This window comes from Gluconobacter sp. OJA (assembly GCF_039638325.1).
GTDB lineage: Bacteria > Pseudomonadota > Alphaproteobacteria > Acetobacterales > Acetobacteraceae > Gluconobacter > Gluconobacter cerinus.
In genome coordinates, this window is sequence record NZ_JBDIWI010000001.1 from 830611 (window position 1) to 945418 (window position 114808).

Genomic DNA, 114808 nt, shown 5'->3' on the forward strand with positions numbered 1-114808 from the left:
CTCTCTGGGACTGAAGTGTTCGGTCTTTAGTGTCCGTATTCAAAAAGAGGCGGCCTGCAGAATATGCAGGCCGCCTTTTTTTTTGTTTCTGGTTTCGCGCGTTAGGTGGGCGCGGGAGCTTACTTCTTGGTCGGATTTGCTGGGGCCAGTGTCGTAACGAAGGCTTCGGACACGAACACAATGGAATCCAGAGCTTCATCCAGAGCCTCTACAGCCTGTTGCGGATGGCGACCTTCTGTGAAGACGGTTGCCCGATTGATTGCACCTTGGAATGGGGCAATCGGGGCTAGGGCGAGAATGAAGTCCGCATTCTGGCCCACGACCTTCATTGTCTGGGCAGCTGAGTCCGTATCGCCGTTCTTCAGCTGAGCATTTGCAGATGCGACGGCTGCTTTCTGCTCCGGGGCAAGGGTCTCGCTGGCAATGAACTCACCACCCACGGGTAGCCAGTCAACCTGGCCAGAGACCGCATGATGCGTTGAGGGAAGTGGGTGCTGTGGGGCTGCGTGCAGATCGTTCTCTGCGGCCTGGAACTTCTGACTGGCCGTTGTTGCGGCTGTCAGTCGCTTCTGGGCGTCGTAAAGAGCTGGAATGGCCGCATCGGTATGTCCGGCACTCAGGATCTGACGTGCCTTGAGAATGTCCGTAACGGCGCGTTGCCCGTCAGCAGACAGGTGATGAAATGCCCGATGGGCTTTGAAAGATTCCCAGTCCTTATGAAGAGATCCAGCATGCGCTGGCATGGCGGAGAGTGTCAAAGCTGCGGATGCAAGGATGGGAAGTAGAATTCGCATGATGAGATCCTAATGAATATAAAATCAATATCGAGAAATATAAAAACATAATTCAGAATCTATCAAATGAAAGTTGATTTATATTTCATCATTAATCCGGATCAATTTCGTTCTGATTTCCCGTGGCGGGAATTCATTTTGATTATTTGCTCATCATCGCATCTGCGTATATGAAAATACATAATATTGAAAATACCGGGTAAATCTGAGTTTGTACTTTATTTTCATTTTTTCGAAAAAAAACGGTTTAAATGAAAAGATAAAAAGCCATTCTGAGAAATAAAAATAATAAATTTTCTCGGAAAGGCATTGTGAGGTGTTGCTGTTCCAGGTTCGGTTCCGTATGAAAGTAGCCCCTTCACGAGGCTGTGTCTTTCAGCGGAAAGAGCGTTTTTTCCGTCTGGCAGCGCGTGTGTCAGTCGAGCAGCGAGTGTTCCAATGTCTTTGAATTCCGTCGTCGAGAGCGTGACCGCCCGGATCATCGAGCGTTCGAAAGTCTCCCGTCGCCGTTATCTTGCTCTGATGGAGCGAAACCGGGCCAAAGGCGTCTCCCGCCCACGCCTGGCCTGCGGAAACCTCGCTCACGCCATTGCAGCGGCTGCGTCTGACAAGCCGGAGCTCATGCGTCCGGCCAGCACGAACCTCGGGATTGTGACGACTTACAACGACATGCTGTCGGCGCATCAACCGTATGGACGTTACCCGGACCAGATGAAGCTGTTCGCCCGCGAAGTTGGTGCAACTGCTCAGATCGCCGGTGGTGCGCCAGCAATGTGTGATGGCGTGACGCAGGGACAGGAGGGAATGGAGCTTTCCCTGTTCTCCCGTGACGTTATTGCCATGTCCACGGCTGTGGGCCTGAGCCACGGCATGTTCGAAGGTGTCGCGCTTCTGGGGATCTGTGACAAGATTGTCCCGGGCCTGCTGATGGGCGCGCTGCGCTTCGGGCATCTGCCGACAATGCTGATCCCGGCCGGCCCTATGCCGTCGGGCCTTCCTAACAAGGAAAAGCAGCGGATCCGTCAGCTCTATGTGCAGGGCAAGGTCGGGCAGGATCGTTTGATGGAAGCGGAAAACGCCTCCTACCATAGCGCCGGCACATGCACCTTCTACGGCACGGCCAATACGAACCAGATGATGGTTGAGATCATGGGTCTCATGATGCCGGATTCTGCCTTCATCAATCCGAACACGCCGCTTCGGCAGGCCATGACGCGCGCAAGTGTGCATCGTCTGGCGGAAATCAGCCTGAATGGCGAAGATGTCCGCCCACTGGCACAGTGTGTTGATGAAAAGGCCATTGTGAATGCGGCAGTCGGCTTGCTGGCAACCGGCGGTTCGACCAATCACACCATCCACCTGCCTGCCATTGCACGAGCTGCTGGTATCATCATTGACTGGGAAGATCTGAGCCGCCTCTCAGCCGCAGTTCCGCTGATGACGCGCGTTTACCCCAGTGGCTCTGAGGACGTGAACGCTTTCAATCATGTGGGTGGTATGCCGACACTGATTGCTGAGCTTTCCCGTGCCGGCCTTCTGCACACGGACATCATGACGGTCTCGCGCGGCGGATTTGCCGATTATGCCTGCCGTGCCAGCCTGCAGGATGACGAAGTCGTTTACACGCATGCCAAGCCATCGCTGGACCGTGACATTCTCCGGGACGTCAAAGAGCCATTCAAGGCTGATGGTGGTATCAAGCTCATGCAGGGCAATGTCGGTCGTGGCATCTATAAAAGCAGTGCCATTGCTGAAGAATTCCTGACTATTGAAGCCCCGGCGCGCGTTTTCCATGACCAGCATGATGTCGCCACGGCGTTTCAGAATGGTGAGCTTGAGCGGGATGTTGTTGTTGTTGTGCGGTTCCAGGGGCCGGAAGCCAACGGTATGCCGGAACTGCACAAACTGACGCCAACGCTCGGTGTGTTGCAGGATCGGGGCTACAAGGTGGCTCTCCTGACAGACGGACGGATGTCAGGTGCGAGTGGTAAGGTGCCTGCTGCCATTCACGTCGGCCCGGAAGCTCAGGTCGGGGGCCCGATTGCCCGCGTTCGGGATGGTGACATGATCCGGGTTTGTGCCGTAACGGGGCAGATTGAGGTTCTCGTCGATCCGGCAGAATGGGAGGCACGCGAACCTGTTGCGCCGCCGCCGCCCGCTCTCGGAACTGGGCGTGAGTTGTTTGCCCTCATGCGTTCGGTGCATGATCCGGCCGAAACCGGCGCATCCGCCATGCTGGCCCAAATGGATCAGGTAATCGAAGCCGTTGGCGACGCCATTCACTAAGGACCAAATTTCATGACTGATACTGCCAAACTTGATGCTGTCATGACCCGCTGCCCGGTTATTCCGGTGCTGGTGGTCAATGATGTTGCACAGGCTCGTCCCTTGGCTGAAGCGCTGGTCGCTGGTGGCCTGACCACTCTGGAAGTGACGCTGAGGACGCCTTGTGCGCTCGAAGTGATCGAGGAAATGTCCAAGGTTGAGGGCGCTTTTGTCGGGGCAGGCACTGTGTTGAACCCGACGGATCTGGAGCGTGCAGTGAAGGCTGGCTCCCGCTTTATCGTGAGCCCTGGCTTAACCGCACCGCTGGCTGACGCTGCCCGCGACCATGACATGCCTTTCCTTCCGGGCGTCGCGAATGCTGGTGACATCATGCGCGGTCTGGATCTGGGGCTGACACGCTTCAAGTTCTTCCCGGCTGTGACCAATGGTGGCATTCCGGCGCTGAAGAGCTTGGCCAGTGTATTCGGTAATGTCCGCTTCTGCCCGACAGGCGGCATCACTGAAGGGAGCGCTCCGGACTGGCTGGCACTTCCTTCCGTATCCTGTGTCGGCGGATCGTGGATTACGGCAGGTGAGTTCGACGCAAAGACGGTGACGCAGCGCGCAACGGCTGCTGCTCTTTTGCGCCAGAGCTAAGATCCCTTGTAAATTTTTCGCTCCATTGAAAACAGGAAGGCGGTCTGGAAGTGATCCGGATCGCCTTTCTTTTTTTTCATTGAGGGCCTGTTTCTCTGCTTGAGAACGGATAAAGAACATTCCCAGACGAAGAGGGGATGGAATTTATGAATATCTTTGCAGGAAAAGGGGTTACGGCCCTTTCCGCCAACGTCCGAATCGGATCATAAGAGCCCGTGACTGGACGTTCTCATCTCCTGATTGGCGGATTTGCTGTTTTGTGTGCGATGCGCTGGCATGTCCTGTCACCTGAGCCTTTTTCGGTCTGCACAGGGTTGCTGGGTAGCCTGCTTCCGGACATTGATACGGAGCGCTCCATGCTTGGGGCCCGGGTCAAATTTCTGTCCCGTTTTCTGGCGCGGACGTTTGGTCATCGTGGGATGACGCATTCCGGCGTTGTGCTGCTTTTGATCGCCGCTCTGGTTGGGGCTTTTATGGGGGAAGGTGCGCTGCGAGGCCCGATTGGCGCCCTTCTACTGGGCGTTGCCACCCACATCGCGGCTGATCTGCCAACCGGTGGCTGCCAGCTTCTGGCGCCCCTTAGCAGGTCCAGACTGTCTTTCTGGCCCTATGTCCGCACAGGCGGTCTGGGCGAGATCATGCTTCTTCTGCCTACCCTCTTTCTATTAGGGTGGGCAGGGTTCGCGGGACGTGATCCATTTGGTGGTCACGCTCCTTACGTCGTGCATCACCAGCGGTTGCACGGACATGTTTTGAAGGATATTGCATTTCCATCATGACTGAGACCCGACTCCCCGTCCGTCGCGCCCTTCTCTCCGTTTCTGACAAGACGGGACTGATTGAACTGGGGCGCGCGCTTGCCGCCCACGGTGCAGAACTGCTTTCGACGGGGGGCTCGGCAAGGGCGCTGCGTGAGGCGGGTCTGACTGTCAAAGATGTTTCAGAACATACGGGCTTCCCCGAAATTCTTGACGGTCGTGTCAAGACGCTGGTTCCGCAGGTTCATGGCGGCATTCTTGCACGTCGTGACCTTCCGGCTCATCTGAGCCAGATGGAAGAGCACGGCATCGTGCCAATCGATCTGGTCTGCGTTAACCTGTATCCTTTCGCAGCTACGGTTGCATCCGGCGCGGGCGATGAAGACTGTATCGAGAATATCGATATTGGCGGCCCGGCCATGATCCGTGCTGCGGCCAAGAATTTCGATCACGTCACGATCCTGACGTCTCCTCAGCAATACGGTGATTTCGTTCAGTCTCTGGACGCGGGTGGAACGTATTTGAGTGAGCGTCGTGATTATGCCGGTGCTGCGTACGCCCATACGGCATCTTATGACGGTATGATCTCCCGTTGGTTCGCGGAACGTGCTGGCGAATTGTTGCCTCCTGTTCTGACGCTCAGTGGCTCCCGCGACGAGCTTCTGCGTTATGGTGAAAATCCGCATCAGAAAGCTGCTTTCTATCGGGATGGCAGCACACGGGCAGGTATTGCGACGGCTCGCCAGGTGCAGGGCAAGGCGCTGAGCTACAACAATCTGAATGACACAGATGCAGCGTTCGAGGCCGTTGCTGAGTTTGATGCGCCGACTGTTGTGATCGTCAAGCACGCTAATCCATGCGGTGTGGCATCTGCTGAAACGCTGGAACAGGCATGGATCGCGGCGCTGCGTTGTGATCCAGTTTCGGCATTTGGTGGCATCGTGGCTGTGAACAGAACGCTGGATGCAGAAACGGCTCAACGCATCAGTGCGATTTTTACGGAAGTGATTGTTGCCCCAGATGCGGATGCGCAGGCTATTGAAATTCTTTCTCGCAAGAAGAACCTGCGTCTGTTGCTCACTGGCGGAATGCCTGATCCGGAAGCTGAAGGGCTGGCTTTTCGCTCTGTCGCCGGTGGTTTTCTGGCGCAAAGCCGAGATGCAGGCCGCGTCCTTGAGAGTGATCTAAAGGTCGTCACCAAACGCGCGCCCACGGAAAAAGAGATGAAAGATCTCCTGTTCGCGTTCCGAGTGGCCAAGCACGTGAAATCCAACGCGGTCATTTATGTTCGCAACAATGCGACTGTCGGGATCGGGGCGGGGCAGATGTCCCGTGTGGATAGTGCGCGCATTGCTGCTCGCAAAAGCGAAGATGCTGCAACTGTTGCGGGTGAGACTGCCCCGTTGACCAAGGGATCTGTGGCGGCATCGGATGCGTTTTTCCCGTTCGCAGATGGTCTTGAGAGTGTTGTTGCTGCTGGTGCTGTGGCTGTGATTCAGCCCGGTGGCTCAATTCGCGATCAGGAGGTGATCGACGCTGCCGATGCAGCTGGAATCGCCATGGTCTTCACTGGCATGAGGCATTTCCGGCATTGAAACCTTTCGCTCTCGCAAGCCTGCTTCTGGCTTTCTCCGCCCCGATGGTCGCCGAGGCCGCGCCATGTCTGTATGACATGTCACCGCTGCCCGTCACGAAAGGGATTGTTTCCCGTATTACGCCTACAGGTGTGATGCTGCGTGATGGTACGACTGTCATTCTTCCAGAGGAGCTTCTGGCAGGTGTACGTCTGGCACAGCCTCTTGCAGTGAGAGGGCTCGTTGCAGCGTCGACCCACACAGTGCAGGCTTTTGCACTTGATGGCGTTCCGCCAGTTTGCCCGGCGCCAGCCGCAGTTACGCGAGGGCCATTTCCGGGTTCTCCTGGATACGATCACATACAGAACTGAGTTTTGCGCGCGGCCTCTTTGAAAGGGCCGCGTATAAACCTTTTATTTACGTCTGCCGTGCCACTCTCCTTACCGGTTGTTTCCCCGGGAACTGGAGGGCTTGTCATTGTCGCAGATTCTGCCCGCAGCAAAGCCGGGAATGACGACTGGTGGCGGCACGTTTCCTGTTGGTACGCCACTTGCTTCAAAAGAACGGTTTCAGGATTTTCTGAAAAGCTACGTTCATGAGAAGTCTCCGTCCTCTGACTGTGCCGCTCTCTCTCGTAAAAATACGCCGCGGGTGCAGAGTGAAAAGAACGTTCAGACAAACAGAGGGTCTGAGGGCGCCAAGGATCAGCCTGTTTCAACAGAGAACCGCGAGGTCTCTCGAAGTTTAAAACCTTTGAGCTCAGCGACGAAGGTCTCTGCACAGCCTGTCCGTTCGAATTCATTTCCAGAAAAATCTTCGAAAATACCGAACCCGGTTAACATTGCTCGATGCGGATCAGAGTTATCCGCTCGTAAAGTTTCGACGGATGCATCCTTCATGGAAGCTCCCGAAGTGTCTTTATCGGTGCTGCAAAACGACGTCGTAGACGAGCATGTGACGACAGAAGAACCTGATCTGGGCCAACACGCAGAACAATTCGCACAATGCGCGTCGGATCTAGAGGACGACAACGGCCAGAGTTTGATGTCTGACTTGTCTCTTGGTGTTGCCTCTTTTGATGGCGCTTTGAAATCCACGATAGACCCACTTGAGGTCAAGGAAGACAGGACAGTCTCTGAAACAGAGAGTGTGAATGTGGCGTCTCCCACGTCGGCAGAAAATATTCACGTCTTGCAGGGGGCGAATGCTGAGGCCTCGGGGTCACGCCTGGAGCTTCCGTTCTCGGAATTACAGAATTCCGGTTCCGAACATACGAGCGTTTCAAGCCCCACGCGGGACGAAGCCGGCCCGTCATCCCTGAATGGCCCTGTCATTACTCATCAGGCAACGGATCAGCGTCTCAATACCCAGATCGACATTTTCTTGGAACATGACGGCAAGATCCGGATGTCCGTTGCTGAGGACAAAGGGGGCGAACGCCACATCCATATTCTGGCTGAAAATTCGGAGGCGCTGCGTAGTCTTTCTACAAATAAAGAAAGCTTATTGTCGTCGCTGAACCAGAACCTCGTGTCGCTCTCCGCAGATCAGCCTGTGATATCCACAGAGGTCAGTTTTGGTTTGCTGGGATCTTTCTCGCAAGACTATCCGACAAATTCTGGCCGGGAAGAAAGTCAGCAACGGCCCTTCACGGCTTGTGGTTCCTCTGAGACTTCGTCTGAAGATCTCAGTGAGAACGCCTCTGTGTCTCCTCGAAAATTTTTGCGCGGTGTTGTTGATCTGACCGCTTAAAGGACGTTTTTTAATGGTCTCTTCTGTCACGTCATCATCGCTTCTGAACCAGGCTGTCTCGGCGGCCAAGTCGAGTGCGTCAACTCAGACATCGAGTGCATCAACATCCACAGCAAGTAGTGTGGGCAGCGCTGCACTGTCTTCCATGGCAGGAAATTTCAATCAGTTTTTAACACTTCTGACCACTCAGCTTCAGCATCAAGACCCCAGTAATCCAACCAGTACGGACAGCTTCACTAGTGAGTTGGCGCAGTTTGCGGGTGTGCAGCAACAGGTTGAGACCAATACTAATCTTACCAGCCTGATTTCTGCCACGCAGGACACTCAGATCACGTCTGGTATTGCGCTAGTCGGTAAAACAACGACAGCCACGACGGCTTCGCTGCCCTTACAAAGCGGTAAGGCCAGCATGACATTTACAGCGGAGCAGGCTGGGCCTGTAGCCATTGCCGTGACCGATGCAAGCGGTCAGGTTGTCAAAACCGACACGATGACGGCCACTGCGGGGACAAATTCCTGGTCTTGGGACGGCAATGATAACAGCGGACAACAAATGTCTGATGGTCAGTATTTCGTAGCTGTTGAAGGGACCGGGACGAGTGGAGAAACGGCATCCTTCCCGACAACAGTTTCCGGTACCGTTACAGGTCTGACACGGACATCGAGCGGCGTTAACGTGCAGATGGGAAGTGCGACTGTTCCGCTGAGTGATCTGGACGGATTTTTAGGAACCTGAACAGTCAGGGGGGAAAATTCTATCGTTTTAAGCGCCCGTTAACCTTTTCTGTCCACAATGTCTGTCAGTGATTGCAGCAGGACAGGGTGAACGCGCATGTGGGCAGGGCTTGAGGCATCTCCTGAAAAAGCTTGTACGCAGATGACCGTATGGTGGGCGATTAAGTGAAGGCTCTTCTCGCAAATCTGAAGCAGCTCGGCCTCCCACGGCTGGCTGCTCTGGGGGGAGTGGGGGCGGCGCTGCTTGTGCTGCTCGGAGTTCTGGTTATGCACGGAGCAAATTCCACTACCGGACTGCTCTATCGAGATCTGGATCCCAGAGAAGCCGGTGAAATCGTAGATCAGCTTGCTAAGGCCCATATTGCGTATCGCCTGCAGGATCAGGGGGCGACGATCATGGTTCCTGATGACGAGGTGGCAAAAGCACGCCTTCTTCTTGCGAAAAGTGGCCTGCCGTCCGGCGGTTCGGTCGGATATGAGATTTTCGATAAGGGAAACAGTTTTACAGCCACGCAGTTTGAGCAAACGATCAACGAGACGCGTGCGCTGGAAGGTGAATTGGAGCGATCAATCCGCTTGATCCACGGTGTTCGCAATGCTCGTGTTCATCTTGTTCTGCGGCACAGAGAGCTTTTCTCTACGAATGAGCAGGGCGCCCAGGCAAGTGTGCTTCTTTCGATGGAAGGCGCACGCCGTTTGGATGAGGAAAGTATTGCGGCGGTCGTTAATCTGGTTTCTGCGGCGGTACCGGGGTTGGAGGCGCAGAATATCTCACTCGTAGACAATCGCGGGCATGTCCTGCTGCGCCAGGGCGCGGGAAGCGTCGATGGTAATCAAACGGCAGAAATGCAACGGCAGGCGTTGGAACAACGCATTTCCCGTGAAGTTGAGGACATGTTGGGAGCTTCTATCGGCATAGGGCGTGTGCGGGTGGAAGCGACCGTGGCGATGAATAATGATCATGTGCGGGAAACTCAGGAAAGTTACGACCCTGACCAGCAGGTTCTTCGTTCTCAGCAAACCAAAAATGACAAAAGTATAAACACACAGGGAACAGCTAATACGACGGTCGGAAACAATCTGCCGAATGCTAATGCTGGTCAGCCGCAGAACGGAAGTCAAAGCAGCAGGCAGGAGCAAACGGATAATTACGAGATTGGTAAAAAGGTTCGAACCTTGGTGCAGGATCAGCCACGCATTTCTCGTATCAGTGTTGCTGTCATGGTTGATGGAGCCGTGCAGACGGACGTGAAAGGTCAACATGTCTGGCAGCCACGAAATACTCAGGAGCTGGAAAGGCTAACGGCTCTGACCAAGACTGCCATTGGGTTCGATCAGGCTCGTGGCGATGTTGTTACCGTAATGTCTATGCAGTTTTCGGATATCGAAGCGACAATGCCCGCGCCCCAACAGACGTTTCTGAAGGGAATTTTGAGCCGCTCAAATGAAATGGAAGCTGCGCGTTTCGGTATTTTTGCTCTGTGCCTGTTGATGGTGCTTTTCTTTGTCGTGCGCCCCTTGTTGCGTCCCCCTGGTGGCGGGCTTCCGGCCGGGCAGCTTCTTTCTGAAGCAAGAAGTGGCGGAACTCCCCTGCCTGAGTTGGGGGGCACACTGGCGACTGATGCGGGGAACCCGACCGCTCTTTTGGCTGCTCCATATGATGCCACAGTGCCTCTAACAGAGAGTGACGAAGAGACAGTGGCCGTGAGTGGCGTTTCCGGCCGTATTCGAGCGTCCTCTGTTCAGCGGGTGGTAGACCTCGTGGAAACGCATCCTGCGGAAAGTATTGCACTGATGCGCAGTTGGCTGATGCCGAGACAGGAGGGGCACTAAAAATGATTGGACTGGAAAAATCTGTCACGGGTGCGCAGAAGTCCGCCATTCTGATGATGGCATTAGGAGAAGAAAACTGCGCGCGCCTCTTTGAGCAGATGCATGAAGAAGAAATTCGAGAAATTTCTGCCGCCATGTCTCAGCTTGGGATGGTCTCTGCAGAAACTGTCGAAAGCGTCTGTCACGAATTCAGCCGGAGCCTCGGGTCTTCGGAGGTTTTGATTGGCGATATCGAAACAACAGAACGATTGCTCAAAAATACGCTTCCCGCTGGGCGAGCCGCAGCCATCATGGAAGAAATTCGTGGTCCTGCCGGGCGAACTATGTGGGACAAACTTGGAAATGTCTCAGAGGCAGTGCTCGCTAACTATTTGAAAAATGAATATCCGCAAACGGTCGCAGTTATTCTTAGCAGGATCAAGGCAGCGCATTCGGCGAAAGTTCTCGCTCTGCTTCCTGAAGAATTTTCGCTCGATGTTATGACGCGGATGCTGAAAATGGAAAATGTGCAGAAGGGTGTTTTGCACAGTGTGGAGCAGACATTAAGATCCGAGTTTGTCTCTAACCTTCCTCGTGGTTCGCATAGAGACAGCCACGAAGTTCTTGCAGACATCTTTAATAATTTCGATCGAAGACTTGAAGCACGCTTTATGACCGCCCTGGATGAGCGCAGTCATGATGATGCGGAGCGAATTAAAAGCCTTATGTTTACTTTCGAGGAATTGGCTCAGGTTCCTGTAGAGGGCCTTATGGTGTTGCTTAATCAGATTGCACGCGAAAGCTTGCCGATTGCTCTTAAGGGTGCAAGCGAGAAACTGCGAAGTGCATTTCTTGCGGCAATGTCTGAGCGTGCAGGGCGTATTCTTATAGATGAAGTTGAAGCATTAGGCCCTGTGCGCGTTAAGGACGTCGATGCGGCACAGAGTGATATTCTGCTTGTCGCCAAAGTTCTCCTTGATCGTGGGGAAATTGAACTTCTGGATCAAGAACAGGCCGCGAATGAGATGCTCGTATGAGTATTCCTGATTTCGATCGCCGCGATCAGGTGTCCAAAGTTCTTTACGCTGAAGATTTTGACATCCCGGTTTTGTCTCCAGCCGAACCGGAACCTGTCTCAGATCTGTCTTCTTCGGAAATAACCACACCTGAACTCTATACTGCCAAAGATTTAGATTTTGCGTGTAGGCAGGAAAAAGAACGAGTGTCTGCACTCGAACGAAATTTTTATGAAAAAGAAAAATCTGAATGGAAGAACTGTATTGAGAATAATTCTTTAAATTTTATAAAAAAAATTTCTGATCAGATAAATCAATGTGCACAGCAAGCCGCTGAAGATTCTTCAATCGCCATTTTTTCTCATCTAGCAAAAATTTTTCCATCCCTTTTGGAAAATTATGGCCCCAGAGAACGGGATGTATTGATTGATAAAATCATGCCAACCCTCAGAGAGGCTGCGCGCATCAGAATAGAAGCTAAATCTCAGGAAATTCAGCATTTATTAACGTTGTGTGAGCGAGAAGGAGTGGAAGTGATTGATTGTCGTGCAGATGACACTTTGGCTTCGGGAGATTTTCGAATTTTTTGGGCGACGGGAAGGGCTTGCCGAGAGGCAGGAACCTTGGTGCAGGAAATTTTGAAAATATTTTCTCTGGATAAAGTTTTACCTGCAGTGAGCGCGGAATAATTGAAATGGCTGATACACAGAATAATTTCGATCTTGATGACGTCGAAGCAGTATCGGCGCAGTCTGTAGAGCCACCTCGCTTCGCTCATGATCTCGAAGCGATCTACGATATTCCTGTAACGGTCAGTGCCGTTCTGGGACGTGCAAATATGCAGGTGAGCCAGCTATTACGCTTGGGGCGTGGGGCTGTTGTGGAGCTTGATCGAAAAGTCGGTGATTCGATCGATATTCTCGTAAATAATCGTCTGATAGCTCGTGGTGAAGTCGTGATGGTTGATGAGAATAGACTTGGTGTAACCATGACGGAAATTATTAAATCTGGAAAAGTTAAAAACTGAAAAATTTCCTAATATTTAACCTTGTGGTTATATTTTCTCTCAAGATAAAAATTTAATCAGGTAAGAATATTATTATGAACACATCAGAAGGGGTTCTTTCTTCCTTCGTGAAAAAGACCTCTCTCTCTGGTTATTTTCAGAAAATGCCCTTGCCTGCTTGGTTGCAAGGAGGGCAGCGCTGGCTGCCGGGAACGGATGTTGGATTGGCACTGGCTGTTGCCGGATTGCTTTCAGTTCTCGTTTTGCCGCTACCGACATTCATTCTGGATGTCGGGCTGGCCCTCTCAGTCACGGCGTCCGTACTTGTCCTGATGGTCGCTTTGTTTTTAACGCGACCACTCGATTTCACCTCTTTCCCGACATTGCTGCTTCTCACAACATTGCTCCGTCTGTCGCTGGAGGTTGCGACAACCAGACTTATTCTTAGTCACGGTTATGAGGGGATGTATGCAGCTGGCCATGTCGTAGCTGCTTTCGGAGGTTTTCTGATGGGAGGTGACGTCGTAATCGGCGCGATCCTGTTTGCAATCCTTCTGGTTGTGAATTTCATGGTGATCACAAAGGGGTCAGGGCGTATTGCCGAAGTTGCAGCACGCTTTTCGCTGGATGCCATGCCTGGAAAGCAGATGGCGATTGATGCTGAACTGTCTTCTGGCGCCATCAGTGACAAAATTGCGCGGCAGCGCCGTAAAGAACTCCAGGAAGAAAGTGGGTTCTATGGAGCGATGGATGGTGCGGCCAAGTTCGTCCGTGGAGATGCAATCGCGAGTTTGATCATTACGGCCATCAATATCGTCGGAGGGTTAGCCATCGGCATTGGGCGTCATGGGATGTCTGTGGCGGATGCCGCATCGGCTTTCACGACTTTAACGATCGGCGATGGCCTGGTTTCGCAAATTCCTGCTCTGCTTGTCTCTACGGCCTCGGGTATTGTGGTGACCAAGGGAGGTACTGAAGGTGCGGCGGACGTAGCTTTGGTGCGGCAACTTGGCGGGAACCCAAAACCGCTTGCTCTGGCAGCGGGCTCAGCGGCTGTCCTGTCATTAATGCCTGGGTTGCCGACGCTTCCCTTTCTTGGTTTGGCAGCTCTTGCAGGAGGAGGAGCATGGTTGCGACATCGCTCACCTGTTAAGGATCAAGATGCTGAAGAGGATGCTGTCAGCCTTCCTGAAAACACGCAGTCTGGTGAGCCCCCCATTACTGAAAGCCTCCGTGTAGATTTGCTACGTTTAGAGTTGGGCTTTAATTTGCTCTCAATTGCTAGCGGTGATGGTGCGCGGTTGACTGAACAAATCAAGGTTCTCAGAAGAACAATTGCTGGAGAAATGGGATTTATTCTCCCTCCCGTCCGTATTCAGGACAATCTTCAGCTTTCATCTGACGCGTATGCTGTAAAAATTAAAGAAATCGAAATTGGACATGGTGAAGTACGGATTAGTCGAATTTTGGCGATGAATCCGAAAGGAGGTTTGCCAGACTTGCAGGGTGAGGAAACGCGAGAGCCGGCATTTAATCTCCCAGCATTGTGGATCGATCAAAGTGAACGAGAGAATGCAATCATCAAGGGATACACAGTCGTTGATCCAGCAAGTGTCATTATTACGCACTTAACGGAGTTGGTTCGGGAAAACATGGCCGACCTCCTGTCTTACTCCGAGACACAGAAACTTCTGGATGACATGCCACGAGATCAGCAGAAACTGATTGTCGATCTTATTCCGTCTCAAGTGTCGGTGAGTGTTGTTCAGAGAGTTCTACAAAGTCTTCTTGCGGAGCAGATTTCAATTCGTGATCTGTCGGGTATTTTAGAGGCGCTTCAGGAAGGCTGTGGGCAAGGTCTCAAATCTGTACTGGCGTTGACCTCACATGTTCGGACCCGTTTGGCGCGTCAGATCAGCTTCGCTGTTACCGGACCAAAGGGCTATATTCCTGTTTTGACACTAAGCCCCGATTGGGAAGTCGTGTTGTCAGAAAACATGATTGGTCCTGCAGATGATCGCCAGTTGGCGCTCCCACCATCTCGCCTGAACGAACTGGTAGGCAAGCTGAGACAGGCTTTGAATGTAGCTTTGGGGCAGGGTGAAAACCCGGTTATTCTTGTCGCCGGGGGGATGCGTCGTCCGATGCGAATGATTGTGGAACGCATTCGCCCAGCGACCATGGTTCTATCGCAAACAGAAATTTCTACTCGCGCAAAGATACGGACCGTTGGGGTCATTCAGTAAGAACCCAAGAATGCATGGCTCTCGTGTGTTGCAAGCTGCCATCTGAGTCTAAGGTGTTCGGGCTTACCTCGGACTTTGTGATCGCTTATGGTCTCTGGTCATTGCTAAAGGGAATGTACCGACCATGCGTGTTGCACTGATCCAGATGGCTCCTTCGGCTGACCGGGATGCAAATATTGCTCAGGCTCAGAAGCTCGTGGCGGATGCAGTAAAAGCCGAAAATCCTGTCTTGGTGGTTTTGCCAGAGGTGTGGAGTTGCCTGGGCGGGACGGCTGAGACCAAGCATGCCAGCGCTGAGCAACTCCCGGCTCCTGGAGAGTCTGGTGGTCCGCTGTATGAGGCTTTGCGCGCAATGGCCAAAGAGCACGGTATTTGGGTTCATGGTGGTTCGATCGGAGAAACCGTCTCGGGTGAGGGGAAAGACAAGTTGGCGAATACATCGCTGATCTTTGACCCTCACGGCAATGAATGCGGACGCTACAGGAAAATTCACCTTTTTGATGTGGTCACGCCGAATGGGGATGGTTATCGGGAGAGTGATAACTATGTGCCAGGCGACAGCGTAGAGGTTGTAGACATTTCAGGCGTCCCGACGGGTCTCGCCATTTGCTACGATTTGCGTTTTGCTGAGCTGTTTCTTGCATTGCGGGCCGCAGATGTGGCGATGATCATCTTGCCTGCTGCGTTTACACAGCAGACAGGGGAAGCTCATTGGGAAATCCTGATCCGGGCACGTGCGATAGAAACGCAGGCGTGGGTCATTGCCTGTGGGACAGCCGGTTGGCATACGGATGCTGCTGGAAAGGAGCGTCAGACATATGGTCACTCCATGATTGTAAATCCATGGGGCGAGGTTGTTCTGAAACTGGGCGGCAAAGCCGCTTGGGGAACTGCCGATCTCGATTTTGATCAGGTGCGTCAGGTGCGTGAACGTATGCCAATTCAGGCAAACAGGCAGCTGATCTGACCGGTATGAAAATTGCCTTTGTAGCGGCGTCGACAGACGCCGCCCAGGATGCACTCGCAGTTCTGGTCGCTCGCTATGGGAACGTTCCGATCGAACGCGCTGATGTGGCTGTCAGTCTGGGGGGCGATGGCTTCATGCTCGAAACGCTTCATCGTGTTCTTGGGCTTGAGTTGGCCGTGTACGGTATGAATTACGGAACCATCGGGTTCCTTATGAATACGCCCAATGAAGATGATCTACCGGAACGCCTGTTAAATGCGCAACCTTCCTTGCTGCATCCGCTGCATATGACGGCGAGGACAGTTAATGGAGAAGTGTCGGAAGCGCGGGCGTTTAATGACGTGTTCCTCTTTCGCCAGACACGCCAGACATCCCGTATTCGTATTGAGGTTGATGGCAGGACAAGGCTGGAAGAGTTGATTTGTGACGGGGTCATTGTTGCGACGCCTGCGGGATCGACGGCGTACAATCTTTCCGCACATGGTCCCATCGTGCCCCTGAGTGCGAACATCTTACCGTTGACGCCAATTTCTGCTTTCCGTCCCAGGCGTTGGCGGGGCGCTCTCCTGCCATCGACGGCCGTGGTCAGACTGACGTTGATGGACACAGACAAGAGACCCACGGCGGCAGTCGCAGATTTCAAGGAAATTCGTGATGTGGCTGAGGTGATTGTCAAAGAGGACCGCAAGCTGCATGCCACGGTCCTCTTCGATCCAGATCACGGGTTGTCCGAGCGTATTATCGCTGAACAGTTTCTGGAGTAGCTGTTTTACAGGATGGGTGTCAGTAACGGCTTACCGTCAAAGTGCGCGATGAGATTGTCGACCATCAGGTTACCCATAACGGTCCGCGTTTCTACGGTTGCCGATGCCTGGTGAGCTTGCAGGACCGTATTATCAAGCTTGAAGAACTCGGGATTGATGTTTGGTTCATTCTGGAACACATCCAGTCCCGCGCCTGCAATCCGCTTTTCTTGCAAAGCTGACAGCAAAGCCGCCTCATCGACAACTGATCCGCGGGCAATGTTGATGAGGACGCCGTCTGGCCCGAGAGCTTCAAGAATTTCCGCATCAACCATATCGGCTGAGCGAGGACCTCCCGAGACTGCCAGAACGAGAATATCGCTCCACTCAGCCAGTTTTTTCAGATCACTTTCGAAGCGTACGGCGCTTTCAGGGCGTGGCTTCGAATTGAAATAGGCCAGTTCCAGGCCGAACGCTGCCGCACGACGGGCAATGGCTTGCCCGATCTGACCAAAACCTGCGATGCCCATCCGCTTTCCGGTCACGCTGCGGGACAGCGGCAGCGAATTTCTGGACCATTCACCGGAACGAACAAGACGGTCATTCAAAACCGTGTCACGCATGACTGATAGCGTCAGGACAATGGCCATGTCTGCGACATCATCGGTGAGGGTGCCGAGCGTTGTTGCAACACCAATTTTGCGGCGGCGTGCCTCGTCAAGGTCGATCTGATCTGTCCCAACGCCGTTGACGGCGATGACTTCTAACGCAGGAAGCGCGTCCATGAGGGGGCGCGGAAGTCCTGAACCGCCGCCAGTGGCCACCCCCCGGACTTTATCTGCGATTGGCTTGAGCTGATCGAGGTCACTGTATGTGTACAGGTTAAAATGCTCTGCAAGTCGCGCTACGATCCCGGCTGGGAAAGGGTCGATCATGAGCAGGTCAGGTTTGGTAGACAAGTCGGTTCTCCTGTTGATCAGTGACGGGAGGGAAGAGTGTCGAGCTCTTTGTCCGCAAGGGCGCGGCAGGCGTGTTCAACGTCGTTCCAAGTGATCGTAAAGCCGCTTTCTGGGCCATAATAAGGATCATCGACGTCTTCACCCTCTCGGCCAGGAATATGGTCGAGCATAAGGGAGAGGCGCGCTCCACTGTCCGAGGGCTGCATATTTTGCAGGTGGGTCAGATGTGAGTGATCGAGCGCAATGATGTGATCAAAGCGGTAAAAATCATCTTCGCAGATGAGGCGTGATCTAAGTGCCGAAGCGTCCAGGCCGTGTTGGCTTGCTACCTTGCAGGCTCTCGGATCTGGTGGATACCCGAGGTGCCAATGTCCAATAGCAGCTGAATCAATATCGAGTTCAAGTTCTCGCTTCTCAGCCTCTCGACGCATGGCAAGTTCAGCGAGTGGAGAGCGGCAGATATTGCCAGTGCAGACAAAGAGGAAGCTATTTAAGCGCCGGTTAGCCATATGAAAAATGCCATTGTTGCAATGGAAGTCAGTGTTCCGAAAAACAGGACGGAAGCGATTTCGCGTTCCAGAACGTGATACCGCATTGCCAGAATAACGTTGATGGAGGCACTTGGGATTGCCATCGTCAACACACTTTCCTGAAGGGCCTGCGGGGGAAGGTGCCACGCTCGAGCCAGAGCATAGATTATTCCCGGAATGACAATGTTGCGGATACCCACAATCGTGCCCACCAGAGGACTAAAACGAACCTGCCGCGTAAAAAGGACGACGCCTGATGCGAACAGAGCTGCTCCTCCCGTCGTATGGCCGAGCAGAAGAAAGGACCCCTTCAGGAATACCGGCAGGAAAGCGCCAGCACTGACCAGCACAAGAGCTAACAGGGGCACCCAGACCACGGGCTCACGGCATGAATGAAGAAGATGCCCTACCAGTTCACGAAGTTCGTTGCGTCTTTCCGTCGTAGTGTCGCGGGCCTGTCGGTTTCCGTGATCGTGCCCCATCAGAATAAGGGTTATGGGCAACTGGATCAGGTTCATCGCTAGGGCGGCGATTGAAATTGGCACACCGCTGGCAGCGCCGAAAATCTGCCCTAAAACTGGGATACCAATAAACGGGACCGAGGGACCGGTGATTGTCATGGCAATGATGGAGGCTTCGCTCAGTCGGCGCTTCAGTGCAAAACGGAATACACTGAAAACGGCAGCATATCCGCCCACCATTGCCAAAAGTATTAGCGCCGCTACCGGACCAGCAGACAGCACCTGAGCTTTGGGCGTGCTCAGAATGGAGACGAAGAGTTCGAGCGGAAGGGCATAGAGCATGACCAGTCGCGTTAGAACGCCTGCCTGCTGGGCATCGAAATCTTTACGGTATGCGGCAAAATAGCCGAAGCCCAGTGTGACCAGAATGGGCAAAATAGCCTGGATGATCGTGAGCAGCAGGTTGGGCGAAGAGGTCATGAGATGCTCATAGAAAGGCAGAAGTTCCAGGTGTCGCTATTCTCTTTCGTAATGACATCGTTATCATCCGTCCATCCCTGCCGCTGGAAGCGATTGACCAAAAAGAGCGGGTGATGTCTTTGTAGAATGCTTTTGCTTCAATTCTTGCTCTGGGCGAACCATGCAATCCATTTTTGACACCTTGCTCAGTTTCATCCTGATGCTGCTGGGCTTTATTGTCGCGGCCGTAGCTTTTGTGGAAGTCGCTGCGCGTGCCGTATTGAGTAGCATTGGGATACATGGACAATTTCAGACGGTTCTTCTTCTTTGTCTGTTATGCGCTCTAATTATTGTGGCATTTCGTATTTTTGGACGCTTACTGGCGGTACTTCTGACCGCTGCTTTTGTTGTTTATTTATTGCACTCTCTACTTGGTATTCCACACAATGTCCCTGTCAGGGGCAGCGCGCAGGAGAAGACAATTACTTTGTGAAGATATGGTGTCCGCGAGAGGATTCGAACCTCCGGCCCCAGGATTCATACCACTTCGACTTTCGCCGCCATGCCCTTGAGCATGTTCGTGGTCTGGACTGTCTCTTCACCACAGCCCCCTAAGCGGCCAAGGTGTCACCCGTACAGTCTCTACACCTTCTTTCCGACTAATGCGGAAAGCTTGGCTCGGGATTGGCACGGCTCAAGTGAACCAGAGCGTTCCCCGAATTTGAGTGAATCCACCATGAAGTTTCCTGTCATGGCGCCCAATTCAGACCTTAGGAATCCTGTGCTCTATCCTGCTGAGCTACGCGGACACACGAGGAGCTAGTTATCCTAAGATGCTTTCACCTGCAAGCAGCGCTCTGGATAGCCTTAATATTGAAAAAAATGTTATTATTTTGCAAACTAAATATGATATCAGTGAAGCGGAAACGTTATTCATTCCGTAATTTAATTATCAAATTAACATAAAAACGTAAATCATATTTCCAATTATCGGGTTTTTGGCGTATTTATATGTCTAAATTTGGAGGCAAAAATGTAAGAACATTCTTGCACTTTCGTGTTGTCTGTGGTTCCAGTCATCCCTGTCTACATAGTTTTTTGATATCAAACTTTCAGAAGTGCCTGTGTCAAAAGCTGTCTCTGATGAAGTGCCATAGTCTTGGCTTATCCGGTGGATAGGTTGAGAAAGCAGTACGTAACTGGGTGGTATATCTTTGCCTCAATGTATGAGTGCGAAGAATTGCTATCCTCGAAATAGACCCCTCCATAAAGATTTCAAGAAATCTTCTGATGGGGTGTGGTTGCTGAACATTATCAGCGCCTGGGTAGGGAGGATGGTAATGCCACAGCCTGTTCCTACAGCGAGCGTTTTGAAACGCCTGTTTCAGGGCTGTTAGGGTTGAGGGTTGCTAGCCATGGTTTCGCATCGAATATCTGATCGAGATAGTCTGCGTCCTTTTCATGCGTTTCGGTCTGACTGCGGGTATTGATGGGTATGACTAAGATGCTTTCAAGTTCAGTGCGCCAGGCCCGCGAAGCAGACCCTACACTTCTCCGTCTCAAGCTTATTGGGCAAATGGAAGCGCGCACCCTGACGGGGGAGAGTGTTCTTCCTGTTGGGGGTAAAACGCGCGCGCTTCTGGCTATTCTGGCTCTGTCTGACAGGAAGCCCGTCCTTCGTTCCCGACTGGCTGAACTGCTATGGAGTCGTCGGCCAGAAGATATGGCGCGCGCTTCATTGCGGCAGGAAATTCACCGTCTTTTGGACGCTCTGAGCCCTTTGGGCGTCGAGATCATAGATGTGCAGCGGCATTCTCTTATGCTGAAGCCTGCTCTGACGTCTGTGGACGCTGAACGTATCCTCACGGCCAGTGTCAGGACCATCGACAGTATCCCTGCGCCAGAGGAAGTGCTGCTTGGGGAGCTTAGCGGAATCGATGTTGCACTGGATGAGTGGCTCAGTCAGCAGCGTGCACGGCTCTCACATCATCTTCTCGGGCTCTACGAAGGCTGTCTGCGCGAGTTGACTGACCCAGAGCAGGTTGATGACGTTACGGATCGTCTTCTCAAGGTTGATGCCCTGAATGAAGCCGCATGGCGTGCCAAGATTCAAAGTGCTTTGCGTCGCGGTGAGCAGGCAAGGGCTGTTCTCCTAGCGGAGCAGGCCGTACGAGCCTTTGGGCAGGAAGAGGGGCATGTGGCAGGCCCTGTTACCCAAGCGTTAATTTCCAGTGTTCTGAAAGCAGCGGGGCTCGAGCCGAGCATTGGGGCCGCAGGTATTGCCGAGCTGGACGGCGCTTCGGTGCTATTTTCAGGCAACGACGATACTCTTGCTGTTCCTACAGGTGCACAGCGTACAGATCCGATGCTGGCATTACCCCTTCATCTTTCGCAGATGGCAACCGGGCAGTCCCGAAAGATCTCCCTGCTTGTATTGTCGCCGTTTACGGCGGACGGTTTGAAAGATGCCGAGCTGAAGTGCGCGACCAGCTTGAGCGATCAGTTTGAACTTCTGTTCGTTCATGTCGACACTTTTGATATTGTGGCAAAGCCTGAAGGTTTCGTTCCAGACCCGGCCAACCCCCTTGCATCGTATCGCGGCCTCGGCGCCGATTATGTGGTGACCGGCGCGGTTCGGGCCGGTGCCTCGGATAATGCTTTCCGGCTTATCCTGAAGGTTCTGGATGTTCGGGCCGGTGGTTTTATCGTCTGGGGCACTTACTACGATCTGCCTGATCTGGACCCGATGTCAGTCAGTAACGGGCTGATGGGGCCTGCAACGGCAATGCAGTGGGGCCTTCTCCTTGCGGAGGCACGCCGTACGGCGAACCGCGCAGACAGTGAACTCTCCGCTCTGGGTAAAGCGACCAGGGTTTTCATGTTGCTGTTGAAGCGGGACAATGCCCTGTTCCCGAGGATTAGTCAGCTTCTTGACGCTGCGGGGATTGAAGATCCGCGGGAAGGTACCGTGGCAGTGATGCAGGTGCTCTACTGCCTGATCCGCTACGAAAATGATTGGAGTGCGGCGGGAACAGCATTGCTCGCGCGTGGTATCGAGTTTGCGCGCCTGTTGGTTAATCTTAAGCCGGATGCGCCTGGGATGGCCATTCTTTTGTCCACTCTGCTGATGCACGATCCGGCATCTGTGCCTCTGGCACGTTCCATTATGCGGATGTGTGAGAAGTCTATGGCTGGGGCTTCAAGCATGCATAACATGCACGATGTGCTGCTATGCCGCGTCCTGTTACATGTTCTGGATGGAAATCTGGCTGAGGCGGCCGCGGTAGCAGGAAAGCTGCGTCACAATCCGTATCATTCTCCACTTTCAACACTGATCAGACCGTTTTTCATGATGGTCATGATGTTGGGCGGAGAACGTCAGGACGTCATTGAAATGGGGCGTCTGATGGCCGGGCTGCACCCCAATTACTCGAGCACGCTGGTCTATTATCTGGCAGCTCTGGTGCTTGAGGGCGAAAGTACTGAGGAAATCCAGCAGGTTCGACAGCATTTGCACCGTCTGGTTCCAGATCTGACAATTGAGAAGATTTTGAGTCGTTTTCCGTATCTGAGTGCGGCCAAAAAGGCGGAGCTGCGGCAGGCTTTCAGCTCAACAGGTCTTTTATAAAGCGCTCATGTGCAGGTAGGGCGCTTGGCCTTACCCGATGAGCGCGATATGAACACGGAATTGATGTTGCCCGGATTCAGGTTTCGCCAGTCTGTCTCCATGCCCGTGACGGCCCTGGCCCGGCCCGCAGGACCACCATGATGTCTCGTATGCAGATGATTGTTTCCAGCTCTTCCCGCCGTTCAGCGCTTCGGACGGCCGTGGGCATTCTTGCTCTCGGTACAGTTGCTGCCTGTGGCGGCGCTCGCGATCCCAGCAGCCTTACTGCGCCCCGCAATCATCTGCTCGGCGTTGATCGCGGGGCAGAAGGTGGCGCTGACCAGCTTAAGGGCGGCGTTAATGCCTATCTGTGGCGTGGCGCGATCGATACGCTTTCGTTTATGCCGCTGGCTTCCGCCGACGCAGTCGGTGGTGTCATTCTGACGGACTGGTATCAGCCGCCGTCCAGCAAGGGGGAGCGCTTCAAGATTGCTGCGTATGTGCTTGACCGCCGTATGCGTTCTGACGCGCTTCGCGTGTCGGTATTCCGGCAGGTGTTTCAGGACGGCGAATGGCAGGATACTCCGGTTTCAGCCACGACCACGTCTGACATTACGACCCGCATCCTGACCCGCGCCCGCCAGTTGCGTGCAGAAAACGGCGAACAGGGTAACTGAGTTAGACATGAGCGACACGACACATACGGCTTTCGATTTTCAGTCCCGGGAGCCGTTCTGGCAGGCAGAGTGGAAACAGCGGAATGTATTTGCTGTTCCAGATGTGCCTCCGGCTGATCGGCCAAAGTATTACGTTCTGGAGATGTTTCCGTACCCCTCCGGCCAGCTGCATGTTGGCCATGTGCGGAATTATACGCTTGGAGACGTCGTAGCGCGTTATAAGCGCGCCCGAGGGTTTTCGGTGCTTCATCCCATGGGATGGGACGCTTTTGGACTGCCCGCTGAGAATGCAGCGCGGGAACGTAATGTGCATCCAGGCAAGTGGACGATGGAAAACATCGCCACAATGCGCGGCACGCTGCAACGTCTTGGCTTTTCCTTGGACTGGGACCGCGAAATCGCGACCTGCCTTCCGGAATATTACGGCAAGCAGCAAAAACTGTTTCTGGACATGCTCGCCGGTGGTCTGGTTGAGCGTCGGGATTCGTCTGTAAATTGGGACCCAGTCGATGAGACGGTTCTGGCCAATGAGCAGGTTGTCGAGGGACGCGGATGGCGGTCCGGAGCGCTGATTGAGAAGAAAGTTCTTTCTCAGTGGTTCCTGAAAATCACTAAATTTGCTCAGCCGCTGCTTGATACGCTGGGGCAGTTGGATCGCTGGCCGGAACGCGTGCGGACGATGCAGGAGCGCTGGATTGGGCGTTCAGAAGGTGCGCGTGTCCGTTTCGCTCTTCATAGCCCGCCGTCGGGCTTCGACATTGATCTGGATGGTATCGAAGTCTTTACGACCCGGCCGGATACGCTATTCGGATTGAGCTTCATTGGTATTGCCGCGGATCATCCGCTGGCAGCCAAGGTCGCGCGGACCAATCCTGCTGCGGCTGAATTTATTGAAGAATGCCGTCGTCTTGGAACATCCGAAGAGGTAATTGAGGCAGCTGAAAAGCGTGGCTTCGATACGGGTCTTCGCGTCAGCAATCCTTTGAATCCAGATCAAACGGCACCTGTCTGGATCGCCAATTTCGTGTTGATGGATTATGGCACGGGGGCAGTGTTTGGATGCCCGTGTGGCGACCAGCGTGATCTTGATTTTGCTCACAAGTATGATCTCGCCGTGCCGCAGGTTCTGCTGCCCGCTGGTGAAGATGCTGAGACATTCCGCGTTGGCCGGAAGGCAGTCTCGGGCGAAGCTACGCTCTACAATTCAGGATTCCTGGATGGTCTGGCTGTTGCAGTCGCCAAAAAGACTGTTATCGAGCGTCTCGAAGGCATGGGCGTTGGGCATGGCGTCGTAAACTGGCGTCTGCGGGACTGGGGAATTTCCCGTCAGCGCTACTGGGGCTGCCCGATCCCCATTATTCACTGTGAGAAGTGCGGTGCAGTTCCGGTTCCGGATGATCAGCTGCCAGTTGTTCTGCCAGAAGATGTGACATTTGATCGGCCGGGCAACCCGCTGGATCATCATCCGACCTGGAAGCATGTTTCCTGCCCAAGCTGCGGGTCTGCCGCCACGCGTGAAACAGACACGTTCGACACGTTTGTGGACAGTTCCTGGTACTTCGCCCGCTTTACCAGCCCGCACGCGCCGACGCCGACCGTACCGGCTGCGGCTGATGGCTGGCTGCCCGTCGATCAGTATATCGGCGGCATTGAACATGCGATCCTCCATCTGCTCTATGCGCGCTTCTTTACCCGCGCCATGCATGAGACGGGTCATCTGGGTCTGGATGAGCCGTTTGACGGCCTCTTCACTCAGGGCATGGTCACGCACGAAAGCTACAAGGACGGGGCAAACTGGCTCTATCCGGAAGAAGTCGAGCGTCGCGGCGATGTGGTTGTCCGACGTGACACGGGAACGCCCATTCAGGTCGGACGCTCTGAAAAGATGTCCAAGTCCAAGCGCAATACGGTCTCTCCGGTAGAGATTATTGAGCGTTTTGGTGCTGATACGGCGCGGTGGTTTGTTCTGTCTGACAGTCCGCCAGAGCGTGACATGGAGTGGACGGCGTCCGGCGTAGCTGCTGCGGCCCGGTTTGGGCAGCGCTTGCACCGTCTGGTTTCCGCTGTGGCTGCGGCTGATCCGATTGACAGTGCGCATGGCTCGGCTGGAGATGATCTGCGCCGTGCTACGCATCGTGCCATTGCCGCCGTCACAGAAGCTTTGGAAGCGTTCACGCCGAACGTGGCAGTGGCTCGACTGCATGAGTTGACCTCCGCTCTGGCAGAGGCGCAGGGCAAGGAGGGGGCTGGTTTCTCTGCTGCACGACGGGAAGCTGCCTCCGCTCTGTGCCTGCTGTCTGCGCCAATGATGCCGCATCTTGCTGAAGACATGATGGCGGTTCTCGAACCTGGTGGTGAACTCGTTGTGGATCGGGCATGGCCCGAGGCGCAGGATGAGTGGCTTGCAGTTCAAAGCGTTACGATTGGTGTGCAGGTGCTTGGAAAGCTGCGTGGAACAATCCAGGTGCCACCAGATGCACCGAAGGATGAGGTTCTCGCTGCGGCAAAGGCTGAGCCTAATGTTGCCCGGGCCCTTGAGGGCAAACGTCTGGTGAAGGAAATCCACGTTCCCAACCGGATCGTCAATTTTGTGGTAGCAGGCTGATCGTGAAACGTCGCAGTTCCCTGACCCTTTCTGCGTTCCTTCTGCTGGGAGGATGTGGTTTCACCCCGCTCTACGGCAAGATGGATACGAAAACCGATATTTCGGCCGAACTCGCACAGGTTTACGTCGCGAATATTCCGGGAAGATATGGTCAGGAACTGCGACTGGCCTTGCAAAAAAATCTTGCAGGTGCCGGTCCTGAAAATCCTCAGCATTATATGCTGCGGGTCAATTCCGGTGCCAACAGTGAAGCCATTGATATTCACCAGGACAATACAGCGGGGCGTATCCGTGTTTCTGGTTCAGCGCACTGGCAGTTGTTTACGGTAGAGCAGTCTCCCCAGTTAATCACGCAGGGAGATGCGACAACGCTTGACGGTTATAGCGGCAGTTTCGAGCAATATTTTGCTCAGACGCTGAATGACGAAACGACCAAGGGACGTGTTGCGGATACTTTGGCTCAAAGTCTCACACAGCAGCTCGCCGTCTGGTTCCGCTCCCATAACATGCCGTCCAATGCGGCCCCTGTTGATATGCCGAGATATATCAACACGGACAGAATGCCGTCCGATAACGGGTCTGCGACGGATCGCGTTGGCGTGGATGGCTTCCCGGCCTCCGCGACGGGACGTCTCTCTCAAGGCACCACAAGCAATTAATGAAAATTGAGGCCCGTAACATTGGCCGTGCCCTGTCCGATGCCGGAACATGGCGCGCCATTCTTCTTCACGGTGAAGACACGGGGCTAATACGGGAAAGAGCGGCTCAGGCCGTTCGGCTCGTTGCAGAGACGCTGGACGATCCATTCCGCGTCTCCCAACTCGATCGCGAGACGCATGATCGTCTTGAGGAAGAGGGGACTGCCCTGTCGTTGATCGGTGGTCGGCGTGTTGTGTGGGTTCGCAGTGGCACAGACGCCCTGACCCCCATGCTGACGCGTGCTCTGGAAGTCTCGACAGACACGTTGATTGTGATTGAGGCACCCGGCCTTACGTCACGATCCACGCTGCGTGCTTTCGCCGAGCGGCACAAGGAAATGGCATCGATTGCCTGTTATCCTGAGGAGGGGCGGGCGTTATCCCAGACGGTGACGGATGCTTTATCCCAGGCCGCAGTTTCCATTGATCGGGATGCTTTGACCTGGCTTATGGGACGGCTGGGGGCAGATCGAAGCGGTGTTCGCGGTGAGATCGAGAAGCTGGTTCTCTATGCAGGGCCAAACGGTCGGCTTGATCTTGATGCTGTTCAGGACTGCGTGGGTGATGCGGGAGGGAGTTCTCTCGAAGATGCGGTCTTCGCTGCATTGTCCGGCCATCGGGCAGAGGCAGATCAGGCTCTGGAGCGCGCTTTGGCCGATGGGGCTAATCCCGTAGCGGTTGCGCGTGCGGTATTAAGCGTGCTGACGCGGCTTCAGAAAGTGGCACTTGCAGTGAAGGCTGGCCAAGGCCGCGCAGAAGCCATGAAAGCGCTCAAGCCGCCAATCTTCTTTAAACGGACTGCTGCATTTAATCAGGCTCTGGACCGTTGGTCTGTTGCGGCACTAAGCCGGGCTGCACGCGAAACGCAGGCTTTTGAACTGGCCTGCAAGCAAAGCGGTGTACCTGATCTGGCACTTTGCAGACGTCATATCTCGGCGCTGTGTGGCATCTGGAAAGTCTGAGTTTCCAGCGTCTGCATCAAGTGGATGGGATATCAGTGTTTTGGTTGTGGAAAACGGCGGAGTTGAACTCCGCCGTTTTGCGTTCTGGCTTAGAAGCGCGCAGACACATCCAGATAATAATATCCGCCAGCAATACCGAGCTGGTTGGTGCTCATGTAGTACTTAGGCGCACCAAGATAGCGGTTTTCCTTTGGCACGACGGAGGGGTAAGCAGCGAAGATGTTGTTGCCGCCAATCGTCGCACTCCAGCGCGTGTTGATGTTGTAGGTCACAGACGCATTGGTGGTCCATTTAGGTGCGTTCTGGAACTCACGATAGTTCGTTGTCGAGAACGCGTTCGGGCCAGTGTAATATGTCAGGTTTGATGTCGTCTGGCCGTAGCGGATTTCGTGAACTGCAACGGCCCACGTGTTGTTGGGCGAGTGCCAGCGACCGCCAAAGATGATCTTGGAGCGCGGGTAGGCTGTCGTCAGATAGGCGAGAGTGGGGATGGTCAGCAGGTTTGCACCGCTGGTGGTCGTACCCTGATGGCGCAGGCGCGTCCGGTTCAGGTTGATGGCAACGTCCCAGTCCACATGACCGAAGCGGCCGAACTCGCTTGGGTAAGTTGCATTGATGTCCAGGCCCTGTGTGCGGGTCGTGGCGACATTCGCGAACCAGTAAGCTGACAACTGGCCAGCACCCCAGTTTTCGGAACCTGACGGCAGGGGGAAGCCGTTTGCGTAGAGGGCCTTATACGCCTGTGAACCGTAGATCGTTCCGCCTGGCTGGATACGATCACGCAGATCAATTTGATAGGCGTCGACCGTGACGTGAAGCTTACGGATCGGCTCAACGATGATGCCGCCTTCGACGCTCGTGGCCTGCTCCGGCTTCATCTGTGAAGCGCCGTTAGCCAATGCACCAGTGGAGTTGGCTGCAATCAGGCCGCGAGCTGCTGTTGGGGAGACGGCAAGCGCGGAGTAATGCTGCTGGGCCAGTGTCGGGGCGTGGAAGCCACTGCTGAATGTTCCGCGAACAGCAAATCGCGGGCTGAAATCGTAGCGTGTGGAGACCTTGCCGGTTTTGGCGTTTCCAACATCTGTATAGTGCTCGACGCGGCCTGCCAGATCGACCTGCCAGTTCTTCATCAAGTGGGTAGAGATATCGACGTATCCAGACGCGACATCACGGGACCAGTTGCCGGCGTTGTAAGTTGTCGTGCCGGGGATGCCGTCAGCGCCTGTACCAGCAATGCTGTCGGCGGAGCCAGTGCCCATGGAATAGGATTCATAGCGATACGCTGCGCCGCCGGCGACGTTGATGCTGTGAGGCCAGAAAGAGAAGTTGAACTTCCGGGACAGATCGAAACTGCTCGTCCACTGGGAGTTGTTATATCCCTGCGCATTGTAAAAGTTTGTGGGCGTCCGTCCGTCGGCTTTGTAAACGGCGCTGTTAATCGTGCTGAGAGCATCAAACCGATCGAAGTCACGGCCATACACTGTGGAAAGATCCCAGTGCCAGCCAGCCAGCATACCCTTAAAACCAGCTGTCAGTTCGTAATCGTTTTCTTCCAGCCCCAGGATTGGCGAATAGCCATAAGGGTATTTTGCGGCGTATCCGGGATAGGCGCTCAGGCTCGAGGGCAGGCGGTAGTTCTGGTAGGATTCCGCATGCCGATGGGCGTAGGTGGCACTGGCATAGGCCTGAACAGTCTCGGTGATGTCGTAACCTGCAGTGATGGCGACGCTCTCACGTGTCTGTTCGGGCTGGCTCAGCACCTGGTTGGTATACTGGTTGGTACGATTGTCTTTACCGGACCGGAACGCGTGGTCCTGATGCACGAAATCGCCACCGATATGCACATAGCCACGGTTATTCAGATTAAACCCGCCATCCAGATATACACCCTGCTGGAAACCATCACCCTCGCTGGTGATGCCGGTGTTAGAGCGCATGCTCAGACCATGGTCCTGCTTTTTGGTGATGATGTTCACCACGCCAGCGATCGCGTCCGAGCCGTACTGGGCTGATGCGCCGTCGCGCAGAACTTCAATGTGATCGATCATCGACATTGGCAGCATGTCGATATCAACCGGGGTTGCGCCCTGAGACGGCCCCGGATCGGCATAAATATTGGCCGTCGTATGACGACGCTTCCCATCCACAAGCACAAGGGTTTCGTTCGGGTTCAGGCCACGCAGGGCGATGGTGTCCGTGAGGGCGCCAGCGTCAAAGCCTGCTGTCGGGACTGTCAGGGACGGCAGCAGGAGGGAGAGCGCATCGCGGAGGGTTGGCTGACCCGTTGACGTGATCTGGCGGCTTGAAACAACATCGATCGGGGAAATTGAATCCCGTGCTTTCTTGCCGAACTCACGCGTTCCCGTGACAATCACCGCCTCAGTGCCGCCGGAGACGTCCTTGGCGTGTGCGGGAGCGGCATTGCGGACTGCCTGGCTCTTGGCTTTTTTGTGATGGGTGTCCGCTGTCGGGACGGCTGCGCATAGTCCTGCAACCGGCATCATGAGGGAGGAGCCAAGAAGTGTGGTACCAAGGAGTCCCAGATGTCGGGAAGAAAAGCGTACAGCCACGATTTAACGATCTCACGAGAGTGTATTGATAATTCGACAATCTGATGTCGTGTATCGTTTTGGTCAACGCAATTTCTTGCAGTTTGATAACATTCCCGAAAATTGTGTACTGGTGTTGCTTCATTCCCTCAGTTGGGGCGTTGCTCTTTGACTGACCACTTGGAGCTTGAACAGTGAAGCGTCGTCATTTTCTGCGCGCAGCATCGGTTGCGCCCGCCTCTCTCGCTGCATCCTCTCTTGTATCCCAAACCGCCTGGGCTGATGGAAATGAAGACCGGGGAACAGGCCCTTCCGGGGTATTCGAAGTGGTGGCCCGGTTTAACGGACCAGGGCCTTCGGGCGTCGTGGTTCTGCCAGATGGTCGCATTTTCGTTGGTTTTCCGCGTCATGCAGTTGACCATAAGGGTGCGACCCTCGGTGAACTCGTGAAGGGAAGGGTGGTTCCTTATCCTTCGGTCGAGGAAAGTATGCCCGGCAGCCGCGCGGCCGCGGATTGCCTCGTATCCATTCATGGCATGACGCTGGACGCAAAAGGCAGGATCTGGGCGATTGATGATGGCAAAAGAGCCGGTCACCCGCTGGCGCCAGGGGCTGCCAAGATCATTTGTGTCGATCCGCAGACCAACACCATTGTTCACAGGATTATCCTGAAAGCGCCGGTGCTTCTGCCGGACAGTCATATGAATGATCTGCGTGTGTCCTTGTCCCATGGAGCGCAAGGCACGGTATTCGTAACGGATTCTTCATTCGGGACGAAGCCGGGACTTGTGGTGGTGGATGTCGCGACGGGGCAGACGCGTCGTGTCCTGACGCAAAGCAAGGCCATTCTGGCGGAACAGGGCTTTCTGGCAATTGTGGAGGGCGAGCCCCGCCGATACATTCCCGGCAAGCCTCAGCTTGTTTCAGGCGGTGTGGATGGTATCGCCATCACAAAGGACGAGCAGCGTCTGTACTTCTCGCCTCTGACAAGTCGCCGTCTTTACAGCCTGCCCGTTGCTCTGCTCGCAGATGTCTCATCGGATGACGCAACGCTTGAGCCCGCGATCAGAGATGAAGGTGAGAAAGGGGTGGCAGATGGCCTCGATTTCGACCGGCATGATCGCCTTTACACAACCAACTACGAACACGACTGTATCTTACGACGTGATCCGGATGGCAGTTTCAAGATGATGCTCAGGGACCCGCGCGCTCTTTCGCCGGATGGCATTTTTGCATCCGACAATTATGTGTACTGCACGTTTGGTCAGTGGAACCGGCTGGCGTCTTTCAATGAAGGCAAAGACCGGCGCGTTCCGCCCTATCTACTGGTCAGGTTCCCGATTGAAGAGCCGGAAGCCTACAATGCCCTACCCGAGGGGGCACCATCCAAAGCCGGGACACCGGGGGATTAAAAACGAAAAAGCCCTCGACCAGAGGACTGGGTCGAGGGCTTTTTCGGGCTTGGAGCCTTCAGGCTGTCTGCTGCGGAGGCAGCTGGTCTTCTGTCGTGTGCTTGTCCACTGCCGCAGGAAGCAGCTGTGCAATAGCCGGAAGAATGGTTGCTGCCGGAAGACCTGTCTTTGCGACAATCATCTGAATCTGCTCGTTCGTCAGTAGGTTGCGGAGTTCATCCGTGGTGATGGGCAGGTTCTCGCCATTGCCAATCCAGGAATGGATCTTTTCATCAAGGCCTGCGCTCTTCGCCTGTGCAATGAGCATGTTCAGGCCTTCGCCTTTGAGCATATCCCCAAAGCTACCGCCCAGCTTGTCGCCGAGTTGGCCGCCGAGGGCGCCCATGGCCTGATTCACGATGTTACCGAAAAAGCCGCTCATGGCGCATGTTCCGTTTTTGATGCGGCCTGAACGCCGCTAGGAGAAAAAAGGCCGACCCAAAATGATCGGCCCGGCTTTAAATCAGGACGCCCGTTTCTTGTTCAGTTCCTGAGGAACTTCGACGTCAATTTCGAGCATTGAACAGCCACTGCCACGGTCGACCTTGATCTTGACCTTGTCCTGATCGACGGCGACGTGGCGTGCGATGACTTCCATGATTTCTTTGTGAAGCTGCTTGATCAGGTCTGACTCACCTTCTTCACCTGCGCCACGTTCGTGAGCGAGAAGAATCTGGAGGCGATCCCGTGCGACAGCGCTACTGGACGTCTGCTGACGTTTTGCGAAAAGGTTTGCGAGGAAGCTCATGCCGCACCCTTCTTGCCAAGGAGCCAGTCAAAGAAGCCACGCTTCTCGACCGGGACTGAAACTTCAATCTTCTCACCAGCCAGACGGCGTGCGGCTTCGAAATAGGCGCGCGCCGGGAGGCTTTCTGGAGAGGACAGGGTGACAGGAGCGCCAACGTTGGACGCCTTCAGAACATCATCACTTTCCGGCACAATACCAACCAGCGGGATGGAAAGGATTTCCAGAACGTCTTCAACGCTCAGCATTTCCTTGCGGGCAGCGCGGATCGGGTCATAGCGCGTGATGAGAAGGTGCTTTTCAATCTTCTCGCCGCGTTCGGCCTTTTCGGTTTTGCTATCCAGCAAGCCGATAATGCGGTCTGAGTCACGTACGGAGCTGACTTCAGGGTTCGTCACGATGACCGCAGCGTCAGCATGGTACATGGCGAGTTGCGCGCCGCGTTCAATGCCGGCCGGGCTGTCACAGATAACCCAGTCAAACTTCTCGCGAAGTTCTTCCATGACGCGGGCTACGCCTTCTGACGTCAGCGCGTCTTTGTCGCGCGTCTGGGATGCCGGAAGAATGGACAGGGTTTCGCAGCGCTTATCGCGGATCAGAGCCTGGGACAGTCTTGCGTCGCCCTGCACCACGTTGATGAGGTCAAACACAACGCGACGTTCTGCACCCATCACCAGATCAAGGTTACGCAGGCCAACGTCAAAATCCACCACAACGACGTTCTGGCCGCTCTGCGCGAGTGCGGCGCCGAGAGCGGCGGTCGATGTCGTCTTGCCGACGCCACCCTTGCCTGAGGTGACAACCAGAACCTTGGCCATGAATACTCCAAAAACTGCTTCTGTGACGTAATGCCGCCCGTTGTGCGGAACCCGCGCCTGATGCCTTATCCTATGGGATAGTAAAGCCTTACGGCAACACGGGAATAAGGGCTGTTTCGTGGCATGAGGTCACTTTCTTGCAGTTCCCGCCTCCGGATCAGCGCGGAAGAGGCAAAACGCGGACCCGATCCTCATCCAGAAGGACCTGTGCGGGCTGGCCGAAAATCGCAGCGTCAATGTCTTCCGTAACGGCGTAAAAGCCATCCAGAGCAAGGAGTTCGGCCTCCATTCTGGAAGCAAAAATCCGCGCTTCAGACTTACCGCCGACACCGGCAATCGCGCGACCACGTAACGAACCGTAAACGTGGATAGAACCTGCCGCGACGATCTCCGCTCCTGATGAAACTGAGCCGATAATGATCACGTCGCCCTGCATGTGCTGGATGCACTGTCCTGAGCGGATGGCGCCGTCGAGGATCAGCGTTTGCCCACTTACTGGCGCCGTGACGGCTGTTGCATCTGCTGCGGCCCCTTGATCGGGAAGCTCCACTTCGCCGGAAGGGCGGCCGCCTTCGAAAGAGGCAGGCCAGTCCCACCCCGCGACAGCCGGCCATGAACGATCACCCCCTTCAATGCTGATGATCCGCACGCCACGACTGCGGATATCTTCCAGGAGGGTTGGCAAGCCCGGTGTTTCTTCCGAGAGAAGTCCGAGGTCGAGAATCACCGGCTTTCCGCTGAAAAGGCCGCCGGAACGGACGACCTGCTGATCCAGGCCAGCCAGCCAGAGGTTCAGGGGAGCCTCCGGTGACAGGACCAGCGCCAGAAAAGAGCGGCCGCGGGCACGGATGCGCATCGGGGAGGAGGCGTGAGAAGCGGATGCGGTGTCTGACATCGGAAAATTCGTTGGCCCTGTATGGAAGCAATGACGGAGGCTCTTGTGAGCGCGGAATGGCTGACTTAGAACATGAAGAATGCGTATCCTGCATCACCTTCCACTCTCCCCGCAATGCCGTCTTGTCCGGCTTGTGCTCGGCGAGAAGAGACTGCCCTGTGAACTCGTGATCGAACGGGTGTGGGAACAGCGCGAGGAATTCCTTGCTCTGAACCCTGCTGGTGAGGTTCCGGTTCTTGTTGAAGAGAACGGGCTTGCCGTACCTGGCGCCCGCGTCATCTGCGAATATCTGGATGAAGCCTATCCGGATACACCCCTGCTTGGCCGTACGCTTGCCGAACGTGTCGAAGTCCGTCGATTGATGGACTGGTTTGAGACCCGTTTCGGGCAGGAAGTGACACGCAACCTGCTGGGCGAAAAAGTTGACAAGCGGTTGTATGGCCGTGGTCACCCAGACGGAAACGTCCTGCGGGCCGGTTACGGCAACATGCGCTTCCATCTGGACTATATCGGCTGGCTGGCAGAAACGCGGTCATGGCTTGCGGGGCCATCTATTTCGATGGCTGACTTCGCTGCTGCTGCGCATCTCTCGGCGCTCGACTTCATTGGGGATGTGAACTGGGCAAAAGCGCCGGCCGCCAAGGACTGGTATGCTCGGGTGAAGTCCCGTCCGTGTTTCCGCGGCCTTCTGACTGACCGGATGAGTGGCATTACGCCGCCCGGTCATTATGCGAATCTGGATTTTTGAGCGGGAGCTGTCCGTGACATTTGATGTGGTGGTCCTTGGGGCTGGTGCGGCTGGCCTCATGGCTGCCGCAACAGCGGGACGTGGTGGCGCGCGCGTACTGGTTCTGGATCATGGGGCCGAACCCGGACGCAAGATCCTGATTTCGGGCGGTGGGCGCTGTAACTTTACGCATCTGGAGACAGGGCCAAACTGTTTCCTGTCCCAGAACAAGCATTTTGCGCGCTCAGCGCTGGCACGTTACACCCCGCGTGATTTCGTGAAGTTGGTGGATCGCTATCAGATTGCCTGGCACGAGAAGGCCAAGGGGCAGTTGTTCTGCGATGGGTCTGCCCGTCAGATCGTGGATATGCTGGTGTCTGAATGTCAGGATGCTGGTTGTGAAGCGCGGATGGAGACCCGGATCACGGATGTCGAGGCCGATGCGGACGGCTTTGTCGTTCGCACAGATGCCGGGGATGTTCGAAGCCGTTCTGTAATTCTGGCAACCGGCGGTCTGTCCATTCCCAAACTGGGCGCTACGGACCTTTCCCTGCGGATCGCACGATCCTTCGGTTTGAAAATTGTCCCGACTGCTCCTGCTTTGGTGCCGTTGGTCCTGGATGATGCGGACCCTTCTCTGGCGGGTGTCTCTCTGGATGTCGTGACAACTTGCGGGAAAAAAGGGCCTCGCTTTGCCGACGGGATGGTTTTTACCCATCGTGGGCTGTCAGGCCCGGCCATCCTCCAGATTTCCTCTTATCTTGAGGCAGGCAGCACGGCTCATATTGACCTGATGCCAGGGCGAAATGCGTTGGAGGTTTTGCTGGCGATCAAGAAGGCACGTCCGCGCGCGCTTCCTCCCAGCCTGCTTGAAGCGCTCCCCGCGCGTCTGGCGAAAGAGCTGGCTGCCGGGCTTGGAGACGTCATGCTGGCCAATCAGCCGGACAAGAATATCAAAGCGCTCGCAGAACGTCTGTCCCGATGGGAAGTCCGTCCTTCTGGAACGGAAGGGTACGCGAAGGCCGAAGTTATGCGCGGAGGGATCAATACGAGCGGTCTCTCCTCCCAGACAATGGAAGTGCGGGACGTCCCGGGACTGTATGCGATTGGTGAAGCAGTGGATGTCACGGGATGGCTGGGTGGCCACAATTTCCAGTGGGCCTGGTCCAGCGGTGTTGCTGCAGGGCAGGCTGCTGCTGCCCGTTTGTAGGCTTGTGCGCCACAGGATTGCCATATCGGCATAGGATGCCCGCAACTGATGAGCGGAAGATCCGTTTTGCGCTCACATGAATTGTTTTGAGAGGGTCATGTTGATGTCTGGTTCTATTCGCCGTTCAGCCCTGCGTGCTGTTGCAGGCCTTTCATTCCTGGGATTGGGTGCGTGCGTCGGAACGGCCGCGCCGGGCCCTGTTAACCCGTCAGCGCCTGTCGCCGGGTATGGCTATACCTGCAAGGCCGGAATCTACACCTGCAAGATGCCAACTCAGGTTCCTCTGGGCACCTCCTGTTCCTGCCCGGGACTGGGCGCAGCAAGCTACGGCAACATCCATCAGCCCTGAGGCTGCCAGGATTGGACATGAGCTCCTAAGGGGCTAGAACCGCGCCATGCAGGATGGGAGTTCCGGTATGGTGCAGTTCGTTCCATGGATTATTGCAGCAGCGGCTCTCGTGGTGGCTGCACTGGCATTATTGCGTGGTAATAGCGGGGAGGTCGCCCGCTTGCTGGACCGTGAAGCCGATGAGCGTGCGCGGGATGCGGACTATCAGCGAGCGCATCTGGCCGAGGTTGAGCGTGTCCTGTCCGGTCGGATGGATGCTCTTCGGCTTGAAACCAGTGAAAAGCTTGGTGATCTCGCGCGGCGCGTTGGGCAGGATCAGGCTGAAGGGCGTGTTCTGCTCTCTGATGCGTTGCGTGACATGGCACAAAGTCAGAACGAGCAGATCGAGCGGATCCGTCTTGCCGTAAATGAACAGTTGCACGGTGCTGTCGAAAAGCAGATGCAAACCAGCTTTCAGCGCGTGGTTGAGCAGTTCAGTGCGATGCAGAAAGCTCTCGGTGAGGTCACAAGCGTTACAGCCCAGATCGGAGACCTCAAGCGTCTGTTCTCGAACGTCAAAACGCGCGGTGGCTGGGGCGAGGCACAGTGCCGGGCTATTCTGGACGATATTCTTCCGGAAGGGAGTTATGACACCAACTTCCGACTGGGAGACAGCGGAGAGTCGGTAGAGTTTGCTATTCGAATGCCTGTGAAAGGACATGTTGCTCCCCGCCTGGCGATTGACAGCAAATTTCCTACGGAGGCTTACGAGCGGCTTTTGAATGCCTCAGAGCTTTCGGATGCATTGGCTGAAAAGGCTGCAAGGCGCGAGCTTGAAACGGCGATCAAATTCGAGGCGCGCAAGATCGCGTCCAAGTATATCCGGCCACCTGTCACGGTTGAATTCGCCGTCCTGTATCTGCCGACGGACGGTCTTTACACTGAAATTGCCCGGATGCCCGGCGTTATTGATGAAATCGGGCGGTTGTATCGGGTGATTGTCATGGGGCCATCATTGCTACCCGCCATGCTGCGTACGGTACATCTCGGTTATGTGACGCTTGCGCTGGAAGAGCGGACAGAAACCATTGCAAGCCTGCTGGGAGCGACACGGCAGGAAATGCTTCGGATGGATCAGGTTCTTGAACGGTTGCAGCGGAATGCCGGTACGATGGGGAACACGATCGAAGAGGCGCGCCGCAGGACCCGTGTTCTTGGGCGTCGCCTGAGATCGCTGGATGGTATTGATAAAACGGATGAGGAGCAGGACGAGATTGATAGTCTGGAAGCTTAAGACTGATTTTAATTGGATGACAGGATATATTCCCGCATGTGACAGTTATGAGCATGATGCCCGTACCTGAGCACGAGGCGGTCTCCCGCCCGATTGAGCCTGTCATTCGTCTCCTGCTGATTGAGGATGATGAAAGTATTGCGTCGGAAGTCTCCGAAGAACTGAAGACGCGCGGTTATGATGTGACGTGGGTCGATAATGGCATTCTGGGCCTCGAAGCTGCCCAGTCCGGTCAATACGACCTGATGGTCGTTGACCGTATGTTGCCTGAGATGGACGGCCTGAGTGTTATCGAGGCCCTGCGCCGCCAGAAGATCACACTTCCTGTTCTGGTTCTTTCCGCATTGTCCGCAGTTGATGACCGTGTGAATGGCCTGAAGGCGGGCGGTGACGACTACCTTACAAAGCCGTTCGCCATGGAAGAGCTTGCCGCCCGATTGGAGGCTTTGCTGCGTCGTCCCACGGATAGCCGTGTAACGGTTCTGAGGGTTGGCCCGCTTGAAATGGACCTGATTGAGCGCAAGGTGTCTCGCAGTGGCCGGGACGTTGAGCTTCTGCCGCGTGAGTTCCGTCTTCTGGAATACATGATGCGCCGCCCAGGCACCGTTCTGACCCGAACGATGCTGCTTGAGGACGTTTGGAACTACCGCTTTGTGCCACAGACCAATCTGGTGGACGTGCATATCGGCAAGTTGCGCAGGAAGATTGATCTTCAGGGCGAAACGCCGCTGATCCATAGCATCCGGGGCGCGGGGTTCAGTCTGCGTGTATCGGACTGACATTTTCCGGACGGCCACGTTCCGGCTGACACTGGCATTTGTGGTGGCGATGATCGGCGGCATCACGATGCAGTTCCTGCTCGTCTATGCCCAGATGAACGGTTACGAAAGTGCTCGTTCCAGCGATTTGCTTCGGCGTGAGGCAGCCCTTCTCGTTCAGGAGACACCTGAGCGTCTGGAAGACGTCGTCCGGGAACGAAGCAAGACGGACCTGCGCGTCATTTTGAATGGCGCTGGCCTGTTCGACCTGAATCACAACCGTATTGTTGGTGACATTCGGCGTTGGCCTGAAGGGCTGGAGGTGTCTAACCGGACGCGTCGGCTCAAAGTCGCCCCCCCGGGGGACACACCCTATGAGATGCGATATCTGGCGATAGAGGTTCCGGGACCGGGTGGTGGAGCAGGGGATCGGATTCTGGTCCTTGCCCGCTCCATGCATATGGCGGATGAGCTTCGGTACATCATCAAGCGGGCTGCGTTGATTTCACTGGTACCAATGGTGCTGTTTGCGCTGCTGGCGGGATTGTTTCTCAGTCATCGGGCCTTGGCGCGGGTCAAGGAGATGCGGCAGGCCATTGAGCGGATCATGGCGGGCGATCTGCATGAGCGTTTGCCCGCTGGGCGCGAATGGGATGATATTGAGCGTCTTGCAGGCGCCGTGAACCGGATGCTGGATCGGCTTGAACATCTGCTTGATGAAATTCGGGATGTTGGCAACGATATTGCGCACGATCTTAGGACCCCACTGGCCCGTGTGCGGGCGCGGTTGGAGCGAGCACTCTCCTCGTCAGATGATCCTGTTCACCTCAAGTCCATCATCCTGCGGGCCACGCAGGATCTGGATCAGTGCTTTTCGGTGATTACGGCGCTGCTGCGTATCGGTGAAATTGAGAACGGACGTCGGCAGGCTGGTTTCACAACGATGGATCTGTCGGAGCTGGTTGCGGGTATCGCAGATCTCTATGAGCCGATTGCCGAGGCTGGCGGGTTGGCTCTGAGTGTGGAAGGCGCAGATCGCTCAATCCCACTCTATGGAGATATGGATCTTCTGAACGAGGTTCTGGCAAATCTCGTGGATAACGCCATCAAGTTCACGCCTCCAGGCGGGGATGTTGGGTTGATGGTCGGGCAGGACGAGCAGGGCTGTGCCTGGCTTCAGGTTCATGACACGGGCATCGGGATTGCGGAGGAAGAGCGGGGCGCCGTACTGGGGCGATTCTACCGTTCAGACAAAAGTCGTCACATTCCGGGAAGTGGTCTTGGTTTGAGTCTTGTATCTGCAATTCTGCATTTGCATGGGGCAACGCTGAAAATCAGTGCGTTCCGGCCCAATCAGGAACTGGCAGGATCAGTATTTACAATTCATTTTTCAGGGCGCAGTGGCTCGGATCGTAGTGCCAGTATTACATGACATTTCTGTTTCATGCCTGAATCCGGTCTTTCTTAAATTCAATTTTGCTTGTCGCACTTCCTGTGTCCGGTATGACTTGTCTCAATTTAAAGGGGACGCCCGTTGAGACTGAAAAAGACTGACGTAATCGCGCAGCTCCGATCATCCAGGAACGGGAGCATCGCAGACGCATGAATGCCATCGTCGTAACGGCCCTCAAACGGCCTTATACGTTCGTTGTTCTTTCGATCATGATCCTTATTTTTGGGGTCAGGGCGATTGTTTCGACGCCGACGGACGTTTTTCCTTCAATCAAGATCCCTATTGTTGCGATTGTCTGGTCCTATACTGGGCTCATGCCAGACGATATGTCGGGTCGTATTGTTTATTATTACGAAAGATCGCTAACAGCGACTGTCAGTAATATCGAGCATATTGAGAGTTCGTCTTACTACGGCCGTGGCATCGTCAAGGTCTTCTTCCAGCCAGGAACGAATACTGCGGTTGCGCAAACGCAGATTACGTCTGTTTCCCAGACAGTCATCAAGCAGATGCCGACCGGGGCGACGCCACCTCTGATCATTGCGCTGGATGCGTCTTCCGTCCCGGTTCTGACGTTGCAGGTCAATAATTCGACCATGTCCGGGTCGGAAATCTACAACATGGCGTCCAACCTGATTCGCCCGGCGCTTGTGCCGGTCGCGGGTGCAGCCATTCCGAATCCATATGGTGGTCTTGCGCCGGACATCATGGTCGATATCGACCCAATCAAACTTCAGGCTCACCGTCTCTCGCCTGAGGACGTTGCGAATGCGCTGAACCGCCAGAACATTGTTCTGCCGGCTGGTGATCAGAAGGTCGGGTCCATTGACTGGATGGTGAAGACCAACTCGACGCCGCTTGATCTTTCGGTCTTCAACAAAATGCCCATCAAGCAGGTGGGGAACTCCGTTATCTACCTGCGCGATGTCGCGTGGGTGCATCGAGGGGGGCCTCCCCAGATCAACGCTGTTCTGGTGAAGGGACAGCAGGCCGTTCTGATCGTCATCCTGAAAAGTGGTGATGCCTCGACTCTGTCTGTCGTCGCGGGCGTGAAGGCGCTTCTGCCTCAGATCAAGGCTACGTTGCCCGCTGGCACTACTCTGAACGTACTGACGGACGCGTCAGGCTTCGTGAAAGAGTCGGTTTTTGACGTGGTGCGTGAGATGATCACCGCTGCGATCCTGACCAGTTTGACAGTTCTGCTCTTCCTTGGTTCCTGGCGCTCTACCGTCATCGTTGCGACGTCCATTCCGCTGGCCATGCTCTGTTCGTTGATCGGCCTTAGTATTGCGGGGCAGTCGATTAACGTCATGACATTGGGTGGTCTTGCTCTGGCTGTCGGTATTCTCGTGGATGACGCGACCGTCATGATTGAGAATATCGATGCCCATCTTGAGATGGGGAAAGAGCTTGAAGACGCTATCATTGATGCAGCCAATCAGATCGTCATTCCGACATTCGTATCGACAACCTGTATCTGTATCGTCTGGCTGCCGCTTTTCGAGCTGACGGGCGTTTCCGGCTGGCTCTTCATGCCAATGGCCGAGGCCATCATCTTCGCGATGATTGCGTCCTTCATTCTCTCACGAACACTCGTCCCGACAATGGCGAACTGGCTGCTTCCGGCGCAGGTGAAGATGCACCGCGATCCGGAGTGGCATCATCGTAAGCCAGGCTTTTTCGGACGGTTCCAGAGAGGCTTTGAAGCCCGGTTTACGAGCTTCCGCGAGCATTACAAAGGCATCCTGTCTGGCCTGATTGCTATTCGCGGCCGATTTGTCGCCATGTTCCTTCTGGCGGCTGTGGCGTCCATGGCTCTGCTGTTGTTCGTCGGGCAGGATTTCTTCCCGGAAATCAAATCCGGTACGCTTCAGATGCATATGCGCGCACCGGTTGGCACGCGTATTGAAGAGACAGGCAAGATCGCTGGGCTTGCAGAAAAGCGCCTGCGGGAGATCCTGCCGGGTCAGGTCGAGAATGTCGTGAATAACTGCGGCTTGCCGTTCAGTCAGCTGAACCAGGCCATGGTGCCGTCACCGACAACGGGTGCGCAGGATTGCGACATCACGATCCAGCTCAAGAATGATGAGAGCCCTATCCCGGAATATCGTCAAAAAGTCCGTAAGGGTCTGACAGATGCGTTTCCTGGAACAATCTTCACGTTCCAGCCGGGCGACATGACCGCCAAGATCCTGAACTTCGGTCTGCCAGCGCCGATTGACGTTCAGATTTCGGGCCGTGATCTGCAGAACAACTTTGCCTTTGCAACGCATCTGGCCAAGAAGCTGCGTCATATTCCGGGTATCACGGACGTATCCGTTCAGCAGCCGATGACCCAGCCAACGTTGCTGATCAACAACCGTCGAAGCTTTGCACTGGGAACAGGCATCACACAGCGGGACGTTGCGTTGAATGCTCTCGTCACGCTGTCTGGTAGTGCGCAGGTGGGGCAGACCTACTACCTGAATGCTCAGGGGACGTCTCAGCTCATCGATGTGCAGACACCTGCGAACTATCTTCAGACCATGAATGATCTGGAAATCGTTCCAATCGACAAGGGCGACGGCAACCCGACCAACCAGAACCCGCAGATGCTGGGTGCCCTGAGCGAACTGGTTCAGACCGGTACGCCTGCGGAAATCTCACATTACAACATCATGCCGGTCTTCGATATTTACGCAGCTCCAGAGGGTACGGACCTCGGCACCCTGTCGCGCGCGGTGAACCGTGTGGTTGATGGAGAGCGCAAGGACCTGCCGCACGGATCAACCCTTGTGGTGCGCGGTCAGGCCGTGACCATGAATGATGCCTATGTGCAGCTGATTGGCGGTCTCGCCCTGTCCATTGTTCTTGTTTACCTGATCATCGTAGTGAATTTTCAGTCCTGGCTTGATCCGTTCGTGATCATCACAGCGTTGCCGGGTGCGCTTGGTGGTATTTCCTGGAGCCTGTTCCTGACCCATACGCCATTGTCTGTGCCGGCATTGACTGGTGCGATCATGTGTATGGGAACGGCTACCGCGAACGCCATTCTTGTTGTCTCGTTTGCGCGAGAGCGGCTGGATCACCACGGTGATGTTCTGCTGGCGTCTCTGGAGGCGGGATATGAGCGTATCCGCCCGGTTCTGATGACGGCGCTTGCCATGATGATCGGCATGATTCCGATGTCGATCAGTAATTCCTCGAACGCTCCGCTGGGTAAGGCCGTGATTGGTGGCCTGCTCATCGCAACAGTGGCAACGTTGCTGTTCGTTCCCTGTGTCTTTGCCCTAATGCATTACAAGCGGCCTGCTGGGCCTGAAGGAGACCGCGCGTGACCCACCCGACACAACAGGGGCAGACGCCTCAGGGAAACCGACAGGAAAGTGGATCACCCGTGCGGAACAGACTGATTCTTCTTGGTGTCGTGGTGGTTGCCATTGTGCTGGCTGCCTGGGGTATCGTTGAAAGAGGCGTGCACTATCATTCGCTCAGCGGTGTGACTGAAGAAGCAGCCATTCCGCCGGTAACGCTGATTTCTCCGCAGCCTGGGCCGAAAACGCGTCAGGTTGATCTGCCTGCCAATCTGGCTGCCTGGTATGAAGCGCCGATTTACGCTCAGGTCTCCGGCTATGTGAAGATGTGGTACAAGGACTACGGCGCGCATGTGAAGCGTGGCGATGTTCTGGCTGAAATCAATACGCCAAGCATTGATGCCCAGTTCCAGGCGGCCAAGGCGCAATATAACGTCAAACTGGCGCGCTATAACCTGGCCGTTATCACGACGCAGCGCTGGACCGCTCTGAAGGGGACGCAGGCTGTGTCCCGGCAGGAAGTGGACGTGCAGGCTGCAAATGCAGCGGCACAGAAAGCTGAACTGGAAGCTGCCGAGCATGAAGTCGAGCGTTTTCAGGCGCTGGAAGACTTCAAAAAAATTGTCGCTCCATTCGATGGAATCGTGACGTCACGTCTGGTGAACGTCGGTGACTATGTGAATGCAGGGGGTGGAAACGTGAATTCGCGCGGAACAGCCTCAGAGCTATTTTCGGTGGCAGATGTTCATCGGATGCGCGTTTTCGTCTCTGTTCCGCAGGATTTTGCGAGCGTTATTTCGCCTAAAATTACGGCTGATCTGTCTGTTCCGCAGTATCCAGGGCGCCGCTTCCGCGCCACGTTCCTAGCAACGGCAAACGCGTTCAATGCGTCTACGCGAACTGTGACGACAGAGCTGACGATCGGGAATGAGGACAATCTTCTCTGGCCGAATTCCTACGCAACGGCTCATATCGCTGCTCCCGGAAATCCGGACATTTTGATTCTTCCTGAGGGCGCTATCATTTTCCGGGCCCAGGGAATGCAGGTTGCCAAAGTTATCAACGGACATGTCCATCTGGTCAGCGTGACCGTTGGCATCAACTTTGGGACGACTGTGCAGATCCTGAGTGGTGTGACGAAGGATGACCAGCTTATTGCCAACCCGACCGCTGATCTGCTGGAAGGGGATGAGGTTCGTGTTGTGCCAACGACACCGGGCTATAACATTCCGACCAAGGCTCAGCAGGAAGAGGACCAGAAATCTGTGCGTTCGCATGATGCCAATCCGGATGAGGCTGGATCCCGTTGATGAGATTGACTGATCGCAAGCGCGGATATTTCTCCAGGCCTCGCCGTCATGTGGCGACGGCTTTGGCTGGTGTCCTGTCCATCGGTCTGGCGTCCTGCAATCTGGCGCCAGAGTACCATCCTCAGAAATTCCTCTATCCGGAAGGCTGGGAAGGGAAGGGGGTCATGGGCAACGCCCGTCCTGCGGATGACGCGCTCCGCAGTGACTGGTGGACGATGTTCAAGGACCCGATCCTGAACGAGATGGAAACGCGGATGCTGCAGGTCAATCCGGACCTGCAAGCCGCCGCAGAAGCCTTTACCCAAGCCCGGGACGTCGCGCGCGAGGCGGAGAGCAAGCTCTATCCGCAGCTCACCGGTGCAGCTCATATGAGCTATAACAAGGGCTCGGTCGGGCGGTTGTATAACAACCCGAGAACCAGTTCGTCGCTCGTGTATGAGTCAAATCAGGCTTATAGCGGTGCTGCAACCTGGGAGCCGGATTTCTGGGACTCCATCCGTAACTCAACACGGATGGAGAAAAATCTCGCTCAGGCGACGGCCGCAGAATATGCGTCAGCCAAGCTGAGCCTGGAGGCGGAGCTCGCCAGCGATTATATCGCGTTGCGGGGGCTTGATGCCCAGAATGCGGTCTATGAAGACTCAATCCATTACTTTAAGGCCGCAGTAGAAATTACGGAGCTGCGTCAGGCTGGTGCCATTGGTGCTGGGCTTGACGTTTCGCGTGCCCAGAATCAGCTGTTTTCAGCCATGGCCGCTCAGAGCACTCTGGTTGCGGACCGGCGGGTGATGGAAAATGCGATCGCCGTGCTGCTGAATACAGCGCCTGCGGGTTTCCATATTGCGCCCGTCCGCGACGTGAAGATGCGGTTTGGTGTCGTGAAGGTAAATCCGGGCTTCCCGTCGTCGCTGCTGGAGCGGCGTCCGGATATTGCATCAGCTGAACGACATATGGCCGCAGCCTCCCGGGCCATAGGCATATCACGCGCGGCGTTCTATCCGCATATTACGTTGAGCGCGGATGGTGGCTTTGAGGATGGCGGGTTTGATCTTGCCAGTGTCTCCCGGGCATTCTGGAAAATTGCAGTTCAAGCTGTGGAGCCAGCATTTACGGGTGGATTAAGGCGCGCGGCCTTGCAACGGGCCTGGTCTCAATATCGGGCTTCGGTTGATGACTATCGCGGCGTTGTCCTGTCGGCGTTTCAGGACGTGGAAAACGGTCTGACCCAGAGCGGGCAATACAAAATTGCCCAGGACCATCAGCAGAAAGCTGTTGAAGCCGCACTGCGGACGCAGAGCATGACCATGGCGCTCTACACAGGTGGATTGTCGAATTACCTGGATGCTCTCGTAGCGCAGCAGGATGCGCTTCAGGCGCGGCTTGGGCTGGTTCAGACGCAGACGTCACAGATACAGGCGACAGTCCGTCTTGTGCGCTCTCTGGGCGGCGGATGGGATGTCAGTGAGCTTCCAGGTGTGAAGCAGATCGATCCGTTTGGTGCGTTCCAGTATGAAGGATTGCACAAACCGGCACCTGTGGCGGGAATTGATGCCCATGAGTCTGCAGCTGACAACGATCTGAGCGGCGACAATGGAGCGAAAAATATCCGCGGAGGGTTGACGCACTAGGTTAAACCAGTCTAGGGGACCGCCTCACTTCGAACGCGGGAGGGGGCGGCTGTGTCCGACTCCGTTGTCACCGCGGTTCGGGAACGACAAACAGGGGAGTCCCGGATATGGCCAAAAAAGTTGTTGGCTACATCAAGCTTCAGATCCCGGCTGGTAAAGCCAACCCGTCTCCGCCGGTAGGTCCGGCACTGGGTCAGCGCGGCCTGAACATCATGCAGTTCTGCAAAGAGTTCAACGCGAAGACGCAGCAGCTTGAGCCAGGTATGCCGATCCCGGTGGTCATCACCGCGTATGCAGACCGTACGTTCTCCTTCATTACGAAGACCCCGCCGAACACGTACTTTCTTCTGAAGGCCGCCAAGATTTCCAAGGGCAGCCAGACGGTTGGTAAGGCTGCGGCTGTTGGTTCCGTGACGACGTCTCAGCTTCGCGAGATTGCTGAAACGAAGTTCAAGGACATGAACGCCAACGACCTCGATGGCGCCGTGCGTATGCTCGCAGGCTCCGCGAAGTCGATGGGTCTGAACGTGGTGGAGGGCTGATATCATGGCCAAGAACAAGCGTCTGAATGCTGCGCAGGCTACTGTCGAGCGCAACAAGCCATATGCCCTTTCCGAAGCTGTTGCTCTGGTGAAGAGCAACGCCAAGGCAAAGTTCGATGAGACCATCGAAATCTCTCTGAACCTTGGCATTGACCCGCGTCATGCTGATCAGATGGTTCGTGGTCTGATCTCCCTGCCGAACGGCACGGGCAAGACACTTCGCGTTGGTGTCTTCGCACGTGGCGCCAAGGCTGAAGAAGCTCTGGCAGCCGGTGCAGAAGTTGTTGGTGCAGAAGACCTAGCTGAAAAGATCCAGGCTGGCGAAATCGCTTTTGACCGCTGCATTGCAACGCCTGACATGATGGCTCTCGTTGGTCGTCTCGGTAAGGTTCTTGGTCCGCGTGGCCTGATGCCGAACCCGCGTCTCGGCACGGTAACGATGGACGTCAAGGGTGCGATCACGGCTGCCAAGTCCGGTCAGGTTGAATATCGCGCTGAAAAAGCCGGTATCATCCACGCTGGCGTTGGTAAGGCTTCTTTCGATGAAGCCAAGCTGGTCGAGAACATCAAGGCTCTGGTCGATGCCGTTCAGAAGGCTCGTCCGTCTGGCGCCAAGGGTACCTACATGAAGAAGGCAGCGCTGTCTTCCACGATGGGTCCGGGCGTCCGCGTTGACGTGTCCTCCTTCGAGGCTTGATTGAATTGAGGGCTTTCTGTAGAAAGCCCTCAACAAGGAATGACGCCATGTTTCGGCATGGTGGCGTAGGGGTAATTCGTTCGCGAATTGCTTCCAAACCTGTCCAAGACCGCACGTAGCGCCTCTGGTGCTTTAAATGCTCCTCTCATGGAGTGGCGAGCGTCAGGCGGGGCGCCAGTGTTTCAATGGCTTTGCCAGGATGCACTGGGTTCGCTCACTTCTGTGGACAGGCGAGCGGGATATTTTCCGGAAACGGGGGTATCCCATGGGTAACTTGGTCCGGATCGTTCCGGACTGACGAGGAGACAGGTTTTGGACCGTACGGAAAAGCGGGCCTTTGTCGAGTTCCTCGCCGATGTGTTCAACAGCACGTCCATGGTTGTCGTCACCCAGAACAAGGGTCTGACGGTTGCCGATGTGACGGAGCTGCGTCGACGCATTCGTGCGGCAGGTGCGACATATAAGGTTGCGAAGAACCGGCTGGCCAGCCGCGCTCTGGATGGGACCCAATTCGACGGCATCGCGCCACTGCTCAAGGGGCCAACGGCCCTAGCTTGGTCTGAAGACCCGGTTGCAGTTGCAAAGGTGATCGTCGAGTTCGCCAAGACGAATGACAAGCTTGTAGTGCTCGGTGGCTCCCTTGGTTCCCAGACGCTTGACGTCGCTGGAATCAAGACACTTGCCGAGCTGCCGTCTCTGGACGAACTGCGTGCGAAGCTGGTGGGTATGATTCAGACCCCCGCTACGCGTATCGCAGGTGTTGTTCAGGCTCCGGCAGGCCAGCTTGCTCGCGTCTTCGGCGCCTATGCCAAGACCGGCGAAGCCGCCTAAGAGTAAAATCAACGCTGCGGCGTAGATTTGAACCCAATCAAACAGTGCATCACGTAGGATAAGACCATGGCCGATCTGGCAAAGATTGTTGAAGAGCTATCCGCTCTTACCGTTCTCGAAGCTGCTGAGCTTTCCAAGCTTCTCGAAGAGAAGTGGGGCGTTTCCGCTGCTGCTCCAGTAGCTGTTGCTGCTGGCCCGGCTGCTGCAGCAGCTCCTGCTGAAGAGCAGACCGAATTCACCGTTGTTCTGGCCGCTGCTGGCGACAAGAAGATCAACGTGATTAAGGAAATCCGTGGCATCACGGGCCTGGGTCTGAAGGAAGCTAAGGATCTGGTTGAAGGCGCACCGAAGACCGTCAAGGAAGGCGTGTCCAAGGACGAAGCCGAAAAGATCAAGAAGACCCTGGAAGACAACGGCGCCAAGGTCGAAATCAAGTAATCAACTTGATCGGGTCGTTTCCTCTCTGAGGAGGCGGCCTCTGCGAAAGCAGACGGATAGGGCGGGGATCGCATGCGGTTCCCGCCCGATTTGCCGTTGGTGGAAATAAGAGTATAGTACGCGGCTCGCTACGTATTGAAATTACTGAAAGCCGGTCGTTCCGGTCGTCCGTGTCGTGTCAGACGTTCGTCTGACAATGAAATCCCGGGCGACTCGAAGGTCTGGTGCAGAGGGCAAGATAGATGAACGCGATCACCAAATCGTTCACGGGACGCAAGAGGATCCGCAAAAGCTTCGGGCGCATTCCCGAAATTGCGCCGATGCCCAATCTGATCGATGTGCAGCGCGCGTCCTACGAAGCGTTCCTGCAAATGAACGTGAGTCCTGACAGCCGTCAGAACTCCGGTCTGCAGGAAGTCTTCCGTTCGGTTTTTCCAATCAATGACTTTGCTGGTCGCGGTCGTCTGGACTTCGTGTCTTACGAGTTCGAAGAGCCGAAGTATGACGTTGAAGAGTGCATTCAGCGCGGTTTGACATTTGCAGCTCCGCTGAAGGTTATCCTCCGTCTTACGACTTGGGATATCGATGAAGACACAGGTTCACGCTCCATTCATGATCTGAAGGAACAGCCGGTTTACATGGGCGACATGCCGCTCATGACCAATAACGGCACCTTTATTATCAATGGTACCGAGCGTGTCATCGTTTCTCAGATGCATCGTAGCCCGGGCGTCTTCTTCGATCATGATAAGGGCAAGACGCATTCTTCGGGCAAGTATCTTTTTGCTGCCCGCGTGATTCCGTATCGTGGTTCGTGGCTGGACTTCGAATTCGATGCAAAGGACCTGATTTACGTCCGCATCGATCGTAAGCGTAAGCTTCCGGTTACGACGCTGCTTTATGCTCTTGAGGGCGCGAACTATATCGCCCAGCGCGAAGAGAAGATTGCAGAAGGCGGCGATGTCGAGGGTCTAGACATCCGGGGTATGGATCAGGATGAAATCCTGTCTTACTTCTACGACATGGTCACCTTTACCCGCATGGGTGATGGCTGGGCACGTCCGTTCGAGCCTGATGCGTTCCGCGGCCAGAAGCTGCTGAGCCCGTTGGTTGACGCTGATACCGGTGAAGTCGTTGCTGAAGCCGATGCCAAGCTGACAGCGCGCATGGTTCGCAAGATTGCTGAAAAGACCCGTGTAGTTCAGGTCGGCCGTCTTGACGTTCTTGGCTGCTATCTTGCCCACGATCTCATCAATGAGAACACTGGCGAGATCTACGGTGAAGCTGGTGAAGAGCTGACGGAAGACCGTCTGGCAGCACTTGAAGAGCTGGGAATTACAGAGCTTCCAACGCTTTCCATCGACGGTTCGCACGGTCCTTGGATCCGCAACACGCTCTCAGTTGACAAGAACACGAGCCGTGACGAAGCACTGATCGATATTTATCGTATCATGCGTCCGGGTGAGCCGCCGACCAAGGAAACCGCTGAAGCGATGTTCCGCGGTCTGTTCTTTGACCAGGATCGCTACGACCTTTCGTCTGTTGGTCGTGTCAAGATGAACATGCGTCTTGATGTAGACGCTCCGGACACCCTGCGCGTTCTGCGCAAGGAAGATATCCTGCGTACCATCAAGATCATGTGCGATCTCAAGGATGGTCGTGGCCAGATCGACGACATCGATAACCTTGGTAACCGTCGTGTTCGTTCTGTGGGCGAACTGATGGAAAACCAGTATCGCGTTGGCTTGCTTCGTATGGAGCGTGCCATCCGCGAGCGCATGGGCTCCGTCGACATCGACACGGTCATGCCGCATGATCTGATTAACGCCAAGCCTGCGGCTGCTGCCGTACGTGAGTTCTTCGGCTCGTCGCAGCTGAGCCAGTTCATGGATCAGACAAACCCGCTTTCTGAAGTGACGCACAAGCGTCGTCTTTCGGCGCTTGGCCCAGGCGGTCTGACCCGTGAGCGCGCAGGCTTCGAAGTTCGTGACGTCCATCCGACGCATTACGGTCGTATCTGCCCAATTGAGACGCCTGAAGGCCCGAATATTGGTCTGATCAATTCGCTTTCGACCTATGCCAAGGTTAACAAGTACGGCTTCATTGAGACACCGTATCGTCTTGTGAAGGACGGCATTCTTCAGGATGGTTGGAAATATCTTTCCGCCATGGAAGAAGAGAAGCTTGTTGTTGCACAGGCCGATGCGAAGCAAAGCGCCGACGGCCATCTGACGGACGAACTGGTCTCGGTTCGTAAGTCTGGTGACTTCCGCGTTGTTCCGCCTGAGCAGGTTACGGCTTGTGACGTATCACCGAAGCAGCTTGTTTCTGTTGCCGCAGCTCTCATTCCGTTCCTTGAGAACGATGATGCGAACCGCGCCCTGATGGGTGCGAACATGCAGCGTCAGGCCGTTCCGCTGGTGAAGGCTGATGCCCCACTGGTTGGTACGGGCATGGAAGCAGCCGTTGCACGTGACTCTGGCGCGACAATCGTCGCCAAGCGTGACGGTATTATCGACCAGATCGATGGTGCTCGTATCGTTGTCCGCGCGACCGACGATGCCGGTGCAACTCAGGGCGTCGATATCTATCGCCTTCGCAAGTATATGCGTTCGAACCAGTCGACCTGCATCAACCAGCGCCCGCTGGTGAAGGTTGGCGATACGGTTCATGCTGGCGACATCATTGCTGACGGTCCGTCCACGGAGCTGGGTGAACTGGCTCTGGGTCGTAACGTGCTCGTCGCGTTCATGCCTTGGAACGGTTACAACTTCGAAGACTCCATCCTGATTTCTGAGCGTATTGCTCGTGATGACGTGTTCACCTCGATTCATATCGAGGAATTCGAAGTCATGGCTCGTGATACGAAGCTGGGTCAGGAAGAAATTACGCGCGACATTCCTAATGTCGGCGAAGAAGCTCTTCGTAACCTTGACGAGGCTGGCATTGTTTATGTCGGTGCAGAGGTTAATCCGGGCGACATTCTTGTTGGTAAGGTGACACCAAAGGGTGAAAGCCCGATGACGCCAGAAGAGAAGCTTCTGCGTGCCATCTTTGGTGAAAAGGCTTCTGACGTTCGTGATACGTCTCTGAAGCTTCCACCTGGAACGACCGGAACGATCGTTGATGTTCGTGTCTTCTCGCGCCGCGGCGTGGACAAGGACGAACGTGCCATGGCCATCGAACGCGCTGAAATCGAGCGTCTGACGAAGGACCGTGATGACGAGCGTTCCATTCAGGAGCGTAGCTTCCACAACCGTCTGCGTGAGCGTCTGGTTGGTGAAGTGGCAGGAGCAGGTTTCAAGGGGATCCGTGCAGGAACGCCGATCACAGTAGAGGTGCTTGATGAGCATCCTCGCGCTGCATGGCGGAACGTCACGGTTGCTTCTGACGAAGTCACCGCCGAGCTTGAGACCCTGCGTTCAGAGTTCGACGAAGCTGTTCGCCTCATTAACTCTCGCTTTGAGAACAAGGTCGAGAAGCTTCAGCGTGGTGATGAACTGCCGCCTGGCGTGATGAAGATGGTTAAGGTCTTCGTCGCTGTGAAGCGTAAGCTTCAGCCTGGCGATAAGATGGCCGGTCGTCATGGTAACAAGGGTGTTGTTTCCCGCGTTGTGCCAGTCGAGGACATGCCGTTCCTGGAGAACGGTCAGGCGGTTGATATCGTTCTGAACCCGCTGGGTGTGCCGTCTCGTATGAACATCGGTCAGATCCTTGAAACCCATCTGGGTTGGGCATGTGCCAATATTGGCGCAAGCATCGGGGAAATGGTCGACGAGTATCAGCGGTCTGGCGAGCGTAAGCAGGAACTGCTTGATCGCCTGCGTGATGTTTATGGCGACGAAGTGTTCGAGACGGATGTGGCAACGCTTCCTAACGAGCAGCTTGTTGAGCTGGCCAATAACCTCCGCAAGGGCCTTCCAATTGCTACGCCTGTTTTCGATGGGGCTTCCATCCCTGATATCGAAAACATGCTGGAGAAGGCTGGCGTTGATAAGTCTGGCCAGTCCCAGCTGATCGATGGTCGTACAGGCGAGCTGTTCGAGCGTAAGACGACAGTTGGCTACATCTACATGCTGAAGCTGCATCACCTTGTCGACGACAAGATCCATGCACGTTCGATTGGTCCTTACTCGCTTGTTACGCAGCAGCCGCTGGGTGGTAAGGCGCAGTTCGGTGGTCAGCGCTTCGGTGAGATGGAAGTGTGGGCACTTGAGGCGTATGGCGCAGCATATACGCTGCAGGAAATGCTGACGGTGAAGTCGGATGACGTGTCCGGCCGTACCAAGGTTTATGAGGCGATCGTGCGTGAGCAGGATGACTTCGAGGCCGGTATTCCTGAGAGCTTCAACGTTCTGATCAAGGAACTGAAGTCGCTCGGTCTGAATGTCGAACTTGAGCAGGGCGCCGCTTAATTGGCATCTCTGCTGCTCGCTTTACGGTTCAATTTTGACGCGCCCGCAGGACGCTGCGGCGCGCATTGGGGTTTCGGCGCATGAACGAACTCATGAAGATCCTGGGTCAGGCTGGCCAGTCGGTAGCCTTCGATCAGATCAAGATCCAGCTCGCTTCTAGCGAGCAGATCCGTTCCTGGTCTTACGGTGAAATCAAAAAGCCGGAGACCATTAATTACCGGACGTTCAAGCCTGAGCGTGACGGCCTTTTCTGTGCCCGTATTTTTGGTCCGATCAAGGACTACGAATGCCTGTGCGGAAAATACAAGCGGATGAAGTTCCGCGGCATCGTCTGTGAAAAGTGCGGTGTTGAAGTTACGCTGGCGAAGGTTCGCCGTGAGCGTATGGGCCATATCGAGCTCGCTTCACCTGTTGCACATATCTGGTTCCTGAAGTCGCTTCCTAGCCGTATTGCTACGATGATGGATATGGCTCTCAAGGATGTTGAGCCAGTTCTGTACTTCGAGAAGTTCCTTGTGCTCGACAAGGGAGTCTGTGACTCCGATCAAATTGAGTCTTACAAGAACGGCAAGAAGCGCGACCAGTACCTTCTGGACGAAGTACGCTGTGAAGATCTTCTGGATGAATATCCGGATGCAGGCATCGATGTCGGTATCGGCGCTGAAGCCATCAAGCGTGCACTTTCCACGTATGACTGGGGTATTCCTAACGCTCAGGAGCGTGAACTGAGCCTTGCCGCTAAGGCAAAGGGCTTGGCGGATCCGTTTGACTATGACGCTGAAGTCATGGAAGGCGATTCCGAAAAGACGATGATGCGCAAGAAGCTGCGCAAGGCAACGTCCGAGGCTGCTCGCAAGAAGCTGGTCAAGCGTCTGAAGCTCGTTGAGGCATTCGTTGAGAGTGGTTCACGTCCGGATTGGATGATCATGGACATTATTCCGGTGATCCCACCGGAACTGCGTCCGCTGGTCCCGCTGGATGGGGGTCGTTTCGCCACGTCCGATCTGAATGATCTGTATCGTCGCGTTATCAATCGTAATAACCGTCTGAAGCGTCTGATCGAGCTTCGTGCGCCGGACATTATTGTTCGCAACGAAAAGCGTATGCTTCAGGAATCTGTTGATGCGCTGTTCGATAACGGTCGTCGTGGACGTGCCATCACGGGTGCCAACAAGCGTCCGCTGAAGTCTCTGTCCGACATGCTAAAGGGCAAGCAGGGCCGTTTCCGTCAGAACCTTCTTGGTAAGCGCGTTGACTACTCTGGCCGTTCGGTCATCGTGGTTGGTCCGGAGCTGAAGCTGCACCAGTGCGGTCTTCCAAAGAAGATGGCGCTAGAGCTTTTCAAGCCATTCATCTACTCGAAGCTTGAGAAGTACGGTCACGCTACCACTATTAAAGCTGCAAAGCGTATGGTGGAGAAAGAGCGTCCGGAAGTTTGGGATATCCTCGAAGAGGTTATCCGCGAGCATCCTGTGATGCTGAACCGTGCGCCGACGCTTCACCGTCTTGGGATTCAGGCATTTGAGCCAACGCTGATCGAAGGGAAGGCTATCCAGCTTCACCCGCTGGTCTGCACCGCGTTCAATGCTGACTTTGACGGCGATCAGATGGCCGTGCACGTTCCGTTGTCGCTCGAAGCACAGCTGGAAGCCCGCGTGCTGATGATGTCCACAAACAACATCCTCAGCCCGGCTAACGGTAAGCCGATTATCGTGCCGTCTCAGGATATTGTTCTGGGTCTCTATTATCTGAGCCTTGAAGTTCCTGAGTATCGCGCAACGCCAGACGAAGCTGTCATTGAAGGCGACAAGGTCGTTAAGGCTGCGCCGCCGGCATACTCGGATGTTGCAGAAATCGAGAGCGCAATGCTGTCGGGTACTCTGCAACTGCACGATAAGATTCGTCTGCGCCTGCCGACCGTTAATGAAAACGGTAAGCCGATCCGCCAGATGATCGTGACGACGCCGGGACGTGCGCTTATTGCGCAGATCCTGCCGAAGCACCCAGCGATTCCGTTCAGCCTGATCAATAAGCAGCTGACGAAGAAGAACGTGTCTGACGTGATTGACACGGTCTACCGTCACTGTGGTCAGAAGGAAGCAGTGATCTTCTGTGACCGTCTGATGGGTCTTGGATTCCGTCATGCTGCCCGTGCCGGCATCTCCTTCGGCAAGGATGACATGATCATCCCGGCAGAGAAGGCGCCGCTGGTTGCCAAGACTTCGGAAGAGGTCAAGGAATTCGAGCAGCAGTATCAGGATGGTCTGATCACCGCTGGCGAGCGCTATAACAAGGTGGTTGACGCATGGTCACGTTGCACGGACGAAGTCCAGGCAGCCATGCTGAAGGAAATCTCCAAGCAGGTTATCGGTAAGCCGACCAACTCTGTCTGGATGATGAGCCACTCCGGTGCTCGTGGGTCGCCAGCCCAGATGAAGCAGCTCGCTGGTATGCGCGGTCTGATGGTGAAGCCTTCGGGCGAAATTATCGAACAGCCGATTATCGCGAACTTCAAAGAAGGTCTGTCGGTTCTCGATTACTTCACGTCCAGCCACGGTGCTCGTAAGGGCCTCGCGGATACGGCTCTGAAGACTGCAAACTCGGGTTATCTGACGCGTCGTCTCGTTGACGTTGCCCAGGATTGCATCATCGTTGAGCCGGATTGCGGTACCGAACGCGGCCTGACGGTTCGTGCGGTTATGGATAGTGGTGAAGTCGTCGCTTCGCTGTCTGAGCGTATTCTGGGACGTACGACGTCCAAAGATGTGCTGCACCCGGTGACGCATGAAGTTCTGCTTCCGCGCAACACCCTGATCGAGGAGCCCGAAGCAGAGCTCATCGAGAAGGCCGGCGTCGAAAGCATGGAGATCCGCTCGGTTCTGACATGCGATAGCCGCGTTGGTATCTGTGCGCATTGCTATGGTCGTGATCTGGCTCGCGGTACGCCGGTGAACATCGGTGAAGCTGTCGGCGTTATTGCCGCTCAGTCCATCGGTGAGCCTGGTACACAGCTGACGATGCGTACCTTCCATATTGGTGGTGCAGCAACGCGTGGTGCTGAGCAGTCGATGGTCGAAGCCTCCCGTGATGGGCGTGTGACGATCAAGAACCGCAACGTCGTTGAGAATTCTCAGAAGGTTCTGGTGGTGATGTCGCGTAACTGCGAAATCCTGCTGACCGATGAGAACGGTGTCGAGCGTGCCCGTTATCGTGTGCCTTATGGTGCACGTCTGATGGTGGGCGAGGGTGAGGCAGTCGCACGTGGTCAAAAGATGGCCGAGTGGGACCCGTACACCCTTCCAATCATCACCGAGCAGGCTGGTACTGTTGAATACCTTGACCTGATCGACAGCATCACGCTTGTCGAACGTATGGATGAGGTCACCGGCCTTAGCTCCAAGGTTGTGGTTGACTACAAGCAGGCTTCCAAGGGTGTTGATCTTCGTCCACGTCTGCAGCTCAAGGATGCTGCGGGCAATGTGGTCAAGCTCGCCAATGGCAATGATGCTCGCTACTTCCTCTCACCAGACAGTATTCTGTCGATTGAGAATGGTGCCGAAGTTCATGCTGGTGACGTGCTGGCGCGTATTCCGCGTGAAGGTTCCAAGACCCGTGACATTACCGGTGGTCTGCCGCGTGTTGCCGAACTGTTCGAAGCCCGCCGTCCAAAGGATCATGCGATCATTGCCGAAGGCGATGGCCGTATTGAGTTCGGGAAGGATTACAAGTCGAAGCGTTGCGTTATCGTGAAAAACGACGAGACCAGCGAAGAGACGCAGTATCTTATCCCGAAGGGCAAGCATGTCTCCGTTCAGGAAGGTGACTTTGTCCAGAAGGGTGATCCGCTGGTCGATGGTCCGCGTGTGCCGCATGACATTCTGAAAGTTATGGGTGTCGAGGCGCTTTCGGATTATCTGGTTAACGAAATTCAGGACGTCTATCGACTGCAGGGCGTGAAGATCAATGACAAGCACATCGAGGTCATTGTTCGTCAGATGCTGCAGAAGGTTGAAATTCTGGAGCCAGGGGATTCTACCTATCTGATCGGCGAGACCGTGGATCGGATTGAGTACGAGATCGAGAACCAGCGTCTTCAGGAAAACGGTGATACCCCAGCAGTGGCTATGCCGGTGCTACAGGGCATTACCAAGGCTTCCCTGCAGACGCAGTCCTTTATCTCGGCAGCATCCTTCCAGGAGACGACGCGCGTACTTACGGACGCTGCGACGTCCGGTAAGGTCGACACACTGAACGGTCTCAAGGAGAACGTGATTGTGGGTCGTCTGATCCCGGCCGGTACTGGTAGCGTTATGAACCGTCTGCGCGGCATTGCTGCCAGCCAGGATCGTCATCGCGTTGGCCGTTCAGCGGCTGAAGTGAAAGACGCGGCAGAATAATGAGAAACCCCTCTGTTCCTCTTTTAAAAGAAGAGCAGAGGGGAAATTGCGGCGATTCTAAAAACTCTCTCTTTAGAATCGCCGCAATTTTAGCCGAAACACTTGACTCAACGCGGAACCCTTCGTAGGTTCCGCGCCCTCGGCTACTCCCGTCTAATTAGGCGAAAAAAAGCCGTCGAAGACAAAGAATCGCATGTGGTGCCGCTACCCCGGATTCGGGGGATGCCAAGGCCGCACGCTACAAAAGGAGGGAAATGGCTTTTGCTGTTTCTCTTTCCAAATGTGGGATAGGCAGGCGGTTCAGCCGCATGTCGATTTGAATAAAATGTCATGGCAGAAAGTCTGGTGCTTTCTGTCCGGAATAGGACAAGGATTGGGAAGGGCGCATGCCGACCATCAACCAGTTGATCGCGAACGGCCGTGAGCCGGCCGCAAAGCGGAATAAGGTCCCTGCACTACAGGGATGCCCCCAGAAGCGTGGCGTATGCACGCGCGTGTACACGGTAACGCCAAAGAAGCCGAACTCCGCTCTGCGTAAGGTCGCCAAGGTGCGTCTGACCAACGGGTACGAGGTCGTAAGCTACATTCCGGGTGAAGGTCATAACCTTCAGGAACACAGTGTTGTTCTTATCCGTGGTGGGCGAGTGAAGGATCTTCCTGGTGTGCGTTATCACATCCTGCGAGGCGTGCTTGACACGCAGGGCATCGCTAAGCGTCGTCAGCGTCGTTCGCTGTACGGCGCGAAGCGTCCGAAGTAAGAGGTATTTGGAATGAGTCGCCGTCACCGCGCTGTAAAGCGTGAGATCCTTCCCGATCCAAAATTCGGAGACATCGTCATCACGCGCTTCATGAATGCGCTGATGTACGATGGAAAGAAATCCACCGCCGAAGGCATCGTTTACGGTGCTCTCGAGGTTCTGCGTCACCGTGGTGGTGCAACTGCTGACCCGGTGGCTATGTTCCACTCGGCTCTGGACAACGTGAAGCCGGCTGTTGAAGTCCGTTCACGTCGTGTCGGTGGTGCTACCTATCAGGTGCCTGTCGAAGTGCGCACTGAGCGCCGTCAGGCTCTGGCGATCCGGTGGTTGATCGATGCCTCCCGCAAGCGCGGTGAGAACACGATGCAGGAGCGCTTGTCCAACGAATTGATGGACGCGGTTAACAATCGTGGCGCTGCTGTAAAGAAGCGCGAAGACACCCACCGTATGGCTGAAGCCAACAAGGCATTCAGTCACTATCGCTGGTAATCAGAACCCGCTAAAGGGCTTCCGGCAGTATCTGGGAATCTAACAGGTACTGACTGGATGAACTTTCAGTCTTATCTCTGCCTCGTGGAAGGCAGGGTTTTGGAGAAAGACGATGGCAAAGGCTAAATTCGAGCGGAACAAGCCGCACTGCAACATTGGTACGATCGGTCACGTCGATCACGGCAAGACCTCGCTGACTGCTGCAATCACCAAAGTGCTGGCAAAGACCGGTGGCGCAACGTTCAGCGCATATGACCAGATCGACAAGGCTCCTGAAGAGCGCGCTCGTGGTATCACCATCTCCACGGCTCACGTTGAGTATGAGACGAAGAACCGTCACTACGCTCACGTCGACTGCCCTGGCCATGCTGACTACGTCAAGAACATGATCACCGGTGCCGCTCAGATGGATGGCGCAATCCTGGTTGTGTCCGCTGCTGACGGCCCGATGCCACAGACGCGTGAGCACATCCTGCTTGCCCGTCAGGTCGGTGTTCCTGCTCTGGTCGTGTTCCTGAACAAGGTCGATCAGGTTGATGACGAAGAGCTGCTCGAGCTCGTGGAAATGGAAGTTCGTGAGCTTCTGTCTTCCTACCAGTTCCCAGGCGACGATATCCCCATCGTCAAGGGTTCTGCTCTTGTGACTCTTGAAGATGGTGATGCCACCATCGGTGAAGATCGCGTTCTTGAACTGATGGAAGCTGTAGACACCTACATTCCGCAGCCTGAGCGTCCGGTCGATCGTCCGTTCCTGATGCCAATCGAAGACGTGTTCTCGATCTCTGGTCGTGGTACGGTTGTTACCGGTCGTGTTGAGCGTGGCGTTGTGAACGTTGGCGATGAAGTTGAAATCATCGGCCTGAAGGACACCATCAAGACAACCGTTACGGGTGTTGAGATGTTCCGCAAGCTGCTCGATCGCGGTGAAGCCGGTGACAACATCGGTGCACTGGTTCGTGGCACGAAGCGTGAAGACGTTGAGCGTGGTCAGGTTCTTGCAAAGCCAGGTTCCATTACGCCGCACAAGACGTTCAAGGCTGAGGCTTACATCCTCACGAAGGAAGAAGGTGGCCGTCATACGCCGTTCTTCACGAACTACCGCCCGCAGTTCTATTTCCGTACGACCGACGTCACTGGCGTCGTGACGCTGCCGGAAGGCACGGAAATGGTCATGCCGGGTGATAACGTAGCCATGGATGTCGAGCTGATTGCTCCGATCGCCATGGACGAAGGCCTCCGCTTCGCAATTCGCGAAGGTGGCCGCACCGTGGGTGCAGGCGTGGTTTCTTCAATCAGCGCCTAAGTCCTGCGTTTCGCCGTTGATATGGAAGCCCCGGTCAGATTTATTTCTGGCCGGGGTTCCCTTTCAGATGCAATGGCAGTAGGACGAGACCCGAATTTTTGAGTTGGACGAATTAAGACTATGGACAACCAGAACATCCGCATTCGCCTTAAGGCGTACGATCATCGAGTGCTGGACAACAGCACCAAAGAGATCGTAAACACGGCGAAGCGTACGGGTGCGCGGGTTCGGGGTCCGATCCCGCTGCCGACGCATATCGAACGTTTCACGGTGAACCGTTCGCCACACGTGGATAAGAAAAGCCGCGAGCAGTTCGAAATTCGGACTCACCGCCGGCTGCTCGACATTGTCGAGCCGACACCGCAGACCGTGGACGCCCTCATGAAGCTCGACCTCGCCGCTGGCGTTGATGTCGAGATCAAACTCTAAGGTCCAGACGATGCGTACCGGATTGATTGCAAAAAAGCTGGGGATGACCCGGCTGTTTAAAGAAGACGGCACTCATGTGCCTGTGACGGTCCTGCACCTTGACGAAGTTCAGGTTGTAGATACCCGCACGAATGAGCGTGATGGCTATACAGCCGTTCAGCTCGGTCTTGGTAATGCCAAGGTGAAGAATGTCACCAAGGCAAATCGTGGCCACTTTGCCCGTACCAAGGTTGAGCCGAAGAAGCACCTCGTAGAGTTCCGCGTTGCGGAAGATGCTCTGCTTGAGGCCGGCGCAAAGCTCTCCGCTAACCATTTCGTGGTTGGGCAGAAAGTTGATGTCACGGGCCAGAGTAAGGGTAAAGGTTTTGCGGGTGTTATGAAGCGTCATAACTTCGCTGGCCTTGAAGCCTCTCACGGCGTTTCCATTAGCCACCGTTCTCATGGTTCTACGGGCCAGCGCCAGGATCCTGGCAAGGTCTTCAAGGGCAAGAAGATGGCAGGTCATATGGGTGACGAGCGTGTTACAACGCTGAACCTGGAAGTGGCAGCCGTGGATGAAGAGCGTAACCTGATCATGGTCAGGGGTGCGATTCCTGGTGCGAAGAATAGCCTTGTGCTGATTCGCGATGCAATCAAGAAGGCTCGCCACGCCGATGCGCCGTACCCGGCTGCAGTCGTAGCGGCCGCCGGTTGAGGACGAGGGGCATGGAATACGATATCAAGACCCTCGATAATGGCAGCGCTGGCTCAGTCGCGCTTCCAGAAGAGATTTTCGCGGTTTCTCCGCGTGCCGACATCATGGCGCGAGTTGTTCACTGGCAGCTGGCTAAGCGCCGCGCTGGCACGCATCGCACCAAAGGCATGGGTGAAGTTTCTGGTACGACGAAGAAGCCGTTCCGCCAGAAGGGCACCGGTTCTGCACGTCAGGGCTCGCTGCGTGCGCCGCAGTTCCGTACGGGTGGCGTTGTTCATGGTCCGGTTGTCCGTGACCACGGATACGATCTGCCAAAGAAGGTTCGTCGTCTCGGCCTGATTTCTGCGCTGTCGCAGAAGGCTGCTGCTGGCAAGCTGGTTGTGCTCGATACCGCCAATGGTGTGAGCAAGACCCGTGAAGCTGCTGCTAAGCTCAAGGTTCTCGGCTGGTCCTCCGCGTTGATCGTGGATGGTGCGGTTGATGAGCAGTTTGCTCGTGCGGTTGCGAACCTGCCGAAGATTGACGTCCTGCCGACCATCGGCGCGAACGTCTATGACATCCTCAACCACGATGTACTGGTTATTACCCGTGCGGGTCTTGAGGGTCTTAAGGAGCGTCTGGCATGACCATCTCTATCGTCATGAACGCACGTAAGACAGCTGAGAACATGTCTCAGGAAGCTCTTTACGATGTGGTCCGTTCGCCGCTGATCACGGAAAAGGCTACGCTTCTTTCGGAGCGTAATCAGGTTGTTTTCAAGGTCTCCACGACTGCAACCAAGCCGCAGATCAAGGCCGCTGTCGAAAAGCTCTTCAACGTTAAGGTTTCTGGCGTGAACACGCTGGTCCAGAAGGGTAAGACGAAGCGCGTCAAGGGTCGTCCTGGTCGCCGCTCTGACATCAAGAAGGCGTATGTACAGCTTGCAGAAGGTCAGTCCATTGACCTTACAGCGAAGCTGGGCTGACGCGGGGTAATAACCATGGCACTAAAGCACTTTAATCCCACGACGCCGAGCACACGCGGCACCGTGCTGATTGATCGTAGCGAGCTCTGGAAGGGCAAGCCGGTCAAGCAGCTGACGGAAGGTAAGAACAAGTCTGGCGGTCGTAATAACCACGGCCGTACGACAGTTCGGTTCCGTGGCGGCGGGCACAAGCAGTCCTATCGTTACGTCGATTTCAAGCGTCGTAAGTTCGATGTGGGTGCAACGATTGAACGCCTTGAGTACGATCCAAATCGTACGGCGTTTATCGCACTCATCAAGTACGATGACGGCGAGCTTGCGTACATTCTGGCTCCGCAGCGCATCAAGGTTGGCGATCGCGTCATCTCTGGCGCCCATACGGACGTGAAGCCGGGCAATGCGATGTCTCTCGGTGCTATGCCGGTTGGTACGATTGTTCACAATATTGAACTGAAGCCAGGTGCTGGCGGCAAGATGGCACGTTCCGCTGGAACGTATGCTCAGCTCGTCGGTAAAGACGCGGGCTACGCCCAGATCAAGCTTCAGTCTGGTGAACTACGTCTTGTTCGCGGCGAATGCATGGCAACGGTTGGTGCTGTCTCTAACCCAGACAACATGAACCAGCACATGGGTAAAGCTGGACGTTCCCGTTGGCTCGGACGTCGTCCGCACAACCGTGGCGTTGTCATGAACCCGGTCGATCACCCACATGGTGGTGGTGAAGGTCGTACCTCTGGTGGCCGTCATCCGGTTACGCCGTGGGGCGTTCCGACGAAGGGTTACAAGACGCGTGTTAACAAAAAGACGGATAGCTTGATCATCCGTCGCCGTAAGTCCGGCAAGTAAGAGGGGGCAAACAGAGATGGCACGTTCCGTCTGGAAGGGCCCGTTCGTTGACGGGTATCTGTTCGGCAAAGCAGAAGCAGCTCGTGCTTCTGGTCGTAACGAAGTGATCAAGATCTGGTCACGTCGTTCCACGATTCTGCCGCAGTTCGTCGGGCTTACGTTCGGCGTCTATAATGGTCACAAGTTCCTGCCTGTGCAGGTCACGGAGAACATGGTCGGTCACAAGTTTGGTGAATTCTCACCGACACGGACCTACACCGGTCATGGCTCTGACAAGAAGTCGAAGCGGGGCTGAAAATGAGCAAGCCGAAGCACATCCGCACGCTTGCTGATACGGAAGCGCAAGCAATTACGCGTAACATCCGTGTTAGCCCGCGTAAGCTGAACCTGGTTGCGGCAATGATCCGTAACCAGCCAGCTGACAAGGCTATTGCCGCTCTGACCTTCTCGCGTCGTCGTATCGCGCAGCAGGTTAAGAAGACTCTTGAGAGCGCCGTGGCCAACGCTGAGAACAATCATCAGCTGGACGTTGATCGTCTGGTTGTGAAGACGGCTGAAGTCGGCAAGTCCATTGTCATGAAGCGTTTTCACGCTCGTGGCCGTGGTCGCTCGGCTCGCGTTGAAAAGTTCTTCAGCCACCTGAAGATTGTTGTGGCCGAAGCTGCAGAAGCGTCGGAAACCAGCGAAGAGCAGAAGGCAGCTTGATCCATGGGACATAAGGTCAATCCAATCGGGCTTCGGCTCGGTGTTAACCGTACCTGGGATAGCCGCTGGTACGCAGGTGCAGACTATGCACGTCTTCTTCATGAAGACCTTAAGCTGCGTGCATTCCTGCGTCGCAAGCTGTCTGGTGCTGGCGTCTCTCGTGTTGTTATCGAGCGTCCGGCAAAGAAGCCCCGCGTAACGATCTACGCTGCCCGTCCGGGTGTCGTGATTGGTAAGAAGGGTCAGGACATCGATGCACTGCGTAAGGAACTGAGCCGTATGGCGAAGACCGACGTGGCGCTGAACATCGTTGAGATCCGTAAGCCGGAAATCGACGCAACTCTGGTTGCTGAAAACATTGCTCAGCAGCTTGAGCGTCGCGTTGCTTTCCGCCGCGCCATGAAGCGCGCAATCCAGTCTGCAATGCGTCTGGGCGCCCAAGGCATCCGTATTACTTGCAGCGGACGTCTGGGTGGTGCCGAAATCGCACGTGACGAGAAGTATCGTGAGGGACGTGTGCCGTTGCATACGCTCCGCGCTGATATCGACTATGGCACGGCGACGGCCAAGACGACTTATGGAACCTGCGGTGTGAAGGTCTGGATCTTCAAGGGTGAGATCCTGGCTCATGACCCCCTGGCACAAGACCGTCGTGCCGCGGAGCAGGCTCCGCAACGTTGAATTGTAGGCGAAAGCCTACAGTTCCATTGCTGGTGCTGATTGAGGATTTAACAACATGCTTTCCCCAAAGCGGACAAAGTTTCGTAAAGCTCACAAAGGCCGTATCCATGGTCTTGCGAAAAGCGGAACGCAGCTGAACTTCGGTGCATATGGTCTGAAGGCTCTTGAGCCAGAGCGGATCACGGCCCGTCAGATCGAAGCGTCCCGTCGTGCTATTACTCGTGCGATGAAGCGTGCCGGTCGCGTCTGGATTCGTATTTTTCCTGACCTTCCGGTCTCGACAAAGCCTGCAGAAGTGCGTATGGGCTCGGGCAAGGGTTCCCCAGAGTACTGGGCAGCTCGTGTCAAGCCAGGTCGCATCCTGTTTGAGATCGAAGGCGTTCCGCCGGAAGTCGCTCGCTTGGCACTGAGCCTGGGAGCTGCAAAGCTTCCGATCAAGACCAAGTTCGTTCAGCGTATCGGAGACGCGTAAGATGGCCGACACGTACAAGCCTGCAGATCTGCGCGCGAAGAGCGAGGATGAGCTGAACGCTCTGCTCATCGATCTGAAGCGCGAACAGATCAATCACCGTTTTGCGGCTGCCACCGGGCAGTCGGAAAACACAAGCCGTGTTAAGGTCGTGCGTCGTGCTGTCGCGCGCATCAAGACACTGGCTCATCAATCGAAGAACCGTGCGGGCGCCCAAACGTCCGCCGCAAAGTCCTGAGAGGAGACGGACGATGCCAAGGCGCGTCCTGACAGGGCGAGTAACGAGCGACAAGATGGACAAGACGGTTACCGTTCTTGTTGATCGTCGTATCATGCACCCGCTCTATAAGAAATTCATCCGCCGCTCCAAAAAGTATGCGGCTCATGATGAAGCCAACGTCTGCCAAATTGGCGATCTGGTTCGCATTGAAGAATGCGCACCGATTTCCAAGCGCAAGACCTGGTCTGTCGTCGCACGCAACGGAGAGGACATGGCTTCGGCTTCCTCTTCCGTCAGCGCATAAGGGGGTAGGCACATGATTCATCCCGAGACCAACCTTGACGTCGCCGATAATTCCGGTGCGCGTCGGGTGCAGTGCATCAAGGTGCTGGGCGGCTCCAAGCGGAAGACTGCCTCGGTCGGCGACATCATTGTCGTATCCGTTAAGGAAGCCATTCCCCGCGGTAAGGTGAAGAAGGGTGACGTCCATCAGGCCGTTATCGTTCGTACGTCTTATCCGGTACGTCGTGCAGACGGATCTGCGATCCGTTTTGACAAGAATGCTGCTGTGCTGATTAACAAGCAGCAGGAGCCGATTGGCACGCGTATCTTTGGCCCGGTCGTTCGTGAACTGCGTGCTCGCAAGTTCATGAAGATTATCTCCCTGGCGCCGGAGGTGCTGTAATGGCTGCACGTATTAAAAAAGGCGATCAGGTCCTCGTTCTTTCCGGCAAGTCCCGGGGCGTTCGTGGCGAAGTCCTTTCAGTGATGCCGAAGGCTGAGAAAGCTGTCGTTCGCGGCGTAGCTATCGCTAAGCGTCACACGAAGCCCAACCGCGCAGGTGGAGAAGGTGGTATCATCGAGCAGGAAATGCCGATCCATCTGTCAAACCTGAAGCTGGTTGATCCCAAGAGCGGTAAGCCGACACGCGTTGGCTTTCGGGTTCTTGAAGACGGTCGCAAAGTTCGTGTTGCCAAGGCAACCGGCGAAGTGATCGAAGGCTGAGGAACGCAAAAATGAGCGATAACAACACCGCTTTGCCGCGTATGCAGCAGCGCTACGAAGAAATTCTTCGTAAGCAGCTTCTTGAGCAGTTCGGCTACGCAAACCCGATGCAGGTTCCTAAGCTCGAGAAGATCGTGCTGAACATGGGCGTCGGTGAAGCAGCTGGCGACCAGAAGAAGCTGGATGCAGCAGTTGCTGAAATGGCAGCGATCTCCGGTCAAAAGCCGGTTAAGACGCTGGCACGCAAGGCTATTGCTGGCTTCAAGATCCGTGAGGGTCTTCCGATCGGTTGTAAGGTTACTCTGCGTCGTCAGCGTATGTATGAGTTCCTCGACCGTCTCGTGACGATCGCAATGCCTCGCATTCGTGATTTCCGTGGTCTTCCGGCAAACAAGGGTTTTGATGGTCGTGGCAACTTCGCCATGGGCATCAAGGAACAGATTGTTTTCCCGGAAATCGAATATGACAAGATCGATGCCGTTCGCGGTATGGACATCATCTTCGTGACCACTGCAAAGACCGATGCCGAAGCAAAGGCTCTGCTGAAGGCCTTCGATCTGCCGTTCGCAGGTTGATCAGGTAATTTTTCAGACCGATCGCGACTAAAAATAAGGATTCGGCCTTCCATTGGAAGGCCGCTTTCCTTTATAGACACGCAGATTGGAAAACCGTCGGGATAGGCCTGACAGGTTCCGGGAGAAAATTCGAGATGGCGAAGATCTCAGCGGTTAACCGTAATAACCATCGCGCTGCTCTTGCAAAGCGCGATAAGGAAAAGCGGACCGCTCTTAAAAACATCATCAAGGATCGTTCCCTTTCGGTTGAAGACCGATTTGAAGCGACTCTTAAGCTGGCACAGATGCCACGTAACGGATCCGCAACGCGCGTCCGTCTTCGTTGCAAGCTGACCGGTCGTCCCCGTGCTAACTACCGTAAGTTCGAGCTTTGCCGTATTGCTCTGCGTGATCTTGCGTCCGCCGGCCAGATTCCTGGCATGGTCAAGTCGAGCTGGTAAGGGATAGATCGAATGTCGTTGTCTGATCCACTGGGTGATATGCTTACCCGGATCCGTAATGCTCAGCGTGCTCGTCATGCTGCCTGCGTTGCGCCCGCTTCCAAGCTTCGCACGAACGTGCTTGAGGCTCTGAAGCGTGAAGGTTACATCCGTGGTTTTTCCACGGAAGAAGTCCGTAAGGGCGTATCGCAGCTCCGTATTGAGCTGAAGTACGTTGAAGGGCAGCCGGTCATTAAGGAAATCCATAGGGTCTCCAAGCCTGGCCGTCGTGTCTATTCGAAGATCAAGGAACTTCCGCGCGTTTATGCCGGCCTTGGTGTGTCGATCCTGTCCACCCCGCGTGGCGTCCTTTCGGACGTCGAGGCCCGCGCTGCCAATGTTGGCGGCGAGGTTCTCTGCCGCGTCTTCTGAGGAGGGTCGCATGTCTCGCGTAGGTAAATATCCCGTAGAAGTTCCGGCAGGTGTGCAGGTCGCAGTTGCCAACGGTGTCTTCACGGCCAAAGGCAAGCTTGGTGAACTGAGCTTCCCGGTTTCTCGTCACGTGGACGTGAAAATCGAAGACAACTCAGTTGCAGTTGCTCCGATTGGTCGTCGCTCCCGTGAAAACTGGACGATGTGGGGAACGACGCGCGCTCTGATCGCAAATATGGTCAAGGGTGTGTCTGTTGGTTTCACCAAGGGTCTTGAAATTCAGGGTACGGGTTTCCGTGCTGCTGTTCAGGGATCCAATCTGGTGATGAACCTCGGCTTCTCGCACGATGTCGTTTATCCGATTCCGGCCGGTATCAAGATCACCACGCCGCGTCCGACCGCTATTGTTGTTGAAGGCAACGACAAGCAGCGCGTTGGTCAGGTCGCTCTCGATATTCGCAGCTTCCGCAAGCCTGAGCCATACAAGGGCAAGGGCGTTCGTTATGACACGGAAGTTCTGCGTCGCAAGGAAGGTAAGAAGAAGTAATGGCATCGCAGCAAGGATTGCAGGAACGTCGCCGTCAGCGGCTGCGTTTCCAGCTTCGTCGCAAGAGCGGCGGCCGGCCGCGTTTGTCGGTCTTCCGTTCCAGCAAGCACATTCACGCCCAGATCATCGACGATGCACAGGGTCGTACTCTTGCCAGCGCATCTACGCTGGAAAAAGAGCTCCGCGACAATGGCAACACCGGTGCTAACGTGGACGCAGCTTCGGCGATCGGCAAGCTGATCGCGGAACGTGGCTTGGCAGCTGGCGTGACGGCCGTCGTGTTTGATCGCGGCGCTTATGTCTATCATGGCCGGGTCAAGGCCCTGGCAGAGGCTGCCCGTGAGGGCGGACTCTCGTTCTAAGGAGGATCACACATGGCACGTGAGCCAAGAGAAGGCGGCCGTGGTGGTCGTGAGCGCGAGCAGGGCGACGATCTGGTCGACAAGCTCGTAACCATCAATCGTGTTGCCAAGGTTGTTAAGGGTGGCCGTCGCTTTGCTTTCGCAGCGCTGGTTGTCGTTGGCGATCAGAAGGGACGCGTTGGTTACGGTGCGGGTAAAGCTCGTGAAGTGCCCGAAGCTATCCGTAAGGCTACCGAGCGCGCCAAGCGTACGATGATCCGTGTACCAATGAAGGAGGGTCGTACCCTTCATCATGATACGTCAGGTCACTACGGCGCTGGTAAGGTTGTTGTTCGTGCGGCTGAGGCCGGTACGGGTATCATCGCCGGTGGTCCGATGCGTGCAGTTTTCGAGAGCCTGGGTGTTAACGACGTTGTCGCTAAGAGCCTCGGAACGCGTAACCCGCACAACATGATCAAGGCTACGTTCGCTGCCCTTGAAAAGGCAAGCAGCCCTCGCAACGTCGCTTCGCGTCGTGGCAAGAAGGCCGCTGAACTTTTCGGTAAGCGCGAGCAGGCTCAGACCGAGGAGACTGCAAATGTCTGAAAACGGTAAGACCGTTCAGGTAAAGCAGATCGCTTCTGTCATTGGTCGTAAACCGGGCCAGGCTGAGACCCTTGTTGGTCTTGGTCTGCGCGGTATCGGTTCCACCCGTACGCTGGAAGATACTCCGGCTGTGCGTGGGATGATCCGCAAGGTTGCGCACCTCATCCAGGTGGAGGGTTGAAATGAACCTCAACGAATTGCGCGATAACGAGGGCTCTCGTTATCGCAAGAAGCGCCTAGGACGTGGCATTGGTTCCGGTAAGGGTAAGACCTCCGGACGCGGTGTTAAGGGTCAGAAGGCTCGTGAAGGCGTCTCGCTGAATGGCTTTGAAGGTGGTCAGCTTCCGCTGTATCGCCGTATGCCTAAGCGTGGCTTCGTGAACATCTTCCGCAAGGAATATGCTCCGGTGAACCTGGGCGCGATTTCGAAGGCTATCGAAGCAGGCAAGCTGGATAAGTCGGCTCCTGTTACGGAAGCAACACTTCGCGCTGCTGGGCTTGTCAATGGCAAGACCCATGGTGTTCGTCTTCTTGCGAAGGGTGAACTTTCGCATGGCGTAACCATCGAAGTCGACGGCGCTTCCGCAGCAGCTCTTGCTGCTGTTGAGAAGGCTGGTGGCTCCGTTAAGGTGCTTGCACCGAAGAAGGAAGTTCAGGCTGAAGCCTGAGTTCTCCTCTCCCAGATTTATCTGGGGTATGGTTAGATAGTGAACAGCGTCCCGTGCAGATGTGCGGCGACGCTGTTTTCATGAAAGGACAGGTGGATGGCTTCCGCAGCAGAGCAGCTCGCCGCCAATCTCAATATGAGTTCCTTTGCCAAGGCGACTGAACTCAAGAAGCGTATCTGGTTTACGCTTTTGGCCCTTATCGTTTATCGCCTCGGAACATACATTCCTGTTCCTGGTGTTGATGCGACAGTCATGGGTCAGCTGCTGGCACAGCATCAGGGTGGCATTCTGGGCATGTTCGACATGTTCACGGGTGGTGCTCTCGGACGCATGACTGTGTTCGCCCTGAACATCATGCCGTACATCAGTGCATCAATTATCATTCAGCTTCTTTCAACTGCTCTTCCGTCTATGGAAGCAATGAAGAAAGAGGGTGAGGCGGGGCGCAAAAAGCTTAACCAGTATACCCGCTACCTCACTGTTTTCATCGCACTTTTCCAAGCATACGGCATCGCTGTTGGGCTGGAGAACATGACGTCTCATGGCGCGAGCGCTGTGGTGATGCCGGGTGTCTTCTTCCTTGCGTCGTGTGTCGTGACGCTGGTCGGTGGCACGATGTTCCTGATGTGGCTTGGCGAGCAGATCACATCACGGGGTGTCGGTAACGGTATTTCGCTGATTATTTTTGCGGGTATTGTCGCCAATCTTCCCCATGCGCTGGCTAGTTTGTTTGAACTGGGTCGCACCGGAGCTTTGTCGCCAATCTTCGTGATGATCTTTCTGGTTATGGCGATTGCCGTCATTGCCTTTATCGTCTTCATGGAGCAGGCGCAGCGTCGCGTTGTGATCCAGTATCCGAAGCGTCAGATTGGCAATCGCATGTTTGGTGGTGACTCCACCCACATGCCGCTGAAGGTCAATACGGCAGGTGTAATTCCTCCCATTTTTGCCTCTTCCGTGTTGTTGATTCCTGTGACGATTTCAGGGTTCATGAATGGGCATAATATGCCGGGTTGGCTTTCCGTTCTCGGGCAGCAGCTTGGTCAGGGACAGCCTCTTTACATGCTGTTCTATGCCGCAATGATCCTGTTTTTCTCATATTTCTACGCGGCTGTGACATTCAATCCTGAAGAAACGGCCGAGAACCTGCGGAAGCAGGGGGGCTTTATTCCGGGTATCCGTCCCGGGGCAAGCACGGCGTCGTATTTTGATCGTATCCTGTCGAGACTGACCACAATCGGTGCTCTGTATCTGGTTGTTGTTTGTCTTCTGCCGCAGATTTTGATCAGCAAGTACAACGTGCCATTTTATTTTGGCGGTACGAGCCTCATCATTATCGTTTCCGTAACGATCGATACCGTGACGCAGGTTCAGTCCCATCTTGTCGCACATCAGTATCAAGGGCTGATCCGCAAGCAGCGTAGCCGTGGTTCCAGGAATGGCGTTTCGGGAGGAAACAAGCGTCGATGAATATTATTCTTCTAGGCCCTCCTGGGGCAGGTAAGGGGACGCAGGCGAAGCGTCTTGAGCAGCTGTATGGCCTTAAGCAAATCTCCACTGGAGATATGCTGCGCGCTGAAGTTGCTGCTGGCACGCCTATCGGACAGGAGGCTAAGGCCATTATGGAAAGGGGAGAATTCCTTCCTGATCCTATCATGGTAAAGATGATCCAGGGACGTATAGCGCAGCCCGACTGCGCTCAGGGGTTTATTCTGGACGGCTTCCCAAGGACGGAAAGCCAGGCGGAAGCACTTGATGCCATGTTGGGCACCGACGGGTTGAAGATTGACGCCGTCATTCTTCTGGACGTTGCCGAAGATCAGCTTGTCGAGCGTATTGCCAGCCGTACTGCGGAAGACGGTACACGCCGGCCAGATGACAATCCTGAGGTGGTGAGATCTCGTCTTGATATCTATCGCCGTCAGACTGCACCAATCCTTCCTTATTATGAGAAGGCTGGTCGTTTGAAGCATGTTGATGGAATGCTGGGCGTTGACGAAGTGGGTGCAGAGATTGATGCACTCATCGGAAAGACCGCAAAAAATTGAAGAAATGAGAATGATCACGCAGAAGTGATCATTCTCATTTGACTCAAGGGGGGTGCCCGGTATATTGCGCGCCCTCGACATATCTGTGGCGTGAAGGTGGCCCTGGGTTCCGGAATCGGACTGGGAGCTGACATGCCTGCGATGCAAACGATCCGGTTTCGACCGGACATGAAACAGGCTGACGCGGTCAATTGATCGCGTCGATGGGAGAATTGGCGTGGCACGTATTGCCGGCGTAAACATTCCGACCAACAAGCGGGTGGTCATCAGCCTGCGCTATGTCTACGGCATTGGCCCGTCGACCGCGCAGGCAATCTGCAGCAAGCTCGGTATCCCCGATGCGAAGCGCGTCAACGAACTGTCTGATGACGAGATCGTAAAGATCCGTGAACTGATTGACGGTGAGCACCGCGTTGAAGGCGACCTGCGTCGCGAAACCGCTATGAACATCAAGCGTCTGATGGATCTGGGCTGCTACCGCGGTCTGCGTCATCGTCGCGGCCTTCCGGTCCGCGGTCAGCGTACGCACACGAACGCACGTACCCGTAAGGGTAAGGCAGTGGCGATTGCTGGCAAGAAGAAGGTCACGCGCTAATTCGCGCCTGACTGCTTCACTCTGACGCTTCTCGCTAACTTTTAGGACGACCTCTATTATGGCTAAGGCCGCAGCACCGCGCATTCGCAAGAAAGAGCGCAAGAATATCATCTCTGGCGTTGCTCACGTGCTTTCCACGTTCAACAACACCATGATCACGATCTCCGATGCGCAGGGTAATGCAATTGCATGGTCCTCCTCGGGCGCACAGGGCTTCAAGGGCTCGCGTAAGTCCACACCGTACGCTGCGCAGGTTGCTGCAGAAGACGCAGGCCGCAAGGCTCGCGAGCACGGCATGGAAACGCTTGAGATCGAAGTGTCCGGCCCGGGTTCGGGGCGTGAAAGCGCTCTTCGCGCGCTGCAGGCTGTTGGCTTCACGATTACGTCCATCCGTGACATGACGCCGGTGCCCCATAACGGCTGCCGTCCGCGCAAGCGTCGTCGCGTTTGAGTGATGCCATGCCGCGCGTTCGTGAGAATGCGCGGCATGTGTAGTGATTGCATCTCCCTCCGCACGATTTGTGCGGGCCAGGTGCCGCCAATTTTTGTTGGCGGGCTTCGTTGTTTGAAAGGCCACGACCTTGGTTCTCCAGAAAAACTGGCAGTCCCTCATCAAGCCGGAGAAGCTTGAAGTCGAGCCCGGCCCGGTTGCCTCGCGCATCGCCACAGTCGTGGCGGAGCCGCTGGAGCGCGGTTTCGGTATGACGCTCGGTAATGCGCTGCGTCGTATTCTTCTGTCCTCACTACAGGGCGCTGCAGTAACAGCCATTCAGATTGATGGCGTTCTGCATGAGTTCTCGGCTGTTCCAGGTGTGCGCGAAGACGTTACGGACATCGTCCTGAACGTTAAGCAACTCGCTCTGCGTATGCACAGTGAGGGACCGAAGCGCATGATTCTCACGGCGACTGGTCCGGGAGAAGTGACGGCAGGACAGATTCAGGCTGGGCATGATATTGAAATCATGAACCCTGATCTCGTGATCTGCACTCTTGATGATGGTGTGAAGCTCGGAATGGAGTTCACCGTCAACATGGGCAAGGGTTACGTTGCTGCTGTTGCAAACCGTCCGGAAGATGCTCCGATTGGTATGATTCCGATCGATGCAATCTACTCGCCGGTTCGTCGCGTGTCTTACAAGGTCGAGCAGACCCGCGTTGGTCAGGTTACTGACTACGACAAGCTGCTGCTGACGGTTGAGACGAACGGTGCTGTGACGCCGGAAGACAGTCTGGCTCTTGCTGCGCGTATTCTTCAGGATCAGCTTCAGCTGTTCATCAACTTTGATGAGCCGCGTCCGGTCCAGCATGAAGAGCCGCAGGATGACCTGCCGTTCAACCGCAATCTTCTTCGCAAGGTTGACGAGCTCGAGCTTTCGGTGCGTAGCGCCAACTGCCTCAAGAACGACAACATTGTTTACATTGGCGATCTGGTGCAGAAGTCTGAACAGGAAATGCTCCGTACGCCAAACTTCGGGCGTAAATCGCTCAACGAGATCAAGGAAGTTCTCACCGGTATGGGGCTGTCGCTCGGCATGAGCGTCCCGGCCTGGCCGCCCGAGAACATCGAGGATCTGGCCAAGCGTCTCGACGAGACGTTTTGAGAACTTCTTAGGGTAAGGAAAACTAGCAATGCGTCATGGTGTGAGCGGGCGTAAGCTCAATGTCACCTCTTCTCACCGCGCTGCCATGTTCCGCAACATGGCCGTCGCACTCATCAAGCACGAGCAGATCACGACGACTCTGCCGAAGGCGAAAGAACTTCGCCCGGTTGTTGAGAAACTGATCACTCTCGGTAAGCGCGGTGACCTGCACGCTCGTCGTCAGGCATTCGCTCAGCTGCGTGATGACACGGTTGTCAGCAAGCTCTTCAGCACGGTTGCAGAGCGCTACAAGGCTCGTGCCGGTGGCTACTCCCGCGTTCTGAAGGCTGGCGTACGCTACGGCGACAATGCCGACATGGCAGTCATCGAACTCGTAGAGCGCGATGTTGATGCCAAGGGCCAGGACAGCGGTCCGAAGCCAGTTGCAGAAGAGCAGGAAGCCGCCTGAGGCTTCTCGTTTTGAGACGAAAAAAAGGCCGGTGCAGCAATGCACTGGCCTTTTTTTTATTCTGCGGTTCACATTGCTGTGCAGAGTGTGTAGTTTTGCCACATCTCTTGCAGGACGATTCCCGTCTGGTTTCTTAACCGGCTGTTTTTCTCCCGCCCGTCAGGGCGGGGAGGGTGTCTCTTTTCCTGAAGGTCGGCAATCTGTTGACCTCGCTGTCCTGCATAATTTTGAGAAACGGGTCCGAGCACTCTCGTAGGGCCCGCAACGACGCCTCCCATATCTGTTTCGGCAATGAGGTCGAAGCAGGTTCGTGACGCGCCTATGCCTGGAGAGCATGAAAATGTCCGAAACAGCCGCACCTAAACGCGGACTAGCGGAAATTCTTGGCATCCCACGCGCCCTTTTCTGGGCTTTTGTTGGTCAGCTTTTATTCATGGTGGGAGACGGTGTCGAAGCCGGATATCTCGACACCTACATGCTGCACCACGGCCACTCCCAAGGGTTCGTCAACGAACTCTTCACTCTTTACGGCATCACGGTCATGATTGCCGCCTGGTTTTCCGGGCCTCTGTCTGATCTGATGGGCCCCAAGAAAGTCATGTGGATCGGCCTGATCCTGTGGGCTCTTCTGGAAGTCTGCTTCCTGACGTTCGGGCTGGGTCCGAATAGCGGGCCTATGATCCTTCTCTTTTATGCGCTGCGTGGATTTGCCTATCCGCTGTTCGCATACGGTTTCCTCGTGTGGATTGCTGCCGCCACCCCGGCTGCCATGCTTGGATCGGCTGCTGGATGGTTCTGGTTCTCTTTCTCTGCGGGTCTGCCGACACTTGGCTCCCAGTTTGCACGCTACACGATCCCGTATCTTGGTGAACTCAAGACGTTCTGGTGCTCACTGGGTCTCGTGATTATCGGTGGCCTCGTCGCATTGCTGTTCACGCACGAGCCTACAGGCAAGAAGCGCCTTCTGCCTGATCACGTGCCCACCAAAGATATTTTCTTTGGCTCACTCAGCATCATGTGGCGTGAACCCAAAACGACGATTGCTGGCATTGTCCGTATTATCGATACGTCTTCGGAATACGCTTTCCTTGCCATCATGCCAGCGTTCTTTGTGGACCAGCTACACTTTAGCCTCGAACAATGGCTCAACCTGCTGTCGCTGATCTTCCTCAGCAACATCCTGTTTAACCTTGTCTCCGGCATGATTGCTGACACTTTGGGACATCGTTTCGTGGTGTCGGTCTTCGGTGGTATCGGCGGCTTCATTGCCATTCCGCTGTTTTACTATGTGCCTATCTGGTACCCGGGGAATTTCTGGGCGGTTGCCGCAGCGGGCATTTTCTATGGTGCAACGGTCGCTGCCTTCGTGCCGCTTTCAGGCCTGATGCCGCAGATTTGCCCACGTGAAAAAGCTGCAGCTCTGTCCATTCTGGGCCTCGGCGCAGGTGCCTCGACATGGGTTGGTCCGGCAATCGTCTCGTTCTGTGGAGCAGTTTTCGGTCCGGGCATGAGCTATGTGATCTGGACATTTGCTGTGATCTACCTTGCTTCCGCAGGTATGACGCTTGCTCTCAAGATTTCTCCTGAGGCTCGTCGTTACACAGAAGAAGCCACGGCCCGAGGCGAAGTGAGCACGACTGTCGGTCACTAAGAGCGATCTGTCACATCTTCGTTGTTAAGCTGTAAAAGAGCAGGGGTGGTTCGTTATCGAACTGCCCCTGTTTTTATATGTCGTGGATGAAATGGTTTTGGAGTTGAAAACTATGGATGCGGATCTGGCGTCATATCTGGATGAGAGCGTGCCGTCCTTGCAGGATGGAGCTGGGCGGGTTGTCGATTGCGCCCGTGCAAAGAAAAATATTTGCTCGTTCTTAAAGGAAAGTCGGGCAGTTGTGGCTGATCTGATGGTGGATCAGCCGTTGTTCTTGCTGTTTTCCGCATTTCTCAGCGGTCTGTTGTTCGCACGTACTCTTTTTTCAGGAAAGAAACCTTCCTGAGGCGCATGACGTTACGACATGACCACGACCTATAATTCAAGGATCATGTCCCATGCTGCACTATGCTATCGTTTTCTTTATTATTTCCATCATTGCTGGCGTGTTCGGCTTCTCGGGCATTTCTGCCGCTACCGCAGGTATCGCCAAGCTGTTTTTCATTATCTTCCTGGTGCTGGCCGTTCTGGCGATCCTGGCCGGTGTTGCAGGACTGCACGCTCTCTAAGAGCCGCATCCTCTGCCTGAAGAGGCCATAAAAAAGGGCGGGATCTTGAAGATCCCGCCCTTTTTGTTTTTCAGCGTCCGTTCTTGTCTTTTTGGATAAATGACGGCAGCAACGGATTGTCTGTCTGGAGAGAGGCTTTTGTCGGCAGGTCTTTGGAGTTCCAGCCGCCACCAAGGTCTGTCAGCAGAGCAACTTCCGCATTGAATTGCTGCTGACGGATGCTCAGCTGGCTCTCTTCATATTGAAGGGCAGTCTGCTGGGCCGTGATGACGGTCGTATAAATCTGGGTGCCGGCGAGATATTCGTTCATGGATACTCGTACGGCGGCTTCGGCACTCGCAACGGCCTGGTTCTGAAGTCCTAGCTGCTGATCGAGATAGTGCAGGTTGGACATCTGGTCTTCCGTGTCCTGCATGGCGGCCAGAACGGTCTGTCGATATGTGGCGACCGCATTATCGTAGTCTGCCTCGGCTTCGCGGACAGCCGCTGTTCGGGCGCCGCCCTGGAAGATCGTTTCCGTGGCAGCAGCACCCAGGCCCCAGGTGCGCGTGGCTGTCTGGATCAGCTGCTGGAGCGGGTTGCCGCTGTATCCATAAGACGCAGAAAGCGTGATTTCCGGGAAAAAGGCGCCAATCGCATATCCAATCTCTGCGTTATAGGCTTCCATGTTCCGTTCAGCCTGAGCGACGTCTGGCCGACGTTCAAGGATCATGGACGGAACCGCTACAGGCGCTGCTGGAATCTCCTTGGGCAGAAGGGCCGCAGCGATAGTGACATCTGCCGGTGCACGACCGGTCAGCACTGCAATGGCATGCTCATACTGCGCGCGAGCGATATGAGCATTGGCAAGGCTGGCTTCGGTGGATTGCAGCAGATATCGAGCCTGAAGAACGCTTGTGGGATCTGCAACACCGGCCTCAAGCTGGTTCTCAAGGATTTTGAGATTATCGCGGTATAGACCCACGTTGCGCGTGTAGAGATCGATCAGGCTGTCCTGATAGCGCATGCTGAAATAGTCCTGCGCCAGTGTCAGCTGGTAGGACAAGCGCATACTGGCAACCAGTGCGGCGTCGCCCTGCGTCGCGGCGACCTGTTGCTGCACCTGCCGACGTATCTTTCCCCAGACATCAACCGTCCAGCTGGCAGATGGGCCAGTTGCCCAGGTGTTGCTCGTGTAGGACTGCGACGAGGTGTATGTGAAACCACCACTCGTGCTTGAAGCACTGCTTCCCTGTGAATTCCTGTTGAAGCTGAAATTCCCGCTCAGTGTCGGGTACAGGCTTGCCTTGATGGAATCGATTGTCGCAGCGGCTTTGCGATACTGCGCTTCGTATTCCTTCAGGCTCTGATTGGACGTTGCGATCCGTTCTTCCAGATCATCGAGAAGCGGATCATTAAAGATAGTCCACCAGTCGCCTTTGGGCATCTGCACCAGATCCGGGCGTGCCTTGTTCCAGCCGGCTGGGGGAGGCACTTCCTTGAAATGCGGAGAAATGACTGCCGAAGGACGATGGTAATTCGGTCCGACCATGCACCCACTCAGGAAAGGCAGGGCTGCGGCTCCCAGCAGAAGAGTACGCAGGGAAGGCATACGAAGGACGGTCATCAGATTTCCGTTTCCCGGGGCGAGATGTGAAGCAGAATGGCAAAGTGATGTCGGGCGCGGCCGAGCATTTTTCCGAAACGATCAAGGTATAAAAACACGACGGGCGTGCTGTAGAGCGTAAGAAGCTGGCTCACCATCAGGCCACCCAGAATGGCAATGCCAAGCGGGCGGCGGAGTTCGCAGCCATATCCATTCCCGAAGACGAGAGGCACGGCACCAAAGGCTGCGGCCAGAGACGTCATGAGGATCGGGCGGAACCGCAGAACACTCGCCTGTTGGATAGCCTCAAAAGCTGTCGCGCCCTCACGTTGCGCCACGAGTGCAAAATCGATCAGCATGATGGCGTTCTTTTTGACGATGCCAATCAGAAGAATGACACCAATCATCGCCATGAGTGAGAACTCCTGCCCAAACAGCTGAAGCGCGAGAAGGGCGCCGACGCCAGCGGAAGGGAGCGTGGACAGGATCGTCAGGGGATGAATGAGGCTCTCATAGAGCATGCCCAGAACAATGTAGACCGCAGCAAGAGCCGCAAGGATCAGCAGGGGCTCATCACTGACAGACTTCTGGAAGGCCGCGGCGTTGCCAGCAAACCCACCGTGAATGGTTGGTGGAACATGCAGTTTGACCATAGCGGCTTCAACGGCCTGCACGGCAGGCCCGAGGGACGCTCCTGGCGCAAGGTTGAAAGACACGGTCGTTGCAACTGAAAGCCCATCATGATTGACCGTCAAGGCCGTGTTTGTTGCGCGCTGGTATCCAAGCACCGATAGCGGCACCATGTTGGAAACGCTTGTTGCGACGGCGGCACCACTGGAAGCAGATTTTCCACCAGCCAGAGCATTGGCCACAGAGTTAATGTAGGACTGCTCGCTTTGCGAGAGCGTACTGGTTGTGGTGTCGGCTCGAACACGCAGGTTGTTCGAAGATGTTCCGCCTGCGGCTGTTCCGCCAGAGGCACTCACCCACATCTGTTTCAGCGTTTCTGGGCTTTCCCAGTATCGCGGAGCGACTTCCATCACCACATGATACTGGTTCAGATTTCCGTAAATAACAGAAGCTGATCGCTGTCCGAACGCATCGTAAAGTGTGTTGGCAATGAGCTGGGGCGTGATGGAATACCGGGAAGACATATCGCGGTTGATCGCAATGGCAATGGCCTGACCGCCTTCTTCCACGTTGGATGAAACATCCATCAGCAGAGGAATTTTTGAAAGCGCCGAGACAATCTTCGGCGTCCATTCATAGAGATCTTCGGCCGACGGGCCTTCCAGCGAATACTGATAGGCCGCGTCACCTGAGCGCGCACCTATACGGACGGCGCCGGGGGCCATCAGACGGAGCTGCGCACCTGGAACATTCGAAAAGGCCCGGTTGATGCGTTGCACCGTTGCAGCCAGATCGTCCTTACGTTCCTCTTTAGACTTCAGAGCAACGAAAAGATTGGCAGAGTTGGCCGAACGCCCGCCGGCGCCGCCCATAACGCCTGCGACATCCCTGTCTGCGGCGACAACCTTCATGGCGTGAGCCGTGATGTCTTTCAGAGACTGGAAAGACACGGACTGGTCGGCGACCAGACGCCCCATCAACTGACCGGTGTCTTCAGAGGGAAAGAAGCCCTTGGGCATTTTCACAAAGAGAACACCAGCCAAAATCAGGGTGGCTGGCAGAGACATGACGATCAGGAACGGATGCCGGAGGCTCCATCCTAGCGATTGCTCGTAGCCTTTCGCGACGCGGTCGATCATGCGTTCGAGCAGGGAGCCAATTCTGCCCCAGAAACCCTGTGAGGCGGCTGGCGCAGAGGTAAGGATCAGTGCGCTGAGCATCGGGGTGAGGGAGAGGGACAGAACCATGGAAATGGTCAGGGTAATGACCATTACCATCGCGAATTCGTGGAATAGCCGACCAGCAATGCCCCCCATGAACATGATGGGAGCGAAAACCACAATCAGGGACACGGTGATGGATAGAACCGTGAAGGCAACTTCGCTGGCCCCAAGAATGGCGGCTTCCATCCGCTCATGACCCATTTCCATGTAGCGGGTGATGTTCTCAAGAACGACGATGGCATCGTCCACAACGAAACCTGTGGAGATTGTCAGGGCCATCAGAGACATATTGTCGAGCTGATAACCCAGCAGCGACATCACCCCAAACGTTCCGATGATCGAAATGGGGACGACAATTGCTGGAATGAGAATGGCGGACAGGCTGCGCAGGAACAGCAGCACAACGACGACGACCAGCACCACGGCTATGATGAGGGTCTGTTTCGTATCGTTCAGGGACGCGCGGATTGTCTTGGATCGGTCAATCAGGACGTTGATATGGGTGTTGCCCGGCATTGCCGACTGGAGAATGGGAAGGCGTTTGCGAATACCATCAACCGTCTTGATGACGTTGGCGCCGCCCTGTGTGAACACCGTACAGATGATGGCGCGCTGACCATTGAGGAAGCCTGTCTGGCGTAGATCTTCAACGCTGTCATTGACTTCCGCAACGTCTGTCAGGCGGACGGGTTGGCTGTCACGATAGGCGACGACCAGCCCACGATAATCAACGGCTTTGCTGGCCTGATCGTTCGTGGACAGCATGAGACGCGTGCCGTGGGAGTCAATGAAACCCTTCGGCGTGTGAGCGTTGGCTGATGCAAGTGCCGCGCGAACATCTTCGAAACCAATGCCATAGCGGAACAGGCGGAGGGGATTTAGTTCTACGCGAACCGCAGGGAGGGAACTGCCGCGGATTTCGACTTCGCCTACGCCCTCAACCTGACTGAGCTGCTGAATCAGAACGTTGCTGGCAAACTCATAAAGCTCCTGTGGCGTCCGGGTGCTGGACGTCAGCGTCAGTGCAACAACCGGGGGGCCGTTGGAGTTGGCTTTGTCGTAAGTCGGGTTTGTCCGCAGAGTAGAGGGAAGATCCTGGCGTGCGCCCTGAAGTGCAGCCTCGACGTCTCGTGCGGCACCATTGATGTCGCGGGAGAGGTCAAACTGAAGAGTAATGCGCGTCTGATTGACTGTTGATTCAGACGTCATCTCCGTAACGCCCGAAATCGCGCCCAGATGCCGCTCCAGCGGTGCAGCGACTGTGCTGGCGATCTCGGACGGAGAACCGCCAGGCTGGTTCGCCATTACCATGATGACCGGGAAGTCCACGTTCGGCAGATCGGCGACGGGCAGGCTGAAATAGCCCAGGATGCCGCCGATCAGGAGCGCGACGGCCAGAAGGATCGTTCCAACTGGCCGCATGACGAAAAGGCGGATCAGCTTCACGGGTTGCTGTGCGTGCTTGGAGTTTGCGCCCGGCCTGCGTGATAGCGCTGCATGAGCGTCCTTGTCTTACGACCGATGCCGTCCATGAACAGATAGATGACCGGAGTGGTGAACAGGGTCAGCATCTGTGACAGCATCAGGCCACACACAATCGCCACGCCGAGGGGGCGGCGCAGTTCAGAGCCGACGCCATGGCTCAGCATGAGAGGCAGGGCACCGAACAGGGCGGCGAGTGTCGTCATGAGAATTGGACGGAAACGCAGGAGAGCTGCCTGGCGAATGGCTTCGAGCGGTGTGTGCCCTTCCAGTCGCTCGGCCTCGAGTGCGAAGTCGATCATCATGATGGCATTCTTTTTCACAATGCCGATCAGCAGCACGATGCCAATGATCCCCATGATGTCGAGGTCCATACCGAACAGGTACAGGCCAATCAGCGCGCCGATAGCAGCGGATGGCAGCGTGGACAGGATGGTGATGGGGTGGATGAAGCTCTCATAGAGAATACCCAGCACGATATAGACCGCGATGACCGCAGCCATAACAAGCCAGACTTCGTTCGTCAGAGACGAGCGGAAAGCTGCGGCTGTGCCCTGGAAAGCAGTTTCAAATGCGGGAGGAAGGCCAAGCTGCTTCTCAACCCGTTCAATGGCACTGGTTGCCGCACCGAGCGAATACCCTTTCGAGACGTTGAAAGAGATCGTCGTGGCTGGGAACTGGCCGTAATGACTGATGAGGAGGGGGGCAAGGCTATGACTGATTGTCGTAACCTGTTTCAGCGGGACCAACCCGGACGTCGGCTGACGTGTCGGGCCGGAGGTGCTGCTGCCTGCTTCGGATGAAATCCCCGGCAGGTACAACTGGTTGAGGGATGTCAGGTCGTTTTGAAGGTCTGGAAGCGCTTCCAGAATGACGCGGTACTGGTTGGCCTGCGTGTAGATCGTTGAGATCTGACGCTGGCCATAACTGTCATACAGAAGGTTATCGACCGTCTGAGGTGTGATGGAATAACGCGCACCCGTTGCACGGTCGAGCGAGAGCTGGGCAACCAGACCTTCAGCCTGCAGATCGGACGTGACATCCGACAGGGAAGGCTCCTGTTTCAGCGCGTCGACAATTTTTGGAACCCAGGTTTTGAAGGTGTCGTAATCCGGGTTCTCAAGCATGAACTGGTATTGTGTGGCCGAAATCGAGGAATCCAGAGACAGATCCTGAATCGGCTGAACAAACAGCTGCGTTCCGATGACATTCTGGCCGACCTGGCCCAGACGCTGAAGGATGGTCGACAGGTCGGAGGTGCGCTCGTCCCGCGCCTTGAGATTGATCAGGAAACGACCGACGTTCAGCGTCATGTTCTGACCGTCAATTCCCACAAAGGAGGAGATGCTGGCTACATCCGGATCCTTGAGGATCTCGGCGCCCAAAGCGGCCTGACGTTCTTTCATCCCGTTGAAGGAAATCGCCTGCGACATGACGGAAATGCCCTGCACAACGCCAGTATCCTGCGTTGGGAAGAAGCCTTTGGGGATTGTGTAGGCCAATGCGCCCGTCAGGATAATTGTTCCGAGCGTGACCAGAAGCGTCAGGCCACGGAACCGCAGAACCACGTCCAGCCAGCGGCCATACAAGGCAATCATGCCATTGATGCCACGCTCGGTGCCGTCGGAGAGGCGGCCCCAGATTCCACGGCTCTTGGACGGAGCGTGCGTATCCGTCAGCATCCGCGCGCACATCATTGGAACCAGGGTGATGGACACAATGGCCGAGATGACGATCGTGATGGAGAGCGTCATGGCGAATTCGTGGAACAGGCGTCCCACGACATCCTTCATGAACAGCAGTGGGATGAGCACTGCGATCAGCGAAACTGTTAGCGAGATGATGGTAAAGCCGATTTCGCCGGCACCCTTCAGGGCAGCGGTGTAACGGTCTTCGCCAGCTTCCACGTAGCGGGCAATGTTCTCGATCACCACGATGGCGTCATCCACCACAAAGCCTGTGGCAATGGTGAGGGACATCAGCGACAGGTTATCGAGCGAGAACCCAAGCAGGTACATCGCCGCCATGGTGCCCACCAGCGAAAGCGGTACCGACAGGCTGGGAATGATCGTGGCAGGAACATTGCGCAGGAAGACGAAGATGACGCCGACAACGAGCAGCATGGACAGACCCAGCTCGTATTCGACATCGTCAACAGAGGCACGGATGGTTGTTGTCCGGTCTGTCAGTGGTGTGATCTCGATGCCAGGGGGCAGGTCCTGCTTGAGCTGGGGCAGGATGCGCAGAACGTTGTCCACCACGCCAATCACGTTGGCGCCGGGCTGACGCTGAACATTCAGGATCAGGGCAGGGGTCTTGTTCGACCATGCCGCCAGCTGAGTGTTCTCTGCGCCTTCGACGACCGTAGCCACATCGCGAACGCGGATCGGGCCGCTGTTCTGATAGGCAATGATTTGGTCCATCAACTGATCGACGGACTTGATCTGCCCATCAATGCGCAGGGACGTAGAGCGCTTGGGGCCGTCAAATGTGCCCGTTGGGGAGTTGACATTCACCGTTGTGATGATGGTCCGCAGGGTGTCGATCGCGATACCGTATGATGTCAGCTTCGGGATGTTGACCTGAATGCGGTACGCCTTGCGATTACCGCCAGACAGCGTGACGAGGCCCACGCCGGAGATCTGACTGATCTTCTGCTCAAGACGCGTGTTGACGTAATCTTCCACTTCCGGAAGCGGCAGGGTTTTCGACGTGATACCCAGTGTCAGGACCGGAGTATCCGCCGGATTGACCTTCGCATAAATCGGAGGTGCTGGCAGATCCGTTGGCAGCAACGATGTCGCGTTGTTGATGGCGGCCTGAACTTCCTGCTCGGCCACGTCCATGGACATGTCGAGGCCAAAGCGCAGAGTGATGACCGACGCACCGCCAGAAGACTGAGACGTCATCTGGTCAAGGCCCGGCATCTGGCCAAGCTGCGTTTCAAGCGGAGCCGTAATGGACGTGCTCATCACGTCCGGTCCGGCGCCCGGGTAATAGGTCGAGACCGTAATGGTTGGATATTCAACCTGTGGCAGTGCTGAGACTGCCAGGAAGTGGTAGCCGAGCAGTCCGCTCAGCAGGATGGCGAACATCAGGAGGCTGGTGGCAACCGGACGCTCGATGAACAGGCGGGACGGATTCACGGTCTTGCTGTTCCCTGTGAGCGGTCAGTGATTGCCGGTGACATCGGCTGCGGACGGATCATTGCCACGCTTGGCGGCATCAGTGCTTTGCTGACCATTGCTATGGCGATGATGGGTCTCCGCCGTTTTGGCTTCAGCAGCAGCATTCTGTGTCGTGGGCGCGGAAGTGTCAGGGATCGAGATTTTCTGACCCGGGCGCAGATGGCTCACGCCATCAGTCACGACACGATCACCAGCTTTCACACCGGACAGGATGACGGCGTTGCTGTCGTCCGTCTCGCCAACCTTGACCGGAAGATCCTTCACCGTCATGTCCGGCTGCACAACATAAAGGAACTGACCGTCCGGGCCTGTCTGAAGCGCATTCCCCGGCACGATAAGAACGTTGTGCAGTGTGTTCACGAGCAGGCGGGCATTCACGAATTCATTCGGGAACAGCCGTTCGTCTTCATTGGCGAAAATGCCACGCATACGAACCGTGCCGGTGGACGTGTCGATTTGGCTATCCAGCGCCTTCACGGTGCCGGTGGCAATTTTCTGGGTGTTATCGCTGTTCCAGGCTTCGACCGGGAGTTCCTGAACTTCACGCAGACGGTCAGCAACCGGGCCAATCTGGTTTTGCGGCACAGTAAAGATAACGGAGATTGGCTCCATCTGCGTCAGGATTGTCAGGCCGCCGGACTGGCCAGCGGAGACATAGTTGCCCTTATCGAGCACACGGATACCGACGCGGCCATCAACCGGGGCAATGATGTGACAGTACATCACGTTCAGTTCGGCATTATGGACGTTGGCTTCGTCGAACTTCACAGTGCCTTCAAGTTGCTCGACCGTGAACTCCTGATCCCGGGCTGTCATCGCTGATGTTGAATTCTGACGGATCAGCTTCTGGTAACGGGCATTGTCCACACGGGCTTTTTCAAGCTGGGCGCGGTCGGCTGCAAGCGTTCCTTTGTACTGGGCAAGAATTGCTTCGTATGGACGTGGATCAATCAGTTCCAGTTCATCGCCCTTTTTAACGTGCTGGCCTTCCTGATAATAAACATCAAGAATATGGCCATCCACGCGGGGTGTAATCGTTACGTTCGTTACAGGAACGACGGTGCCGATCAGTTGCAGGATCACAGGCATGTCGCCTGTATGCACCGTGGCAACAGCAACAGGCTGCGTATCACCCGCTGCGCCGTTTTTGCGCGATTTTCCGGAATGAGATCCATGCGTCCGCAGGACTGCAAAAAGGATCAGCAGAATCACCAGAACAATTGTGCCCCATAGCAGCCAGCGACGGCGGGGGCGTCGGGCTGGTGTGGGGGACTGGGCGTTGATGCTCTGGTGGCGGTCGCTGGGTCCGGCCGTCTGCTCGTCCATAGTGGTCCTGTCTTTCCCGTACAGCTTTTTGGCATGGATGCGCCTGAGAAACGGCATCCTTCCGTCAGTTGTTCTCTTATAGTGCAGCGAATGCAATGCTGCCATGACGGGACCTTAAATCCTGTTCAGGTTCAGCAACGAATTTGAAACATGGAAGGCTAAGAGATTGCTTTTCAAGGCAATCTCTCTCTTGCTTCATTTCACGCTCGCACCATATCCTTATGGAAACCCGATGGTCCGTGGGCCGTTTAAGGCAGGAACGGATCACATCCGGATAAGGAGATACAGACATGGCTGATACGACAGGTACAAAGGCCGAGGGCCTTCTTGATGAAGTCAAGGGCAAGGTCAAGGACGGCGTTGGTGGTCTGACGGGTGACACGGCCACGCAGGCTGAAGGCAAGTTCGATCAGCTTTCGGGTATGGCTCAGCAGGAATTCGCCGATCTTTATGACGAAGGCGAAACGAAGCTCGAAGCTGCTACGGCGTTCGTTCAGGACCGTCCGCTTATCTCGATCGTCATTGCCACCGTCGTTGGCATGATTGTTGGCGGCCTGCTGTTCGGTCGCAAGAGCAGCTGATTTCACACACGCATTACTTCGTGTGCTAGAAGCCTCCCGGAGTAATCCGGGAGGCTTTTTCTATGGAATGGTTTTACGAGAATAACGGGCAGCAGACAGGGCCCGTATCCCGTGAAGAAATTCTGCGTCTGATCATGCAGCAGCGGATTCGTCCGGAGACGCTGGTCTGGACGTCAACCTTTGGAGATTCCTGGCGCCCGGCGGCGTCCGCCGGGCTGGTATCGCCATTGACCGGACTTGTGCGTCCTTCCGCAGAAATTTCAGAGCACTGGGCCTGGGCGCTGCTTGTTGGTCCATGGATCATGGGACGTGTAACGCTTTACATCATGGACTGGCGACATGTGGCAGAAGCCGACCGCATGAACACGATGTCCGTGGTTAGTCTTCTGGTGCTGGGTCTGTTCTTTACGGCGTTTTTCATGGATCGGAACTCGATCCGGGAAACAGGCGCGACACCGCCGGGGTTCTGGTGGTGGCTTTTCCTCCCCGGATATTTCTGGCGCCGCCGTCAGATCACTGGACGAGGCCGATCGCTTCTTGTCGTGAGCCTTGTGCTGCTCGTGTTCAACATCGGTGACACCCTCAGCCGTTGGCCGGAAATACAGCAGCAGGTGAAGCACGGTCACCACGTGACCAGCGCTCCTCAGGACCCCGCGGAAGGCGACGGCGAGCAGGAAAACCTCTGAAAGGCACGAGAAAGAGTCTTTCGAGGCACACTTGACAACTTATTCTGAAAAATAACCCATTTTTGGGCTTCCCTTTCGAGTCGCCATGATTCAAAACCGATTCGGTAGTCAGTTGATTGACCGGATTGGTCGGGGAGAAGTTCAGGAATGCCAGATTACGCCCTTGAAGCGGCCCATGGCGGGCTGGTCGTCGGGATCGACGAAGTCGGGCGTGGTCCTCTGGCTGGACCTGTAGTCGCAGCAGCCGTTGCGTTCACCTCTCCCCCTGATGAAACGCTTTCGCGTCTTCTTGATGATTCCAAGAAACTGACAGCGAAGCGTCGTATGGTCGCCTATGACCTGCTGATGCAGGCGCCGAACATCCTGATTGGGGTGGGCGCAGCATCCGTCACGGAAATTGAACAGATCAACATTGCGCAGGCTTGCCACCTGGCCATGAGACGGGCGTTGGACCGGTTGGATCGTATGCCGGATCTCGCGCTGGTTGATGGCAAGCACGCGCCCAAGCTGCCCTGTCCCATTCAGATGGTGATTGGTGGAGATGGCATCAGCCTCTCCATCGCCGCAGCCTCTATTATCGCAAAAATTACACGAGACCGCCTGATGGCCCGTCTTGCCGTTCGGCATGATGCCTATGGATGGGAGCGCAATGCCGGATATGGCACCGCTGTTCATATGAGCGGCCTGAAAACACAGGGTGTCACGCCCCATCACAGGCGCGGATTTGCGCCTATTCGAAACATGATTGAAGCAGAGGCACACGCAGCATGACCGGCGAACTCCCAGTGGACCAGATCCTGCGTGGTGAATGCGTGGAGACGATGAAGACCCTGCCGGATGGCAGCGTGGACTGCATCTTTGCCGATCCGCCATATAATCTTCAGCTTCGTGGCGAACTGCGGCGCCCGGATGAAACTGTCGTTGATGGCGTCGATGATGCCTGGGACAAATTCGACGATTACTCGGCGTACGACAAATTCACGCGTGAGTGGCTGTCAGAAGCACATCGTATTCTGGACAAGGACGGCACGATCTGGGTGATCGGCTCTTATCATAATGTGTTTCGTCTTGGTGCTATTCTTCAGGATCTTGGGTTCTGGATCCTGAACGACATTATCTGGCGCAAATCCAACCCGATGCCGAATTTTCGTGGACGCCGGTTTACGAATGCTCATGAAACGATGATCTGGGCGGCCAAGAGCCCGCAGAGCCGTTATCGTTTCAATTATCAGGCCATGAAAGCGCTGAACGACGACCTTCAGATGCGATCAGACTGGTACTTGCCGTTGTGCACGGGGAACGAGCGCCTCAAGAACGAGCACGGTTTGAAGCTGCATCCAACGCAGAAGCCGGAAAGCCTTCTGCATCGTGTGCTTGTGGCGTCCACGAATGTTGAGGATGTCGTGCTTGACCCATTCTGTGGCAGTGGCACGACACCTGCGGTGGCCAAGCGACTGGGGCGTCACTACGTCGGAATTGAGCGTCACCCGGATTATGTGAAGGCTGCGCGTGAGCGGGTTGCCCGCGAGGAACGTCTGACGTCCGAGCATGTTGCTGTCACGCCCGCCAAACGCGACATTCCACGGATTCCGTTCGGGAGTTTCGTGGAAACGGGTGTCTTGCCTGCGGGAACGGCACTGTATGATCGTCAGAAGCGTCTGAAGGCAACGGTTACGCCAGATGGCACGCTGGTATCGGGCAATCAGCGTGGCTCCATTCACAAGTTGGGCGCAATGCTGACCAATGCGCCTTCCTGCAATGGATGGACGTTCTGGTTCTTTGAGCGGGACGGAGAAATGGTGCCGATTGATATTCTACGTCAGGAAAGCGTTGCCCTGCGTAACGTCGGCTAAGCACTCTTCCGCTCTGAAAAACAGATTATAAAAAAGGCCGGAAGGAGAACTCTCCTTCCGGCCTTTTCTGTTTCTAAAACGTTAGAAAATCAGCGTCCTGCAAATCCAAGGAAGCCGGATGCCGGATCAGCGGTACCGCCCTTTTCATCGAAATGAGGAGAAGGCGCCGCACGCGTTGCTGTCGAGGCTTTGCCGCCGATTGTCAGGTGACCGCTGCCACCTTTCATCTGCACGCCGCTATCCTTAACGCTCGTTTCCAGACGTCCATCCGGATTGTAGGTCCGCATGGAAAGCAGCAGGAACATGATGTCCTTGCGGTTCAGGTCAATCGCCATATCCAGCGGGGTCTGATCGAGAATGTTGTGGCCATTCATGTCAGCACCGCGATTTAAGGCTTCCTTGGACGCATTCAGCGAACCGCGATTAATGGCATCGAAGAGAGCTGTCGTCGGGTTCGTGTCCACACGCGCATGACCTGCGTCGTCGTCTGCGGCTTCTGCACCTGGCAGGGCTGAAGGAGGGGCTGCACGTTTGGCAGCCTTGCGGGCTTCTGCCTTTTTGGCAGATTCTTCCGCATCCTGTTCAGCTTCCGCGTCATCGGCATCCTGCGCATGGGCAGAGTGCCAGGGCACGAAGATTGTCGGTGTGGCTGCCAAAGCGGCAATCAGCAGAAGGCGGGGCAGGGTGAGGGGCAGTCGCATAGGGTCAATATACTGCGATCTGAAGTCCTGTGCGAGTCTCCAGAATCGTCGTCCGCAACTTGTCACATGCTGCAATATCAACGTCCTTCCCGCCACCAGCCCACGCCAAGGAATATCAGAGCCAGAACGAGCGCCAGCCATGCCGGAACAAGGTCCTGTGTACGCGTCTCTCCTGCGACCGCAGCCTGACTCACAGGCAGGCCGATCCACCCGGAGCCGGAGAGATCCTGACCAGCTGTGACCTGGCGCAGGTGAGGAATACCGATTCCTGCCCAGTTCTGGCTTCCGCCCGATGCCTGGGCCGTGGCGCCCATAACTGTTGCGGTTGCGCGGAGGTCCTGCCGTTCAAGAATATCCTGTGCGGCAGGGCTGGCGAAGGCCACGAGGCCATCTTGCCGGATGGTCCAGATCCCGCTGCCTGTTACAGGCACGGTGCCATGCCAGAGGCCTTTCCCGCCTGTCATGGGGAGGGGCTGGGTGTGTCCGTCCGGAAAGGTGACCATGGCTTGCGGTGTTATTGTTGTCTGACCCAATGCGTGACGGTCCACCACAAGCTGACCATTTTCAATGCGGGCACTCAGTCGGTTTTCTTCGAGATCCGGCTCCTTCATGAGCCAGTGCGAAAGACGGCGCAGCAACTCAGCCTGCGGACCGCCGCCACCCTCATTGCGGGACCAGAGCCAGAGCTGATCAGACAGGAGCATCGCCACGCGGCCCTGATCCACTCGGTCAAGTAGAAGGAGAGGTGAGCCACTGGGGCCGCTCATTAGATTCTGGCCGTGGGACTGATCCACCTTCGCTGAGCGGTACCAGGGGCCCCAGTCAGCGCTGTTTCCCAGTCCCGCAGTGACAGGATGAGCTTTGCCAAGGTCTGTAAGGGCCGGACGAAAAGCCTGCGTTACGAGACCATCGGTTGGGACATGTGCTGGAAAAACCTGAGCCAGTGTCGTGTCCTGCAAGGAGCCATCCTGCACGAATTCCGGCCCCGCCGTGACAAGCAGACCACCCCCACGGCGAACATAATCCGCGATGTTCGTCAGATACTCTTCCGGCAGGATGTTGCTGTTACGAAATCCATCCAGAATGATGAGATCAAAGCTGCGGATTTTTTCCTGAAACAGTTCCCTGATCGGGAAAGGTATCAGCGCCAGATCCGAAAGCGGGGTGCCATCATCTGTGCTCGGGGAGCGGAGAATGGTGAAGTGGACCAGATCGACCGACGGGTCCGCTTTCAGCAGACGGCGCCAAACACGCTCACTCTGGTTCGGGACGCCAGAAACCAGCAGAACGCGCAGCCGGTCCCGAACACCGCGAATGCGAATGACGTCGTTGTTGTTCAGAGTAGAGGCCTCGCCCGGGAGGGCTGAGACGGAGAGGCCAACCAGTGTTTCACCGGGATGCTGGACAGGGACGGTAATATCCTGCGGCTGGCCTGTTTGGATTGTGCGAGTTGTTGCAGGAGCGTCTCCCGCACGGACGGTCAGGGTTGTTGTCGCGGGGGCAGGCGTTCCCAGATCGTCGACTTGAAGGCGAATGGTCGCGTTCTGGCCGACAATGGCATACGGCGGAGTGCTCAAAATTCGCAGACGACGGTCCGTTTCTTCTCCCCTTGCCGCCAGAACCAGATGAAGCGGTAGTCTCTGTCCGTTCGGGCCCTGAAAGCGAGTTGGAAGCCGTGATGGGACGTCATGATCCATGCCATCCGTGACAACGATGGCTCCGGCAAAACGACCTTGCGGAAGATCCGCGTGATCCATCGCGTCAAACAGGCACGTTCCGTGGCCGGAGCCTCCCGGCACATCAATGCGATGAAGTGTCAGGCCCGGCAGGTGCGTTGCGTCCTGCGTGATCTGATTGGCTGTCTGATCTGCGAGAGATGCACGTTGCCCTACCTGCATGGACGGAGAATGATCCACGATCAGGAGGGCATCCTGTGGAACAGGTCGAAGAACCGGGTGCAGGGAGCGCGGTCCAGCCATCCAGCCCAGAAGCATCAGAACGGCTAACGCACGCCAGACCATCCCGCGTGCACCACGCACCAGACCGTAAAGGGCGCCTAGAATAATGAGTGCGCCCACAGTAGCCAGAAGCCAAAGTGGAAGCATGGGGGCAAGGTCGAACGTCATGGTGCGTCCTCCTCGTCTTCGTCTGTGCCGACGGAGGGGCTTTGCGTGTCAGGATTGTCCTGCCCCAGACGATGGAGCATTTCCGGGTAATGGGCCTGATCGCTCTTGTAGTTTCCGGTCAGGGCGTAGAGCACCATGTTGACACCAAAACGATAGGCTTGTGTGCGCTGATCATCGCCACCGGGGAGAACGGCGTAAGGGTGGTTGCCGGACGCATCGACAGCCCATGCGTGGGCCCAGTCTCCGTTGCCGATGATGACGGGGCTGACATCATCGTTCGCTTCATCTCCGTTACGAGCCACATAAACGGGCTGACCATTGACGCGCCCCGGGAAGCCGCTGTGGAGTAGATAGAACGTGTGCCCCAGAACGTGCTTGTCCGTGAGTTTGGCAAGAGGAGGAATGGTCAGTCCGTCCGTGACGCGCTTCAGAGCGGCTCTCACGGCACCTCCTGATCCTGCATCCATATCCGTGCCGGCGCCCTGCTGATCAATGAGCAAAATCCCGCCGTGATCCATGAAGGCGTTCAGGGCTTTGGTGCGAGCGGCATCCGGTTGTGCATCTGCTGTAATGGGCCAGTAGATGAGCGGATAAAACGCCAGATCATCTTTCCCGGGAACAACACCGTCAGGGTGCCCAAGAAGGGCAGAGCTTCGGGCACTTGTATAGTCAGACAACCCCTGAAGTCCCTCCCGGGAGGCTGTATCCACATCGTCATTGCCCGTGACGACGTAAGCCAGCCGGGTCTCCAATGCGGCCTGCGGCACCGTTGTTGGGAGTGCTGAGGGGACTGGTTGCTGAGCCTGGGCCTGTTGGAACGAAAGTACCACAAGTGCACCACACAGAGGGCCAAGTAGGCCACGCCGTCGCAGGGACAATGCAAAATCAACAAGGAGGACCAGCAGCCCGGTGGCCAGAAGCCATGGGCCAAGCGGCCGGTCTGGTGACGCGCCTTCGGGCGTAAGCTGCGTTCCCATGAGCGCCTCTTCCCGAAGAGGGGGGGCGTGGTCTGACAGGTTCAGTGGGCGTGTTCCGTGGGCGGGACCATAGAGCCCTGCTGGGTGTGTGACGCTGACTTCTGTGGTGGCAAGAGCATTAGCTTTGACGGATCTGGCTGCTGCGGAAGGCATCGTGAGGCCGCCGGTACTGTCCAGCGTGCGCCAAGGGGCGAGATCGTTGGGGCTCGTGCCAGTCACGCCTGCGGAGCGCTCGATCAGACGCTCCAGCATCTGTGGAAACAGGCCGGAAATGGGAAGATTGGACCAGTCAGGAGAGGCTGTGATGTGGAACAGGACAATTTCTCCATTGCCTTCCGACCGTGCCGTGACCAGCGGCGTCCCGTCTGCCAAGGCGGCCCAGACGTGATCCTGCAAACCCGTTTCCGGCTTCGCAAGAACCTGTCGTGAGACTGTCACGTCTGGCGGAATGGCGAGGTCAGCAAAAGGCGACGTGGCAGGGAAAGTTTCCAGAGCCTGAGGCTTGCCCCAGGACATCGGCCCCCCAAGCTGGCGCATACCGCTCATCAGGGGAACGGGCAGCAGAGCATCCGGTGCGTCGTCGGTCGCGTTATCCTGTTGCGAAGACTGAGCGGCTGCAAGGCCCGGCCCAGCAAAGCGGATAAGCATTCCACCATGGCGGACCCACTCCAGAACGCGGTTGCGGGTCTGGTCGCCAGACAGGGATCCATCGGTGGCCACCAAAACGGAAAGTGACGAACCGAGCAGAGCGCTCGCGTCACCGGTTCGGCGTTCCGAGAGTGTATCGAGCGCATGGTTAAGGAAGAATGCTGAACCAATGAGCGGTGTGTTGTCGCCGGGCGTCTGAAGGAGACCAACAGGGCGACGATGCCCGACGTCTCCTCTCAGTACTGTTGTCGCTGGGCCTGCCAGGCCTTCTACAGCGAAATGATCCAGCTGATTGCGAAGCAGCGCAGGTAGCGGAAGTATTTTGTCTTCGCCAACCTGAACCGGATACGCTGCCAAGGTCCCGCCATTCCCCGCAACGGCACGAACCGTAACTGTCCGGCTGGGGCAGGAAAACCCTTCGACCTTCGCATGAAGAGTGCCGTTTGCCTCCTGATTGGCACTCAGGCGTAGAACATCGCAGGGGTTCCAGCGCATATCCTGCACGGCTTCTGCTTTGCTCAGGGCGTTTTGCAGAGCTTCGTCATGAGGGGCGGCGACCCCGTCAGACAGCAGAGTAATATGTTGGTCCGACAGATCCATATGGCCAAGCTCGTCAGCCAGCCCTGCGCGATCAACCGGCCAGGGCTGAGGGCGCATGTGCTCAAGACGTTCCGAAAGAGCGTGGCTGTCTCTCGTGACGAAAGGCTCCGGCATCGCCCCATCGGGGGAGCGGGCTGCACGAACAAGTGTTACCGGGTTTCCGCTGCGGAGAGCTGATTGTCCAAGGGAAAGAGCCGCTGCAACGCGTTCATTCCAGTGCGGGATTGCGGCCCATCCGTCATCCATAACAATGAGGACAGGACCGTTAGTCTTCCCAGAACTGTGTGGAATGAGGACGGGACGGGAAAGGCCGAAAATAACCAGTGCAACTGCGGCAATCCGCAAAATCAGGAGCCACAGAGGCGAACGGGCTGCATCCTCTCGCTGCGCCGTCAAGCGGCGGAGCAGCAGCAGCGATGGAAAGGACTTTTCCTGCGGGGCCGGAGGTCTCGCGCGGACAAGCCACCACAGCGCTGGAAGTGCCAGCAGACCAAGCAGAAGAAGAGGCGAGAGAAAAATCATCGTCCGCTTCCCATGGCGAGGTGAAGTGCCAGCAGCGCAGGGAGCGGGTCCTGCGATGTTTCATGCACAATGCAGTCGGCATGCAAATTTGCTGCACTTGCTTTCAACGCATCCAGATGCGCTGAGACCGCGTGTTCATAAGCTGAATTGAGACTTTCCACGGCGGGAAGGGTCAGAACACCGCCCTCCAGACCGGAAAAGCGGATTCGTCCTGTCTGGTTAAGGGAACGCTCGCCGGGATCCAGAATGCAGAGCAGATGGACGCGGACAGGCCGACTGGCACAATGCTTGAGAACGGCTTCGATCCGGTCTTCTTCCCAAAGAAAGTCACTGATGAGAACCAGATTTGTCTGAGGTGACAGCGCATTCAGGGGAGGAAGTTCTGGTTCACCCGTCGAAGAGTGAAGGAGAGCTTCGCCAAGTCGGCTGAGCACCTGAGCTCCACCAAAAACGCGTCCGGCTTCTGGCCCTGTCAGAAGGCCTGCCCGTTCACCACCGCGGAGAGCCGCACCGGCTAGTGCCAGTGTACAGAGCTGAGCACGCTCCCGTTTGGTGGGGAGCTGGTTGGAAGACCGCCAGTCCATGGATGCGGAGGGATCGCACCACACGAGCAGAGACTGGGCGTTTTCCCGCTCCCGTTCCCGCACCCAGAACGTGTTTTCGATGGGAGAGCGCGCGGACTGCCGCCAGTCAATGGCCGTTGCCGGTTCCCGAGAGTGATAGGGGCGGAACTGCCAGAAATCTTCTCCACTCCCGGAACGTCTGCGGCCATGTGTGCCGGCCTGAAGGCTGGCTGCAATCTTTTCGGCCTGAAGCAGCAGAGCCGGCAGGGCGAGCCGCTCGGCTGGTGCCGTGAGAGAGGCGGGAGAGTGCCTGTTCTGGGAAGAGAACAGGCCTCGGAGCGTTTCAATCGGACTTTTCACAGGGGTCAGAGAATCGTTTGAGCCTGTGCGCGGATCAGGGCTTCGACTGTTACGCCGGAGGCCCGCGCACCGAAGCCAAGACCGATACGGTGTGAGAGGACGGGTTCTGCCAGCGCGATGACATCGTCCAGGCTGGGGGCAAGACGGCCATTCAGCAGGGCGCGGGCGCGGGTCGCAATCATCAGGGCCTGCGCGGCGCGAGGACCTGGGCCGAAAGACACTGCATCCCGCACTTCGGAAGAAGCAGACGGGTCTTCTGGGCGAAGGGCGCGCGTCAGGCTCAGGATTGCGTCAACGATTTTATCGCCAACAGGAAGCCGACGAACGAGGGCCTGCGCTGCCAGAAGGGATTCGGCGTTCAGAAGCGTCGGTGCCTGTGCCGTTGTGGCGCCCGTTGTTTGCAGGAGCATCTGGCGCTCTGCGTCCCGATTTGGGAAATCCAGCGGAATGCGAAGCATGAATCGATCGAGCTGGGCTTCTGGCAGCGGGTAGGTGCCTTCCTGCTCGATCGGGTTTTGTGTTGCGAGAACGTGGAAGGGGCTTGGAAGAATGTAATCCTTGCCACCCTGCGTTACGCGGTGTTCTGCCATGGCCTGCAACAGGGCTGACTGCGTGCGGGGGCTTGCGCGGTTGATTTCATCCGCCAGCACAAGTTGTCCGAAGATTGGACCAGGAAGGAATCGGAACGCCCGCTGTCCGTTGACGTCCTGATCCAGGATTTCAGCACCCGTGATGTCTGACGGCATCAGATCAGGCGTAAACTGGATACGCGTGGCATCCAGTCCCAGTACGCGCGAGGCCGTATTGACGAGAAGGGTTTTGCCGAGGCCCGGCGCACCCATCAGAAGTGCGTGACCGCCAGACAGGATCGTGACGAGAACCTGCTCGATCACCCGGTCTTGTCCCAGCACGATACTGCCGATAGCTGTGTGGACATCGCGGAGAACAGGGGCCAGACGATCGGCCTCGGCCACATCTGCTTCGCCCCGGAGGGTTCCGGCGGAGGCGCCGGTAGAATAATGCTGCTCGCTCATATCACCAGTCTGACAGGTGTGGGGGTTTCATCAAGGCTCGATTGCACCCAACTTGGTGTGAGAAGAGAAGTTTTCATTTTAACCGGAGGGAAAATTGAGCGCTCATGATTGTCGGGATGTCTCCCCATCTGACGTTTTTCCCGCGACGGGATCTGCTGATGCGGCTCCAGCACCGGCTACCGGTGTCCGGAAAATTCCATTTCTGATTCGTCGGGATGGCACCTGGCTGTATCGGGGGTCTCCCGTGACGCGCAAGGCGATGCTTTGCATGTTTTCGTCCATGCTGACACGCGATAGCGAAGGCACGTACTGGCTGAAAACGCCCATGGAAAGCGGGGTTATTCAGGTCGAGGACGTCCCCTACATCGCCGTTGAAATGGACTTTCGGGGAAGTTGTGGGCGCCACCAGACGCTCTGTTTCCGCACTAATATGGACGAACTCGTTTGCGTGGGGCCGGAACACCCTATCGCGTGTGACTGGGATCGTCCGCTCGATGAGTGTGGAGCCATTCCTTACGTTCATGTGAGAAACGGGGAAGGTGATTTCCCGATCCAGGCGCGAATCAGCCGATCCGTCCATTTTGAGCTCGCGGCTCTTGCCGTGCAGGGCCATGTTGAGGGCAAGCCGTGTCTGGGCGTCTGGAGTCAGGACTGTTTCTTCCCGTTATCCCGCCAACCATGACGGATACATCCGGACTTTTGGCCCGTCTGGACGACCGGAGTGGTCTGGATGTGTTGTGGAGGCTCCTGCCAGAGGCACGCTTGGTTGGCGGGTCCGTCAGAGATCTGCTGCGCGGCGTCTCCGTACACGATCTGGATATGGCAACGCCGGAGCCTCCCGAAATCGTACAGGACATTCTAAAGGCTGATGGAGTCCGGGTTATTCCGACCGGATTATCTCATGGCACTGTGACGGCTGTGATTCGGGGTGTGCCGTACGAAATTACAACCCTACGGCGTGACGAGCAGACAGATGGTCGGCATGCTGTTGTTGCCTGGACGGAAAGCTGGGAAGAAGACGCCGCACGCCGCGATTTTACCATCAACGCGATGTCTCTGGATCGGCATGATCGGCTGCATGACTATTTCCAGGGCAGCCAGGATCTTGAAGCCCATCACGTTCGATTTGTTGGAAACGCCGGGCGCCGCATTGAAGAAGATGCTCTGCGAGCGCTCAGATTTTTTCGCTTTGATGCGCGCTATGGCAGGGGAACACCGGATCATGAGGCCTGCACGGCGATCGCGGAACGGCTTGATCTGATTGATGGCTTGTCTGCCGAACGGATTGCTTCAGAGCTGCTGCGGATTCTGACGGGGCCAAGGTTGCAGGAAACGTTGCAGGCTGTGCAGGACGTCGGACTTTTGGCTCGGATTGTCCCTGCACCCAATCTGGTCCTGTTACAGCGGCTTCTGATGTGTGAAGCGCCAGAAGATCCAGTGTTGCGGCTATCGGCGCTCGGTCATGGGCAAGGTGAATTGTTGGCAAAGCGTCTAAAACTCTCCAATGCGGATCGTGACCGGCTACGTTTGTTTGATTCTGATCGGCCAGATCTGGCACCCGCAATGTCTGCCGACGATGTCCGGCGGGCACGTGTGGAACAAAACCTTCCCGTTTTGCTGGACAGAAGCTGGCTGTTGCAGGCTGCGCTGATTGGTGTCCCAAGTATTGAATGGAACAGGCTGCGAGATCGTCTGACGCAGGAACCGCAACCTGTGTTCCCGCTTGGAGGCAAAGAGGCCAGAGACGCCGGGATTATGCCAGGCCCAGGCATGGGGCAGTGGTTGGCTAAGGGGCGTTTGTGGTGGATGAACCACGGGTGCCTTCCGGGCCGAGACGCATGCATGGCGTATCTTCTGGATGAGATGGGCGACGCGTCAGAGTAGGCACATGGTGTCGTCGCGGTTTCGTGCTTTTGCAGAGGCCTGCTAAACCCCCTCGAATGAGCAGAAAGACAGCCCTTGATACAGACAGCCAGATTCTGATTCGACGGATCTGGCGTGATGAAATGCGTCATCACGTGCGCCAGATTGTGAGCGTAGTTGTGCTGACGGTTCTGATGGCAGGACTGACGGCGCTCTATCCAGTGGTGATCAAACGCGCTGTAGACATGTTTGCGGCTCAGGACTCGCGCATTCTCTACCAGGTGCCGGCACTCGTTGTGATTGTGACGACCCTCAAGGCTGCGTCCCAGTACGGGCAGACAATTGCCGTTCAGGGGCTGGTACTGACTGTTATCCGTGGGCTTCAGTCGCGGATGTTTGCACATGCTCTGCAAACAGACATTTCGCGCATTGAACGCGAAGCGCCTGCTCAGTGGGCCGCACGTTTCACGACAGACGCTGTTTCGATCCGTGAGGCCATGGTCCGGGTCGTGAATGCGCTGGGCGACGCTGTTACTGTGGTCGGGCTTGTCGCAGCCATGATCTGGGCTGACTGGGAGCTCAGCCTGATTGCTCTGGTGCTTTATCCCGTCGCAGCAGTGCCAATTCAGAAGCTTGGTAAAAAGGTTCGTCGGGCTTCGGGGGGAATGCAGGAGCAGATTGGCGAGACCTCTGCGCTCCTCAATGAAAGCTTTGCCTTGGCGCGTCAGGTGCGCATTTACCGGATGGAAAGCCGGGAAAGCGAGCGCGTCGATCATTCTCTGGATCTGTTGCACACTGCTTTTCTGCGGATTGCGAAGGGACGTGCACGCGTCGATCCCGTTCTGGAAGTTCTGGGTGGTACAGCGGTTGCCGTTGTGCTGGGCTTCGCTGGGTGGCGTGCCGCCATGGGGGGCGCCACGCTTGGTGATTTCACAGCTTTCATCACAGCGCTGCTGACCGCGGCGCGCCCAATCCGGGCTCTGGGCTCTCTCAATACGGCGATGCAGGAAGGATTGGCCGGACTGTCTCGTGTCTTTGCAGTGATTGATGAGCCTCCTGCGGTTGTCGAACGGACGGACGCGCTAACGGTCCCAACTGGGACAGGGCATCTGGTTTTTGAAGAGGCGTCTTACGAATACGAAGATGGGCGTGTCGGACTGGCCGGTCTGACCCTAGATGTTCAGCCGGGGCAAACAGTTGCGCTGGTGGGCCCTAGTGGTGCGGGAAAATCGACTGCACTCTCCCTGATCCCACGTCTGCATGACGTGACGGCAGGGCGTATTCTGCTGGAGGGCGTAGATATCCGGGACGTGCGTGTATCGTCCCTGCGTGATGCGATTGCGTATGTCAGTCAGGACACGACGCTTTTCGATATGTCGCTCATGGAGAATATCTGGATTGGCCGCCCGGATGCGAGCAGGGAAGAAGTCGAGAACGCCTGTCGGATGGCGGCTGTCGATTTTCTCGGTAACCTTCCTCATGGACTGGAAACGCGTGTTGGACCGGGGGGGCGGCGCCTCTCAGGGGGACAGCGACAGCGTGTTGCTCTCGCGCGGGCTCTTCTGCGTAACCCGCGCGTACTGTTGCTGGACGAAGCAACAAGTGCGCTGGATTCCGAGAGTGAATCTCGTGTTCAGGAAGCTCTCGGTACGCTTCGCACAGGTCGCACCACTGTTATTGTGGCGCACCGACTTTCAACCGTGCAGGCTGCCGACGTTATCGTTGTGATGGATGGAGGCAAAGCGGTTGAATCTGGGTCTCATGCTGAACTGCTCAAGAAGAACGGCCTCTACGCCCGCCTGGTCCGAAGCCAGTCTCTTGAAGCGGCCTGATAGAGGTTTTTGAGTTCAGGCAGGAGCGTTTCATAAAGCTCTCGCTTGAACCCCAGATTGCGCTGAAGAAGATCCTCAGGGGCAATCCATTCCCATGTATCGAACTCGGGCGGGAGATGAAGATCCAGACGGATATCCCCGTCCTCCCCATCAAATCCGAGAACGAACCATTTCTGTGTCTGGCCTCTGAATTTTCCGCCTAGCGCGCGACCAATCAGGGGAGCAGGAAGATCATAGGACAGCCAGTCCGGCCGTTCTGCGAGCAGTGTCGCCTTCGTGCAGCCAGTTTCTTCTTCAAGTTCACGGAAGGCCGCAGTTCGCGGGTCTTCTCCGTCATCAATACCGCCCTGGGGGCATTGCCAGATGTCTCCAGGAAGATCGGCGCGACGGGCGACGAAGAGCTCTCCATGACGATTGAACAACGCCACGCCAACATTGGGGCGGTAGGGCAGGTCTGAAAAATCGGTCATAGGGGTGCCGTCTGGATGTTTGTTGACTGAATGGATGCCTGATGATCCGTCGTGCCGTTATCGGCAAGTGCGGAGGGTGGGACCAGAATGAAACGCTCTGCCGCCGGGCTTTTCAACCATGCTTCAAGGCGGTCGATCGCGACGGGTGTCAGCGGCCCCATCATCAACAGAATATGGGTGGGCTTGGCCCCGTCTGGGACTAGGACTGCAAACTTTGCGTCAAGCGTTTTGGCATCTGTGTCACCATTGATCCACGTGGACGCTGTCATACCCCGGATATGACGGTCTTCCTGCGACGATCTGCTGATATACAGAAAGCCACGACTGGAAATCGTATCTGCCAGAGATTGAAATGCAGGCGTAGTTGCGTAGCCGTCTGCCGGTTGGCTGTCTCCGGCCTCGGCGGCATCGGTTAGACCTGTGGCCCCTTTAGCCTGCGAGAGGCACCAGTCCAGTTCCTGTCGGTCTTCCGCTTCCGAATTGCCATAGCCTAACGCATGAGGGCCTTCGTCAACCTGCTCCGGATGAGCGCTTTGCATGGGGAGTGTGACGTAAGTTTCGCGATGGGCAGCATGTGCTCGGGACAGGACGTCCGTCAGATTGCCAAGATAGGGTGACACACCGACAGCAACAGGCTCAGGGATGCGGGAAAGGACGTCATATGTCATGGCGTCTGAATACCCGAAACCTTCGAGCACGATGGCCACAACGCTTTTGCCTGAAGCTGTAATTGTTGCCAGATCGGTATGGGCTGTCTGCGCAATCGGGGGCGGCATTTCCGGCGTTTTTATCGCTGACGCAGGTTGCATTGGTGAGACCGATGAATTTGCGTTGAGAGCGGTTTTGGAATTCTGATTTATCGGCGTCGCCGGGGGGGATGTCCTCTCACCGGAAGCAGTATTTTCTGGCGGGTGTGACGGTATCGCCAGAGCAGTTTCGGTTTTTTGTGGTGGCACGTCAGCAGGTGTCTGATGCCGAAGCATCAGGGCTGCTGACGTGCCACCAACCAGGACGACACCCCAGAACACGATCAGAAGACGCCCGATAACGGGAAGGCGGCTCCAGAGCCCAGAGCGGGATGAAGCGGGACGGTTCTGCACGGTCTGGGCTGTCCTGTATCGTTCTACGGGTTAGTGCGTCGGCGCCGGTGCAGGGGCGGCCTTTTTGTCTGCTGGAGGCGCTTTCACTTCCGTAGCCTGCTCTACAGCCGGTGCAGGATTGGAAATTCCAGCCATGGCGTTGACGACCTTGATGGCCTGCTGCAGTTGGAAGTCCGTTGCCGGTTTGGTCAGATCAAATTTCGGCCAGTCTGCCGGCGGAGCTTTCGGAATAGACTTTGAGATCGGGGGCAGATCAGTCCGAAGCGTTTCTGCTGTCCGGTTTCCACCGACATTGGTCAGAATGTGGGACAGGTCTGCTTCCCGATAACCATAGGCGTCATCGTCCTTGGTTTCCGCAACGGGGATGTCAGGCGTGATGCCCAGTCCCTGGATGGAGCGGCCAGATGGCGTGTAATAACGCGCCGTTGTCAGGCGAACGGCACCCTGATCTCCGATAGGAATCAGCGTTTGGACAGACCCCTTGCCGAACGTCTTTTCACCCAGAATGACAGCCCGACGATGGTCTTTCAGCGCTCCAGCCACGATTTCACTGGCAGACGCAGAGCCACCATTTGTCAGAACGACAATCGGAAGGCCATTTGTGATGTCCGTGCCGCGCGCATCCCAGCGCTGGTTGTTTTCAGCATGCCGCCCGCGGATGGAGACGATTTCTCCCTCCTTGATGAAGTCATCAGAGACGGCAATAGCCTGATCGAGCTTGCCTCCCGGATTGGACCGCAGATCAAGGATGATACCTGTCAGCTTGTGGGCTGGACTCTTGGCAGCTTCAGCTTTCAGCTTGTCAAAAGCGGCATGCATTGCGCCTTCGAGATCATCGTCGAACTCTGTCAGGCGAATATACGCAGTGCTGCCGTACAGAGCGGACCGTACGATCTGGACGTGAACGATTTCGCGCTTCATGTCGAACGTGAGTGTCTTGCCCGTTTTCGGGCGAACCACGGTCAGGCTGATAGATGTTCCCGGATCGCCGCGCATCTTGCGAACAGCTTGATCAAGCGTCAGGCCATCAATGCTCTTGTGATCCACCATGGTGATGAAATCACCAGTCTGGATACCAGCCCGTGCGGCAGGCGTGCCATCAATTGGTGAGACAACGCGCACATGGCCGGATTCAGCCTGAACCTGTAGGCCCAGACCGCCGAACTTGCCGGAAATCTCGGTCTGCATGTCCTTGAACTGGGCGGCGGTCATGTAAGATGAGTGGGGATCGAGTTCGCCAACCATGCCGTCCAGGGCATTGTTGATGAGGTCTTTGTCCGTCACGGGATGGACGTATTCGGCTTTCACGACATCCATAACCGTGCCGAGCAGGGTCAGGAGGCGAACGGTTTCAGCGCTGTTGTCGTGAGAGACGTCGCGAGCGATGGCGGCGGTGGGGAAACTGCCAGCGGACCCGACGAGACGCAGTGCGCCCGGTCCGACAGCCAGTCCGGCCAGAAAGGCGGTGCCCAGCAACAGGCCAGTACGGAACTTCATGTGATCTCCATCCTCGGGAACGGGCGTGCTTCCGGCGTCTCTTGCAGTGTGTGAACTAGCGCGAAACGGGTTGCCGAAATGTTAAGACGTGATCTTACAGTGTCCTGCCCTATCAGAAAACAGGGTCACAGAAACGGAGCAGGGCTGACGATCTGGGCGCCGTGGCGCAGCTGGACAAAGAGTAGCCCCTCAGCAGACGGCATTTGCCCAAGTGCGGCAGCTTTCCTGACACTTTGCCCGCTGGAAACACCCAGTGAACCCAGACCAGAGAGAACAAAGCGGTAATTCTGTCCGCAATCCAGAATCAACATCTGTCCAAAAGAGCGGAACGGACCGGAAAAGACGATTCGGCCACTGCACGGAGCTTGAACGGAGGCTGAAGGCGCAGCGGCATAGGTGATGCCTGTTGACGGACCTGCTTCCGTATCCTGTCCCCACCGGACCGCAATACGCCCGGTGACAGGTGCGTGGCCGCTCCCGGAAGAAACACCATTCCCGGCGGAAAGAGCTTTGACCTGAGCACGGGCTTTGCGCGCCTGTTCCATCTGATGGCTCTTTGCGAGCGCACGGGCTTCGGCTTCCAGTGTTGCTTTGGCCTGAGCTTCCTGCCGGGCGATTGCGTCGATTTCTGCGGAAAGGTCCGCAGACGCCTTCATCGCTTCGGCAACTGCGGATTTCGCACGGCGTGCGGCCTGGTCCGACACGTTTTCCTGCTTGGCCGCAATCCGGGTTCTGGCGGCCGCGATATCACGTTGATGCGTTTGTGACTGAAGGAGGCCATCGAGCTCTTTCTGGCGGGCTTCCAGAGTTGCCCCGATCTCCTGAAGCTCATCTTCCTTTGTTTGCAAGTTTGCAGCCCGCTGCTGGGTCAGGCGGGAGAAACCTCCTAAAATGGAAAGTGCGGTAATGCTCTCAGTTGCAGTCCTCGGGGAGGCTAGCAGAGCAGCATCGGGCGCTATCGAGAGTCTCGCTGCAACGGGCAGGAGCGGTTGGAGCGCTTGGTTTTCGTGGGCGATATCCTGCCGCACGGTTGCTTGCCGACTGGTGAGATCTGCGATTTCGGTATTCAAAGCCGCGATACGGGAACGTGTCGTCTGTACCACGGTCTGGGCCGTGTGGGTCTGAGCGGCCAATGCATCTTTTCGCGCGCTGTCCTGCAGCGCCTTTTGCTGTGCAGCAACGGCAGCAGCCTGTCTGGCACGGAGTGTGGCGGCTTCCTGAGCCTGCTGTGTCTCAAGCGCTTTCCGGGCAGCCTGAGCTCGGGCCAGTGCTTGTTGTCCCGCGCTCAGGGCATGCATCGGGTGGGCGTGGGCAGTGGTATGATGCCCATGAGGCGTGGACGCAGTCGCGGCCACCAGCAATGGCGAGAACGCCAAAACCAGTGGCAGAACGACGGCTGGGTCAGGCGTTTTCAAGCAGGGAGACGCCTGTCATCGCTGGGGGCTGAGCAAGACCCAGAAGTGCCAGAAGCGTCGGAGCCAGGTCTGCCAGACGTCCGTCGTGAATCGTTTTGCCATCAGCATGGGCCAGAATGACCGGAACGACGTTGAGTGTGTGGGCCGTATGAACGCCGCCCGTCTCAGGGTCGCGCATGGTTTCGCAGTTTCCGTGATCGGCGGTGACAATCAGTGTGCCACCTGCGCGGACAAGTGCGTCATTGATGCGGCCTAGCCCTTGATCAACGGTTTCGCAGGCCTTGATGGCAGCGGGCAGGGAGCCTGTGTGGCCAACCATATCCGGGTTTGCGAAGTTCAGAATGATCATGTCGAAGCGGCCGGAATCAATGGCTTCTACGGCACGATCTGTCAGCTCGGGAGCGGACATTTCTGGTTGCAGGTCGTAGGTAGCGACCTTGGGAGACGGCACGAGAATGCGTTCTTCGCCCGGAAGCTGAACTTCACGACCACCGTTCAGGAAGTATGTGACATGAGGGAATTTCTCAGTTTCGGCCATACGAAGCTGAGTCTTGTTAGCTTTGGCCACGACCTCACCCAGAAGATCCTCCAAAGGAATTTTTGGGAACAAGACTGTCATGTAGGGTGACAGGTGATCTGAGTAACGCGTTATGCCGGTAATGGCGGCAAACTTGATGCGGCGACCGCTGTCGTATCCATCAAAGTCCGGAGCCACGAGAACGTCCAGCAACTGACGGATACGATCGGCACGGAAATTACAGGAGAGAATGCCGTCGCCGTCTTTCATGCCACCATACTGTCCGAGTACGGTTGGAAGGACGAACTCGTCTCCCTTGTCTTCCGCGTAACTGGCATTGAGTACAGAGAGGGCGTTATCTGCATGGGGGCCTTGGCCATCACGGATTGCATCCACGGCCAGCTTGACGCGCTCCCAACGACGATCGCGGTCCATGGCATAGTAGCGGCCACTGATCGTGGCAATCTGTACGGTCTCTGACAGATCTCGAAGGAGGGCTGAAATGAATTCCTCGCCGGAGCGTGGGGGAGTGTCGCGGCCGTCACTGAAGATGTGTAGAGCGACAGGCACTCCTGCGGCGCTGACGATTTTCGCGAGAGCCAGAATATGGTCCTGGTGTGCATGAACGCCGCCAGGCGAGACGAGACCCATCAGGTGGCAGGTTCCACCTGAAACCTTCAGTGCATGAATATATTCTTTGAGGGCTGTATTTTCGGCGAGTGAGCCGTCACGGGTACTGCGGGAAATGCGAGGCAGTTCCTGCATCACGACGCGGCCTGCACCAATATTCAGGTGGCCGACTTCGGAGTTTCCCATCTGGCCTTCAGGAAGTCCGACATCTTCTCCGCATGTTTTAAGAAAAGCATGCGGGTTATTCGCCCAAAGCCCGTCAAACGTTGGGGTGTTTGCCAGTCTTACCGCGTTATCGGAGTTTTCTTCACGCCAGCCGAAACCGTCCAGAATGACAAGCATGACGGGGCGGCGTGGAGAAGAAGCGGTATGGGACATGATTGGACTTCCTGTCTCGCATTAAGGAGGAAAAGACTGTTGGGCATTATGCCACCTCTCCTCCAAAATGCGAACGCCCGCCAGATGGCGGGCGTTGCAGGTGACATGACAGTCGCGTGAGCGTCAGATCTTGTCGATGCCGCCTTTGACGGCGTCCTTGACATCACCCTTGGCGGTCTGGGCCTGTCCCTTTAGATTTTGGACAACGCCTTCACCTTCAAGCTTTTCATCGTCGGTGACGCGACCAACTTCTTCCTTGATCTTGCCGACGACCTTGTTGGTGGCGCCTTTGATCTTGTCTTCAATGGAGCTCATGACATTACCTCCTGAAACAGGGTTGCCGAACATAAACGGCTGGTGAGGCAGGAAGTTTCATATCTTGCACTCAGATATGCGTGACAAAGCGGCGTGCGGCTTCCATATATCCAAGACTGAAAACCTCAGATTTTCTGGAGATTGACCATGACCCAAAGCTGCGGTCCCGTTTCGGGAACCAATGGCGGGGGGTGTGGCGTCGGCCTTACGCCGGAACAGCGCCGTATCCTGCTCGAGCATGGCACCGAATATCCCGGTTCCAGCCCGCTGAATGATGAAAAGCGGGCTGGAATTTATGCCTGCGCAGGATGCGGGCGTGAACTTTTTTCATCCGCTACGAAATACGAAAGCGGAAGTGGCTGGCCGTCTTTTTTCGCGCCTTTGGAAAACGGTGTCGGGACGACGCAGGACGTCAGCCACGGAATGGTTCGAACGGAAGTGCACTGTGCGGGTTGTCATGGGCATCTGGGGCATGTTTTTCCTGATGGGCCACCGCCTACAGGGTTACGGTATTGCATGAACGGTCTGGCACTCGATTTTCGCCCGGCCGAAGGAGAAAAAGCATGAGTCAGGCGCTGCCGCCTATCGTTCTCGACCACCCGCTGGTGCGCCACAAGCTGACCCGTCTGCGTGATAAGAATACATCTACAGCAGGCTTTCGTCGGCTGACCCGTGAACTCAGTCTGCTTCTGGCCTATGAAGCGACGCGCGGGCTTTCTCTGGCGTCTCGCCATATCGAAGCCCCGAGCGGGCCAATGGAAGGTGAGGAACTGGACGGCAAGAAGCTCTGCTTCGTCTCCATTCTGCGTGCAGGAAACGGCCTTCTGGATGGAATGCTGGATCTGGTTCCGTCTGCGCGTGTGGGACATATTGGTCTGCGCCGCGACCATGAAACGCTGGAAGTCAGCGAATATTATTTCAATATGCCAAGCGACGTTCCGGGGCGGACATGTATTGTTCTGGACCCGATGCTCGCCACGGGGCATTCCGCCGCGGCAGCTGTTGCGCGCGTCAAGGAAGCGGGCGCGATTTCACCAGTTTTCGCCTGCCTGCTCGCGGCACCGGAAGGTATTGATTACATGACGAAGCTGCATCCCGATGTGCAGATCGTAACGTGTTGTGTTGACCAGAAGCTTGATGAACACGGATACATCGTCCCGGGTCTGGGCGACGCTGGCGATCGTCTTTTCGGGACGCGCTAAACGGGTTCAAATGTTCAGCACACGCGCTTGTGTGCTGAACATCCCGCCGTTTTATGGCCGGTTATGCATCACCCCCGTTCAGGAGATGAAGTACCATGACCGCTTACGCTATTTTCATTCGTGACAAATTGACCGACCCAGCCGAATTTGAGGCTTATTCAAATGGTGTTGGCGAGACCTTCAAGGGGCATCCGGCCAAAATTCTTTCTGCCTACGGAAAGCAGGAAAAGCTTGAAGGTATCGAGCCAGATGGTGTCGTTATTGTCGAATTTCCGGATATTGCTGCTGCCCGGGCCTGGTATGACAGCCCAGCCTATCAAACGGTCGCGAAGCATCGCTGGAAGGCCGCTTCTTACAACGTGGTGATTGTAGAAGGCGTCTGAATTTCGGAAATTAGGTTGCAGTTGCATTGTGTTCGACGCTGGAAGACCAGGTCGAACACAATGCGTGCAGTTTCAGTCCCGTCGAACGATGTAATGACGGGCAAGATCCGTTTCGATCTGTGTGGCGTGCTGAGTGTCACGGGCTTCGATCATCACAACCAGCTCGGCTGTCTGAACTGACGGCGAGGCAAAAAGGCGATGATGGGACACCTCGATGATGTTTCCACCGTAGTTGCCAATACGCGCGGAAATGTCAGCCAGCATTCCGGGGCGGTCGGGAATCTGGAAGATCAGGCGAAGAATTCTTCCGTCCCGGAGGAGGGAGCGAAGGATTGTATTGGCCAGAATACGGGCATTGATGTTGCCACCCGACAAGGGAAGGGCAACCTTGCGGCCCTTGAACATCTCAGGGTTGGCCAGAACAGCAGCCAGACCCGTCGCGCCAGCGCCTTCGCAGACCTGCTTGGCTTTTTCCGCCAGCGTCGTGATGGCGCTTTCGACCTGAAGCTCGTTAACTACGAGAATTTTGGAAATCCGGTGACGAAATGCTCTGAGGCAATGATCGCCCAACTGCGTCACGGCAATGCCTTCAGCAATTGTCGAGCCACCGAGAGTGGCGCCACCTTCCGTCGGAAATGCGGCTAGAGAGGCATAAGCCTCGACCTGCACGCCAATGATTTCCACATCTGGGCGAAGTGCAGCCATGACGGTTGCAAAACCACCGATCAGGCCGCCGCCGCCGACAGGGACGACGACCGTATCAATATCGGGTGCATCTTCGAGAAGTTCGAGTGCAGCAGTCCCCTGACCCGCAATGACGGCAGGGTCATTGAACGGATGGACGAGGACCCGGCCTTCTTTATTCTGAATTTCTTCCGCCGTTACGCATGCAGAAGCAAAATCGTCGCCTGCGAGGACAACATTTGCTCCCCATGCCTGCGTCGCTGCAACTTTGGTTGCTGGCGTAAAGCGGGGCATGACGATCGTGGCATCAATGCCAAGGAGGCTGGCCTGACGCGCCACACCCTGTGCGTGATTGCCTGCCGAGACTGTAATAACACCGCGGGCGCGTTCCTCGGGCGTCAGGAGCGCCATTTTGTTGGCGGCTCCCCGTTCCTTGAACGAGCCGATAGCCTGAAGATTTTCAAGCTTGAGCGTAATTTCGGCACCTGTCAGGCGGGAAAGGGCCGGGCAGGCAATCGTCGGCGTGCGAACTACCGTGGACGCAATACGCTTCTGAGCGTTTTCAATGTCCAGGAGGGTCACAACAGTGGCGACGGACGTCAGGACGTCAGACATTAGCGGTATGTGACTTTCAGGATCTCGTAGCTGCGGTCACCGCCGGGAGCAGGAACGGAGATGGTGTCGCCCACATCTTTGCCAATCAGCGCCTTCGCCAAAGGGGACGAGATTGAAATCAGGCCCTGCTTGATGTCGGCTTCATGAACGCCAACGATCTGATAGGCGTTTTCCTTGTCCGTCTCTTCGTCAACGACTTCGATATGCGCGCCGAAACGTACTTTCGTGCCGGTTAAGGTCGAAGGATCAATAACTTCTGCCGAGGAAACAATGCTTTCCAGCTCAAGTACGCGACCTTCGATGAAAGACTGACGGTCTCGGGCGGCGTGATATTCGGCGTTTTCGGAAAGGTCGCCATGTTCGCGGGCTTCTGCGATGGCACGAATGACTGCAGGGCGGTCAACGCTCTTGAGGGTACGCAGTTCGTCTTCAAGACGCTGCAGTCCCTTTGCGGTCATGGGGATCTTCTGCACTCTGAAATCCTCGGAAAAGCGTGACTGAAATTGAATGAACAGCCTGACAACATAGGATTTTAGGGGGGTTTATGCAAGGTGGCGCGTTTTTGTTTATCGAAAAGCAATAAATTCCCTAGCGAAACGAAATGAAACATATTATTGAAAAACGATAAATTCATTGTCAGGGTGGGTAGGAATGATTGCAGGTGCGCGTAAGGGCAGGACAGAGAGAAAAATCGAATATGCATTGACCCTGCTCAAGCTGTTCCGTCTGCTCCTTTGGCTTCCCATTGGCTTTTTCGGGCTGATTACGTTTGGTATCATTTTTATTGTAATTTTTGATCATTTCCCTTTGGAAAACTCTCTTGGGTACACAAAAGAAGATATATGCTGGAGTTTTATACTTATTGCCGAAGTGGTAATAGTTTACTCCTGTTTGGAAGTAATATTCAGAATTTTGTCTGAAATTTTAGTGAGCTTGATGCAGGGAAAAATTTTTACAAAAGAGAATGTGAAAAGAGCATATAAAATTTTATTTCTCGGGTTTGTTTATGATTTTCTTATTCCTTTAACGAATTACATCCATGACGTTTGTAATTTGCCAGAGTTGAGTTTTGCGAATTGGTTTGGATACTTTTTTGAGTTCCTGTCAGACGTGCCTGAAGCGATCATCCTATTTGCTGTCGTGTGGCTTTTTGATTTAGGAACCCAGCTTCAGTCCGAAATGGATGAGGTCATTTAATGCCGGTTCAGGTCAGTCTGGATGCACTGCTGAAAGAGCGCGGTATGTCTCTTACGGAGCTGTCAGAGAAGGTTGGCCTGACTCTCGCCAATCTTTCAATTCTCAAGACTGGTAAGGCAAAGGCAATCCGGTTTTCCACGCTTGAGGCGCTCTGCCATGTGCTGGAGTGTCAGCCGGGAGATCTGCTGCGCTATTCCAACGATTGAATACAAAGAAGCCCGCCAGATTGCTCTGACGGGCTTCTTTGCTGGAAGGGCTTAGAACTCGCCCTTGAAGTAGGACTGAAGCGGAGCGACGCCGAGGTCGCCTTCCTTAAGAACCGCGATGGCGTAGGTTGCCGCACGGGCACCGGCAATCGTGGTGTAGTGCGGGATGCCCATGGTCAGAGCGCCACGACGGATATCGTAGCTGTCACGTGCGGCCTGGCCGCCCTGTGAGGTGTTGATGACCATTTGAACGTCACCCGAGCGGATGGCATCCACGCAGTTCGGACGGCCCTGCATGACCTTGTTCACGCGCTTGACCGGAATGTTAGCCGCTTCCAGGCGTGAAGCTGTTCCGCTGGTTGCAAGAACGGTGAACCCCATTTCAACCAGTTTGCGGGCTAGCGGCTGAACATGTCCCTTGTCGCTGTCACGGACGGACAGGAAGACCGTTCCAGCCAGTGGCAGTTTTACGCCGGCAGCGAGCTGAGACTTCGCAAAGGCACGCTCGAAGCTGGAATCCAGCCCCATGACTTCACCCGTGGAGCGCATTTCCGGACCGAGGATCGTGTCTGCGTTTGCAAAGCGATGGAACGGGAAGACGGCTTCCTTGACCGCAACGTGCGGGGAGACCGCCCCGCCATCCAGACGGAACTCGGACAGGCGTGCGCCAGCCATCACACGAGCGCCGATCTTGGCAACCGGAACGCCTGTTGCCTTGGCAACAAACGGCACCGTGCGAGACGCGCGCGGGTTCACTTCAAGGACGAAAACTTCCTGGTCCTTGATGGCGTACTGCACGTTCATCAGGCCGCGGATGCCAAGCTCACGAGCCATGGCTTCCGTCTGTGCGCGAAGTTCTGTCACCAGTGCCGGAGACAGCGTGTAGGGCGGTAGGGAGCAGGCAGAGTCACCGGAATGGATACCAGCTTCCTCAATGTGTTCCATGACGCCGGCGACATAGACGTTTTCGCCGTCCGAAATGCAGTCCACATCGGCTTCGATGGCATCGTTCAGGTAATGATCGAGCAGGACCGGACCGGTAGAAACTTCGGGGCCGGCGGCGCGCAGAACCGTATTCAGGTAATGCTTCAGGCCCGCGTTATCATAGACGATTTCCATCGCACGGCCGCCCAGAACGTAGGACGGACGGGCAACGACCGGATATCCGACCTCTTCGGCCACTTTCTCGGCTTCTGCCGGATTGCGGGCAATGCCGTTACGTGGCTGGCGAAGACCCAGCTTGCGTAGCATGGTCTGGAAACGTTCACGGTCTTCCGCGCGATCAATAGCGTCAGCCGGGGTGCCGAGCAGCGGGATACCTGCCTCTTCAAGTGCACGGGACAGCTTGAGAGGCGTCTGGCCACCGTACTGAACGATGCAGCCCAGAACCTTGCCGCCCTTCGCTTCCGTGCGGATCAGGGCAATGACGTCTTCCGCAGTGAGAGGTTCGAAGTACAGACGGTCGGACGTGTCGTAATCGGTGGAAACGGTTTCCGGGTTGCAGTTGACCATGACTGTTTCAAAACCGGCTTCACGCAGGGCGTAAGCGGCATGAACGCAGCAGTAATCGAACTCGATGCCCTGACCAATCCGGTTCGGTCCGCCACCCAGAATGATGATCTTGTCGCGGTTAGTCGGGCAGCTTTCGCATTCCGGCGTGCCATATCCGCCTTCATAGGTGGAATAAAGATACGGAGTGTCAGAAGCGAACTCTGCGGCACAGGTATCGATGCGGCGATAGACGGGCACGACTTCAAGAGCTTCGCGCTGCGCTGCGACGTCCGGAATGGTCTGGCCTGACAGGCGGGCAAGCTGGGCGTCAGAGAAGCCTTGGGCTTTCAGGCGGCGCATGCCGTAGGCGTCTTTTGGCAGGCCGTTCTTTTCCACGTCCTGCTCAGAAGACACGATGTCTTCAAGCTGGCGCAGGAACCAAGGCTCGAACTTGCAGGCCTGTTGGATCTCTTCGACCGTCAGGCCCGCGCGCAAGGCTTGCGTGGCCATCAGAATGCGGTCCGGGCGTGGTTCTGCAAGAGCAGCCAGATAGGCGTCTTTCGAACCATCGCCGGGTGCTTCAACCGGGTCCAGACCCATCAGGCCCGTCTCCATGGAGCGAAAGCCCTTCTGGATCGCTTCGGCAAAGGAGCGGCCCACGGACATGGCCTCGCCGACCGACTTCATGGACGTGGAAAGCAGGGCCGGGGAGCCTGGGAACTTCTCGAACGTGAAGCGGGGGATCTTAGCGACAACGTAGTCGATCGTCGGCTCGAAGGAGGCCGGGGTCGTCTTGGTGATGTCGTTCTTGAGTTCGTCCAGCGTGTAACCAACGGCCAGCTTGGCGGCGATCTTGGCGATCGGGAAGCCGGTGGCCTTGGAGGCGAGGGCAGACGAGCGGGAAACGCGCGGGTTCATTTCGATGACGACCAGACGGCCATCGGCAGGATTAACGCCGAACTGCACGTTGGAGCCACCAGTCTCGACGCCGATCTTGCGTAGGCACGCGATCGAGGCGTCCCGCATGCGCTGATATTCCTTATCGGTCAGCGTCAGGGCCGGGGCGACGGTGATGGAGTCACCGGTGTGCACGCCCATCGGGTCGATGTTTTCAATGGAGCAGATGATGATACAGTTATCCGCGGTGTCGCGGACGACTTCCATCTCGTACTCTTTCCAGCCCAGAACAGACTCTTCGATGAGCACTTCCGTTGTGGGAGAGGCATCAAGGCCGCCTGCAACGATCTGGTCGAACTCTTCGCGATTATACGCGATGCCGCCACCCGCGCCGCCCATGGTGAAGGACGGGCGAATAATGGCGGGGAGGCCGACGTCACCCAGAGCTGCACGGGCTTCTTCCAGTGTATGGGCGATGGTGCTGCGCGGGCTTTCGATCCCGATCTCGTCCATGGCCTCGCGGAACTTCTGGCGATCTTCCGCACGGTCGATGACCTCTGCGTCTGCGCCGATCAGTTCCACATTGTGCGTCTTAAGGAAGCCGGACTTGTCGAGCGCCATGGCGGCGTTCAGGGCTGTCTGGCCACCCATGGTCGGCAGGACGGCGTCGGGCTTTTCCTTAAGGATGATGCGCTCGACGAATTCCGGCGTGATCGGTTCGATATAGGTCGCGTCCGCCAGGCCAGGATCGGTCATGATCGTGGCTGGGTTGGAGTTGATGAGGATGACGCGATAGCCTTCCTCACGCAGGGCTTTGCAGGCCTGTGCGCCGGAATAGTCGAATTCGCAGGCCTGTCCGATGACGATCGGGCCAGCGCCGATGATCAGGATGGACGAGATGTCTGTCCGTTTTGGCATGGCTCAGGCTCCTGCTTTAGCGCGACGGTCCATGACCGCGACGAAACGCTCGAAAAGATAGAAACTGTCGGACGGGCCGGGGCTCGCCTCGGGGTGGTACTGGACGGAGAAGGCGTCCTTCGTGGTGGACGCGATGCCTTCGTTGGAGCCGTCGAACAGGCTCACATGCGTCACCTTTACATCGGCGGGCAGGGACTTTTCGTCTACTGCGAAGCCATGGTTCTGGCTGGTGATTTCCACGCGGCCGGTTTCGACGTCCTTGACCGGCTGATTGGCGCCGCGATGGCCGCGCTCCAGCTTGTAGGTCTTGCCGCCCAGAGCCTGTGCGAGAAGCTGATGGCCGAGGCAGATGCCGAAGACTGGCACGTTGGCATCCAGAACGCTCTTGATGGCCGGGACGGCATAGGTGCCGGTCGCTGCCGGGTCGCCTGGACCATTGGACAGGAACACGCCTTCGGGCTTCAGTTCCAGAATTTCCTCAGCCGTAGCGGTCGCGGGCAGAACCGTGACGTCACAACCAGCGGTCACGAGGCAGCGCAGGATGTTGTCCTTGGCGCCGTAGTCCATGGCGACCACGCGGCGGCGGTTCTCGGTACGGGCCGGGCGGGTGCTTTCCCACACGCCTTCCGTCCAGACGCGCTTTGGCTGCGTGACCTCTTTGGCAAGATCCATGCCTTCGAGCCCAGGCCACTGACGCGCACGGTTTAGCAGGCTGTCCGTGTCGATCCGACCATTCGCCGGGAAGGAAAGAATGGCGGTCTGTGGGCCATTGTCACGCAGGGAGCGTGTAACTGCACGGGTATCGACGCCACTGATGCCCGCGCGGCCGTGCTGCTTCAGCCATCCATCGAGGGACTCTGTGGAGCGCCAGCTTGCCGGGGCGGTGATGTCTTCCTTCACGACGGCGCCAAGAGCAGCCATTTTTGGCGCTTCATTGTCGTCTGTGTTCGTGCCGACATTGCCAATATGCGGGAAGGTGAAGGTGACG

Annotated in this window: 111 protein-coding genes (2 of these 111 running past the window's edge); 81 read left to right on the forward strand and 30 right to left on the reverse strand. The window is 56.1% G+C overall.

Translation table 11 applies throughout. The features are described 5' to 3' along the window. Positions 1–14, forward strand: partial view of an NIPSNAP family protein gene (locus ABDK75_RS03855; RefSeq protein ID WP_346005030.1) — the 3' portion only. Its footprint begins 556 nt before the window's first position; the window shows 14 of its 570 coding nt (coding positions 557–570); its start codon lies off the left edge, out of view; it ends in the stop codon at positions 12–14. 105 nt (positions 15–119) lie between these two features. On the opposite strand, the gene ABDK75_RS03860 is transcribed toward ABDK75_RS03855, so the two are convergent. Next, a complete protein-coding gene (locus tag ABDK75_RS03860; RefSeq protein ID WP_346005031.1) occupies positions 120–794 on the reverse strand; it encodes a YfdX family protein in 675 nt (224 codons plus the stop codon). Positions 795–1232: 438 nt separating this feature from the next. Here ABDK75_RS03860 and edd point away from each other — a divergent pair, with 438 nt between their 5' ends. The 5 genes from edd (at position 1233) to ABDK75_RS03885 (ending at position 6419) form a co-directional block, all read left to right on the forward strand. Beyond that, positions 1233–3080, forward strand: coding sequence for a phosphogluconate dehydratase (gene edd / locus ABDK75_RS03865; RefSeq protein ID WP_046901135.1), 1848 nt, complete (start codon positions 1233–1235; stop codon positions 3078–3080). A gap of 12 nt (positions 3081–3092) precedes the next feature. Beyond that, positions 3093–3716 (forward strand): bifunctional 4-hydroxy-2-oxoglutarate aldolase/2-dehydro-3-deoxy-phosphogluconate aldolase, encoded by a 624-nt coding sequence (gene eda / locus ABDK75_RS03870; RefSeq protein WP_099213145.1) that lies wholly within the window; start codon positions 3093–3095, stop codon positions 3714–3716. 215 nt (positions 3717–3931) lie between these two features. Next, entirely contained in the window at positions 3932–4495 is a 564-nt protein-coding gene (locus ABDK75_RS03875; RefSeq protein ID WP_083956515.1) for a metal-dependent hydrolase, read from the forward strand. After that, positions 4492–6069, forward strand: coding sequence for a bifunctional phosphoribosylaminoimidazolecarboxamide formyltransferase/IMP cyclohydrolase (gene purH, locus ABDK75_RS03880; RefSeq protein ID WP_346005034.1), 1578 nt, complete (start codon positions 4492–4494; stop codon positions 6067–6069). Before ABDK75_RS03875 ends, purH begins: the two co-directional genes overlap by 4 nt. Then, complete coding sequence (locus ABDK75_RS03885) at positions 6066–6419, forward strand: hypothetical protein (RefSeq protein WP_046901138.1); 354 nt, start codon at positions 6066–6068, stop codon at positions 6417–6419. Before purH ends, ABDK75_RS03885 begins: the two co-directional genes overlap by 4 nt. Before the next feature lie 333 nt (positions 6420–6752). Here the strand turns inward: ABDK75_RS03885 and ABDK75_RS03890 are convergent, their stop codons facing one another. Further along, entirely contained in the window at positions 6753–6947 is a 195-nt protein-coding gene (locus ABDK75_RS03890) for a hypothetical protein (RefSeq protein ID WP_339407136.1), read from the reverse strand. Between ABDK75_RS03890 and ABDK75_RS03895 the strand changes: the two genes are divergently transcribed. From ABDK75_RS03895 to ABDK75_RS03935, 9 genes are all read left to right on the forward strand, one after another. After that, positions 6946–7800: a hypothetical protein gene (locus tag ABDK75_RS03895; protein WP_211496688.1), complete on the forward strand. Its 855-nt coding sequence runs from the start codon at positions 6946–6948 to the stop codon at positions 7798–7800. The two genes, ABDK75_RS03890 and ABDK75_RS03895, sit on opposite strands and share 2 nt — an antisense overlap. A 13-nt stretch (positions 7801–7813) precedes the next feature. Continuing rightward, the gene (locus ABDK75_RS03900; RefSeq protein WP_211496687.1) at positions 7814–8536 is read left to right on the forward strand and encodes a flagellar hook assembly protein FlgD; all 723 of its coding nucleotides are present in this window, start codon (positions 7814–7816) and stop codon (positions 8534–8536) included. 164 nt (positions 8537–8700) lie between these two features. Further along, a complete protein-coding gene (gene fliF / locus ABDK75_RS03905; protein WP_346005035.1) occupies positions 8701–10368 on the forward strand; it encodes a flagellar basal-body MS-ring/collar protein FliF in 1668 nt (555 codons plus the stop codon). Between the two features lie 2 nt (positions 10369–10370). Continuing rightward, positions 10371–11384: a flagellar motor switch protein FliG gene (locus ABDK75_RS03910; protein ID WP_211498515.1), complete on the forward strand. Its 1014-nt coding sequence runs from the start codon at positions 10371–10373 to the stop codon at positions 11382–11384. Further along, positions 11381–12052, forward strand: coding sequence for a hypothetical protein (locus ABDK75_RS03915; RefSeq protein WP_346005036.1), 672 nt, complete (start codon positions 11381–11383; stop codon positions 12050–12052). The genes ABDK75_RS03910 and ABDK75_RS03915 overlap by 4 nt, the downstream gene beginning before the upstream one ends. A 5-nt stretch (positions 12053–12057) precedes the next feature. Continuing rightward, positions 12058–12390: a flagellar motor switch protein FliN gene (fliN, locus tag ABDK75_RS03920; protein ID WP_346005037.1), complete on the forward strand. Its 333-nt coding sequence runs from the start codon at positions 12058–12060 to the stop codon at positions 12388–12390. A gap of 143 nt (positions 12391–12533) precedes the next feature. Continuing rightward, a complete protein-coding gene (gene flhA / locus ABDK75_RS03925; protein WP_408874403.1) occupies positions 12534–14615 on the forward strand; it encodes a flagellar biosynthesis protein FlhA in 2082 nt (693 codons plus the stop codon). Between the two features lie 124 nt (positions 14616–14739). After that, on the forward strand, positions 14740–15582 hold the full coding sequence (locus ABDK75_RS03930; protein ID WP_346005039.1) for a carbon-nitrogen hydrolase family protein: 843 nt from the start codon (positions 14740–14742) through the stop codon (positions 15580–15582). A 5-nt stretch (positions 15583–15587) separates the two neighbouring features. Further along, entirely contained in the window at positions 15588–16346 is a 759-nt protein-coding gene (locus tag ABDK75_RS03935) for an NAD kinase (RefSeq protein ID WP_346005040.1), read from the forward strand. 5 nt (positions 16347–16351) lie between these two features. Here ABDK75_RS03935 and ABDK75_RS03940 read toward each other — a convergent pair whose 3' ends face one another. Genes ABDK75_RS03940 through ABDK75_RS03955 form a run of 4 tightly spaced genes read right to left on the reverse strand, consistent with a single transcriptional unit; the run spans position 16352 to position 19035 of the window. Beyond that, positions 16352–17284, reverse strand: a complete 933-nt coding sequence (locus ABDK75_RS03940; protein ID WP_346005041.1) for a 2-hydroxyacid dehydrogenase — start codon at positions 17282–17284, stop codon at positions 16352–16354. A 17-nt stretch (positions 17285–17301) separates the two neighbouring features. After that, positions 17302–17793, reverse strand: coding sequence for a low molecular weight protein-tyrosine-phosphatase (locus ABDK75_RS03945; protein ID WP_346005042.1), 492 nt, complete (start codon positions 17791–17793; stop codon positions 17302–17304). Beyond that, a complete protein-coding gene (locus ABDK75_RS03950; RefSeq protein WP_346005043.1) occupies positions 17775–18755 on the reverse strand; it encodes an AEC family transporter in 981 nt (326 codons plus the stop codon). Before ABDK75_RS03950 ends, ABDK75_RS03945 begins: the two co-directional genes overlap by 19 nt. Positions 18756–18762: 7 nt before the next feature. Then, the gene (locus ABDK75_RS03955) at positions 18763–19035 is read right to left on the reverse strand and encodes a hypothetical protein (protein ID WP_346005044.1); all 273 of its coding nucleotides are present in this window, start codon (positions 19033–19035) and stop codon (positions 18763–18765) included. Between the two features lie 1188 nt (positions 19036–20223). On the opposite strand from ABDK75_RS03955, the gene ABDK75_RS03960 reads away from it, so the two are divergent. The 5 genes from ABDK75_RS03960 to holA all read left to right on the forward strand — a co-directional run bounded on the left by ABDK75_RS03960 (position 20224) and on the right by holA (position 27283). Continuing rightward, a complete protein-coding gene (locus tag ABDK75_RS03960) occupies positions 20224–22362 on the forward strand; it encodes a hypothetical protein (RefSeq protein WP_408874404.1) in 2139 nt (712 codons plus the stop codon). Between the two features lie 74 nt (positions 22363–22436). Beyond that, the gene (locus ABDK75_RS03965; RefSeq protein ID WP_080951478.1) at positions 22437–23018 is read left to right on the forward strand and encodes a DUF3576 domain-containing protein; all 582 of its coding nucleotides are present in this window, start codon (positions 22437–22439) and stop codon (positions 23016–23018) included. A 7-nt stretch (positions 23019–23025) separates the two neighbouring features. Continuing rightward, positions 23026–25623 carry a leucine--tRNA ligase gene (gene leuS, locus ABDK75_RS03970; protein ID WP_346005046.1) on the forward strand — a complete coding sequence of 866 codons (2598 nt, stop codon included), beginning with the start codon at positions 23026–23028 and terminating at the stop codon, positions 25621–25623. A 2-nt stretch (positions 25624–25625) separates the two neighbouring features. After that, positions 25626–26282: a hypothetical protein gene (locus tag ABDK75_RS03975; RefSeq protein WP_099213168.1), complete on the forward strand. Its 657-nt coding sequence runs from the start codon at positions 25626–25628 to the stop codon at positions 26280–26282. Next, positions 26282–27283 carry a DNA polymerase III subunit delta gene (gene holA, locus ABDK75_RS03980; protein ID WP_339407155.1) on the forward strand — a complete coding sequence of 334 codons (1002 nt, stop codon included), beginning with the start codon at positions 26282–26284 and terminating at the stop codon, positions 27281–27283. The genes ABDK75_RS03975 and holA overlap by 1 nt, the downstream gene beginning before the upstream one ends. An 89-nt stretch (positions 27284–27372) precedes the next feature. On the opposite strand, the gene ABDK75_RS03985 is transcribed toward holA, so the two are convergent. Further along, positions 27373–29787 (reverse strand): TonB-dependent receptor plug domain-containing protein, encoded by a 2415-nt coding sequence (locus ABDK75_RS03985; protein ID WP_408874421.1) that lies wholly within the window; start codon positions 29785–29787, stop codon positions 27373–27375. Between the two features lie 239 nt (positions 29788–30026). Here ABDK75_RS03985 and ABDK75_RS03990 point away from each other — a divergent pair, with 239 nt between their 5' ends. Beyond that, positions 30027–31244, forward strand: coding sequence for an L-dopachrome tautomerase-related protein (locus tag ABDK75_RS03990; protein WP_346005048.1), 1218 nt, complete (start codon positions 30027–30029; stop codon positions 31242–31244). A gap of 58 nt (positions 31245–31302) precedes the next feature. Here ABDK75_RS03990 and ABDK75_RS03995 read toward each other — a convergent pair whose 3' ends face one another. The 4 genes from ABDK75_RS03995 to minC form a co-directional block, all read right to left on the reverse strand. Further along, on the reverse strand, positions 31303–31665 hold the full coding sequence (locus ABDK75_RS03995) for a YidB family protein (RefSeq protein WP_046901159.1): 363 nt from the start codon (positions 31663–31665) through the stop codon (positions 31303–31305). 81 nt (positions 31666–31746) lie between these two features. After that, a complete protein-coding gene (gene minE / locus ABDK75_RS04000) occupies positions 31747–32031 on the reverse strand; it encodes a cell division topological specificity factor MinE (protein ID WP_046901160.1) in 285 nt (94 codons plus the stop codon). Next, positions 32028–32846 carry a septum site-determining protein MinD gene (gene minD, locus ABDK75_RS04005; protein WP_046901161.1) on the reverse strand — a complete coding sequence of 273 codons (819 nt, stop codon included), beginning with the start codon at positions 32844–32846 and terminating at the stop codon, positions 32028–32030. Before minD ends, minE begins: the two co-directional genes overlap by 4 nt. A 157-nt stretch (positions 32847–33003) precedes the next feature. Next, on the reverse strand, positions 33004–33741 hold the full coding sequence (minC, locus tag ABDK75_RS04010; RefSeq protein WP_346005049.1) for a septum site-determining protein MinC: 738 nt from the start codon (positions 33739–33741) through the stop codon (positions 33004–33006). Positions 33742–33820: 79 nt separating this feature from the next. Between minC and ABDK75_RS04015 the strand changes: the two genes are divergently transcribed. The 48 genes from ABDK75_RS04015 (at position 33821) to ABDK75_RS04250 (ending at position 76125) form a co-directional block, all read left to right on the forward strand. Continuing rightward, positions 33821–34489 carry a glutathione S-transferase family protein gene (locus tag ABDK75_RS04015; protein WP_046901163.1) on the forward strand — a complete coding sequence of 223 codons (669 nt, stop codon included), beginning with the start codon at positions 33821–33823 and terminating at the stop codon, positions 34487–34489. Next, the gene (locus ABDK75_RS04020) at positions 34470–35678 is read left to right on the forward strand and encodes an NAD(P)/FAD-dependent oxidoreductase (protein WP_408874422.1); all 1209 of its coding nucleotides are present in this window, start codon (positions 34470–34472) and stop codon (positions 35676–35678) included. The genes ABDK75_RS04015 and ABDK75_RS04020 overlap by 20 nt, the downstream gene beginning before the upstream one ends. Positions 35679–35781: 103 nt before the next feature. Beyond that, positions 35782–36027 carry a hypothetical protein gene (locus tag ABDK75_RS04025; RefSeq protein ID WP_046902022.1) on the forward strand — a complete coding sequence of 82 codons (246 nt, stop codon included), beginning with the start codon at positions 35782–35784 and terminating at the stop codon, positions 36025–36027. Positions 36028–36073: 46 nt separating this feature from the next. After that, positions 36074–37300, forward strand: a complete 1227-nt coding sequence (locus ABDK75_RS04030) for a DNA recombination protein RmuC (protein ID WP_346005051.1) — start codon at positions 36074–36076, stop codon at positions 37298–37300. Between the two features lie 47 nt (positions 37301–37347). Continuing rightward, entirely contained in the window at positions 37348–38079 is a 732-nt protein-coding gene (locus tag ABDK75_RS04035; protein WP_086632943.1) for a response regulator transcription factor, read from the forward strand. Beyond that, entirely contained in the window at positions 38066–39490 is a 1425-nt protein-coding gene (locus tag ABDK75_RS04040; protein WP_346005052.1) for a HAMP domain-containing sensor histidine kinase, read from the forward strand. Before ABDK75_RS04035 ends, ABDK75_RS04040 begins: the two co-directional genes overlap by 14 nt. Positions 39491–39660: 170 nt before the next feature. After that, entirely contained in the window at positions 39661–42828 is a 3168-nt protein-coding gene (locus tag ABDK75_RS04045; protein ID WP_086632945.1) for an efflux RND transporter permease subunit, read from the forward strand. Between the two features lie 59 nt (positions 42829–42887). Continuing rightward, entirely contained in the window at positions 42888–44114 is a 1227-nt protein-coding gene (locus tag ABDK75_RS04050) for an efflux RND transporter periplasmic adaptor subunit (RefSeq protein WP_046901168.1), read from the forward strand. After that, entirely contained in the window at positions 44114–45742 is a 1629-nt protein-coding gene (locus ABDK75_RS04055) for an efflux transporter outer membrane subunit (RefSeq protein WP_346005053.1), read from the forward strand. Before ABDK75_RS04050 ends, ABDK75_RS04055 begins: the two co-directional genes overlap by 1 nt. A 107-nt stretch (positions 45743–45849) precedes the next feature. Next, complete coding sequence (gene rplK, locus ABDK75_RS04060; RefSeq protein ID WP_046901169.1) at positions 45850–46284, forward strand: 50S ribosomal protein L11; 435 nt, start codon at positions 45850–45852, stop codon at positions 46282–46284. 4 nt (positions 46285–46288) lie between these two features. Next, positions 46289–46981, forward strand: coding sequence for a 50S ribosomal protein L1 (gene rplA, locus ABDK75_RS04065; RefSeq protein WP_046901170.1), 693 nt, complete (start codon positions 46289–46291; stop codon positions 46979–46981). Between the two features lie 312 nt (positions 46982–47293). Then, positions 47294–47812, forward strand: coding sequence for a 50S ribosomal protein L10 (gene rplJ, locus ABDK75_RS04070; protein ID WP_046901171.1), 519 nt, complete (start codon positions 47294–47296; stop codon positions 47810–47812). A gap of 66 nt (positions 47813–47878) precedes the next feature. Then, positions 47879–48250 (forward strand): 50S ribosomal protein L7/L12, encoded by a 372-nt coding sequence (gene rplL / locus ABDK75_RS04075; protein ID WP_064275059.1) that lies wholly within the window; start codon positions 47879–47881, stop codon positions 48248–48250. A gap of 242 nt (positions 48251–48492) precedes the next feature. Next, positions 48493–52665: a DNA-directed RNA polymerase subunit beta gene (gene rpoB / locus ABDK75_RS04080; RefSeq protein ID WP_099213177.1), complete on the forward strand. Its 4173-nt coding sequence runs from the start codon at positions 48493–48495 to the stop codon at positions 52663–52665. 80 nt (positions 52666–52745) lie between these two features. Beyond that, positions 52746–57062: a DNA-directed RNA polymerase subunit beta' gene (gene rpoC, locus ABDK75_RS04085; protein WP_346005054.1), complete on the forward strand. Its 4317-nt coding sequence runs from the start codon at positions 52746–52748 to the stop codon at positions 57060–57062. Between the two features lie 386 nt (positions 57063–57448). Next, positions 57449–57820 carry a 30S ribosomal protein S12 gene (gene rpsL, locus ABDK75_RS04090; protein ID WP_010502158.1) on the forward strand — a complete coding sequence of 124 codons (372 nt, stop codon included), beginning with the start codon at positions 57449–57451 and terminating at the stop codon, positions 57818–57820. Between the two features lie 12 nt (positions 57821–57832). Beyond that, entirely contained in the window at positions 57833–58309 is a 477-nt protein-coding gene (gene rpsG / locus ABDK75_RS04095; RefSeq protein ID WP_046901175.1) for a 30S ribosomal protein S7, read from the forward strand. Between the two features lie 112 nt (positions 58310–58421). Beyond that, positions 58422–59612: an elongation factor Tu gene (tuf, locus tag ABDK75_RS04100; RefSeq protein WP_086632949.1), complete on the forward strand. Its 1191-nt coding sequence runs from the start codon at positions 58422–58424 to the stop codon at positions 59610–59612. Positions 59613–59732: 120 nt separating this feature from the next. Then, on the forward strand, positions 59733–60041 hold the full coding sequence (gene rpsJ, locus ABDK75_RS04105; protein ID WP_007282720.1) for a 30S ribosomal protein S10: 309 nt from the start codon (positions 59733–59735) through the stop codon (positions 60039–60041). A gap of 10 nt (positions 60042–60051) precedes the next feature. After that, positions 60052–60735, forward strand: a complete 684-nt coding sequence (gene rplC, locus ABDK75_RS04110; RefSeq protein WP_046901177.1) for a 50S ribosomal protein L3 — start codon at positions 60052–60054, stop codon at positions 60733–60735. Between the two features lie 11 nt (positions 60736–60746). After that, a complete protein-coding gene (gene rplD, locus ABDK75_RS04115) occupies positions 60747–61361 on the forward strand; it encodes a 50S ribosomal protein L4 (RefSeq protein WP_046901178.1) in 615 nt (204 codons plus the stop codon). Between the two features lie 41 nt (positions 61362–61402). Further along, positions 61403–61699, forward strand: a complete 297-nt coding sequence (locus ABDK75_RS04120) for a 50S ribosomal protein L23 (protein ID WP_174694852.1) — start codon at positions 61403–61405, stop codon at positions 61697–61699. Between the two features lie 15 nt (positions 61700–61714). Then, positions 61715–62545, forward strand: a complete 831-nt coding sequence (gene rplB / locus ABDK75_RS04125) for a 50S ribosomal protein L2 (protein WP_046901180.1) — start codon at positions 61715–61717, stop codon at positions 62543–62545. A gap of 16 nt (positions 62546–62561) precedes the next feature. Then, a complete protein-coding gene (gene rpsS, locus ABDK75_RS04130) occupies positions 62562–62840 on the forward strand; it encodes a 30S ribosomal protein S19 (RefSeq protein WP_007282725.1) in 279 nt (92 codons plus the stop codon). A 2-nt stretch (positions 62841–62842) separates the two neighbouring features. Then, positions 62843–63250, forward strand: a complete 408-nt coding sequence (gene rplV / locus ABDK75_RS04135) for a 50S ribosomal protein L22 (RefSeq protein ID WP_046901181.1) — start codon at positions 62843–62845, stop codon at positions 63248–63250. A gap of 3 nt (positions 63251–63253) precedes the next feature. After that, positions 63254–63931 carry a 30S ribosomal protein S3 gene (gene rpsC, locus ABDK75_RS04140; RefSeq protein ID WP_046901182.1) on the forward strand — a complete coding sequence of 226 codons (678 nt, stop codon included), beginning with the start codon at positions 63254–63256 and terminating at the stop codon, positions 63929–63931. A 55-nt stretch (positions 63932–63986) separates the two neighbouring features. Further along, positions 63987–64403 carry a 50S ribosomal protein L16 gene (gene rplP, locus ABDK75_RS04145; RefSeq protein WP_007282728.1) on the forward strand — a complete coding sequence of 139 codons (417 nt, stop codon included), beginning with the start codon at positions 63987–63989 and terminating at the stop codon, positions 64401–64403. A gap of 1 nt (position 64404) precedes the next feature. After that, a complete protein-coding gene (gene rpmC / locus ABDK75_RS04150) occupies positions 64405–64638 on the forward strand; it encodes a 50S ribosomal protein L29 (protein WP_010502114.1) in 234 nt (77 codons plus the stop codon). A 13-nt stretch (positions 64639–64651) separates the two neighbouring features. Then, a complete protein-coding gene (gene rpsQ, locus ABDK75_RS04155; protein ID WP_010502113.1) occupies positions 64652–64924 on the forward strand; it encodes a 30S ribosomal protein S17 in 273 nt (90 codons plus the stop codon). A gap of 12 nt (positions 64925–64936) precedes the next feature. Then, positions 64937–65305, forward strand: coding sequence for a 50S ribosomal protein L14 (gene rplN, locus ABDK75_RS04160; RefSeq protein WP_007282731.1), 369 nt, complete (start codon positions 64937–64939; stop codon positions 65303–65305). Continuing rightward, a complete protein-coding gene (gene rplX, locus ABDK75_RS04165; RefSeq protein ID WP_046901183.1) occupies positions 65305–65625 on the forward strand; it encodes a 50S ribosomal protein L24 in 321 nt (106 codons plus the stop codon). The genes rplN and rplX overlap by 1 nt, the downstream gene beginning before the upstream one ends. An 11-nt stretch (positions 65626–65636) precedes the next feature. Further along, positions 65637–66200, forward strand: coding sequence for a 50S ribosomal protein L5 (gene rplE, locus ABDK75_RS04170; RefSeq protein WP_046901184.1), 564 nt, complete (start codon positions 65637–65639; stop codon positions 66198–66200). A gap of 134 nt (positions 66201–66334) precedes the next feature. Continuing rightward, on the forward strand, positions 66335–66640 hold the full coding sequence (gene rpsN, locus ABDK75_RS04175; RefSeq protein WP_007282734.1) for a 30S ribosomal protein S14: 306 nt from the start codon (positions 66335–66337) through the stop codon (positions 66638–66640). Between the two features lie 12 nt (positions 66641–66652). Continuing rightward, a complete protein-coding gene (gene rpsH / locus ABDK75_RS04180; RefSeq protein ID WP_010502111.1) occupies positions 66653–67051 on the forward strand; it encodes a 30S ribosomal protein S8 in 399 nt (132 codons plus the stop codon). 10 nt (positions 67052–67061) lie between these two features. Then, complete coding sequence (gene rplF / locus ABDK75_RS04185; RefSeq protein WP_046901185.1) at positions 67062–67598, forward strand: 50S ribosomal protein L6; 537 nt, start codon at positions 67062–67064, stop codon at positions 67596–67598. After that, positions 67598–67960, forward strand: coding sequence for a 50S ribosomal protein L18 (rplR, locus tag ABDK75_RS04190; RefSeq protein WP_046901186.1), 363 nt, complete (start codon positions 67598–67600; stop codon positions 67958–67960). The genes rplF and rplR overlap by 1 nt, the downstream gene beginning before the upstream one ends. 12 nt (positions 67961–67972) lie before the next feature. Continuing rightward, complete coding sequence (gene rpsE / locus ABDK75_RS04195; protein WP_046901187.1) at positions 67973–68545, forward strand: 30S ribosomal protein S5; 573 nt, start codon at positions 67973–67975, stop codon at positions 68543–68545. After that, positions 68538–68726, forward strand: a complete 189-nt coding sequence (gene rpmD / locus ABDK75_RS04200) for a 50S ribosomal protein L30 (protein WP_046901188.1) — start codon at positions 68538–68540, stop codon at positions 68724–68726. The genes rpsE and rpmD overlap by 8 nt, the downstream gene beginning before the upstream one ends. A 1-nt stretch (position 68727) precedes the next feature. Next, on the forward strand, positions 68728–69213 hold the full coding sequence (gene rplO / locus ABDK75_RS04205; RefSeq protein WP_046901189.1) for a 50S ribosomal protein L15: 486 nt from the start codon (positions 68728–68730) through the stop codon (positions 69211–69213). Positions 69214–69309: 96 nt separating this feature from the next. After that, positions 69310–70683: a preprotein translocase subunit SecY gene (gene secY, locus ABDK75_RS04210; protein ID WP_046901190.1), complete on the forward strand. Its 1374-nt coding sequence runs from the start codon at positions 69310–69312 to the stop codon at positions 70681–70683. Continuing rightward, on the forward strand, positions 70680–71261 hold the full coding sequence (locus ABDK75_RS04215) for an adenylate kinase (RefSeq protein WP_099213179.1): 582 nt from the start codon (positions 70680–70682) through the stop codon (positions 71259–71261). Before secY ends, ABDK75_RS04215 begins: the two co-directional genes overlap by 4 nt. Positions 71262–71478: 217 nt before the next feature. Next, positions 71479–71856, forward strand: a complete 378-nt coding sequence (rpsM, locus tag ABDK75_RS04220; protein ID WP_046901192.1) for a 30S ribosomal protein S13 — start codon at positions 71479–71481, stop codon at positions 71854–71856. A gap of 58 nt (positions 71857–71914) precedes the next feature. After that, positions 71915–72307, forward strand: coding sequence for a 30S ribosomal protein S11 (rpsK, locus tag ABDK75_RS04225; RefSeq protein ID WP_007282744.1), 393 nt, complete (start codon positions 71915–71917; stop codon positions 72305–72307). 130 nt (positions 72308–72437) lie between these two features. After that, positions 72438–73457, forward strand: coding sequence for a DNA-directed RNA polymerase subunit alpha (locus ABDK75_RS04230; protein WP_046901193.1), 1020 nt, complete (start codon positions 72438–72440; stop codon positions 73455–73457). 28 nt (positions 73458–73485) lie between these two features. Beyond that, a complete protein-coding gene (rplQ, locus tag ABDK75_RS04235; RefSeq protein ID WP_046901194.1) occupies positions 73486–73905 on the forward strand; it encodes a 50S ribosomal protein L17 in 420 nt (139 codons plus the stop codon). A gap of 334 nt (positions 73906–74239) precedes the next feature. Beyond that, entirely contained in the window at positions 74240–75556 is a 1317-nt protein-coding gene (locus tag ABDK75_RS04240; RefSeq protein ID WP_174694847.1) for an MFS transporter, read from the forward strand. 112 nt (positions 75557–75668) lie between these two features. Beyond that, positions 75669–75902, forward strand: coding sequence for a hypothetical protein (locus tag ABDK75_RS04245; protein ID WP_346005055.1), 234 nt, complete (start codon positions 75669–75671; stop codon positions 75900–75902). Between the two features lie 52 nt (positions 75903–75954). Further along, positions 75955–76125 (forward strand): DUF1328 domain-containing protein, encoded by a 171-nt coding sequence (locus ABDK75_RS04250; protein ID WP_007282750.1) that lies wholly within the window; start codon positions 75955–75957, stop codon positions 76123–76125. Positions 76126–76195: 70 nt separating this feature from the next. Here ABDK75_RS04250 and ABDK75_RS04255 read toward each other — a convergent pair whose 3' ends face one another. The 4 genes from ABDK75_RS04255 to ABDK75_RS04270 are packed head-to-tail and all read right to left on the reverse strand — an operon-like array spanning position 76196 to position 85559. Further along, on the reverse strand, positions 76196–77731 hold the full coding sequence (locus ABDK75_RS04255; protein ID WP_339407188.1) for an efflux transporter outer membrane subunit: 1536 nt from the start codon (positions 77729–77731) through the stop codon (positions 76196–76198). Beyond that, positions 77731–81009: an efflux RND transporter permease subunit gene (locus ABDK75_RS04260; RefSeq protein WP_086632956.1), complete on the reverse strand. Its 3279-nt coding sequence runs from the start codon at positions 81007–81009 to the stop codon at positions 77731–77733. Before ABDK75_RS04260 ends, ABDK75_RS04255 begins: the two co-directional genes overlap by 1 nt. Further along, a complete protein-coding gene (locus tag ABDK75_RS04265; RefSeq protein ID WP_064275032.1) occupies positions 81006–84191 on the reverse strand; it encodes an efflux RND transporter permease subunit in 3186 nt (1061 codons plus the stop codon). Before ABDK75_RS04265 ends, ABDK75_RS04260 begins: the two co-directional genes overlap by 4 nt. A 24-nt stretch (positions 84192–84215) precedes the next feature. Continuing rightward, positions 84216–85559 (reverse strand): efflux RND transporter periplasmic adaptor subunit, encoded by a 1344-nt coding sequence (locus ABDK75_RS04270; RefSeq protein ID WP_346005056.1) that lies wholly within the window; start codon positions 85557–85559, stop codon positions 84216–84218. Between the two features lie 290 nt (positions 85560–85849). Between ABDK75_RS04270 and ABDK75_RS04275 the strand changes: the two genes are divergently transcribed. The 4 genes from ABDK75_RS04275 to ABDK75_RS04290 all read left to right on the forward strand — a co-directional run bounded on the left by ABDK75_RS04275 (position 85850) and on the right by ABDK75_RS04290 (position 88679). Beyond that, positions 85850–86140: a CsbD family protein gene (locus tag ABDK75_RS04275; RefSeq protein ID WP_046901199.1), complete on the forward strand. Its 291-nt coding sequence runs from the start codon at positions 85850–85852 to the stop codon at positions 86138–86140. A 62-nt stretch (positions 86141–86202) separates the two neighbouring features. After that, positions 86203–86826 (forward strand): DUF4339 domain-containing protein, encoded by a 624-nt coding sequence (locus tag ABDK75_RS04280; protein WP_346005057.1) that lies wholly within the window; start codon positions 86203–86205, stop codon positions 86824–86826. A gap of 147 nt (positions 86827–86973) precedes the next feature. After that, positions 86974–87597, forward strand: coding sequence for a ribonuclease HII (locus ABDK75_RS04285; RefSeq protein WP_211503292.1), 624 nt, complete (start codon positions 86974–86976; stop codon positions 87595–87597). Continuing rightward, positions 87594–88679, forward strand: coding sequence for a DNA methyltransferase (locus tag ABDK75_RS04290; protein WP_046901202.1), 1086 nt, complete (start codon positions 87594–87596; stop codon positions 88677–88679). The genes ABDK75_RS04285 and ABDK75_RS04290 overlap by 4 nt, the downstream gene beginning before the upstream one ends. 89 nt (positions 88680–88768) lie before the next feature. Here the strand turns inward: ABDK75_RS04290 and ABDK75_RS04295 are convergent, their stop codons facing one another. From ABDK75_RS04295 to ABDK75_RS04315, 5 genes are all read right to left on the reverse strand, one after another. After that, positions 88769–89380 (reverse strand): ankyrin repeat domain-containing protein, encoded by a 612-nt coding sequence (locus ABDK75_RS04295; RefSeq protein WP_099213186.1) that lies wholly within the window; start codon positions 89378–89380, stop codon positions 88769–88771. A gap of 77 nt (positions 89381–89457) precedes the next feature. Then, complete coding sequence (locus ABDK75_RS04300) at positions 89458–91506, reverse strand: VWA domain-containing protein (protein ID WP_346005058.1); 2049 nt, start codon at positions 91504–91506, stop codon at positions 89458–89460. Beyond that, a complete protein-coding gene (locus tag ABDK75_RS04305) occupies positions 91503–94253 on the reverse strand; it encodes a DUF4159 domain-containing protein (RefSeq protein WP_346005059.1) in 2751 nt (916 codons plus the stop codon). Before ABDK75_RS04305 ends, ABDK75_RS04300 begins: the two co-directional genes overlap by 4 nt. After that, positions 94250–95176: a DUF58 domain-containing protein gene (locus tag ABDK75_RS04310; RefSeq protein WP_346005060.1), complete on the reverse strand. Its 927-nt coding sequence runs from the start codon at positions 95174–95176 to the stop codon at positions 94250–94252. The genes ABDK75_RS04305 and ABDK75_RS04310 overlap by 4 nt, the downstream gene beginning before the upstream one ends. Positions 95177–95181: 5 nt before the next feature. After that, entirely contained in the window at positions 95182–96210 is a 1029-nt protein-coding gene (locus ABDK75_RS04315; RefSeq protein WP_046901207.1) for a MoxR family ATPase, read from the reverse strand. A gap of 94 nt (positions 96211–96304) precedes the next feature. Between ABDK75_RS04315 and ABDK75_RS04320 the strand changes: the two genes are divergently transcribed. Genes ABDK75_RS04320 through ABDK75_RS04330 form a run of 3 tightly spaced genes read left to right on the forward strand, consistent with a single transcriptional unit; the run spans position 96305 to position 99905 of the window. Beyond that, positions 96305–96892 (forward strand): DUF1285 domain-containing protein, encoded by a 588-nt coding sequence (locus ABDK75_RS04320; protein WP_099213190.1) that lies wholly within the window; start codon positions 96305–96307, stop codon positions 96890–96892. Further along, positions 96889–98094, forward strand: coding sequence for a CCA tRNA nucleotidyltransferase (locus ABDK75_RS04325; RefSeq protein ID WP_346005822.1), 1206 nt, complete (start codon positions 96889–96891; stop codon positions 98092–98094). The genes ABDK75_RS04320 and ABDK75_RS04325 overlap by 4 nt, the downstream gene beginning before the upstream one ends. A 56-nt stretch (positions 98095–98150) precedes the next feature. Continuing rightward, positions 98151–99905, forward strand: coding sequence for an ABC transporter ATP-binding protein (locus tag ABDK75_RS04330; RefSeq protein WP_346005061.1), 1755 nt, complete (start codon positions 98151–98153; stop codon positions 99903–99905). On the opposite strand, the gene ABDK75_RS04335 is transcribed toward ABDK75_RS04330, so the two are convergent. The 6 genes from ABDK75_RS04335 to ABDK75_RS04360 all read right to left on the reverse strand — a co-directional run bounded on the left by ABDK75_RS04335 (position 99863) and on the right by ABDK75_RS04360 (position 106227). Next, positions 99863–100375 (reverse strand): RNA pyrophosphohydrolase, encoded by a 513-nt coding sequence (locus ABDK75_RS04335; protein WP_339407206.1) that lies wholly within the window; start codon positions 100373–100375, stop codon positions 99863–99865. The genes ABDK75_RS04330 and ABDK75_RS04335 overlap by 43 nt on opposite strands. Next, positions 100372–101475 (reverse strand): divergent polysaccharide deacetylase family protein, encoded by a 1104-nt coding sequence (locus ABDK75_RS04340; RefSeq protein WP_346005062.1) that lies wholly within the window; start codon positions 101473–101475, stop codon positions 100372–100374. Before ABDK75_RS04340 ends, ABDK75_RS04335 begins: the two co-directional genes overlap by 4 nt. Positions 101476–101505: 30 nt before the next feature. Continuing rightward, entirely contained in the window at positions 101506–102972 is a 1467-nt protein-coding gene (locus ABDK75_RS04345) for a S41 family peptidase (RefSeq protein ID WP_346005063.1), read from the reverse strand. A gap of 125 nt (positions 102973–103097) precedes the next feature. After that, the gene (locus ABDK75_RS04350; protein WP_346005064.1) at positions 103098–104387 is read right to left on the reverse strand and encodes a peptidoglycan DD-metalloendopeptidase family protein; all 1290 of its coding nucleotides are present in this window, start codon (positions 104385–104387) and stop codon (positions 103098–103100) included. Then, complete coding sequence (gene gpmI / locus ABDK75_RS04355) at positions 104374–105912, reverse strand: 2,3-bisphosphoglycerate-independent phosphoglycerate mutase (RefSeq protein ID WP_346005065.1); 1539 nt, start codon at positions 105910–105912, stop codon at positions 104374–104376. Before gpmI ends, ABDK75_RS04350 begins: the two co-directional genes overlap by 14 nt. Before the next feature lie 123 nt (positions 105913–106035). After that, entirely contained in the window at positions 106036–106227 is a 192-nt protein-coding gene (locus ABDK75_RS04360; protein WP_046901216.1) for a CsbD family protein, read from the reverse strand. Between the two features lie 147 nt (positions 106228–106374). Between ABDK75_RS04360 and msrB the strand changes: the two genes are divergently transcribed. The 3 genes from msrB to ABDK75_RS04375 all read left to right on the forward strand — a co-directional run bounded on the left by msrB (position 106375) and on the right by ABDK75_RS04375 (position 107812). Then, entirely contained in the window at positions 106375–106794 is a 420-nt protein-coding gene (msrB, locus tag ABDK75_RS04365; protein WP_086632972.1) for a peptide-methionine (R)-S-oxide reductase MsrB, read from the forward strand. After that, a complete protein-coding gene (gene upp, locus ABDK75_RS04370) occupies positions 106791–107429 on the forward strand; it encodes a uracil phosphoribosyltransferase (protein ID WP_064275018.1) in 639 nt (212 codons plus the stop codon). Before msrB ends, upp begins: the two co-directional genes overlap by 4 nt. A 95-nt stretch (positions 107430–107524) precedes the next feature. Then, complete coding sequence (locus tag ABDK75_RS04375) at positions 107525–107812, forward strand: DUF1330 domain-containing protein (RefSeq protein ID WP_346005067.1); 288 nt, start codon at positions 107525–107527, stop codon at positions 107810–107812. A 72-nt stretch (positions 107813–107884) separates the two neighbouring features. Here ABDK75_RS04375 and ABDK75_RS04380 read toward each other — a convergent pair whose 3' ends face one another. Next, the gene (locus ABDK75_RS04380; protein WP_346005068.1) at positions 107885–109111 is read right to left on the reverse strand and encodes a threonine ammonia-lyase; all 1227 of its coding nucleotides are present in this window, start codon (positions 109109–109111) and stop codon (positions 107885–107887) included. Further along, the gene (gene greA / locus ABDK75_RS04385; protein WP_086632975.1) at positions 109111–109584 is read right to left on the reverse strand and encodes a transcription elongation factor GreA; all 474 of its coding nucleotides are present in this window, start codon (positions 109582–109584) and stop codon (positions 109111–109113) included. Before greA ends, ABDK75_RS04380 begins: the two co-directional genes overlap by 1 nt. Positions 109585–109762: 178 nt before the next feature. Here greA and ABDK75_RS04390 point away from each other — a divergent pair, with 178 nt between their 5' ends. Continuing rightward, entirely contained in the window at positions 109763–110308 is a 546-nt protein-coding gene (locus ABDK75_RS04390) for a hypothetical protein (protein ID WP_346005069.1), read from the forward strand. Beyond that, a complete protein-coding gene (locus tag ABDK75_RS04395) occupies positions 110308–110514 on the forward strand; it encodes a helix-turn-helix transcriptional regulator (RefSeq protein WP_046901223.1) in 207 nt (68 codons plus the stop codon). Before ABDK75_RS04390 ends, ABDK75_RS04395 begins: the two co-directional genes overlap by 1 nt. A gap of 51 nt (positions 110515–110565) precedes the next feature. Here ABDK75_RS04395 and carB read toward each other — a convergent pair whose 3' ends face one another. Both carB and carA read right to left on the reverse strand, forming a co-directional pair. Continuing rightward, entirely contained in the window at positions 110566–113820 is a 3255-nt protein-coding gene (gene carB / locus ABDK75_RS04400) for a carbamoyl-phosphate synthase large subunit (protein WP_346005070.1), read from the reverse strand. Positions 113821–113823: 3 nt separating this feature from the next. Then, a protein-coding gene (gene carA, locus ABDK75_RS04405; protein WP_346005071.1) for a glutamine-hydrolyzing carbamoyl-phosphate synthase small subunit crosses the window boundary here: on the reverse strand, positions 113824–114808 show its 3' portion. 377 nt of this gene lie beyond the right edge of the window; the window shows 985 of its 1362 coding nt (coding positions 378–1362); its start codon lies off the right edge, out of view; its stop codon occupies positions 113824–113826.

Bases quoted from the DNA above. Each gene is read 5' to 3' on its own strand.
- ABDK75_RS03860 (WP_346005031.1), bottom strand. From the start codon at position 794: ATGCGAATTCTACTTCCCATCCTTGCATCCGCAGCTTTGACACTCTCC.
- edd (WP_046901135.1), top strand. From the start codon at position 1,233: ATGTCTTTGAATTCCGTCGTCGAGAGCGTGACCGCCCGGATCATCGAG.
- eda (WP_099213145.1), top strand. From the start codon at position 3,093: ATGACTGATACTGCCAAACTTGATGCTGTCATGACCCGCTGCCCGGTT.
- purH (WP_346005034.1), top strand. From the start codon at position 4,492: ATGACTGAGACCCGACTCCCCGTCCGTCGCGCCCTTCTCTCCGTTTCT.
- ABDK75_RS03895 (WP_211496688.1), top strand. From the start codon at position 6,946: ATGGAAGCTCCCGAAGTGTCTTTATCGGTGCTGCAAAACGACGTCGTA.
- ABDK75_RS03890 (WP_339407136.1), bottom strand. From the start codon at position 6,947: ATGAAGGATGCATCCGTCGAAACTTTACGAGCGGATAACTCTGATCCG.
- ABDK75_RS03900 (WP_211496687.1), top strand. From the start codon at position 7,814: ATGGTCTCTTCTGTCACGTCATCATCGCTTCTGAACCAGGCTGTCTCG.
- ABDK75_RS03910 (WP_211498515.1), top strand. From the start codon at position 10,371: ATGATTGGACTGGAAAAATCTGTCACGGGTGCGCAGAAGTCCGCCATT.
- ABDK75_RS03915 (WP_346005036.1), top strand. From the start codon at position 11,381: ATGAGTATTCCTGATTTCGATCGCCGCGATCAGGTGTCCAAAGTTCTT.
- fliN (WP_346005037.1), top strand. From the start codon at position 12,058: ATGGCTGATACACAGAATAATTTCGATCTTGATGACGTCGAAGCAGTA.
- flhA (WP_408874403.1), top strand. From the start codon at position 12,534: ATGCCCTTGCCTGCTTGGTTGCAAGGAGGGCAGCGCTGGCTGCCGGGA.
- ABDK75_RS03930 (WP_346005039.1), top strand. From the start codon at position 14,740: ATGCGTGTTGCACTGATCCAGATGGCTCCTTCGGCTGACCGGGATGCA.
- ABDK75_RS03935 (WP_346005040.1), top strand. From the start codon at position 15,588: ATGAAAATTGCCTTTGTAGCGGCGTCGACAGACGCCGCCCAGGATGCA.
- ABDK75_RS03945 (WP_346005042.1), bottom strand. From the start codon at position 17,793: ATGGCTAACCGGCGCTTAAATAGCTTCCTCTTTGTCTGCACTGGCAAT.
- ABDK75_RS03950 (WP_346005043.1), bottom strand. From the start codon at position 18,755: ATGACCTCTTCGCCCAACCTGCTGCTCACGATCATCCAGGCTATTTTG.
- ABDK75_RS03955 (WP_346005044.1), bottom strand. From the start codon at position 19,035: ATGTATCCCAATGCTACTCAATACGGCACGCGCAGCGACTTCCACAAA.
- ABDK75_RS03960 (WP_408874404.1), top strand. From the start codon at position 20,224: ATGGGTATGACTAAGATGCTTTCAAGTTCAGTGCGCCAGGCCCGCGAA.
- leuS (WP_346005046.1), top strand. From the start codon at position 23,026: ATGAGCGACACGACACATACGGCTTTCGATTTTCAGTCCCGGGAGCCG.
- holA (WP_339407155.1), top strand. From the start codon at position 26,282: ATGAAAATTGAGGCCCGTAACATTGGCCGTGCCCTGTCCGATGCCGGA.
- ABDK75_RS03985 (WP_408874421.1), bottom strand. From the start codon at position 29,787: ATGATGCCGGTTGCAGGACTATGCGCAGCCGTCCCGACAGCGGACACC.
- ABDK75_RS03995 (WP_046901159.1), bottom strand. From the start codon at position 31,665: ATGAGCGGCTTTTTCGGTAACATCGTGAATCAGGCCATGGGCGCCCTC.
- minE (WP_046901160.1), bottom strand. From the start codon at position 32,031: ATGAGCTTCCTCGCAAACCTTTTCGCAAAACGTCAGCAGACGTCCAGT.
- minD (WP_046901161.1), bottom strand. From the start codon at position 32,846: ATGGCCAAGGTTCTGGTTGTCACCTCAGGCAAGGGTGGCGTCGGCAAG.
- minC (WP_346005049.1), bottom strand. From the start codon at position 33,741: ATGTCAGACACCGCATCCGCTTCTCACGCCTCCTCCCCGATGCGCATC.
- ABDK75_RS04015 (WP_046901163.1), top strand. From the start codon at position 33,821: ATGCGTATCCTGCATCACCTTCCACTCTCCCCGCAATGCCGTCTTGTC.
- ABDK75_RS04020 (WP_408874422.1), top strand. From the start codon at position 34,470: ATGCGAATCTGGATTTTTGAGCGGGAGCTGTCCGTGACATTTGATGTG.
- ABDK75_RS04025 (WP_046902022.1), top strand. From the start codon at position 35,782: ATGTCTGGTTCTATTCGCCGTTCAGCCCTGCGTGCTGTTGCAGGCCTT.
- ABDK75_RS04030 (WP_346005051.1), top strand. From the start codon at position 36,074: ATGCAGGATGGGAGTTCCGGTATGGTGCAGTTCGTTCCATGGATTATT.
- ABDK75_RS04035 (WP_086632943.1), top strand. From the start codon at position 37,348: ATGAGCATGATGCCCGTACCTGAGCACGAGGCGGTCTCCCGCCCGATT.
- ABDK75_RS04045 (WP_086632945.1), top strand. From the start codon at position 39,661: ATGAATGCCATCGTCGTAACGGCCCTCAAACGGCCTTATACGTTCGTT.
- ABDK75_RS04055 (WP_346005053.1), top strand. From the start codon at position 44,114: ATGAGATTGACTGATCGCAAGCGCGGATATTTCTCCAGGCCTCGCCGT.
- rplK (WP_046901169.1), top strand. From the start codon at position 45,850: ATGGCCAAAAAAGTTGTTGGCTACATCAAGCTTCAGATCCCGGCTGGT.
- rplA (WP_046901170.1), top strand. From the start codon at position 46,289: ATGGCCAAGAACAAGCGTCTGAATGCTGCGCAGGCTACTGTCGAGCGC.
- rplL (WP_064275059.1), top strand. From the start codon at position 47,879: ATGGCCGATCTGGCAAAGATTGTTGAAGAGCTATCCGCTCTTACCGTT.
- rpoB (WP_099213177.1), top strand. From the start codon at position 48,493: ATGAACGCGATCACCAAATCGTTCACGGGACGCAAGAGGATCCGCAAA.
- rpoC (WP_346005054.1), top strand. From the start codon at position 52,746: ATGAACGAACTCATGAAGATCCTGGGTCAGGCTGGCCAGTCGGTAGCC.
- rpsL (WP_010502158.1), top strand. From the start codon at position 57,449: ATGCCGACCATCAACCAGTTGATCGCGAACGGCCGTGAGCCGGCCGCA.
- rpsG (WP_046901175.1), top strand. From the start codon at position 57,833: ATGAGTCGCCGTCACCGCGCTGTAAAGCGTGAGATCCTTCCCGATCCA.
- tuf (WP_086632949.1), top strand. From the start codon at position 58,422: ATGGCAAAGGCTAAATTCGAGCGGAACAAGCCGCACTGCAACATTGGT.
- rpsJ (WP_007282720.1), top strand. From the start codon at position 59,733: ATGGACAACCAGAACATCCGCATTCGCCTTAAGGCGTACGATCATCGA.
- rplC (WP_046901177.1), top strand. From the start codon at position 60,052: ATGCGTACCGGATTGATTGCAAAAAAGCTGGGGATGACCCGGCTGTTT.
- rplD (WP_046901178.1), top strand. From the start codon at position 60,747: ATGGAATACGATATCAAGACCCTCGATAATGGCAGCGCTGGCTCAGTC.
- ABDK75_RS04120 (WP_174694852.1), top strand. From the start codon at position 61,403: ATGTCTCAGGAAGCTCTTTACGATGTGGTCCGTTCGCCGCTGATCACG.
- rplB (WP_046901180.1), top strand. From the start codon at position 61,715: ATGGCACTAAAGCACTTTAATCCCACGACGCCGAGCACACGCGGCACC.
- rpsS (WP_007282725.1), top strand. From the start codon at position 62,562: ATGGCACGTTCCGTCTGGAAGGGCCCGTTCGTTGACGGGTATCTGTTC.
- rplV (WP_046901181.1), top strand. From the start codon at position 62,843: ATGAGCAAGCCGAAGCACATCCGCACGCTTGCTGATACGGAAGCGCAA.
- rpsC (WP_046901182.1), top strand. From the start codon at position 63,254: ATGGGACATAAGGTCAATCCAATCGGGCTTCGGCTCGGTGTTAACCGT.
- rplP (WP_007282728.1), top strand. From the start codon at position 63,987: ATGCTTTCCCCAAAGCGGACAAAGTTTCGTAAAGCTCACAAAGGCCGT.
- rpmC (WP_010502114.1), top strand. From the start codon at position 64,405: ATGGCCGACACGTACAAGCCTGCAGATCTGCGCGCGAAGAGCGAGGAT.
- rpsQ (WP_010502113.1), top strand. From the start codon at position 64,652: ATGCCAAGGCGCGTCCTGACAGGGCGAGTAACGAGCGACAAGATGGAC.
- rplN (WP_007282731.1), top strand. From the start codon at position 64,937: ATGATTCATCCCGAGACCAACCTTGACGTCGCCGATAATTCCGGTGCG.
- rplX (WP_046901183.1), top strand. From the start codon at position 65,305: ATGGCTGCACGTATTAAAAAAGGCGATCAGGTCCTCGTTCTTTCCGGC.
- rplE (WP_046901184.1), top strand. From the start codon at position 65,637: ATGAGCGATAACAACACCGCTTTGCCGCGTATGCAGCAGCGCTACGAA.
- rpsN (WP_007282734.1), top strand. From the start codon at position 66,335: ATGGCGAAGATCTCAGCGGTTAACCGTAATAACCATCGCGCTGCTCTT.
- rpsH (WP_010502111.1), top strand. From the start codon at position 66,653: ATGTCGTTGTCTGATCCACTGGGTGATATGCTTACCCGGATCCGTAAT.
- rplF (WP_046901185.1), top strand. From the start codon at position 67,062: ATGTCTCGCGTAGGTAAATATCCCGTAGAAGTTCCGGCAGGTGTGCAG.
- rplR (WP_046901186.1), top strand. From the start codon at position 67,598: ATGGCATCGCAGCAAGGATTGCAGGAACGTCGCCGTCAGCGGCTGCGT.
- rpsE (WP_046901187.1), top strand. From the start codon at position 67,973: ATGGCACGTGAGCCAAGAGAAGGCGGCCGTGGTGGTCGTGAGCGCGAG.
- rpmD (WP_046901188.1), top strand. From the start codon at position 68,538: ATGTCTGAAAACGGTAAGACCGTTCAGGTAAAGCAGATCGCTTCTGTC.
- rplO (WP_046901189.1), top strand. From the start codon at position 68,728: ATGAACCTCAACGAATTGCGCGATAACGAGGGCTCTCGTTATCGCAAG.
- secY (WP_046901190.1), top strand. From the start codon at position 69,310: ATGGCTTCCGCAGCAGAGCAGCTCGCCGCCAATCTCAATATGAGTTCC.
- ABDK75_RS04215 (WP_099213179.1), top strand. From the start codon at position 70,680: ATGAATATTATTCTTCTAGGCCCTCCTGGGGCAGGTAAGGGGACGCAG.
- rpsK (WP_007282744.1), top strand. From the start codon at position 71,915: ATGGCTAAGGCCGCAGCACCGCGCATTCGCAAGAAAGAGCGCAAGAAT.
- rplQ (WP_046901194.1), top strand. From the start codon at position 73,486: ATGCGTCATGGTGTGAGCGGGCGTAAGCTCAATGTCACCTCTTCTCAC.
- ABDK75_RS04240 (WP_174694847.1), top strand. From the start codon at position 74,240: ATGAAAATGTCCGAAACAGCCGCACCTAAACGCGGACTAGCGGAAATT.
- ABDK75_RS04245 (WP_346005055.1), top strand. From the start codon at position 75,669: ATGGATGCGGATCTGGCGTCATATCTGGATGAGAGCGTGCCGTCCTTG.
- ABDK75_RS04250 (WP_007282750.1), top strand. From the start codon at position 75,955: ATGCTGCACTATGCTATCGTTTTCTTTATTATTTCCATCATTGCTGGC.
- ABDK75_RS04255 (WP_339407188.1), bottom strand. From the start codon at position 77,731: ATGACCGTCCTTCGTATGCCTTCCCTGCGTACTCTTCTGCTGGGAGCC.
- ABDK75_RS04270 (WP_346005056.1), bottom strand. From the start codon at position 85,559: ATGGACGAGCAGACGGCCGGACCCAGCGACCGCCACCAGAGCATCAAC.
- ABDK75_RS04275 (WP_046901199.1), top strand. From the start codon at position 85,850: ATGGCTGATACGACAGGTACAAAGGCCGAGGGCCTTCTTGATGAAGTC.
- ABDK75_RS04280 (WP_346005057.1), top strand. From the start codon at position 86,203: ATGGAATGGTTTTACGAGAATAACGGGCAGCAGACAGGGCCCGTATCC.
- ABDK75_RS04285 (WP_211503292.1), top strand. From the start codon at position 86,974: ATGCCAGATTACGCCCTTGAAGCGGCCCATGGCGGGCTGGTCGTCGGG.
- ABDK75_RS04290 (WP_046901202.1), top strand. From the start codon at position 87,594: ATGACCGGCGAACTCCCAGTGGACCAGATCCTGCGTGGTGAATGCGTG.
- ABDK75_RS04295 (WP_099213186.1), bottom strand. From the start codon at position 89,380: ATGCGACTGCCCCTCACCCTGCCCCGCCTTCTGCTGATTGCCGCTTTG.
- ABDK75_RS04300 (WP_346005058.1), bottom strand. From the start codon at position 91,506: ATGACGTTCGACCTTGCCCCCATGCTTCCACTTTGGCTTCTGGCTACT.
- ABDK75_RS04305 (WP_346005059.1), bottom strand. From the start codon at position 94,253: ATGATTTTTCTCTCGCCTCTTCTTCTGCTTGGTCTGCTGGCACTTCCA.
- ABDK75_RS04315 (WP_046901207.1), bottom strand. From the start codon at position 96,210: ATGAGCGAGCAGCATTATTCTACCGGCGCCTCCGCCGGAACCCTCCGG.
- ABDK75_RS04325 (WP_346005822.1), top strand. From the start codon at position 96,889: ATGACGGATACATCCGGACTTTTGGCCCGTCTGGACGACCGGAGTGGT.
- ABDK75_RS04330 (WP_346005061.1), top strand. From the start codon at position 98,151: ATGAGCAGAAAGACAGCCCTTGATACAGACAGCCAGATTCTGATTCGA.
- ABDK75_RS04335 (WP_339407206.1), bottom strand. From the start codon at position 100,375: ATGACCGATTTTTCAGACCTGCCCTACCGCCCCAATGTTGGCGTGGCG.
- ABDK75_RS04345 (WP_346005063.1), bottom strand. From the start codon at position 102,972: ATGAAGTTCCGTACTGGCCTGTTGCTGGGCACCGCCTTTCTGGCCGGA.
- gpmI (WP_346005065.1), bottom strand. From the start codon at position 105,912: ATGTCCCATACCGCTTCTTCTCCACGCCGCCCCGTCATGCTTGTCATT.
- ABDK75_RS04360 (WP_046901216.1), bottom strand. From the start codon at position 106,227: ATGAGCTCCATTGAAGACAAGATCAAAGGCGCCACCAACAAGGTCGTC.
- msrB (WP_086632972.1), top strand. From the start codon at position 106,375: ATGACCCAAAGCTGCGGTCCCGTTTCGGGAACCAATGGCGGGGGGTGT.
- upp (WP_064275018.1), top strand. From the start codon at position 106,791: ATGAGTCAGGCGCTGCCGCCTATCGTTCTCGACCACCCGCTGGTGCGC.
- ABDK75_RS04375 (WP_346005067.1), top strand. From the start codon at position 107,525: ATGACCGCTTACGCTATTTTCATTCGTGACAAATTGACCGACCCAGCC.
- ABDK75_RS04380 (WP_346005068.1), bottom strand. From the start codon at position 109,111: ATGTCTGACGTCCTGACGTCCGTCGCCACTGTTGTGACCCTCCTGGAC.
- ABDK75_RS04390 (WP_346005069.1), top strand. From the start codon at position 109,763: ATGATTGCAGGTGCGCGTAAGGGCAGGACAGAGAGAAAAATCGAATAT.
- ABDK75_RS04395 (WP_046901223.1), top strand. From the start codon at position 110,308: ATGCCGGTTCAGGTCAGTCTGGATGCACTGCTGAAAGAGCGCGGTATG.
- carB (WP_346005070.1), bottom strand. From the start codon at position 113,820: ATGCCAAAACGGACAGACATCTCGTCCATCCTGATCATCGGCGCTGGC.